Below are 111,809 nucleotides of genomic sequence, written 5' to 3'. Positions count from 1 at the left end.
CCCGCTCCTCAAACGCCGGAGGGGCTGACGTACTCAGCCCGTCCGGCGTTTGAGGACGAGGCCCGTTCAGGGCCGAAGCGGGGTCTGGGGGCGGAAGCCCCCAGGGGACGGGAATGGGTAGGGGCGGCGGGGGCGAAACCCTCCCCGACGTCACCCGTCCCCGAACCGCTCCCCCTTCCCCGCCTTCTCCACCAGCAACCCCGGCGGAGTGAACCGGTCCCCGTACCGCTCCGCCAGTTCACGCGCGCGTGCCACGAACCCGGGCAGGCCGCCCTCGTAGCCGTTGATGTACTGCAGCACGCCACCCGTCCAACCGGGAAAGCCGATGCCGAAGATGGAGCCGATGTTGGCGTCGGCGACCGACGTCAGGACGCCCTCCTCCAGGAGCCTGACCGTGTCGAGCGCCTCGGAGAAAAGCATGCGTTCCTGCATGTCCCGGAAGGGGATCTCGGCACCCTCGCGCGTGAAGTGCTCGCGCAGGCCCGGCCACAGAGCCGTCCGCTTGCCGTCCGCGTCGTAGTCGTAGAAACCGGCACCCCCACTGCGCCCCGTGCGCTCGAACTCGTCGACCATGCGGTCGATGACGGCCTCGGCGGGGTGGGACACCCAGGTGCCGCCCGCCTCCTCCACGGCCCGCTTGGACTCGCTGCGGATCTTGCGCGGCAGCGTGAGCGTCAGTTCGTCCATCAGGGAGAGGACCTTGGCGGGGTAACCCGCCTGGGCCGCCGCCTGTTCGACCGACGCGGGCTCGATGCCCTCGCCGACCATCGCCACGCCCTCGTTGATGAAGTGGCCGATGACGCGGGAGGTGAAGAAGCCGCGGGAGTCGTTGACGACGATGGGCGTCTTGTTGATCTGGCGGACCAGGTCGAAGGCGCGGGCCAGCGCCTCCTCCCCCGTGCGCTCGCCCTTGATGATCTCGACCAGCGGCATCTTGTCGACGGGCGAGAAGAAGTGCAGGCCGATGAAGTCGGCCTGGCGGTCGACGCCCTCGGCCAGCGCGGTGATCGGCAGTGTGGAGGTGTTGGAGCACAGCAGCGCGTCCGGCTCGACGATGTTCTGGATCTCCTGGAACACCTTGTGCTTGAGCTCGGGGTTCTCGAAGACCGCCTCGATGACCGCGTCACAGCCGGCCACGCCCTGAGGGTCGGCCGTCGGCGTGATGCGCGCCAGCAGCGCGTCGGCCTTCTCCTGCGTCGTACGGCCCCTGGAGACCGCCTTCGCGCACAGCTTCTCCGAGTAGCCCTTGCCCTTGACCGCGGCTTCGAGCGACACGTCCTTGAGGACGACCTCGATGCCCGCGCGGGCGCACGAGTAGGCGATGCCCGCGCCCATCATCCCGGCCCCCAGGACGGCGACCTTGCGGACCCCCCGCGCCTCGACGCCCTTGGGGCGGTTGGCGCCGGAGTTGACGGCCTGGAGGTCGAAGAAGAACGCCTGGATCATGTTCTTGGAGGTCTGGCCCGCCGCCAGCTCCACAAAGTAACGCGCCTCGATGACCTGTGCGGTCTCGAAGTCGACCTGCGAGCCCTCGACGGCGGCCGCCAGGATGTTGCGCGGGGCCGGGTAGGGGGCACCGTTCGTCTGCTTGCGCAGGTTGGCCGGGAAGGCGGGCAGGTTCGCCGCGAACTTGGGGTTGGCGGGTGTGCCGCCGGGGATCCGGTAGCCCGGCTTGTCCCAGGGCTGCTGCGATTCGGGGTTGGCCTCGATGAAGGCGCGGGCCTTGGCGAGCAGTTCCTCCTGGGTGGCGGCCACGTCGTCGATCAGGCCGTGCTGCAGGGCGCGCTGCGGGTTGTACTGGGTGCCCTGGAGGAGGACCTTCAGCAGTGCGTCGGCGATGCCGAGGAGGCGGACGGTGCGCACGACGCCGCCTCCACCCGGGAGCAGGCCGAGGGTGACCTCGGGGCAGCCGATCTTGGAGCCGGGCGCGTCGAGGGCGATGCGGTGGTGGCAGGCGAGGGCGATCTCGTAGCCGCCGCCCAGCGCCGCGCCGTTCATCGCGGCGACGACCGGCTTGCCCAGGGTCTCGATGCGGCGCAGGTGACGCTTGATCTCCATGCCGCCGTCGAACAGTTCCTGCGCGGTCTCGGGGGTGACCCGGATCAGGTCGCGCAGGTCGCCGCCGGCGAAGAAGGTCTTCTTGGCGGAGGTGATGATGACACCGCGGATGGTGTCCTTCTCCGCCTCCAGCCGGTCGGTGATCACGGCGAGGGAGTCGCGGAACGCCTGGTTCATGGTGTTCGCGGACTGGTTGGGGTCGTCGAGGACAAGGGTGACGACGCCGGCGCGGTCCTGTTCCCAGCGGATGGTGGTGCTCTGTGTCATGACAGGGTCTCCGTTGAAGTCTGTTGGTGTACCGCTGAATGCGCCGGGGATCAGATGCGCTCGACGATCGTGGCGATGCCCATGCCGCCGCCGACACAGAGGGTCGCGAGGCCGTACCGCTTGTCCTGGCGCTCCAGTTCGTCGACGAGCGAGCCGAGGATCATCGCGCCGGTCGCGCCGAGCGGGTGGCCTAGGGCGATCGCGCCGCCGTTGACGTTGACCTTGTCCAGCGAGAGGCCCATGTCCTTCACGAAGCGCAGGACGACGGCGGCGAAGGCCTCGTTGATCTCGACGAGGTCGATGTCGTCGATGGTCAGTCCGGCCTTGGCGAGGGCCTTGCGGGTGGCGGGCGCGGGGCCGGTGAGCATGATGGTGGGCTCGGAGCCGGAGACGGCGGCGGAGACGATCCGCGCGCGCGGCGTGAGGCCGTGGCGCTCGCCGACCTCCTTGGTGCCGATGGCGACCAGCGAGGCGCCGTCGACGATGCCGGAGGAGTTGCCCGCGTGGTGGACGTGGTCGATCTTCTCGACCCAGTGGTACTTCTGCAGCGCCACGGCGTCGAAGCCGCCGAGGTCACCGATGTCGGCGAAGGACGGCTTCAGCTTGGCGAGGGAGTCGGCGGTGGTGCCCGGGCGCAGGTGCTCGTCGTGGTCGAGGACGACGAGGCCGCTGCGGTCCTTGACCGGGACGACCGAGCGGTCGAAGCGGCCCTCCTTCCAGGCCGTCGCCGCCCGCTCCTGGGACAGGGCCGCGTACTCGTCGACGTCGCGGCGCGAGAAGCCCTCGATGGTGGCGATCAGGTCGGCGCCGATGCCCTGCGGCACGAAGTTGACGGCGAGGTTGGTCCTCGGGTCGTTGAACCAGGCGCCGCCGTCCGAGGCCATCGGCACCCGGGACATGGACTCCACGCCGCCCGCGAGGACGAGGTCCTCGAAGCCCGAACGGACCTTGGCGGCGGCCATGTTCACCGCCTCCAGACCCGACGCGCAGAAGCGGTTCTCCTGAACGCCCGCGACGGTGTCCGGCAGTCCGGCGGCGATCGCGGCGATGCGGGCGATGTCGGAGCCCTGGTCGCCGACCGGGCCGACGACGCCCAGCACGATGTCGTCGATCGCGGCCGGGTCCAGGCCGGGGAAGCGGCCCTGGAGCTCGTGGATGAGGCCGACGACCAGGTCGATGGGCTTGGTGCCGTGCAGGGCGCCGTTCGCCTTGCCGCGGCCGCGCGGGGTGCGGATCGCGTCGTACACGTACGCTTCGGTGCTCACTGGTAAGCCTTTCGGGGTGAGGGTCAGCCGGGCAACAGGGCTTCAGCCGAGCAGGGAACGGCCGATGATCTCCTTCATGATCTCGGTCGTCCCGCCGTAGATGGTCTGGATGCGGCCGTCGGTGAAGGCCCGGGCGACCGGGAATTCGCTCATATAGCCGTAGCCGCCGTGCAGTTGGAGGCAGCGGTCCGCGACGCGCTTCTGCAGCTCGGTCGCCCACCACTTGGCCATGGAGGCGTGCACGGCGTCGAGCGTGCCGCTGTCGTGGTCCGCTATGCAGCGGTCGAGGAAGGCGCGCGTGACGGCGCACTCGGTGGCCATCTCGGCTATCTCGAACCGGACGTGCTGCTTGGTGGCGAGCGGCCGGCCGAAGGCCTCGCGCTCCTTGACGTACTCCGTGGTGATCTCCAGCAGGTGCTCGGCGGCGGCGATCGCGGAGACGGCGATGCTCAGGCGCTCCTGGGCGAGGTTCGTCATCAGGTGGACGAAGGCGCCGTTGAGTTCGCCGAGGAGGTTCTCCTTGGGCACGCGTACGTCGTGGAAGAACAGCTCGGCCGTGTCCTGGGCCTTCTGACCGATCTTGTCGAGGTTGCGGCCGCGCTCGAAGCCGGCCGTGCCGCGCTCGACGACGAGCAGCGACAGTCCGTGCGCGCCGCCCTCGGGGGTCGTCTTCGCTACGACGATGACGAGGTCGGCGAGGATGCCGTTGGAGATGAACGTCTTGGAGCCGTTCAGCACCCAGTGGTCGCCGCGGTCCTCGGCGTGGGTGCGGATGCCCTGGAGGTCGGAGCCGGCGCCTGGCTCGGTCATGGCGATGGCCGTGATCAGCGAGCCGTCGCAGAAGCCGGGCAGCCAGCGCCGCTTCTGCTCCTCGGTGGCGAGGGAGGTGAGGTACGGGCCGATGATGTCGTTGTGCAGGCCGAGGGCGAGGCCGGGCGCGCCCGCGCGGGTGAACTCCTCCGCGAGAACGGCGCTGTAGCGGAAGTCGGGTGTGCCGCCGCCCCCGAACTCCTCGGGCACGGCGAGTCCGAGCAGGCCCTGCTTGCCTGCGGCCCGCCAGGCGTCGCGGGAGACGATGCCGTCCTTCTCCCACTGTTCGTAGTGCGGCAGCACCTCTTTGGCCAGGAAGGCACGCACGGTCTCGCGGAACGCGTCGTGGTCGGGGGCGAAGATCTGCCGCTTCATTCGAGGCCCTTCATGTCGGTGTCCTCCACTTCGAGGCCCTCCATCAGCTCGGGTACGCCCCAGTCGCGTGCGACCTCCGCCGTGTCGGCACCCGGTTGCGCGGGCCCGGTCCGTACGGCGGTCGGGGTCGCCGAGAAGCGGGGCGCGGGCCCGGGCTGGGTGATACCGCCGTGGTCGGTGAAGGTGCCACGGGCGGCGAGGTGCGGGTGGTGCGGGGCCTCGCGCAGGGACAGGACGGGCGCCACGCAGGCGTCGGAGCCCTCGAAGACGGCCGTCCACTCGTCTCTCGTACGGGACTTGAAGCGGGCCGCGACCGTCTCGCGCAGCTCGTCCCAGCGGGCCCAGTCCTTGCGGGCGGAGGCGAAGTCGGTGACGCCGAGCAGCTCCAGGAACTCGTCGTAGAACTGGGGTTCCAGGGCGCCGACCGCCATGTACCTGCCGTCGGCCGTCTCATAGGTGCCGTAGTACGGGCAGCCGCCGTCCAGGAGGTTGGCGCCGCGCCGGTCCTGCCAGCCGCCGGCGGCGAGCATGCCGTGGATCATCGCGGCGAGGTGGGAGGTGCCGTCGACGATGGCGGCGTCGACGACCTGGCCGGTGCCGCTCGCGCGCGCGTGATGGAGGGCGGCGAGGACGCCGACGACGAGGTAGAGGGAGCCGCCCGCGTAGTCGCCGACCAGGTTGGCGGGGACGGCCGGCGGCTCGTCGGGGCTGCCGATCATGCCGAGGGTGCCGGTGAGCGCGATGTACGCGATGTCGTGGCCGGCGCGGTGGGCGAGCGGCCCTTCCTGGCCCCAGCCGGTCATACGGCCGTAGACGAGCGCCGGGTTGCGGGCGTGGCAGGCCTCGGGCCCGACGCCGAGGCGCTCGGCGACGCCGGGGCGGTAGCCCTCGATGAGGATGTCGGCGCGGGCGGCGAGGTCGAGGACGCGGGCGGGGCCGTCGGGGGACTTCAGGTCGACGATCACCGAGCGCTTGTTGCGGTTGGTGATGTCGTACGCGGTGTCGATGGCGAGTCCCGTGCCGCCGGGCCGGTCCACGCGGACCACGTCGGCGCCCAGGTCGGCGAGGAGCATGGCGGCGAACGGGCCGGGCCCGATGCCGGCCAGCTCGACCACGCGCACGCCGGTGAGCGGGCCCTGTCCTGGCGTCGTTGCCATCCAGCCCCCAGGTATGTGACACAACTGCTGTAACACCAGTGATGCTAAGAAGATGCACCGACGGACACAAGAGCAAGCGCTTAGGAAGTTACCCGCCGGAAGCCCGGCCGCGAACCGCCGCGGCGGAATCAGCGCCCGTCCAGCTCGGCTATCAGCCGCTTCGGCGCGATCGTGCGGTAGCTCTCCTCCACCCAGTCACACAGCAGCTCCGCCGCCGGAGCGCCCTTCTGCTCCAGCGGGATGCTCACCCAGCCCGACTTGCCCAGGCCGTATCCGGCGGGCTCGGCGCCCGGGCACGTCAGGGCGTGGGCGTGGGCCGACTCGTCCTTGAGCTTCACCGTGATGCCCAGCGGATAGCTGCCGTCGTCGACACCCAGGAAGACGAACACCTTCTTGTTGACCTTCGCGACCGTCTCGCCCCAGGGGAACTCCTCGGCGGCGCCCGGCATCCCGAGGGCGAACTCACGCACTTTCTCCCACTTCTTCAGGGCATTCCTGGGCACGGCCACCGCATACCTCCCGGCCTCGTCGTCGGGCTCCGCACTCCTCACGCTAGCCTCGGCCACCGACAACGGCGCGTGCTGCGAGACCGAGGGGTGTCATGACGAGGCTGGACAGGGCGGACCGTCCGTACGACATCGTGCTCTTCGGGGCCACGGGCTTCGTCGGGGCGCTCACCGCGGAGTACCTCGCCGCCCACGCGCCCGAGGGGCTGCGCTGGGCGATCGCCGGCCGCAGCACGGAGAAGCTGGAGCGGCTGCGCGAGCGGCTGCCGCTGCCCGGCGGCGCGGGGATCGGGGTGCTGGAGGCGGACGTCGCCGATCCGGCCTCGATGCGCCGTCTCGCCGAGCACGCGCGCGTGGTGGCCACGACGGTGGGTCCCTATGTGACGTACGGCGAGGATCTCGTCGCCGCCTGCGCGGACGTCGGCACCGACTACCTCGACCTGTCGGGTGAGCCGGAGTTCGTGGACCGGACCTACGTCCGGCACGACGCACGCGCGCGTGAGACGGGCGCGCGGCTGGTGCACGCCTGTGGTTTCGACTCGGTCCCGCACGACCTGGGCGCGTACTTCACCGTCCAGCAGCTGCCGGAGGGCGTACCCCTGGCGGTGGACGGGTTCGTGACGGCCGACGCCACCTTCTCGGGCGGCACGTTCGCGTCGGCGCTCAACCAGTTCTCGCGCGGACGCCAAATGCTGACCGCCGCCCGCGACCGCGCCCGCCACGAGCCGCGGCTGATGGGACGCCGGGCACTCGCGCCGACGGGTGCGCCCCGGTTCGCCAAGGAGGTGGGCGCCTGGGCGGTGCCGCTGCCGACGATCGACCCGCAGATCGTCAAGCGATCCGCGCGGGCCCTGGAGCGCTACGGCCCCGACTTCCGCTACCGCCACTACGCCGCCGTACGGCATCTGCCCATCGCCGTCGGCGGGGTCGCCGCGATGGGCGCCCTCGTCACGGCCGCCCAACTGCCGCCCGCCCGGCGCTGGTTGTCCGACCGGCTGAAGCCCGGCGAGGGGCCGAGCCCCGAGAAGCGCGCGAAGAGCTGGTTCTCGGTCCGCTTCGTCGGCGAGGGCGGCGGCCGACGGGTCTTCACCGAGGTGGCGGGCGGTGACCCCGGGTACGGCGAGACGGCGAAGATGTTCGCCGAGTCGGCCCTGTCCCTCACCTTCGACGACCTGCCGCCCACGGCCGGCCAGGTCACGACGGCGGTCGCGATGGGGGACGCGCTGATCGAGCGGCTGCGGGCGGCGGGGATCACGTTCCGGGTGGCCGCGACCCGCTGACCGGTCCTACAGCGTCCACCCCGCCACGGTGAAGATCATCCCGCCGATCCAGGCGAACCCCGCCACCAGGGCGAGAACCAGCGCGGCCGTCACGGCACGCTCGACGGGGCGGTCGGGGTCGGCAAGGGGCTTCGGGGCGCGGTGCGTCGTCATGCGGCCCAGCCTGCCGATCCAGGCAGGCCGGCCACATCCGTACGGGTACTCAGTCGACGTACTCAGTCCGCCAGGGCAGGGCAGCGAGCTAAAGGACGGGACCGGTCGCCTCCTTCAGCGCCCGTCGGCACAGGGAGTCCGCGCGGCGTGTCGTCTCCGGGAGCCGGTACCCGGGGGTCAGGGCGAGCGTATGGGCGCAGGCGTTGTCGAGGCTCACGCGGTGGCCGACCGAGACGAAGACCGGTTTGACGGCGTTCCGGGTGCGCAGGGCGCGGCCGACCTCCTCGTCGCCCGCCATGAGCGACGCGGACGCTCCGCGTTCGGGGGCGGGGTCGTCGTAGGTGAAGGTGAAGGGGTTCTTGGCCACGCCGATCGTCGGCAGGCCGGTGAGGACGCCGAGGTGGCTCGCGAGGCCGAAGCGGCGGGGGTGGGCGAGGCCATAGCCGTCGCAGACGACCGGGCCGGGCGCGCAGGGCAGGGCGTCGAGGGCGGCCAGCACCGTGGGGAGCTCGCGGAACGCGAGCAGGCCGGGGACGTACGGGAAGGAGATCCGGCCGACGGCCGTGGCCTCGGCGACGACCTCGAGGGTCGCCGCGTCCAGGACGACCGCCGCCGCGGCGACCACGTCCCGCTCGTCGTCGTAGGCCACGTCGACCCCGGTCACGTGCCCGGCTCCGGGCGGCGGCCCCGGCTGGTCGAGCACCACCCGCTCCCGCAGTTCGTCCTGGACGGCGCGGGCCTCTTCCTCGGTCGCGGGCCAGCCCGCCGGAATGCGTACGGTCGTCATGGTGGGGACGAGGGTACGGGGCCCTGGGGCCGCGACGGGCTCGGGGGTACGCTCGTGATCATGTTCGTACTCGAGCTGACCTACACCGCCCCGCTCGATGCCGTCGACGCCGTGCTGGAGGCCCATGTGGCGTGGCTCGACGAGCAGTACGAGAAGGGGACGTTCCTCGCGTCGGGACGCAAGAATCCCCGCGACGGCGGGGTGATCCTCGCCGTCGCGGAGGATCGGGCGCGGATCGAGGCGATCGCCGCGACGGACCCGTTCGTCGGCGCAGGCGTCTGCGCGTATCGCATCACCGAGTTCGCCGCCACGAAGACGGCTCCGGAGCTCGAGCGCCACCGCGAGACGCCCGGCTGAGCCTCACTTGCCCAGCGCCTGCTTGAGCTGGCCCTTGTTCATGTCCGAACGCCCGTGGATGTTGCGCTTCTTGGCCTCCTCGTACAGCTGGTCGTAGGTGGGCCCCTGGGAACCCTTGCCCGACCGCTGGCCGCCCCGCTTGCCCGAGGACATGTCCTGGGTGGACGTACGGCTGGCGGTCTTGGACTCGCCGGACCGTGCGCGCTCCTTGTTCACCGTTCGCGCCGCGATCTCCTTGGCGCGCGAGGTGCTCTCGCCCCGGTCCTGGGCGCTCTTCTTGATGTGCTCGTACTGGCGTTCCCGCTTCGAGCTCGAACCGGCTGGCATATGAGTCACTCCTCTCGCAGTCGGCGACCGAGTACCCACATTCCGGCGTCAGCCCTCCCACCGTGCGACCCGGCCCTTCTCCCCCGCGGCCCAGCAGCCCCGGTCCGGTGTGCAGTCCACGGTGTCGTACGAGCCCGTGTCGACGGTCCGCCAGGTCCGCCCGCCGTCGGTCGTGAGGTCGGTGCCGGTGGGGCCGACCGCGAGGGCGGCGGTACGGCTGTGCGGGAGCCAGGCGACGCCGGAGCGGTAGGCGTTCACCGGCATCCCGGCGGACTGCCAGGTGGCGCCCCCGTCGCCGGTACGGGCGGCAGCTTGCGGGGAGGCCTGGTCGGGGCGGTAGTCGCCGCCGACCGCGAGGCCGTGCGTACGGTCGCGGAAGGCGAGCGCGAAGACACCGCGGGCCGGGTCGCCCGCCGGGACCGGTGTGTCGGCGGCCGTCCAGGTGAGCCCCCGGTCGGTGGAGTGCAGCACGCGCGCGCGTGCGGCCCCGCCGGTGGCCAGCCAGACGTCCTTGCGCCCGGAGGCGACCAGACATTGCCCGCTCGCCGCGAAGCCGGCCTCGCCCTCCAGCGCGGCGGGCATCCCGTCGCCGGGCAGCACCTGCCAGGAGCGGCCGCCGTCGCTGGTCGACAGGATGCGGAACCTGCCGTCGACCGGGTCGCTCATCGCCAGGCCGTGGCGGTGGTCGAAGAAGGTCATGCAGTCGTAGAAGGCCCGCGCGTCGGTGTTGCGGAAGGACTCGGTCCAGGTCGCGCCGCCGTCCTGCGTGCGGTACACGCGGGACGCCTCGCCCTCTCCGATGGCCAGCACCACGGCACGTCGTGCGTCGAACGCCTCGACGTCCCGGAACTGGAGATCGCCGGCCCCGGGCGGCGAGACGTTCCGCCAGGTCGCGCCGCCGTCGGTGGTGCGCAGGACGGTGCCCTGGGTTCCGGCCAGCCAGGCGGTGTTCCGGCTGACCGCGGACAGCCCGCGGAAACGCACCTCGGGCGTGCCGCTGTCCTTGAGTTCCCAGTGCGGAGCCCGGCGCTCCGGCTGGTCCGCCTGCGCGGGTACGGCGGTCAGCGCGGCCAGCGCCGCCCCGCACGCCACCCCCGCGGCCACTGTCCGAAACGTACGCCCCGACCGTCGCGTGCTCCCCGAACGCCTCATGGCGGGCGAAGCTAGCCGACCACCCCGGCATCGTCCAGATGACCCCGAGGACCACATATGACTTTCCGGGGCACCTGGGACGAACGAGCCACTCCCATGCATGACGGCGGTGACAGAGGTCACTCGAATCCACGGTGCACGGATTGGCTGATTCCGTCGTCTCTACCAGTGCCCGGTCTCGTCCGCCCGGAAGTTCGTCCAGCTGTCACAAGGGAGCATGGCGTTGTCCACCGTAATCGAGCAGCCCGTTGAGGCCCGTCTCGTCGCCGCCGCGCCGCGGATGCCGAGCATTCCCGCGACCCTGCACTACGACCGGCGCGACCCGTTCGCCGTCCGCATGACCTTCCCGGCCCCGGCCACCCTGGAGGGCGTGGAGGTCTGCTGGACCTTCAGCCGCGAGTTGCTCGTGGCCGGACTGGAGGGGCCCGAGGGCCGCGGTGACGTGCGGGTGCGGCCGTACGGGTTCGACCGTACGGTCCTGGAGTTCCACGCGCCCGAGGGCACGGCCGTCGTGCACATCCGTACGGGCGAGGTGCAGCGTTTTCTGCAGTCGACGAGTGAGCTGGTGCCGCTCGGGCTGGAGCACCTTCAGCTCGACCTGGACCGTGATCTGGCGGAACTCATGCGGGACGCCTGCTGAGGCGGGTTTCTCGCCCCCGCCACCCCTACCCGTCCCATCCCTGAAGGGGCTCCGCCCCTTCGACGCCGCCAGGGGGCTTCGCCCCCTGGACCCCCGCTTCGCCTGAACGGCCTCGTCCTCGAACTCCCCCAGAGGGGGCACCCCCAGACGGGCTGAGAGCCACGCCTGGGCTCGCTTTAATTCCGTTGACAGGCCATCGCCCCCCTCCTACCGTCTACAACGGTCCTGTTGCCGTCGATTGGAGAAGGACGTTGCTCGTCTGAGGTCCTGAGACACCGCGCCACACCTGAGGTGTGTTTGCGCTGCGTGCGACCTCGGCGTTCGAGCCGTCCTCCGGAGCAGGGCCCTTCTCATGGCCCCGAACCCTCTGAGGCCTCCCCCCGTCGGTCGCCGGTGTCTCGATACGCGTTTGCCCTTGATCGCTTCGAGCATCCGCGGAGGCCCGTATGTCCACTTCCATCACCTGTACCTCCCTCTCCTTCACCTGGCCCGACGGCACCCCCGTCTTCGAGGGCCTCGACGTCGCGTTCGGCCCCGGCCGGACCGGACTCGTCGGCGTCAACGGGTCAGGGAAATCAACCCTGTTGAAGCTCATCGCCGGTGAGCTCACCCCGGTCGACGGCGCCGTGCGCGTCGCGGGCGAGGTCGGCTGTCTCCCGCAGAACGTCACCCTCGACACCGGTCTGAAGGTCGACGAGGCCCTCGGCATCGCGGCACAGCGAGCCGCGCTGCACGCCATCGAGGCGGGTGACGTCACCGAGGAGCACTTCGAGACCGTCGGCGACGACTGGGACGTGGAGGAGCGCGCCCTGGCCACGCTCGGCGAACTGGGGCTCGGGCACATCGAGTTGGACCGTACGATCGGCGAGGTGTCCGGCGGTGAGTCGGTGCTGCTGCGGCTGGCCGCACTGCTGCTGCGCCGCCCGGACGTCCTGCTGCTCGACGAGCCCACCAACAATCTCGACCTGTACGCACGCAGGCGGCTGTACGCGGCCGTCGCCGCCTGGCCGGGGGTGATGGTGGTGGTCAGCCACGACCGCGAACTCCTGGACCTCGTCGACCAGATCGCCGATCTGCGCTCCGGGGAGGTCACCTGGTACGGCGGCAACTACTCGGCGTACGAGGAGGCGCTCGCCACCGAGCAGGAGGCGGCCGAGCGCATGGTGCGGGTCGCCGAGGCCGACCTGAAGAAGCAGAAGCGTGAACTCGTGGATGCTCACACGAAGTTGGCCAAGCGCACGCGTTACGCCAACAAGATGTACGAGAACAAGCGCGAACCCAGGGCAGTGATGAAGCTGAGGAAACGCTCTGCCCAGGTCTCCGCCGGCAAGCACCGCATCATGCACGAGGAGAAGCTCGCCGAGGCCAAGGAGCGGCTCGACGAGGCGGTGGAGGCCGTACGGGACGACGACGAGATCCGCGTCGACCTGCCGTATACGGCCGTACCGCCCGGGCGGACCGTCCTCACCCTCCTGGACCTGGAGTTGGCGTACGGCGCGCGCGTGACGGGCGGCTTCGATCTGCGCGGACCGGAGCGGATCGCGCTGATCGGGCGCAACGGCGCGGGCAAGACGACGCTGCTGCGGACGATCGCCGGGGAGCTGGAGCCGGTGTCGGGTGAGGCGACGGCGCATGTCCCGCTCCGCTTCCTGCCGCAGCGGCTCGACGTGCTCGACGGGGAGCTGTCGGTCGTCGAGAACGTGGCCCGGTTCGCACCGGCCGCCACCAACAACCGGGTCCGGGCGCGGCTGGCCCGCTTCCTGTTCCGGGGCGCCCGCGCCGACCAGCAGGCGGCGACGCTGTCCGGCGGCGAACGCTTCCGGGCGGCCCTGGCCGCGCTGATGCTGGCCGAGCCCGCGCCACAGCTGCTGATGCTGGACGAGCCGACGAACAACCTGGACATGGCGAGCGTACGGCAGCTCACCACGGCCCTGGAGTCGTACGAGGGGGCGCTGATCGTGGCCAGTCACGACCTGCCGTTCCTGGAGTCGATCGGCATCACGCGCTGGCTGATGATGGAGGACGGAGAGCTCAAAGAAATCACGCCAGAGGCTGTCGGGTATCCCGCCTAGCTTCGGCTTCATGGCCGATTTCACGCCCGTATTCACGCACGATTTCATCACCATCACGGGAGCCCGGGAGAACAACCTCAAGGATGTCTCCCTCCGCATCCCGAAAGGCCGGCTGACCGTGTTCACCGGCCTTTCGGGCTCGGGGAAGTCGTCGATCGTCTTCGACACGATCGCGGTCGAGTCGCAGCGCCAGCTGAACGAGACCTTCACGTGGTTCGTGCGCAACCGGCTGCCCAAGTACGAGCGCCCGCACGCGGAGGCGCTGGAGGACCTCTCCCCCGCGATCGTCGTCGACCAGCGGCCGATCGGGGGCCACTCCCGGTCCACGGTCGGCACGATGACCGACATCTACTCGGTGATCCGCGTGCTGTTCTCCAGGCACGGCATCCCGAGCGCCGGCCCGGCGACCGCCTACTCCTTCAACGACCCCTCCGGCATGTGCCCCGAGTGCGACGGCCTGGGGCGGACGGTGGGGCCGGACTGGGACCGCATCCTCGACCCGGACCGGACGCTCGCCGACGGGGCGGTCCGCTTCCCGCCGTTCGCGGCGGGCACCTGGCAGGGGCAGGCGTACACCAACAGCGCCGACCTCGACCCGCACAAGCCCGTCGGGCGGTTCACCGCCGCCGAGCGGGAGTTCCTGATGCGCGGCCGGCCCGGCAGCAAGGTCACCGTCAACGGCACGGGCGGCACCTGGACCACCGACTACGAGGGCCTCGCCACCCGCTTCGAGCGGCTGTACCTGAAGCGGGACCTGTCGGCGATGAGCCAGAAGACCCGCGACCTGGTGCGGGAGTTCCTGGTGGAGGGCACCTGTCCGGCGTGTGACGGGGCCCGCCTGAACGCGGCGGCGCTCGCCACCCGCGTCAACGGCCGGAACATCGCCGACTGCACGCGCATGCAGGTCACGGACCTGATCGCGGTACTGAAGGACATCGCCGACCCTGTCGCCGGACCGATCGCGCGGGCCGCCGTCAACGCCCTCGAACGCATCGACGCCATCGGTCTCGGCTACCTCAGCCTCGACCGTGAGACCTCCACGCTCTCCGGCGGCGAGGGACAGCGTCTGAAGACGGTCCGCCACCTGGGCTCCAGCCTGACCGGCATGACGTACATCTTCGACGAGCCCAGCGTCGGACTCCACCCGCGCGATGTCGGCCGCCTCGGCGACCTGCTGCTGCGGCTGCGCGACAAGGGAAACACCGTGCTCGTGGTCGAGCACGACCCGGATGTCATCGCCCTCGCCGATCACGTCGTCGACATGGGGCCGGGCGCCGGCGCGGGCGGCGGACGGGTCGTGTTCGAGGGGCCGCCGGGCGAGCTGGCGCAGTCCGGCACGGTGACCGGGCGGTGTCTGGGGCGCCGTACGGAGCTGAAGGAGAACGTCCGCGCGGCGACCGGTGGGCTCTGGGTGAAGGGAGCCGACCGGCACAATCTGCGGGACGTGACGGTGGAGTTCCCGACCGGGGTGCTCACCGTCGTCACCGGAGTCGCCGGGTCCGGGAAGAGCACGCTGGTCGCGGAGTTCACGGCCGCGCACCCGGACGCCGTGGTCGTGGACCAGTCGGCGATCGGGATCTCGGCGCGGTCGACTCCGGCGACGTATCTGGGAATCATGGACACGGTACGGAAGATCTTCGCGCGCGAGACGGGCGCCGAGCCGGGGTTCTTCAGCTTCAACTCGTCCGGCGCGTGCGGCACTTGCGAGGGCCGCGGAATTATCTACACCGACCTGGCCTTCATGGATCCGGTCACGACGACGTGCCACGACTGCGAGGGGCGGCGTTTCAGGGACGAGGTGCTGCGGCTGACCGTCGACGGCAACTCCATCGCCGATGTACTGCAGATGACGGCCGATCAGGCCCTGGAGTTCTTCGAGGACGCGGGCGTACGGCGACGCCTGCGCGCCCTGCGGGACGTGGGGCTGACGTATCTGACGCTCGGCCAGCCCCTCTCCACCCTCTCCGGCGGCGAACGGCAGCGCATCAAGCTGGCGACGCGGCTGCACCGCACGGGCGCGGTGTACGTACTCGACGAGCCGACGACCGGACTGCACATGTCGGACGTCGAGGGGCTGCTCAGGCTGCTGGACCGGCTGGTCGACGCGGGCAACACGGTGGTGGTCGTCGAGCACAACCTGGACGTGGTGGCGCACGCCGACCGGATCATCGACCTGGGGCCGGACGGCGGCCGGGACGGAGGCCGGGTGATCTTCGAAGGAACCCCACGACAGCTCCTCGACGCCCACGGCTCCTTCACCGCGGAGCATCTCAGGAGGGCCACAGCCTGACCCGGAGGGTTTTGTACGGGCGGGTAACACCTGCATGATGGCGGGTCGGTGCCCCTGCATCATGGCGCCGACACCTGCCACCGACCCGGAGATCCCTCGTGCCCAGCAAGAAGGCCCTCGTCCGCCGCCCCAGCCCACGCCTCGCCGAAGGGCTGGTGACGCACATCGAGCGCGAGAAGGTCGACGTCGACCTCGCGGTCGAGCAGTGGGAGGCGTATACGGAGGCCCTGCGTACGCACGGCTGGGAGACGATCGAGGTCGACCCGGCCGACGACTGCCCCGACGCGGTGTTCGTCGAGGACACGGTCGTCATGTACAAGAACGTCGCGCTGATCACCCGGCCCGGCGCCGAGTCCCGGCGTGCCGAGACCATCGGCGTCGAGGAGGCGGTGGCCTCGCTCGGCTGCTCCGTGAACTGGATCTGGGAGCCGGGCACGCTGGACGGCGGCGACGTGCTGAAGGTCGGCGACACGATCTACGTCGGCCGGGGAGGCCGTACCAACGCGGCGGGCGTCCAGCAGCTGCGGGCCGCCTTCGAGCCGCTGGGGGCGCGGGTCGTCGCCGTACCGGTGAGCAAGGTGCTGCACCTGAAGTCGGCGATCACGGCGCTGCCCGACGGAACCATTCTCGGGCGCATCCCGCAGCTGGACGTCCCGTCGCTGTTCCCGCGCTTCCTTCCGGTCCCCGAGGAGTCCGGGGCGCATGTGGTGCTGCTCGGCGGCGGCAAGCTGCTCATGGCCGCGAGCGCGCCGAAGACGGCGGAGCTGCTCGCCGACCTCGGTCACGAGCCCGTTCTGGTGGACATCAGCGAGTTCGAGAAGCTCGAGGGCTGTGTGACATGCCTCTCGGTCCGGATGCGGGAGCTGTACACGTGACCGAGTGAGCGGATCGTCCCGGCGACGCCGGGACCTGCGGTTCCAGGGCTGTTCGGTTTGCCCGGGAAATCCCGGTGAAACAGGGGCTGATCAGCGGTCTTTACGCCGTTCTTAACCTACGGCTTCGTAACCTACGGAGACGTAGCCTACGATGCCGTAGGTTACGTCGGCCGCTCGTCGGCTCCTACCGCTCGTGTTACGTCCCCTGGAGTTCCCGTGACGATTACTTCCCCTCACCTCGGCAGCCCCGCCGTCTGGACCGACGCCAAACTGCTGTACGCGCTGGAGGAAGTGGTCGAGAAGGAACTCAACCGGCATCTGAAGGTCACCAAGGACTGGATGCCGCACGAGTACGTGCCGTGGAGCGACGGCCGCAACTTCCCCGGCTTCTTCGAGGACGGCGAGGCCTGGGACAAGGAGCAGTCCAAGGTCACCGAGATCGGCCGCATCGCACTCGTGGTGAACCTCCTGACCGAGGACAACCTCCCCAGCTACCACCACGAGATCGCCTCGCTCTTCGGCCGTGACGGCGCCTGGGGCACGTGGGTGCACCGCTGGACCGCCGAGGAGGGCCGGCACGGCATCGTGATGCGCGACTATCTGCTCGCCTCGCGCGCGGTGGACCCGGACAAGCTGGAGCAGTTCCGCATGGCGCACATGAGTGAGGGCTTCGAGTCGGACAACCGGCACTCGATGCTGCACTCGGTCGCCTACGTCGCCTTCCAGGAGCTCGCGACCCGTATCTCGCACCGCAACACCGGCCACCAGTCCGGCGACCCGGTCTGCGACCGCATGCTGACGCGCATCGCGACCGACGAGAACCTGCACATGGTCTTCTACCGGAACCTCCTGAAGGCCGCCTTCGAACTCGCCCCCGACCTGACCATGCAGGCCGTTCGGGACGTCGTCGTGAACTTCCGCATGCCCGGCCACGGCATGCCCGGCTTCGAGCGTTTCGCCGCGCAGATGGCCATCGGCGAGGTCTACAACATGCGCATCCACCACGACGACGTCCTCCAGCCCGTCCTCCGCTTCCTCAAGATCATGGAGATCGACGGCCTCGGCCCCGAGGGCCAGAAGGCCCAGGAGGAACTCGGCCTGTTCATGGGCGGCCTGGACGCGGAGGCCCTGAAGTTCGACGAGAAGCTGGCAGCCCGAAAGGCCCGGATGGCGGCTCGGGCTGCGGGCTGAGGGACTGACGGGCAGAGCTGGGGCAGAGGCTGAGCGGCGGGAGCTCGGGGCGGGGCTGAGGTCAGGAGCTCCGGACGGGGGATCCGGGCCTGCGGCCTCCAGGGCTCCAGCGCCAGGCAGGGCCGGCCACCCGCAGGCCGCAGGCCCGGGGCTACTCGCCGAGGGCCAGGCAGGGTCGGCCGCGCCGCCGACCGCGAGCCGGGGCTACACGCCAAGGGCCAGAGGGCCGGCCACCCCCCAGGCCGAGGGACGGGGGCACAGGCCGCGGGCCGCAGGCCTAAAGGCTCCCGGCCCAGGTCAGGGCCGGCCAGGCTCCAGGCCGAAGGGCGGGGATACGGGTGGCCGCAGGCCCCAAGGCTCCGGCCCAGGTCCACGCAGGCCGGCCACCCGCAGGCCGCGCAGGCCGGGGCTACACGCCGAGACCCAGGCAGGACCAGCCGCGCTGTAGACCGCCAGCCGGGGCTACACGCCGAAGGCCAGAAGGGCCACCCACACTCCAGGCCAAGGGGCGGGAAGAGGGGCCGCGGTCCCGAAGGCTCCAGGCCAAGGCCCATACCCAGGCCGGGCCAGGGCCGGCCACCTGCACGTCGCAGGCCGGGGGCTACACGCCAAGGCACAACATGACCAGCCACATTCCAAGCCGAGAGCCGAGAGCCGAGGTCTGAGGTCTGTGGTCTGAGGACCGCAAGGGTCCAGAGCCCCCGGACTTGCGGCGCGAAGATCGGGGTCGTCGGCCGGAGGCATACGGCGCGGAGTGCGAGCGGACGGTGGCGGTGGGCATCACGCAGGCGCCTCAGGGCGTGGGGTTCGTGTACCCGTGCCGGTTCGGCCAGGTGCGGTCGCGGGCCGGGACGTGGCGGTTCAGCGTGACGTGCGCCTGAGCTCCAGGCGTTCCTTCTCCGACAGGCCGCCCCAGACGCCGAAGCGTTCGTCGTTGTCGAGCGCGTACTCGAGGCACGCGGAGCGGATCGGGCACAGGCCGCAGATCCGCTTCGCCTCCCGTACGGAGCTGCCCGGCTCGGGGAAGAAGAAGTCCGCCCCGGTCTGCGCGCACAACGCTTCCTGCTGCCAGTCCAGGTCGGGCGAGGTGATCGTTGCGATCGTTTCGATGTGCATACGCAGGATCGTGCCGGTCGCCGAAAAACGTTCGATCAACGCGGGATCAACGCCGCGCCGCAGGGCCTCCGGCCGACTCGATGGTCTCCCTGTCCGCGCCACGGCGCACGGCGGCGCGCGGAAACACGTGAAAGACATCGAGTCCTCGCCGGTCCCCCACAGTGAGCGCGACGATCACCGCAGCCCGCGGCCGCGCTCCGGCAGCGATTGTCAGTGGGCGGTGCAAGACTCGGCAGAGCAGACAGCACAGCAGACAGCACAAGGGACAGACAACGGACGACGGGACCCTTCCGAGGAGGGCGATGATGCTCACCACCCGTTATGTCACCGGCGCGCCGAACTGGATCGACCTCGGCACCCCCGACATCGAGGGCGCCGCTTCCTTCTACGGCGGCCTGTTCGGCTGGCGGTTCCAGCCGGGCGGGCCCGAGACCGGCGGTTACGGCCTCTTCCAGCTCGACGGCAGGACGACGGCCGGCGGTATGCAGACCACCGAGGAGCAGGGGCCGCCCTCCTGGACGGTGTACTTCCAGACACCGGACGTGGACGCCACGGCGAAGGCGGCCGAGCAGGCGCACGGCTCGGTGCTGATGCAGCCGATGGACGTGATGGACCTGGGCCGCATGGCCATCCTCGCCGACAAGGCGGGCGTGTCCTTCGGCCTCTGGCAGCCCGGCACCAACAAGGGCCTCGACGTCGTCCAGGAGCCCGGCTCACTGTGCTGGCTGGAGCTGTACACCACGGACGTACCGGCCGCGGCGGGGTTCTACAACGCGACGCTCGGCCTGGAGACCTTCGCTCTCGACTTCTACGGCGGCACCTACACGACGTTCAGCCCTGCCGGGGAGGGCGAGGACGCCATGTTCGGCGGGGTCGTCGACAAGGCCGACGACCCGGCGGAGGCGCACGGCGCGGCGTACTGGCTGCCGTACTTCGAGGTGACGGACGCGGACGCCACGGTCGCCAAGGCGCAGGAGCTGGGCGGCACGGCCCGTATGCCGGCCACGGACCTGCCGGACGTCGGCCGTATCGCCAAGCTCACCGACCCGTACGGGGCACGCTTCGCGGTGATCAAGAGCGCGCCGCCGCAGAGCTGAGGCAACGGGACGTAAAGCTCCCGTTGGACGACCTATGCGGACGCGCGCCGCACCAGTGTGGTCGGCAGCACCACGCTGGACGGTGCGGCGCCGACGCCCTGTTCGGTGGCGCGCCGGTCGAGCCCGCGGAGCAACAGCCGGGCCATCAACCGGCCCATCTCCTCTATGTCCTGACGGACCGTCGTGAGCGCGGGCTCGGTCTGTTCCGCGACCGGCAGCATGTCGTCGAACCCGACCACCGCGACGTCCTCCGGCACCCGCCGCCCCGACTCGCGCAACACCCGCAGGGCCCCCGCCGCGGTGAGATCGTTGGCGGCGAACACGGCGTCCAGGTCCGGGCAGCGTGCGAGAAGCTCACGCATCGCCCGCTCACCGCCGGCCGGAGTGAAGTCGCCCTCGACGATGAGCCGCGGATCGGCGTCGACCATGACGTCCCGGTAGCCGTCGAGCCGGTCCACCGCCGACGTCTGATCGAGGGCGCCGGTGATGTGCGCGATGCGCGTGCGGCCGAGGCCGGCGAGGTGGCGTACGGCGTCGCGGGCGCCGCCACGGTTGTCGCTGTCGACGTAGACCACGCCACGCCGGTCGCCGCTCCAGTCGGGCCGTCCGCCGAACACGGTGGGGACTCCGGCGTGCTGGATCAGACCGGGCAGCGGGTCGTCGAGGTGCAGGGAGAAGACGAGCGCTCCGTCGACATGCCCGCCGGCGAGGTAGCGGCCGACGCGGGCGTGGTCGTCGCGGCCCTCGGTGAGGAGCAGTACGAGCTGGTTGTCGTGGGCCGTCAACTCCTTGCTGATACCGCGGAGTTGCAGTGCGAAGAAGGGGTCGGCGAAGACGCGGGTCTCCGGCTCGGCGACGACGACGGCGACGGCGTCGTGCCGCCGGGTCACCAGACTGCGGGCGGCCTGGTTGGGCACGTACCCGAGCTCCTCCACCGCCTTGCGGACCCGCTCCACGAGGGGCTCGCGCACCCCGTCCCCGCCGTTGACCACCCGGGACACGGTGGCCCGCGAGACACCGGCCCGTGCGGCCACGGCCTCCAGGGTGGGGCGTGGGGCGGTTTCGGTCACTGCGCGGCTCCTCGGCTGGGGTTGCGGATCAGGATAGTCCTGGCGGGGCACGGGGGTGAGAGCGCTCTCCGCTCGGTGGGAACCGCGCGCCGGGAATGCGGAGAGCGGTGCGGACCGCCGTACGACCGGGTGATCCATTTGGCCGATCTTGCCTGGCAGGACCCTCGACCGCGGCCGAGGCTGCTGCTGATGGCCGCCCGGGGCACGGGGCGGCACGGCCCCGGAACAGGAGATGTGATGCGGACCACTCCCAGGAGAGAGGCAGTCGTACGAGGGCTGCGCCGGGCCGGCATGTCCCGCAGGTGGTGGCTGCTGTTCTCCGTCGGCGCGGCCATGGGCCTCATCGGTTCCAGCAGCGCGGGAGCCGCCGAGGGTGGCGCGCCCGCATCCCCTCGCTGACACCGGCACCGACCGGTGTCGCCGCCCAGGACTACTTCCCCATCGGCGCCGTGAACGGACGCTTCGTCGTGGACGAGAGCCGCGTGGCACACCCAGCCACCGCTGCCCGCGGCCAAGCAGGTCAAGCAGGCCAAGCAGGCCAAGCAGGCCGAGCAGGTCAAGCGCACTGAGCGCGAGTCAGCTCAGCAGATCGACCCGCTGCCCGAGCCCCTGCCGCTCCGCCGCCCGATACGCCATCCACGTCAGCGCCAGGTCCTGCCAGGGCAGGCCGACGGGGGCGTAGACGGTACGGACCGCGGTACTCGTACGGCCCGGGTGTTCGCCGCGCAGTACGGCGCCGAGGGTGGTGTCGGCGGCCTCCGCGGGCAGGTCGGCCGCCCCCAACGCACCCATGAGGGCGGCGAGTTCCCGGTCGTCGACGACGAGCAGCGCTGCCTGCAGCAGGTCGGCCGCCAGTTCCTGCTTGCCGGGCTCGTCGGCGCCCAGGCTCGTGAAGTGCTGCCCTTCCCTGGTGTCGGCCAGGGACAGCAGCGGTGACCGTGACCAGGTGGCCATCAGTACGGTGTCGGCGACCGCGGCGACCTCCCGCGCCGAGCCCACCGGCCGACCGCCGTGGCGTGCGGCGAAGTCGGCGCAACGGTCGCCGTCCGTGTCGTGGACGGCCAGGTCGCCGTAACTCCGCAGCGTGCGGAGCCCCCTCACCATGAGCTCCGCCTGCGCCCCCGCGCCGATGACGCCCAGCCCATCGCCGGGACCGGCGAGCAGGTGGGTTCCCAGGGCCGCCGCCAGGCCCGTACGCCACGCGGTGATCGTCGCCGAGTCCAGCAGGGCGAGCAACTCGCCGTCTTCGCCGCTGTGCAGGCAGATCACCCCGCGCAGGGCGGGCCGGGCGGCCGGGAACTTGGCGTTCACCTTCACCGTGTACGCGTCGATGCCCGGCAGCACTCCGGGGAGCAGCGCCGTCGCCGTACCGGGAAACGGCAGGTCGGCCCGGATCCGCCGCCCCGCGACGAGAGCGGCGTCCGCATCCCGGAATCCCTCCCCCAGCGCGGCCAGACAGGGCTCCGGCTCCAGTACGGCTTCCAGGTCACTGCGCGTCAGAAGAAGGGTCACCGGCCCATGATCGGTCAGTGCTCATGCTCGGCCGACTGATTTTGGTGCTCGTGCGGCTCGTATCCGGGAATCGTCCCGTCCGCCTTCTTCACCAGGAACAGCCCCACCATCCCCATGTCGGAGTGGCTCTGCACATGGCAGTGGTACATCCACGCGCCCGCCCCGACCCCCTCCCCCGCGATCACCTGGAACCCGAACGAGTCCGCGGGGCCCACGATCTTGTTGTCGATGACCTGGCTGGGGTCGTCCGGACCGGTGAGCATGCCCGTGCGGTTGTCGGCCCAGCGATGACCGTGCATGTGGAAGGTGTGGTAGTACTCGCCGTGCGTGATCACCGCGAACTCGACGCGATCGCCCACCGTCGCCTCGAAGTTCGGGCCGCTGTGCGCGGGCTTGTTGTTGATGAGCATGTCGTTGAAGACGATCGTGTGGGTCGCGTCGGGGAGGATGTCGCCTTTCCTGCGGACGATCACCGGACCGTACAGGCCCTTGCGGATGCCACCCGTGCCGTGTTCCGTGCCGACGACGTGGTCGTGGTAGTGCCAGTACCCGGCGCTGCCCGCCCGCCAGGTACCGTCCTTGCGACGGCCGGGGGCGTGGGTGCGCCAGGTGTAGGTGCGGGTGCCGCCGGGTTCGACGTCGCTCTTGTTCAACTTCGTGCCGTCGCTGGTGATTTCGTAGTCGAGGCCGTGGACATGCAGGCTCACCGGTAGGTCCATCGTGTTCTCGAACTCGATGTGCAGGGTGTCGCCCTCGTTGAGCTCGATCAGCGGACCGGGGATCGTCGCCTTGCCCTTCTCCAGGCCGTAGCCCATCTGCCCGTCGGCCAGCTTCTCGGCGTACAGCTTGAGGTGCCTGACCTCGCCGCCGGCCGGCGCGGTCCGCGGCGGCGTGTCGGCGCTCACGGCCTGCGGCACCGACGCCAGGGACAACGATGTCGCGACGGTCGCGCCGCCCAGCAGCACGCGTCTGTTGAAGGCGCGCCTGTCGAAGCTGTCTCTGTTCATGCCGAACTCCCCACGGCGGTACGGAAATTACCGGGATGAACCGGTGAGACGGTACCGGCCACTCCCCCGTTTATCCACACTCAGGACAAAGTTGGTCCCAGTACGGCCATAGGTATTGGCGAGTCGTTCAAAGGGGTCTAGCTTCCTTGTCGCTGTTGCTGTGACCGTGGAGGTGCCCATGCACTTACGAGGGTTGAGCACGAGAAGACAGACCTGGGTGGCCACCGTGACCACCGGGATCGTCGCCGCCGGGCTGATGTCGGCTCCGGCGGCCGACGCGCGCCCGGTCCCGGAACCACCCCTGACAACGATGTCCGTCAAGTCGCCCCCGGGCGGCGCGAATGTACGGGTGCTCATCTTCCACGGCTCCGCGGCCGCGGGCGACGAGTCGCCGCTGGTGAACGCCGGTATCGAGGCGATCGAGAAGATCGGCCTGTCGGGCCCGGCCGACCAGCGTTTCAAGGTCGAGGCCACGAAGGACGCCTCGGTCTTCACCGATGAGGCCAGGCTGGGCCGTTTCAACGCGATCGTCTTCCTCACCGGCGGCGGCGATGTCCTCGACCCCGAGCAGGAGGCGGGCCTGGAGGCCTACATGGAGGCGGGCGGCGGTTTCGTCGGCGTCCATGACGCGGCCCGTGCCGAACCGTACTCGGACTGGTTCACCGGGCTCGTCGGCGCCCGCCCGGCGCCCGGCGGCCCGACGAACGTTCAGCGGGCCGTCGTGGAGGTCGGTGACCGGCGGCATCCGGCCACCAAGGAGCTTCCGGTGCAGTGGAAACGGCCGGACAAGTGGCTGAACTGGGCGAAGAACCCGTCGGGTGCGGTGCACACCGTCGCCCGGATACGGGAGTCGAGCTACCAGCCCGGGACGAGCGCCAACGGCTGGGACCATCCGGTGAGTTGGTGCCGTGACTACGACGGCGGCCGCTCCTTCTACACGGGTATGGGCGGCACGGTGTCGTCGTACGACGAGACCGACTTCCGTACGCATCTGCGTGGCGCCCTGCTCTGGACCACCCGGCTGGTGCGGGCCGACTGCAAGGCGACGATCACCGGCAACTACAAGGCCGAGCGACTCACCCAACCCAACCAGCCCGGCCAGAACGACCAGATCGGCGAGCCGCACGGCCTGGTCACCGCGCCCGACGGCCGGGTGCTCTACATCGGACGGGGCGGTGCCGACTCCTCCCAGCCGGTGATCACCGACTGGAACAACCCGGACATCGGCAAGGGCAAGGGCGAGATCCACGTCTATGACCCGAAGAGCAAGAAGGTCACACAGGCAGGCGCATTGACCGTCTTCGGCAACAAGGGCGGCGGTGACGAGCTGATCAAGGTCGAGGAGGGGCTCCTCGGCATCGAACTCGACCCGCGCTTCGAGGAGAACGGCTGGGTCTATCTGCACTACACCCCGCATTCCCGGATCAACCGCGACACGCGGATGGCCGAGCGGCGCGTCTCCCGCTTCACTCTGGACCTCGCCACCAACAAGCTGGACCTGAGCAGTGAGAAGGTGCTGCTCAAGTGGCCCGTGCAGATCCACAGTTGCTGTCACGCGGGCGGCGGGATGGCCTGGGACTCCAAGGGCAACCTGTACATCGCGACCGGCGACAACAACTCCAGCCGCTTCAGCGACGGTTACTCGGGAAACAACCCCGAGCCGAACTACAAGGGCGTGTCCTTCGCCGACGCGCGCCGCACCTCCGGCAACACCAACAACCTCAACGGCAAGATCCTGCGCATCCACCCGGAGCCTGACGGCACCTACACACTGCCGGAAGGCAACCTCTTCACCGGCCGGGAGACCGACGAGGGCGGCGGCAAAACGCGTGGCGAGATCTATGTGATGGGGGTCAGGAACCCCGCACGCATCTTCGTCGACAAGCAGACCGACATCCTGTACGCGGGCTGGGTCGGCCCGGACGCCTCGGCGCCCTCCACCACGTGGGGACCGGCGAAGTACGACACGTTCGCCGTCATCACCAAGGCGGGCAACCGGGGTTGGCCGTACTGCATGGGCAACAAGCAGCCCTACCGGGACCGCAATCTGCCCGACCCGACCAAGCCGCTGGGCTGGTACGACTGCGACCACCCGAAGAACGAGTCACCGAACAACGACGGCCTCGTCAACCTCCCGCCGGTCACCGGCAACAACATCTGGTACTCACCCCAGGGCGGCGCCCCGGACTTCCCGCGCGACGCGAACGGCGTGCCGTCGTACAAGCAGGAGGAGGCCGGCTATCTGCTGCCGTGGCTCAAGGGCGGCGGGCAGGCCGCGATGAACGGGCCGGTCTACCGGTACGACACCGTCTCGGCGACCAGTGACGTCAAGTGGCCGGCGTACTGGGACGGCAAGTGGTTCGTCGGCGACTTCTACGACGCCGACCAGCCGCGCAACGCGGTGATCACCGACCCGAAGACCCACGGTGACGGCGGTCTACCGGTCCACTCGGAGTCGCTGAAGAAGATCGTGCCGATCGGCAACGACGGCATCAAGAACCTCATGGACTGGAAGTTCGGGCCGGACGGCGCGCTGTACGTACTCGACTACGGCCGTGGCTTCTTCACCTCGGACGCCAAGTCGGCGCTGTGGCGGGTCACTTACACGGGCGGCGCGCCGACTCCGGCCGCCGACCAGCTGGCGAGGGGGACGCGGTGACACGACAACGAAGAATGTGGGCGGCCCTGTTGGCGGCGCTGCTCGTGGTGCTCGGACTGCAGGCGTTGCCCGCGACCGGACAGCCACAGCCCCAGCCTGAAGCAGCCGCCGAACAGGTGCTCACCTGGACCGCCGGTGACGACATCACCAAGTACACGACGGCACCGGCGACGGCCGTCGCCGGTGGGACGACGATCGTCTTCGAGAACAGCACGGCGACCGGCAACACCACCGGGATGCCGCACACGTTGACGTTCGACACCTCCGACCCGGAGTTCAACAACGACGTCCAGCTGAACATCCTCGCCAACCCGAACGACGACCAGGGCGGCCGCCACACCGCCGAGGTCACACTCACCCCGGGTCGCTACCGCTACTACTGCACGATCCCCGGCCACGGGCAGATGCAGGGCATCCTCGTGGTGACCGAGGGCAGCGGCGAGGACACGACGGCGCCCGAGGCGACGGCCCACGTCAGCGGGGTGCAGAACGGGCAGGGGCAGTACGTCGGTTCGGCGAGCGTGGCGATCCACGCCACCGACGAGGCGGGCGGCTCCGGCGTCGACCGCGTCGAGTACGCGGTCGGTGACGCGGGCGCCTGGCAGCCGTACACCTCCCCGATCGTCGTCGATCAGGTCGGTGACCACAGGATCCGCTACCGCGCCTTGGACAAGGCGGGGAACGTCTCTGCGGAGAAGAGCGTCGCGTTCACGGTGGTGCCACCGCCGACCGACGACACCACCGCACCGGAGACCTCGGCGACGGTCAGCGGCGAGCAGAACCCCGACGGCACGTACGTCGACATGGCGACCGTCACCGTCTCCGCCTCCGACACCGGTTCCGGCGTCAACACCATCGAGTACGCGATCGGCTCCGGCGCCTGGCAGCCGTACACCGCGCCCGTGATGGTGCACGAGGTCGGCAGCCACACGGTGCGCTACCGGGCCACCGACAAGGCGGGGAACGTCGCGGCCGAGAAGAACGTGCAGTTCACGGTCGTGGCGGCGCCCCAGCCGGACACGACCCCGCCGGTGACCGGCGTGAGTGTCGAGGGCACGAAGAACTCCGACGGGGCGTACATCGGCAACGCCAAGGTGACCGTCACGGCGACCGACGAGCACCACGGCTCGGGTGTCGACCGGATCGAGTACTCGATCGACGGCGGGCCGTACCTCGCGTACGGCGCCCCGGTGGTCGTCGACCGCGCGGGCACGCACACCCTCGCCTACCGGGCGACGGACAAGGCCGGCAACACGTCCGCGGCCCGCACGGTGACCTTCACGGTGGTGTCGAGCCAGGTCCCCGCACCCAACTGCCCTGAGTTCGACGAGCGGTTGACGGTGATCGTCGGCACCGTCGACTCGGGTGTCCCGAACCGGATCACCAACAACCGGTGCCGGATCAACGAGTTGATCGAGGACGAGAAGGAGTGGACGTCCCACGCGCTGTTCCTCAAGCACGTGACGACCGTCCTCGACCAGCTCCTGAAGGACGGGGTCGTCGACCAGCGCGAGTACGACGCCATCCGCAAGGCCGCCCGTCAGTCCGGGATCGGCACGCCAGGGCAGACCGAGGGCTACCGCACGATCCTCGACGGCAGCGCGGAATCGTTCGCCAAGTGGCAGCAGGTGGGCGGCGGTTCGTTCGCGCCGAACGGCGACGGGACGATCACCAGTGGGACCACCAAGCCCGGCCTTGGCATGCTGTGGTTCCCGGAGCGCAAGTACGGCGACTTCTCGCTCCGGCTCCAGTGGCGTGACGACGCCCCGGGCACCGGCAACGCCAACTCCGGCGTCTTCGTCCGCTTCCCGTGGGTCCACGACCACCCCGAGGAGTCACGTCCCGAGTGGGTCGCCATCAAGTACGGGCACGAGGTGCAGGTGCTCGACCGGCCGGACGGCGACATGTACAAGACGGGGTCGATCTACGGCTTCGACCGGGTGGGCCTCGCCGGTGCCGGCGTCACCCAGAAGGGCACTTGGAACGACTACGAGATCCGCGTGGTCGACCAGCACTACTCGGTCTACCGCAACGGCGTGCTGATCAACGAGTTCGACAACATCGGCGGCCAGGACTTCGTCCCGCCCCGCTCGGACGACCCGGGCACGGACGGGCGACGGTTCGCCTCCGGGTACATCGGGCTCCAGGTGCACGGCACGACGGATGTGGTCTCGTACCGGGACATCCGGATCAAGGAACTGTAGGTTCCGGCGGCGTCTCCTCGGCAGGCGCCGCCTTCTTGGCCCGGCTCGGCTGTACCCGCTTGGGCTCCCCCGGCATCTTCGGATACTCGGGCGGGTACGGCAGATCGCCGAGTCCATGGTCGTGTTCGTCCTTGTTGGCCAGCTCCAGCAGCGCGTCCAGCGAGAAGCGGTGGTCGTCCATGTCCGCGTGCACGTCGCCGAGTTCGGCGAAGCGCGCGGGCATGGTGGCGATGTCGAAGTCCTGGGGGCGGGCCTCGCCGACCTCCTCCCAGCGCAGGGGGGCCGAGACCGGGGCGTGCGGGCGTGGCCGTACGGAATAGGCCGAGGCGATCGTGCGGTCGCGTGCCGTCTGGTTGTAGTCGATGAAGATGCGCTCGCCCCGTTCCTCCTTCCACCACTTGATCGTCACCTGCTCCGGCATCCGGCGTTCCAGCTCCCGCCCCACCGCGATGGCGGCGCGCCGGACCTGGGTGAAGGTCCAGCGCGGCTCGATGGGCACGAAGACGTGCAGGCCGCGGCCGCCGGAGGTCTTGGGCCAGCCGCGCAGGCCGCCGAACTCGTCGAGGATGGCGCGCAGTTCGTGGGCGGCGCGGACGGCGTCGTCGTAGTCGGTGCCGGGCTGGGGGTCCAGGTCGATGCGGAGTTCGTCGGGGCTGTCCACGTCGTCGCGGCGGACCGGCCAGGGGTGGAAGGTGAGCGTGCCGTACTGGGCGGCCCACAGGACGGCGGCCTCCTCGGTGGGGCACATCTCGTCGGCGCTGCGGCCGCTGGGGAAGGTGATGTGGGCGGTGGGGATCCAGTCGGGCATGTTCTTCGGTGCCCGCTTCTGGAAGAACCACTCGCCGGTGACGCCGTCCGGGTAGCGCTCCAGGGTGGTGGGACGGTCGCGCAGGGCGCGCAGGATGCCGGGGCCGACGGCGATGTAGTAGCGGGCGAGGTCCAGCTTGGTGAAGCCGCGCTCGGGGAAGAAGACCTTGCCCGGGTTGGACAGGCGAACGGTCCGGCCGCCCGCTTCCAGTTCCACCGCTTCGCCCATGCGAGCCACGGTAGGCGGACCGGGCACACCTCGCACACCGGGCGGCAGCAGTCGTATGCGAGCAGAATCGACAGCATGGACCTGCCGGTGATGCCGCCCGTGAAGCCGATGCTCGCCAAGTCGGTGGCGAAGATCCCGCCGGGCATGCAGTACGAGGCGAAGTGGGACGGGTTCCGGGCGATCGTGTTCCGCGACCGGGACGAGGTCGAGCTGGGCAGCCGTACCGGAAAGCCGTTGACCAGGTACTTTCCCGAGCTGGCGGCGGGGCTGAAGGAGCGGTTGCCCGAGCGGTGTGTGCTGGACGGGGAGATCGTGATCGCGCGGGAGGGGCGGCTGGACTTCGACGCGCTCACCGAGCGCATCCACCCGGCCGACTCCCGGGTGCGGATGCTGGCCGAGAAGACCCCGGCGTCGTTCGTGGCCTTCGACCTGCTGGCGCTGGCGGACGAGTCGCTGCTGCAGGTTCCGCTCGCGGACCGGCGGGCGATGCTCACCACGGCGCTGTCCGGGGTGACGGCACCGGTGCATGTGGCGCCGGCGACGACCGACATCGAGACGGCTCAGGGCTGGTTCGAGCAGTACGAGGGTGCCGGGCTGGACGGTGTCATCGCCAAGCCGCTCACCCTGCGCTACCTCCAGGACGAGCGGGCCATGTTCAAGATCAAGCACGAGCGGACCGCGGACGTCGTCGTCGCGGGGTACCGCCTCCACAAGAGCGGCCCGGTCGTGGGCTCCCTGCTGCTCGGGCTCTACGACGACCGGGGCGCCCTCCAGCACGTGGGCGTGTCGGCGGCGTTCCCCATGAAGCGGCGCGCCGAACTGGTCGAGGAGCTGGAGCCGCTGCGCATGGCGGACGTCGCGGGGCATCCCTGGGCGGCCTGGGCCGACGAGGCGGCTCACGAGTCGGCCCGGCTGCCGGGCGCGCCGAGCCGCTGGTCGGGCAAGAAGGACCTGTCCTGGGTACCGCTCCGACCGGAGTGGGTGGCCGAGGTGGCGTACGACCACATGGAGAACGGCGCGCGTTTCCGGCACACGGCCCGCTTCCGCCGCTGGCGGCCGGACCGCACCCCCGAGAGCTGCACCTACGCCCAGTTGGAGGAGCCGGTCCGCTACGACCTGGCGGAGATCTTCGCGCCACCGGCCTGACGTGAAGCCGACCTGAAGACTTCTGCAGCGGGGAGTCAGGGCTTCATCAGCACCTTGACCGCGCCTTCCTGCTTGCGCTGGAACATGTCGTACGCGTGCGGGGCGTCGCTCAGCGGCACGCGGTGGGTGGCGAAGTCGTCGACGCCGAGGGGATCCTCGTCCGTCAGATACGGCAGGATGTCGTCGCTCCAGCGGCGCACATTGGCCTGCCCCATCCGGATCTGGATCTGCTTGTCGAACAGGGTGAGCAGCGGTATCGGGTCCGCCATGCCGCCGTACACGCCGGACAGGGAGATCGTGCCGCCGCGCCGCACCAGGTCGATGGCGGTGTAGAGGGCGGCGAGCCGGTCGACGCTGAAGCGTTCGGCGAGCGGACCGCTCAGCTTGCGTGGCAGCATCGCCGAGGCCTGCTGGACCAACCGCGCGGCGGCGCTGCCATGTGCCTCGGTGCCGACCGCGTCGATGACGGCGTCGGGGCCGCGGCCGTCGGTCTGGTCGCGGATGGCGGTGACGAGTTCCTTCTCGTCGTCGAAGCTCCTCAGGTCGTACGTCTCGACACCCCGCTCACGTGCCCGCCGCAGCCGCTCGGGGACCAGGTCCACGCCGAACACCCGTCCGGCGCCCTGCACCTGGGCGACCCGGCAGGCCATGTCGCCAATGGGGCCGAGGCCGAGCACGGCGAGGCTGCCGCCCTCGGGGATCTCGGCGTAGCGAACCGCCTGCCAGGCGGTGGGCAGGACGTCGGAGAGATAGACGAACCGGTCGTCGGGCGGCCCTTCCGGGATCTTGATCGGGCCGAACTGCGCCTGCGGGACGCGCAGGTACTCGGCCTGGGCGCCCGGCACCGCGCCGTACAGCCGGGTGTAGCCGAACAGGGCGGCACCCATGCCCTCGCCGCTGACCTGGGTGGTCTCGCACTGGGTCGGCAGGCCGGTCAGGCACATCCAGCAGTTGCCGCAGGCGATCTGGAAGGGCACCACGACCCGGTCGCCGGCCTGCAGGTCCGGCACCCCGGCGCCGACTTCCTCGACGATGCCCATCGGCTCGTGACCGAGGATGTCCCCCGGGGTCATGAATGGCGTCAGTACCTCGTACAAGTGCAGGTCGGAGCCGCACAGCCCGGTGGACGTGATGCGGATGACCGCGTCCGTCGGCTCCTGGATCGTCGGATCGGGCACGTTCTCCACGCGCACGTCCCGCTTGCCCTGCCAGGTCACTGCCCTCATCGCCCCGCGCTCCCTCCGTCACGTGTGCGCGTCCGCTCGTGCGGTGGCCGCCCGGGTACCCCTGCGCTCCCGCACCGAACCGCTCGGACGGACCGGCGACATGCCCAACTGGCCGACCGGGCTGCCGGAACCGGTCAGATATGGCCTCGCACGGACGGACAGGAATGGCATCCCATGAACGGATAAGTACACAATCTGACTACACGGACTGGCCGGACAGGGCGGGTGGCTGCGGGTGACGAAGGTGAGCAGGCGACGAGGGGCGCACAAGAGACGCGCCACGACCATGGCGGGGCTGCTGGCCGCCGCACTGACCGCTTCCCTGGCGGTCGGCTGCACGACGTCCGACGGTCCACGCGACGACGGCCGCGGCCGGGAGCGCCCGCCGTCGCCAGGGGCGAGCGAGAGCCGCGTGAACGGCGCGTCGGTGCTCGCCGTGAAGATCGACAACGTCCGCGCCGCCCGGCCCCACACGGGCCTGAACGCCGCTGACATCGTGTACGTCGAACAGGTCGAGGCCGGGCTGAGCCGCCTGCTGGCGGTCTACGCGCAGAAACTGCCGGAGGTCATCGGACCGGTGCGCAGCGCACGCGAGAGCGATCTGGAGCTACTGGGCCAGTTCAACCGGCCGACGCTCGCCTTCTCCGGTGCGCAGGGCAAGCTGCTGCCGCTGATCGACAAGGCTCCGCTGCAGGCGAAGCCGCCCGAGAAGGCGGCCGGTGCGTACTTCCGCGGCACGGACAGGCCCTCGCCGCACAACCTCTATCTGCGACCCGGCCGGCTGATGTCCTCCGCCCCGGGCACCTCCGTCCTGACGACCGGCTTCCGCTTCGGTGCAGCCCCCGCGGGCGGCATTCCGGAGACCTCGCGGACGGTGCGCTTCCCGGCGGCCCGGTTCACCTTCACCTGGTCCGGCAGCCAGGACCGCTGGCTGGTCGCCATGGACGGCAAGGCCGCCAGGACGACGGACGGGCAGCGGGTGACGGCCGGCACGGTCGTCGTGCAGTACGTGAAGGTACGCAGGTCCGCCTTCCACGACTCGGCCGGCAACTACACGCCGTACACCGAGACCGTGGGCGCCGGGAGGGCGGCGGTGCTGCGCGACGGGCACGTGTACCACGTCAACTGGAAGCGCCCGCAGGCCACGGACGGCACCACGTTCACGACCGACGACGGCAAGCCGATGAACTTCCAGCACGGCCAGGTGTGGGTGGTGTTCGCGAAGGCGTCCTGAGCATTCCGTCAGCGTTGTGCGGCGAGGGGCTCCGCCGGGTTGCGGAGGCCCTCGGCCGCGTCCGCGACCCGGCGGATCAGGTCGAAGAACAGCGTCTGCTCCCCGGCGGAGAGGGGGGCCAGGAAGACCTGGTTCATCCGGGCGGTGCGGACGGTCAGCTTCTTGTGCGTGCGCAGCCCGTCGTCCGTCAGGCGCAGCAGGGAGCGGCGGCCGTCCTGGGGGTCGCGGACCTTGTCGAGCAGCCCGCGGCGGCCGAGCCGGCTGATCACCTCGGCGATCGTGGACCGGTCGAGCCCCACCCGTTCCCCCACCGTGCGCTGGTCCAGGCCCGGCTCGGCGACGAGCACGTTGAGGACGGCGAACTGCGGTGAGGTGATCTCCTCGGAGACCATCGTGTTCCACAGCAGGTAGTGCGCCTGCTGGAGCCGCCGGGCGAGGTGCCCGGGGTGGGTGGTGAGGTCCACCGCGGCCATGTGCGCTCCCGAGGTCGAATTCGTTGGTGTACTGAACGATAACCGCACCCACCCACCCCTGTCTCCATCACTAACCTTCACGTGACCTGCATCAACTCCGAGGCCTTGACGCCCGGCCGCTCCAGTGGCAGCGTGAGGGAAACCTCGCTGAAATACTCAGTGCCCTGAGTAATTGGAGAGATGGGGCTTACGGATGGACAAGGTGGTCGCCACCGCCGCTGAGGCAGTGGCCGATGTGCCCGAGGGCGCTTCGCTCGCGGTGGGCGGTTTCGGGCTGAGTGGTGTGCCGAACGTGCTCATCCAGGCCCTGTACGACAAGGGCACCGGCTCACTGTCGGTGGTCTCCAACAACTGCGGGGCGATGGACTCCGGCCTCGCGGTCCTGCTCGCGGCCGGGCGGATCGCCCGCGTGACCGGCTCCTACATCGGCGCCAACAAGGAGTTCGCCCGCCAGTACCTGGCCGGTGAGCTGGAGGTGGAGATGATCCCGCAGGGCACGCTCGCCGAGCGGCTGCGGGCGGGCGGCGCCGGGATCCCCGCGTTCTTCACGCCGGCCGGGGTGGGTACCCAGGTCGCGGACGGCGGGCTTCCCTGGCGCTACGACGGCCAGGGCGGCGTCGCGCTCGCCTCGCCGCCGAAGGAGGTGCGGGAGTTCGACGGCGTGGAGTACGTGCTGGAGCGGGGCATCCGTACCGACTTCGCGCTCGTGCGGGCGGCGAAGGGCGACCGGCACGGGAACCTGGTGTTCAACAAGTCCACCCGGAACTTCAACCCCCTCGCCGCCATGGCGGGGCGGGTGACGATCGCCGAGGTGGAGGAACTGGTGGAGCCCGGCGACCTCGACCCGGACGCGGTGCATCTGCCGGGCATCTTCGTGCAGCGGGTCATCGCGCTCACCCCGGAGCAGGCGGCGGACAAGCGGATCGAACGGCGCACGATTTCCGCGCCCGCAGCACAAGGGACGGTGGGCCAGTAATGGCGTGGACGCGGGAAGAGATGGCCGCGCGGGCCGCACACGAGCTCGAGGACGGGCAGTACGTCAACCTCGGCATCGGGCTGCCCACGCTGATCCCGAACTATCTGCCCGAGGGCGTGGAGGTGATCCTGGAGTCCGAGAACGGCATCCTCGGCACCGGCCCCTACCCCACCGACGACCAGGTCGACCCCGATCTGATCAACGCGGGCAAGGAGACCGTCACGGTGCTGCCGGGGGCGTCCTTCTTCGACTCGGCCCTGTCGTTCTCGATGATCCGGGGCGGGCACATCGATGTCGCCGTGCTGGGCGCGATGCAGGTGTCCGAGGCCGGTGATCTGGCGAACTGGGCCATCCCCGGCAAGATGATCACCGGGATCGGCGGGGCGATGGACCTGGTCCACGGGGCCCGCACGGTCATCGTGGTGATGACCCACACCGCCAAGGACGGCAGCCCGAAGATCCTCACCGAGTGCGCGCTGCCGCTCACCGGCAAGGCCTGCGTGAACCGGATCATCACCGACCTGGGCGTGATCGACGTGACACCGGACGGGCTGCTGCTCGTCGAGACCGCGCCCGGCGTGGCCGTCGACGAGATCGTCGCCAAGACCGACGCCAAGCTGACGATCGCGGAGGGCCTGCTGTGAACCGGAACCCGGTGTACATCGTCGACGCGGTCCGCACCCCGGTCGGCCGCTACAACGGCGCCCTCGCCTCCGTCCGCCCGGACGACCTCGGCGCCCACGCCATCCGTGAACTCCTCGCCCGCACCCCGGAGTTGGATCCGTCCCGGATCGAGGACGTCTACTTCGGCAACGCCAACGGCGCCGGCGAGGAGAACCGCAACGTCGGCCGCATGGCAGCCCTCCTCGCCGGGCTCCCCACGTCCGTGCCCGGCGTGACCGTCAACCGCCTGTGCGCCTCCGGCCTCGAAGCGGTCATCCAGGCGGCCCGCGCCATCGCGGTCGGGGACGCCTCCATCGCCGTGGCCGGCGGGGTCGAGTCGATGACGAGGGCGCCGTATGTGCTGCCCAAGTCGGACCGGCCGTTCCCGGCCGGGCACGCCGAGCTGTACTCCACCACCCTGGGCTGGCGCATGGTCAACCCGAGGATGGAACCGCAGTGGACCGTCCCGCTCGGCGAGAGCGCGGAGCTCATCGCGGAGAAGCACAAGATCAGCCGGGAGCAGCAGGACGAGTTCGCGCTCGCCTCGCACCAGAAGGCCGCGCGGGCCCAGCAGGCGGGCCTGTTCGACGCCGAACTCGCCCCCGTCCCGATCCCGCAGCGCAAGGGCGACCCGGTCCTCTTCGCCGCCGACGAGTCCGTCCGCGCCGACGCCTCCCTCGCGGCGATGGCCAAGCTCAAGCCCTCTTTCCGCACCTTGGAGGGGACCGTCACGGCGGGCAACGCCTCCCCCCTCAACGACGGCGCCGCCGCCCTGCTGCTGGTCGACGAGGAGGGCCTGAGGGCCACCGGCCGCGAACCCCTCGCCCGGGTCAGTGCCACCGGCGTGCACGCCCTCGACCCGCACTACTTCGGCCTCGCCCCCGTCGAGGCCGTCAACCGCGCCCTCACCAAGGCCGGCCGGACCTTCGCCGACCTGGACGTCCTCGAACTCAACGAAGCCTTCGCCGCCCAGGTCCTGGGCTGCGTCGCCGAATGGCCCGAGTTCGACCCGCAGCTCCTCAACCCGCAGGGCGGCGCCATCGCCCTCGGCCACCCACTCGGCGCCTCCGGCGCCCGCCTCGCCGGCACCGTCGCCCACCAACTCGCCCGCAAGGGCAGCGGAACCGGCGTCGCCACCCTCTGCATCGGCGTCGGCCAGGGCCTCGCCCTCGTCCTGGAGCGCTAAGAACCCCCGAGGAACCCTCATGACTCTCACGCAACACGACATCGACCAGGAGATCGCGGCCGAGCACGCCGCGTACGAGAAGCGGGTCGCCGACGGGGCCCCCGTCGAGCACCAGCCGCGGCGCGACTACGCGCCCTACCGCTCCTCGGTCCTGCGCCACCCCAAGCAGCCGCCGATCGCGATCGACGTCACCAAGGACCCGGAGCTGGTGGAGCTGTCCTCCCCCGCCTTCGGTGAGCGGGACATCACCGAGATCGACAACGACCTCACCCGGCAGCACAACGGCGAGCCGATCGGTGAGCGCATCACCGTCTCCGGCCGCCTCCTGGACCGCGACGGCCGCCCGATCCGCGGCCAGCTCATCGAGATCTGGCAGGCGAACTCGGCCGGCCGCTACGCCCACCAGCGCGAGCAGCACGACGCCCCGCTCGACCCGAACTTCACCGGTGTCGGCCGCACGCTGACCGACGACAGCGGCTTCTACGAGTTCACCACCATCCAGCCGGGCCCGTACCCGTGGAGCCAGCACGTCAACGCCTGGCGGCCGGCGCACATCCACTTCTCGCTCTTCGGCACGGCGTTCACCCAGCGGCTCGTGACGCAGATGTACTTCCCGAACGACCCGCTGTTCCCGTACGACCCGATCATCCAGTCGGTGACGGACGACGCGGCCCGGCAGCGGCTGGTCGCGACCTACGACCACAGCCTGTCGGTGCCGGAGTTCTCGATGGGCTACCACTGGGACATCGTGCTCGACGGCCCGAACGCCACCTGGATCGAAGAAGGACGCTGACCTGCCATGACGAAGATCGACACGAGCCGTCCGGAGACCGTGCTCCCCACCCCGTCGCACACGGTCGGCCCCTTCTACGGCCATGCCCTGCCCTTCCCCGGCGGCGGCGACATCGCCCCGATCGGCCACCCCGACACGATCGCGCTCCAGGGGTACGTCCACGACGGCGAGGGCAACCCGCTGCCGGACGCGTTCGTGGAGCTGTGGGGTCCCGACCCGGACGGCAACCTGTCGCGGGTCGACGGCTCGATGCGGCGCGACCCGGCGAGCGGTGGCTTCCTGGGCCGCAACGGCGTGGAGTTCACCGGCTGGGGCCGGATCCAGACGGACGCGGGCGGCCACTGGAGCGCGCGGACGCTGCGTCCCGGGGCGCGCGGGCAGAGCGCGCCGTACATCAGCGTGTGCGTCTTCGCGCGCGGGCTGCTGGTGCATCTGTTCACCCGGATCTACCTGCCGGGCGACGAGGCGGCGCTCGCCGCGGATCCCCTGCTCTCCCGGGTGGATCCGGCGCGACGCGGCACGCTGATCGCCGAGGAGCAGGGCAACGGCACCTACCGTTTCGACATCCGCCTTCAGGGCGAGGGCGAGACGGTCTTCCTGGAGTTCCAGTGACTTCTGCCGATTCCGACGCCGGCCTGCTCGCCCCCGGGTGGGCCTGCTCCCCCGCCGCCTCCGCGACCACCGACGGCGCCTACCTCCAGGCGCTGCTCGACGCGGAGGCCGCACTGACCCGGGTTCAGGCCCGTCTGGGTCTCGCCCCGGACGGGGCAGCCGACGCGGTGACCGAGGCGGCCCACGTGGACCGCTTCGACGTACGGTCCCTCGCCGAGCGTGCGCGTGGCGGCGGCAACCCCGTCATCCCCCTGGTCGCCGACCTCACCGAGGCGGTCGGCGAGGAGTACGGCCCGTACGTGCACCGGGGCGCGACCAGCCAGGACATCCTGGACACGGCGACGATGCTGGTGGCGACCCGCACGCTCGACCTCATGCTGGCGGACCTCCACCGCGTCCAGCGGGCACTGGCCCGGCTGGCCTCCGAGCACCGGGACACCGCGCTGCCGGGACGGACGCTGACCCAACATGCCGTGCCGACGACGTTCGGGCTGAAGGCGGCCGGGTGGCGCTCGCTGGTGCTGGACGCGCGGGACCGGCTCATCGAGGTACGAGACGACCTCCCTGCCCAACTCGGCGGTGCGGCCGGGACATTGGCGGCTTTCACTGCGTACGGCGCCCAGAACACCGTCGCCCTCTCGACGGCCTTCGCCCGGGAGCTGGGCCTCGATGCGCCGCTCCTCCCCTGGCACACCCTGCGCACACCGATCGCCGATCTCGCCGGCTGCCTGGCCTTCACGGCCGGGGCACTCGGCAAGATCGCCACCGATGTCCTCACCCTCGCCCGTACCGAGATCGCCGAGCTGGCGGAGGGCAGCGGGGGCGGTTCGTCGGCCATGCCGCACAAGGCCAACCCGGTACGGTCCACGCTGGTCGCGGCCGCCGCCCGGCGGGCGCCGCAGCTCGCGGCCACGCTGTACGGCTCGATGGTCGCAGAGGACGAGCGGCCGGCCGGGGCCTGGCACGCCGAGTGGGAGCCGCTCAGGGACCTGCTCCGGCTGGTCGGCGGCGCGGCCCACGACGCCGCCGAACTGGTCGAAGGGCTGCGGGTGAACGCGGAGGCCATGCGGGAACACCTTGACCTCACCCACGGGTTGGTGGTCTCCGAGCGGTTGTCCGCCGAGCTGGCGCCGGTGCTGGGTCGGGCCCGCGCCAAGGCGCTGCTCACGAAGCTCGCGAAACGCGCGTACTCCGAGGGGCTGTCCTTGGCCGAACTGCTCGCCGAGGAGCCGGAGTTGAAGGACGTGGACCTCGACCGGCTCACCGACCCCGCCCGTTACACCGGCTCCGCCGGAGCCCTCACCGACCGTGCTCTGGAGCGACGTTGACGAACCAAGTCCTCAACCACCGCGCCGAAGGGCCCACTTCCGCACCCCCGTTGCTGCTCGGACCCTCGCTCGGCACCTCGTACGCCCTGTGGGACAAGGTCGCGCCCGAGCTGTCGATCACCCATCGGGTGGTCCGCTGGGACCTGCCGGGGCACGGCGGCTCGGCGGCCGGTCTGATCGGGGCGGGCGCGACGGTGGGTGACCTCGCCGACCTGGTTCTCGCGCTCGCCGACTCGCTCGGCGTCGAACGGTTCGCGTACGCGGGGGTGTCGCTGGGCGGTGCGGTGGGGCTGCACCTCGCCGTGCACCATCCGCAGCGGGTCTCCTCGCTGGCCGTGATCTGTTCGTCGGCGCACTTCAACGGCTCGAAGCCGTGGGAGGAGCGAGCCGCGCTGGTACGGCGGGAAGGCCTGGCCGGGTTGGCGGAGAGCGCGAACGCGCGATGGTTCACACCCGGGTTCACCGTGCCGGAGCTGGTCGCCGACCATCAAAACGCCGATCCGGACGCGTACGCCGCCTGCTGTGACGCGCTGGCCGCGTTCGATCTGCGGGACGAGCTGCCGTCCATCACCGCACCCTCGCTGCTGATCGCCGGGCGCGACGATCCGGCGACCCCGCCCGCGCACCTGCGGGAGATCGCCGACGCCGTGCCCGGTGCCGCGCTCGTCGAGATCCCGGGGGCCTCGCACCTGGCGCCCGCCCAGTGTCCGGAGGCTGTGCTGACGGCGCTGCGGGCGCACTTCGACGGAGCGGCCGGGGGCGCCAAGCGGGGCATGGAGGTGCGGCGCGAGGTGCTCGGCGACGCCCATGTCGACCGGGCACAGGCCCGGCAGACCGCGTTCACCGCGCGCTTCCAGGACTTCATCTCGCGCTACGCCTGGGGCGAGATCTGGACCGACCCGACGCTCACCCGACGCGAGCGCAGCATGATCACCCTGACGGCGCTGGTCGCGCACGGCCACTACGACGAGCTGGCCATGCATGTGCGGGCGGCCCGGCGCAATGGGCTGACGCCGGAGGAGATCGGGGCCGTACTGCTGCAGACGGCCGTGTACTGCGGGGTTCCGGCGGCGAACTCGGCGTTCGCGGCGGCCCAGCGGGTGCTGGCGGAGGAGGAGCCCGGCGGCTGAGGGTGACCCTGGTGGTTGTAGCTTCAGCAGCACCTCGCACATGCCTCCACCGCGGGCCTACGGTGGAGGCATGTCGACCGTTCTGATCACCGGCGCCACCTCCGGGCTCGGCCGCCACCTCGCCTTCGAGCTGGTCCGTGCCGGGCATGTCGTGCTGGCACACGGGCGCGACGCCGGCCGTACGGAGAAGCTCGTCGAGGAGCTGCGGGCCGAAGGCGACGCCGAGGGGTTCGTCGCGGACCTGGCCTCGCTGGACCAGGTGCGGGAGCTGGGCGCGCATGTCGCCGACGCGCGTCCCGAGCTCGACGTGCTGGTCAACAACGCGGGCGTGGGCAGCGGACCACGCGGCGCCGGGCGGGAACTGAGCGCCGACGGACACGAACTCCGCCTGGCCGTCAACTACTTGGCGCCGGTCGCGCTGACCCGCGCCCTGCTGCCCGTGCTGCGCGCGAACGCGCCCGCGCGGGTCGTGAACGTCGGCTCGGCCGGCCAGGAGCCGCTCGACTTCGACGACCCCGAGCTGACCCGCGGCTACAGCGGTGTCTCGGCGTACTGCCGCAGCAAGTTCGCCCTCGCCGCCCATACCTTCACCCTCGCCGAGGAGCTGGCCGGCACCGGCATCTCGGTGAACGTCCTGCACCCGGCGACCTACATGGACACCACCATGGTCCGCGAGGCGGGCGTCACCCCCTGGAACACGGTCGCCGACGGCGCGACCGGTGTGCTGGCGCTGGCCACACAGGACGTCGGCACGGGCGGCTACTACGACGGAACCTCGCGGGCGCGGGCGCACGAGGAAACGTACGACCCGCAGGTACGAGCACGGCTGGCAACGGTCACCGAGCAGCTGCTCAAGATCTGACCGATCTTTCGTCGTTCGTCTGCGGGTGCATCGTGGCTGGTCGCGCCCACGCGGCGGAGCCGCAGATCGACACAGCCCCGCGCCCCTAGGGCACTGCGGCCAACGCCACCTCCGCCTGTGCCACCAACCCGTCCGCGCCGCACGACCTCGCCAGCGTCAATCCCCGCTGCAGCTCAGCCGACGAGCGGGCAGCAATGCCGTACTCGACGCGCGCGGCGGCGTGTTCGTACTGGCAGGGCGAAGCCTCGAGATACGCGACGGCCTGTTCCGCGAGGCGTACCGCACGCTGCCCGGTCTCCAACGCGGCGGCGCACCGCAGGGCCTCGCCGATCGCGGTGTCGGTGCCGAAGCGCTCGGCATGCCGGCGGGCGTCGGTGGCGAGCCGGACGGCGCGCGCCGGGTCCACGCTCGCGAGGGCACGGGCCAGGTCAACGGCCCAGGGGGCCAGCACCGGGTTGTGGTGGCCGCGGACGGCTGCCGCCTTCCCCGCCTCCTCCAGTGCGTTGATGCCCTCCTGGGTGCGGCCGACCGCGAGGAGCAGGCGGCCGCGGACCGAGGGCGGGTCCGGCAGCAGGATGGTGGACGGGTAGGGCGGGGCGAAGCCGTACTGCTCGGCGATCTCCCAGGCCTCGTCCACATGACCGCGGGCGAGCAGCGTGTCGACGAGGTTGCATGTGGTGGACCAGTGCAGGGGCAGCCGTCGGCCGACCCGCTCGGCGAACTCCAGCGACTGACGCAGCGACGCCTCGGCCTCGCGCAGCCGGCCGCGCCTGCGGTGGCCGAGTCCGACATAGGCATGGCCGAGGGCGAGGTGACCGCCGCGCCAGCCGGCCGACTGCCACGTGCGCAGGGCGTCCATGTACAGGGCCTCGGCCCGGTCGAGCCGGTCCGTGTAGGCGTACGCGTTGGCCAGCATCATGATGATCTCGGGACCCCACTCGGTGTCGGTCCAGCCGAGTCCCGGTGCGAGGCGGCCGTTGACGAGCGCGCGGTCGCACACCTCGACGACCTCCTCGGCGTTCTCGCCGCGGGCCATGGCATCGAAGCCGCGCAGCATGAGCAGGGCACGCTCGGAGTTGTCCCGGCCGGTGCAGGCACGGGCGAGTTCGGCGAGTCGTTCCCGGAGGTTCGGCGATGTCGTCTCGCCCGCGTGGACGCTCTCCCACATGTACTGCACGGCCTGGAGCCGCATTTTGGCGGGGCCCGGCTGGTGCCGGGCGGCCTCCGCCTCGACCGTGCGGACCGCCTCCGCCAACTGGTCGTTGTGCAGCAGTGCTTGGGAGAGGCGGCAGACGGCGTCGACGCGCTCGCCGCCGTCCAGGCCGGGCATGGCGAGCGCGGTCTGGAGGTGGTCGACGGTGGTGGCCGGCGCGGTGAGCAGGGTGGCGCAGCCGAGTTCGTACAGCACGCGCGCGTGGACGTCGGGTACGGGCGGTTCCAGCAGGGCGCGCTCCAGGCAGCGGCGGGCCGCGTCGGGGGCGCCGACGGCGAGGTGTTCACGGGCCGCCTCGCGCAGCTGCTCGACGAGTTCCTCGTCGTTGTCCGGGTGGACCTCCAGGAGGTGGCGGGCGGCGACCGCGGCTCCGCGTCCGTTGTCGGTGACGACGCGGGCGGCGATGCCGTGCATGGCGGTGCGCAGGGCGTCGGGGATGGAGTCGTAGACGGCGGAGGCGATCAGTGGGTGGACGAACTGCAGGTCGCCGTCGTCCGCCTGCGGGTTGGCGGCGTCGGGCACGGTGAGGATGCGGGCGGTGCGCAGCAGTTCGGCGCACCGCCCGGCTTCCTCGGTGCTCATCTGGGCCAGCTCCGCCACCAGGTCCACGGTGATCTCGGTGCCGAGGATGACGGCCGCCCAGGCGAACCGGGTGGCCTCGACGCCGAGGCCCTTGAGCCTGGTGACGAGGCCGCCGCCGCGCGCCGCGCGGTTCAGGGCGCGCAGTTCACCGGCCGCGGACTCGGTCGGCTCGAACTCGCTGTCCTGCACCTTGGCGAGGAGTTCGACGGTCTCGTACGGGTTGCCGCCGGTGACGGCCCAGACCTCGCGGCAGAACGGGTCGTCGGCATGCGCACCCAGGGTGGCACGGGTGAGACCGGCGGTCGCGTCCGGGGTGAGGGCGCTCAGGTTGGCGACGGAGCAGCCCGCTGCGGCGATCGCGTCGAGGGGGCGAGCGCTGTCGCCGCTGACCTCGCCGGGGCGGCGGGCGACCACGACCAGGACGTTCTGTTCGCCGAGGCGTTCGGCGAACGCGGCGAGCCAGCGCAGGGTCTCCTGGTCGGCCCAGTGGGCGTCGTCGATCAGCAGCACGAGCGGCCAGTCGCGTCGGGCCAGCCTGCGCACGGCGGCCACCAGACCGTCGCACACGCCCTGCGGGTCGGCCTGGCGTTCGCCTGGATCCGCTATGCCGAGGGCGGGCCCGGCGATGTCGTACCAGTCGCCGAGGTACTCGCGCGCCTCTTCCGGCATCAGCGACATCAGGGCGGGCTGCAGCAACTGCCGTACCACGTTGAAGGGAACGGAACTCAGGGTCTCGCTGCCGCGGGCGGACCACACCGTGCAGCCGCGTGCCTCGGCGATACGGCGCGTCCACGCCAGCAGTGCGGTCTTGCCGAGTCCGGCCTCGCCCCGCAGTACCAGGAGGCTGCCCGAGGAGGACTGGTCGGCGCACAGGGTGTCGAGCGCCCGCTCGACGGCGGCGAGTTCCTGGTCGCGCTCCCACAGGGAAGCCGAGGCGGCCTGGGTGGGCCGGACCTGCGTCATCCCGCTACCTCCCCGAGTCGCCCGAACGACGTACCGACGTCGAGCGTAGCTTTCCTGCTGCCCAAGTGGAGGCCGCTCGGGGCACCTGTTGCCGTGACGGGTGACGGCGGATGCGGGCAGGCGACGCGCGGGGCCCGCGACCTGCGCTTGCGGACGTCGAAACCGTCAACAGGCCACGGATCTCGCCAACTCCATCGATTGGGCCCCCGGGCACGCCGTACGACGACGTGCTGCGGGAGGTGCTCGCGGCGGCCGTCCGGGCGGACCGTGAACTGTGCGACGGGTGGGCCGAGTTGGTCGCCGACTTCCGACCGCGCGACATCGCCGCCGGCGAGCAGGGCGTGCCCGACGCGGCGGCGACGGGTTCAGCGGTGGGCGGCTTGCGTACGACGTGGACGGGGGCGCCGGGCGGTCGCGGCAGTGTCCACGAGCCGCTGGTGCTACGGCTGCTGGAGGAGCCGTACTAGGCGCTGCCGCGCCACGAAGGAGGCGTACGCCTTCGCCGTGCTGGGGTTTCTGTCCGCGCACGGACTGCCCGGCACGGATCCGGCGGCCACCGGCGCCCGGCACGCGCGCGTGCTCGGTTCGATCACCCCGGGCCGGGACGGGCCGCGGCTGCCGCCGCCCGCTCGGGAGCGGCCCGTTCGGCTCGTCCTCGAGTGACTCGGAGTGGATCCTCTCATCCGACTTTCACCGAGGCCTCATACGGTGGACCCATGACGCAGGTGACTCCTCCCGGCTGGTATCCCGACCCGGGCCAGAAAAGTGACGGTCCGCCCACCGAGCGCTGGTGGGACGGCAAGGCATGGACGGACCAGGTCCGGCCCGCGGGAGCGGCCGACATATGGGGTCCTCCGGATCAATTGTCGACCGAGGGAGGCCATCCGATCTATCCGGTGCATCCGGGTTATCCCGGCCAACCGCAGTCGGGCGGGCGGCGCGGCCTGCGCACCGGCATAGCCGTGGGAGTGGCCGCGGTGGTCCTCGCGAGCATAGGCGTCGGCGTGTACGCGCTGACCGCGGACGACGGCTCGGGCAGCGGCACCGCCAACTCCCAGCAGCAGGGCGGTCAGGGGGGCCAGGGCGGGCCCGGCGGCGGTCAGGGCGGGCCCTTCGGGGACTCCGGCGGCGGCAACGGCGGTTCCGGCGGGCAGTCTCCGTCCCCCGACCAGTCCGAGGCGCCCCGGGTGGAGAGCGGTTCGGTGACCGACCCGGTCAGCGGGATCAGCATCGGCATCCCGGACGGCTGGTACGGCCAGCAGATCAACTGGGGCGCGCAGGTGGCGTCGAACGAGACATACAAGTGCCCCTCCGACACCTCCCAGACCTGCATGAAGGGCGGCGCCTACTCGGCGCCCGCGCTCGCGCTCCGCACCAAGGGCGACACGGCCGAGGAGGTCGCCAAGGCGGACATCGCGGCGAATGCCGAGGAGTCGTACGGCAAGGGATACGGGGAGATCACCTCGCACGAGGTGCTGGCCTCCAAGGCAGTGACCGTGGCCGGGCAGAAGGGCTATCTGGTCCGCTGGAAGGCGGTCACGAGCAAGGGCGCCGACGGCTATGTGCAGTCGCTCGCCTTCCCCTCGCCCGTCAGTGAGCAGCAGATCGTCGTGGTCCGCATCGGTGTCGACGCCGGAGAACAGGCGGTCATCGACAAGATCACCAAGGGCATCAAGGTGTCCACCGGGGGTGGCAACGGCCAGGACATCTGAGCCGCTCTTGTTCTCGGATCCTGTTCTCGGATCTTGTTTTCAGATCCTGTTCTCGGATCGGATCTTGTTCTCGGACAAGAAGCGGCCGGGTGGGGCGCCCCTCCGCTCAAGGGGAACCCCACCCGGCCGGGGGGTGCGCGCCGCCCCCGTCCCCACGGTGCGGCGCGGAACAGGTCACCGTCCAGTCATCCCGTGGACGGCGGCCTGAGTCTCAGGTCAGGCCGAGCGCCGGCAGTACGGCGGCCCGCACGAACCGGACGATGTAGTCGGGGTCTGCGTCCTGGCCCTCCAGGACGGGACGTGCCCGCAGCACGCCGAAGATCTGCGCCGGGATGTACTCCAGCGCTGGATGGTCGGCGGCGACCTCCCCCCGCTCGACTCCGCGCCGCAGGATGTCCCGCAGCGCGTCGAGTTCGGGGTCGATGAGCGCCTCGCGCAGGGCCTGCTGGAGTTCCGGGTCCTGCATGACGGCGTGGCCGAGCGCCTGGAAGAGCCGGGTGTCCTTGCCCGACCACGCGCCGGCGGCCCGGGCGGCCTCGCACAGGTCGCCCGCGAGCGTGCCGGTGTCGATGCCGTCGAAGCGGGTCCGTCGGCTGGCGCGCAGGGCGGCCGCCACGAACTGCGGCTTCGTCTTCCACTGCCGGTAGAGCGTGGACTTGCTGCAGCGCGTGCTGGCGGCGACGCCCTCCATGGTGACGGAGTCGTAGCCGCACGCGCGGATCTGTTCGAGCACGGCGTCGAAGAACTCCTGCTCACGCTCGGGCGTGATCTTGGAGCGGCGCGAGGCGGCGACCGTCTCCGGTCCGTCCGCGGCCTGCGACGTCATCGGACTCTTCTCCTCACTCTGTGCGGCGGCCTCGCGGTGTGCGGGAGGCCGCGCTTCCAGTGTGTCGTACGTCTATCGAAACGCCACTGTACCGGAACGCTCCCGTATCGGTACAGTGGCGTATCGGTACAGGGGCGTTTCGGTACGTCGACGTATCGATGAGTGGCACTACAGCACCGCCCCGCACCACCCAGCACCGCCCAGCACCACCCAGCACCGCCCAGCACCACCCAGCACCACCCAGCACCACCCACCGTCAGCGAAAGGGCCGGGGGAATGAATGGCCACACCGAGCCTCCTCGGGCGAAGACCGACGCGACAGCCCGGCCCCCGCTCGTCCGGGAGCTCCTGCTCGTCGTAGGGCTCTTCCTCGTCTACAAGTTCGGCCGGCAGCTCGCCACGGGCCACACCGCCGAGGCCTTCCGCAACGCGGACCGGGTGTGGGACCTGGAACGAGCCGTCCATCTGCCCGGCGAGGGTTCGGTGCAGAACCTGCTGCTGCACGGCGACACGCTCATCCACCTCGCGAACACCTACTACGCGACCGTCCACTTCCCGGCCACCGCGGCCTTCCTGATCTGGCTCTACCTGCGGCGCCCCGCGCACTACGTCTGGACCCGCCGTGTCCTCGCCGCGGTCACCGCCGCCGCCCTGGTGGTGCATCTGACGCTCCCGCTCGCCCCGCCACGCATGCTCGCCGTGACCGGCCTGATCGACACCGGACAGGTCTACGGCCCCTCCGTGTACGGCTCGCCCGAGACCGACCACCTCTCCAACCAGTTCGCGGCGATGCCGTCGCTGCACTTCGGCTGGGCCCTGATGGTGGCGATCGGCCTGATCGTGGCGACCCGGTCGCGATGGCGGTGGCTGTGGCTGCTGCACCCGCTGGTGACGCTGCTGGTCATCGTGGGCACGGCCAACCACTACTGGCTCGACGCGATCGTGGCGACGGCCATGCTCGGCATCGCGCTCGCGGTGATCCCCGTGCCGCAGCGCACAACGACTACGGCCGGACGCGGCGCCGACAAGCTCGTCCCGGCGGCCCGGGACGAGGAAGCCGCACTCGTGGGAGCGGGCCGATGAACGCCACCCTTCTCGCCGTCGTCCTGTCCCTGTTCTCCGCCGCCGCCTACGCCGCCGCGGCCGTCGCCCAGGAGCGACTGGCCTCCCAAGCGCCGGGATCGGGCACGCTGCGGCTGCTGGGCTCCGGCGCCTGGTGGGGATCGGTCCTGCTCAACGGCTCCGGCGCGCTGCTGCACGTGGTGGCCCTCAAGTACGGCCCCTTGACCGTCGTACAGCCGCTCGGCGCGCTCACCCTGGTGGCCGCGGTGCCGCTGGGCGCGCGCATAGCGGGGCGGCGGGTCGGCGCGGTCGAGTGGCGGGGTACCGCGCTGACGCTCGTCGGCCTGGCCGCGATCCTCGTCACGGCGTCGGGGCACGCGCCCGACGAGGTACTGAGCACGTCCGAGGCGCTGGCGGTGGCCGCGGTGACGGTGACGCTGATCGGCATGCTGTCGCGGCCGGGCGCCCGGCCGGGGCTGCGGCACGCGGCCGCGTCCGGCTTCGCCTCCGGGGTGGCCTCGGCGCTGACGCAGACCGTGACGGTGGCCATGACCGACCACTCCGCCCCGCTGCTCAGCCTCCAGGTGGCCGGGGTGGCGCTGCTGGTCGCGGCCCTCGCGGCGAGCGGGCTGCTGCTGTCCCAGACCGCCTACCGGGGCGGCCTCGGCGCCCCGCTCGCGGTGGTGACGCTGGCGAACCCGCTGGCTGCCGCGGTGATCGGGCTCGTCCTCCTCGGCGAGCGGTTGCAGGGCGGCGCGGTCGGTGTCCTGCTGGCGCTGGCCGGGGCGGGGCTGGCGTCCTGGGGCGTGGTGCTGCTCACCCGAGCGACACCCGAACCCGCCCTCCCCACCCCCGACCCGGATGTCGCGTCCTCCCACGAGAGCGACGACGAGCACCCCGTGGCAGCCGTACTGGCCCTGAAGCCCGAGTCGGCGGCGCAGGAACCGGCGTTGATGCCCCGGCAACCGCAGCCGGGGCACCTCACACCGCTCTGATCCGAGCGATCCGTCCGTCGCGGCCGGTCACTCGGTGATGATCGCCGGGTCGCTCACACCCGGCCGCCCGTTCTCCACGTGCCCGGCGAACCGCCGCAGGAATGCCGGGTCGGCGTCGGAGGTGACGGTCAGGTCGTACCAGCGCCGGCTCACCGCCAGGTCGACGGTGCGCCGCACCGTGGCGCCGGGCCGCACCGTCACCGTCGTGGGGCGAGGGCCGTACCCGTTGGCGAGCTTCAGCCGCACCGTGGCGGTGCCCTTGTTGGTGAAGGTCAGCTCGATGTCGTCGCCGGCGTGCCGGGCGGTGACCTCGGGACCGGCCGCCTTGTTCGAGCCCTTGAACCAGCGCACGAAGCCGGCCGGGCCGTGCACGGTCAGGTCGTACGAGCCGTTCGAGTACGTCGAGTTCCAGGTGTCGGCGATGGTCCTGCCGGCCTCGGTGGTGTACGTCCAGGGGCCGTCGGTGCGGTTGCCGGACGTCACGTGGAAAGCGGCCCCGGCCCTGGCGCCCGAGGCGAAGGCCAGTGTGAACTTGCCGGCCGCCGCGTCGACGGAACCGTCCACGTACGGGGCGTACTTGAGCGGCCGGGAGGGGCGCAGGCCGCGCTCCTGTCCGGGCATGTCCGGGTCGGCCGGCGGCGTCGGCTTGTAGTCGGGGTGACGCTCGCGGTCCTGCGGCTCGTACTCGTCGGTCCCCGGCAGCGCGGCCGGGCGGCTGTCCTTGCGGGCGAAGTCGAAGGCCGAGGTCAGGTCGCCGCAGATGGCCCGGCGCCACGGGGAGATGTTCGTCTCCTTGACGCCGAACCGGCGCTCCATGAACTGGAGGATCGAGGTGTGGTCGAGAGTCTCGGAGCAGACGTAACCACCCTTGCTCCACGGCGAGACGACCAGCATCGGCACGCGCGGACCGAGGCCGTAGGGGCCGGCCGGGCGCTTGCTGTCGCCCGGGTAGAGGTCGAGGGAGACGTCGACGGTGGACTTGCCCCGGGAGGCGTCCTTCGGCGGGAGCGGCGGCACCACGTGGTCGAAGAAGCCGTCGTTCTCGTCGTACGTGATGAACAGGGCGGTCTTGGACCAGACCTCCGGGTTGGAGGTCAGCGCGTCCAGGACCTGGGCGATGTACCAGGCGCCGTAGTTCGAAGGCCAGTTGGAGTGCTCGGAGAAGGCCTCGGGGGCGGCGATCCAGGAGATCTGCGGCAGCTTGCCGGCCTTGACGTCGGCCTTCAGCCGGTCGAAGTAGCCGTCGCCGCTCTTGGCGTCCGTGCCGGTGCGGGCCTTGTCGTACCAGGGGTCGCCGGGCTTGGCGTTGCGGTACTTGTTGAAGTACAGCAGCGAGTTGTCGCCGTAGTTGCCCCGGTAGGCGTCCTCGATCCAGCCCCAGGAGCCGGCCGCGTCCAGGCCGTCGCCGATGTCCTGGTAGATCTTCCAGGAGATGCCGGCCTGCTCCAGTCGCTCGGGGTAGGTGGTCCAGCCGTAGCCGAGCTCGTCGTTGCCGAGGACCGGGCCGCCGCCCGTGCCGTCGTTGCCGGTGTAGCCCGTCCACATGTAGTAGCGGTTCGGGTCGGTGGAGCCGATGAACGAGCAGTGGTAGGCGTCGCAGACGGTGAACGCGTCGGCGAGGGCGTAGTGGAAGGGGATGTCCTCACGGGTCAGATACGCCATGGTCGTGGTGCCCTTGGCGGGGATCCACTGGTCGTACTTGCCGCCGTTGTAGGCCTGCTGGCCGTCGGTCCAGCCGTGCGGCAGGCCCTCCAGGAACTGCATGCCGAGGTCGTCGGCGTCCGGGTGGAACGGCAGGATGTCCTTGCTTCCGTTCGACTGATGCCAGATCGACTTGCCGTCGTCGTGCTTCACCGGGCGCGGGTCACCGAAGCCGCGGACGCCCCGCAGCTTGCCGAAGTAGTGGTCGAAGGAACGGTTCTCCTGCATCAGGACGACGATGTGCTCGACGTCCTCGATCGATCCCGTGCGGTGGTTCGCCGGGATCGCGGCCGCCCGCTGGATGCTGCTCGACAGAGCGGTGAAGGCCGTGGTCGCGCCCGCGAGTTGAAGAAATTTGCGGCGATTGACTTCGGGCATGAGTGAGGGACCTCTTCCCATCTAGGGTGGTTTGACCGCCGGCTGGTGACGGAAGCCGCGCGGAAGGAGTGTTCCAGGAGCACCAAACGTCAGGGAAGGGTCCGGTGGCGCTCGTGTGAAAGTCGTCGGTACGGGAGGTGTGCCGGGACCAGGGTGCGGGGATGGTCGCGATCATGACAGAGACGACGCGCACGGATTCCCCGCCGGCTGCACGGCCCGTACGCCAGCTCCTCGCCGCCTCCGTCGGCAACGCCGTGGAGTGGTACGACTGGTACGCCTACACGTTCCTCGCCACCTACATCGCGGCCGAGGTCTTCCCGAAGAGCGCGGACAACTCCCTGGTTCCGCTGCTGTCGACGTTCGCGGTCTTCGCGGTGGGCTTCTTCATGCGTCCGGTGGGCGGACTGCTCATGGGCGCGATCGCGGACCGGCGAGGGCGGCGCTCCGCGCTCACGGTCACCATCCTCCTCATGGGCGGCAGCAGCCTGCTGGTCGGCCTGACCCCGACGTACGAGACGGCCGGTGTCCTCGCTCCGGTGATCCTGGTCCTCGCCCGCCTCCTCCAAGGCCTGTCGGTGGGCGGTGAGTTCGCGGCGTCGACGACGTTCCTGGTCGAGTCGGCGGGGCCGGGCCGGCGCGGGCTGTTCTCCAGCTTCCAGTACGTGTCGACGACCGCCGGGCAGCTCGTGGCGTCCGGTATCGCGACGCTGCTGGTGGACACGTTGAGCGACGCGCAGATGAACGGCTGGGGCTGGCGGCTGCCCTTCGTCCTCGGTGCCGTACTCAGCCTGGTCGGCTTCTGGATCCGGCAGGGCGCGCAGGAGACGAGGAGCGCCGAGCAGCAACAGGGCCCGCGTCCCGGCCTGTTGGAGGCGCTGCGACGCCATCCCCGCCAGTCCCTGCTGATCTGCGGCATCACCGCGGGCGGCACGATCGCGTACTACACGTGGACGTCGTACCTGCCGACGTACGCGGAACTCAACGCGGGCATCGAGAAGTCGGACGCGCTGCTCGCGGGCACGATCTCGCTGGCCTTCTTCGGCCTGCTCCAGCCCCTCGGCGGCCTCCTCTCCGACCGCTTCGGCCGCCGCCCCCTCCTCCTCTTCTTCGGCCTGGGCTTCACCCTCCTCACCGTCCCCCTGCTGCACGCCCTGCACGACTCCTTCGCGGTGTTGCTGCTCGTCCAGTGCGCGGGCATGGTGCTGCTGACCGGGTTCACGTCGATCAGCGCGGCCGTGAACGCCGAGGTGTTTCCGCCGCGGGTGCGGGCGGCGGGCATCGGGTTCCCCTACTCGCTGACGGTCGCGATGTTCGGGGGTACGGCGCCGTACATCGGCACGCTGTTCAAGGAGCTCGGCCACGCGGACCTCTTCCCCTGGTACGTCGCCGCCCTCTGCCTCGGCTCGTCCCTCGTGTATCTACGGCTTCCCGAGACCGCCCACAAACCGCTGGAACGCTGATCCACCGGCGCAACGGCAGCACCGGACCGCCCGTCGACTCCGCAGACATCTGCCGACCTCTCCAGAGTTGGCAGGCCGGCGGTTCAACGAGGCCCGGCGATGGTGCCGCGTGCCACGAGCCGCGGGGTGAGGATCACCTCGCGGGGCTCGGTGCGCTCCTGCGAGCATGCCGGCGGTGCCGTCCACTTGGTAGCCGAGGTCGGCGGCGGCCTCCGACCCGCGCGGCCACGTCCTCCAGCCGGGGGCGCCTGTTTACGCCGTTGCGTCGGCGCCCGACCTCGCCCACCGATCGGGTGCGGGCCGATCGTGTTCCCCCATGGACGCGCCGGAGTCGAGGTACTCCCGCAACCACTGCTCCGTACTGCCCGGCGAGGATGCGGGGGGCGATCGGGGCACCCTGCGGCGGCCACGAACACAGCTGGTTCGGCCGCTTCATGAGCCCGACCACCCCGAGGACTGGGCGAGGTGAAGATGGTTGTCGTCGACGCCGGCCGACAGTCGTCCCGGGCAACCCGCAAGCGACGGGACCCAGTAGTTGAGCTTTCACCCACCCGGGTGAAATGATGGTAAGGCTTGCCTTATATGCTGACGCGGCCTTGCCGCCGAGTCCGGCGTGCGGGGCATGAACGCCTCCCCGTACGACAGGAATCGCCCATGCGCACCGCCCCCCGTCGCCTCCTCTCGGCACTCGCTCTCTCTCCCCTCCTGGTCGGCTGTTTCGCGTCGGGAGAGGCCGACTCGGGCACGAACGCGGGAGCAGGGGCGGCCGAGCGACTGCGGGTCGCGCTCGCGGTGCCGCCCGTGCAGGCTCTGTCGCCGTACAGCAACGACGCCACCGTGCTGAGCAAGCTGTCGGTGGCCGAGGGCCTCACCGCGCTGGACAAGAACGGGGCCGCCGCACCCGCCCTCGCCAAGTCCTGGAAACAGGTCGACGCCACGACCTGGACCTTCGAGCTGCGCAAGGCGACTTTCCAGGACGGCACCGAGGTCACCGCCGAGTCCGTCGTGAACGCGCTCGACCACGCGGACTCCGCCGAGGTCAAGCCGCGTGTCCTCAGCGACGTCACCCTGACCGCGAAGGCCGACGACGCCGACACCGTCACCCTCACCACCAAGGCCGCCGACCCGGTGCTCCCGCTGCGGCTGGCCAGCCCCGCACTCGGCATCCTCTCCGCCAAGGCGTACGCGAAGGACGGCACGGTCAGCCCGGTCGGCACCGGCACCGGCCCCTTCGAGATCACCAAGCTCACCGGCAAGACCAAGGCCGCCCTGGACCGCTACGACGGCTACTGGGGCGGCAAGGCCAAGGCGTCCGGCATCGACGTGACCTGGATCGCCGACGGCACCGCCCGCGCCAACGCCCTGCGTAGCGGAGACGTCGACATCGCCGAGTGGATCCCCACCGCCCAGGCCGAGTTGCTCGCCGCCGACACCCGCCACGAGGTGCCGTCGGTACGCACCGACAGTCTGGTACTCAACACCCGCAGCGGCATCTTCACCGACGCGTCGCTGCGCGCTGCCGCCCGCGAGGCCGTGGACGGGGCCGCCCTCGTCGACTCCGTCTTCGGCGGCTACGCCGATCCCGCGCAGGGGCTGTTCGGGCCCGCCGTCTCCTGGGCGGCCGACGACCGCGTCGAAGTGACCGGCCGCGCGAAGGCCGCGACCGCGGCCCAGCTGAAGGCGAAGACCCAGGGCAAGACCCTGCGCCTGGCCACCTACACCAACCGCGCCGAACTCCCCGAGGCCGCCACCGTCCTCCAGCAGCAACTGGAGAAGGCCGGGTTCACCGTGAAGCAGGACGTGCGCGAGTACACGCAGATGGAGGCCGACCTGCTCGCGGGCAAGTACGACGCGCTCGTCTTCTCCCGGGTGACGCTCCTCGACACCGGCGACGCGGTCGCCTACCTCGCCAGCGACTACACCAGCGACGGCGTCTACAACATCGCCGGGCTGAAGGACAGCAAGGTCGACGCAGCCATCAAGTCCGCCGCCGGGGAAGGCGACACCGACAAGCGCCGGCAGAAGATCATGGCGGCCGAGGCGGAGATCCTGCGCACCGACGCCGTGCTGCCGCTCGTCCACGAGAAGGTCGTCCAGGGCATCGCCACCGATGTCGAGGGCGTACTCCTCGACCCGCGCGAGCGCTCCCTCGTCGACGTCGACACCCACCTGAAGTAGCGGCGGATGAGCGCCACTTCGGCCGAAGTCGGCCCCGAGCCGTCCTGGTGGCGGGCGGGGGCCGGCCGCATCGCCGCCGGGGCCGCGCTGCCGGCGGCCGTCGCCCTGCTGCCGTGGCTGTCCGGCACCGACCCCGCCCTGACCGTCCTGCGCGCCCGCTCCGCGGACCAGGATCCGACCCCGGCGCAGCTGGCCGCCGTACGCGAGGAACTCGGCCTGGACCAGGGGCCGTTGAGCCACCTGCTGCACTGGCTGGGCGGGCTGCCGCACGGTGACGCGGGCACCTCCTGGGTGTCGGGCGAACCGGTCCTGCCCCAGGTGACCTCCGCCTTCGCGGTCTCCTTCACGCTGATGCTCGGCGCGCTCGTGGTGACGGTCGCGGTCGCCGCGCTCATCAGCGCCCGCACCCTGTACCTCGGCTCCCGGCGCCGGTTGCGGCGGCGGTCCGGCACGGCAGCCGCCGTCCTCGCCGCGCTGCCCAAGTTCCTGCTCGCCTCGCTGCTGGCCACGGTGTGCGGGGTGTGGCTGGGCTGGTTCCCCTCCAGCGGCTGGGAGGGACCGGCGTCGATGGTGCTGCCCTCGCTCGCCCTGGGGGTGCCGTCCGGGGCGATGATCGGCGGGCTCGTCGAGCGGTCGCTGCCCGCTGCCTTCCAGGAACCGTGGGCGCGTACCTGGTACGCCTTCGCCTTTCCGCGTGGCCTCGTCGCCCGCACCGCGCTGCGCCGGGCACTGGCCGGGGTGCTGCCGCAGCTCCTGCCCACCGTCGTGGCGCTGGTGGGGGGCGCGGTCGTGGTGGAGAAGATCTTCAACATTCCCGGGCTCGGCCGCCTCGCCCTCGACGCCGCCATCGCGCAGGACCTCCCGCCCCTGCAGACCGCGACGCTCGTCCTGATCCTCCTCGGCGTCGCCGCCGGCCTGCTTCTCCAGGCATCTCGCCGTGCCCTCCTGGGCCCCGCCCTCCGGGCCGGCGGCCTGTCCGCCCCGCCTCCGCGGGCCCTCCCGCGACAGCGCTCCACCCACTGGATCGCCGCATCCTGCGCCGCCGCCCTCCTCGCTCTGGTCGTGGCCGGACTGCTGCGCGACCCCTTGGACGTGGACACGGCGGCTCGCCTGCTACCCCCGTCGCTCACGCATCCGCTGGGCACCGATTCGCTGGGCCGTGATCTGCTGGCCCGGCTGGGCCACGGAGCCCTGCGCACGGCCGGCGTGGCCCTCGCGGTCACGGCGGTCAGTGCGGTCCTCGGGCTACTGCTCGGCATGGCCGGACGGGTGAGCGCGGGCCTGACCGAAGTGGTGTCGACGCTCCCGGCCGTCCTGGCGGGCCTGTTGACCACGGCCGTGACAGGACCCTCGGTGTGGGGTGCGGCATGCGCGGTGTGCCTGGTGGGCTGGACCCCGTACGCCGCCCAGACGGCGGCACTGCTCGAAGAGGAACGAGCCAGCGGCCACATGCTGGCCTCGCTCTCCTTCGGCGCCGGCCCGCGCTATCTGCTGCGCCACCACTACGTGCCCGCCGTCCTGCCCGCCCTCGTGCGCAACGCGCTGCTACGACTGCCCACCGCGGTCCTCGTCCTGGCCTCCCTCGGCTTCCTCGGCCTCGGAGAACAGCCGCCCACCCCGGAGTGGGGCCGCCTGCTCTCGGAGAACCAGCCGTACGTGGAACTGGCCCCCTGGACCGTGCTGGCGCCGGCCGGCGCACTCATCCTGCTGTCCGTCCTCGCCGTGACGGGGACGGCTTCGCGATCCCGCAAGGGGTGACGCGTCAGGTCCAGTACGTCCTACGGGACGACATCCGGCACTTCAGGTGCCGCGCGGAGGTCTGCTGATCCTGTTGCGGGCCACCAGCTCCAGTACGACCGCGACCGCCACGGCCTCCACGGCCAACAGTGCGACCAGGACGAACAGTTGGACCGCTCCGGCCATCAGGGGTGAGGCGCCGCCGAGGAGCATGCCGATGAACGCGCCGGGCAGCGTGACAAGCCCGACCGTTCTGGTCTGGTCGAGTGCCGGGATCAGCGCCCCGGCGGCCGACTGCCGGGCTATCTCCAGCCGTGCCTCCCGGTCCGGGAACCCGAGGGACAACGCGGCCTCGACCTCACCATGTCGTGTCTCCAGCTCCTCCAGCGCACGCCGTCCGGCAAGCACCGTCGCGGTCAGCGCGCCCCCGATGAAGATGCCGGTGACGGGGATCAGGGCGATGCCCTTGACCGGGAGCAGCCCGATGGCCACGAGCAGCAGGACGACCGGGAACACGGCGACACCGATGGGTACGGCGGCCCACCACCAGGCGCGGTTGCCGTTGCCGATGATGCGGCGGCCGGCCGTCCACGTCGCCACCGCGAACATCACGGCGACGAAGGCGAAGAGCAGCGGACGCGAGCCGAACGCCCAGCGGACGACGACCGCGACCGCAGCCAGCTGCACGGTCGCGCGAAGACCGGCGGCGGCAATCGCACGGGCGTGTCCGAGCCGGGCCAGCGCCGCCACCGCGGCCCCCGCGACGAGCAGCACGGCGAGCGCGACGCCCAGGGTCGGGTTCACCGGGAGCAGGGTGGAGGCCGACGTGGTCACGGGCCCTGCCTGGTCCGGTCCGCTCAATGGGCGTCCTTGTCCGTCTCGCAGCCGGCGACGTACGTGGCCGCCACCTCGATGCCACCGATCCGGGAGGGATCGACGCGCCGAGGGTCGTCGCCGAGCACGACCAGGTCGGCGCGCTTGCCCGGGGTGAGACTGCCCGCGTCGTCCTCCCAGTGGCAGGCGAAGGCGCCGTTGACGGTGTAGGCGCGCAGGGCCTCCTCGACGGTGATGCCCTCGTCCGGGCCGATCACCTGGCCGGACTCGGAGGCGCGCTCGACCATGAACTGGACGGCCCGCAGCGGGGATCCGTCCGTGACCGGCCTGTCGGAGCTGCCGACCAGGGTGATGCCGTGGTCCAGGAAGCCCCTTCCCCGGTACAGCCACGGTGCCCGCTCCTCGCCCATGATCGCCGCATAGTCGTCGCCGAAGTAGCGCAGGAAGTTGGGCTGGACGACCGCGCTCACCCCGAGCCGCGCGAAACGCGGGAGCTGGTCCGGGCGGATCAGCCCGGCGTGCTCGATGCGGTGCCGGGCACCGGGGCGCGGCCGAAGGCGCTGGGCCTTCTCCAGTGCGTCCAGCGCCACGTCCGCCGCGCGGTCGCCGATGGCGTGGACAGCGAGCTGCCATCCCGCGAGGTGGCCGTCCACGATCGTGTCGGCGAGCACCTCCGGGTCGTCCTGCAACTGGCCCGTGTGGTCCAGCCCTTCGTACGGGCTGCTGAGCGCGGCGGTGCGGGCCATCATGCCGCCGTCGGTGTAGATCTTCAGGGCGCCCACGGAGAGCCAGTCGTCGCCGAACCCGGTGCGCAGACCGAGGTCGAGGGCCCTGGGGATGCCGTCGGACTCGTGCGCGGCGACCGGGCTCAGTCGGTCGGCGGCCACCATGAGCTGCACGCGCAGCGGCAACAGGCCTTTCTCCCGGGCGAGTTGGTAGGCGCCCAGCTCCACGGGACTGTGGCCGAAGAGGGTGCCGCCGATGCCCGCCTCGGCGCAGGCGGTCACCCCCTCCGACAGGCAGGTCCGGGCGGCGCGCCCGATCGCCTCGGCCAGTTCCTCCTGGGAGTACGGCAGGCGCAGCGCACGGGCAGCGCCCATCGCGCCCTCGGCGAGGAAGCCGTGCTCCTGGGGGATGTCGGCGGGAAGCAGGTCCAGGACGGCGGTGTTGACGACACAGCCGTGCCCGGAGTCGTGCAGCATGAACACCTTGCGTCCGTGGCTGACCTTGTCCAGTTCGGCGGCCGTCACATGGCGGCCCAGAGCCCGCTGGTCGTAGCCGGCGATGCTCACCCACGCGCCGGGCGGGCCCTTCCGGATGACGGCTTCCTCGACGATGGCCAGTACGTCGTCGATCCGCGTGCACCCCGCGATGCTCGGGGTGTTCTGCTTGAAGCCGGTCCAGGCCAGGTGCACGTGGGCGTCGATGAACCCGGGCAGCACGGTGGCGCCCTGAAGGTCGATCACCTCGCGCGCGGGCAGGAAGGTCACGGCCTCGTCGAGGCCCACGATCCGGCCCTCCCAGATCCCCAGGTCGTGGGCGACCGGGTGGTCCGGGTCCATGGTGAGGAAGCGGGCATTGGTAAGCCGGGTGCTGAGCATCAGCGGTGTCCCCCGTGGGTGTCGGCCATCGCGGCGGCGGCCGCGTCTTCACGGACGGGCCGTTTGGGCGCAGCCGGCACCATCAGCGGCGTACCGGTCTCCGGGTCGTCGATGATCCGGCAGGGCAGACCGAAGACGTCCTCGACCAGGTCGGCGGTCATGACGGTCGCCGGATCGCCCTCTGCCGCGACCTCGCCGCCGGCCCGCATCACGATCAGATGAGTGGCGTAGCGGCACGCCTGGTTCAGGTCGTGCAGGACCGCGACGACGGTGTGCCCCTTGCCGGCGTGCAGGGCGGCGCACAGGTCCAGCACCTCGACCTGGTGTGCGATGTCGAGGAATGTGGTGGGTTCGTCGAGCAGCAGCAGGGGGGTCTGCTGGGCGAGCACCATGGCGAGCCAGACGCGCTGGCGCTGACCGCCGGAGAGGTCGTCGACGGGCCGGTCGGCGAGGTCGACCACGCCGGTCCGGCGCATCGCCTCGATGACGGCGGCCTCGTCCTCGGCGGACCACTGCTTCAGCAGCCGCTGGTGCGGGTAGCGCCCGCGGGCCACGAGGTCGCCCACGGTGATGCCGCCCGGCGCGTTGGACGACTGAGGGAGCAGCCCGAGGCGGCGGGCGACCTCGCGGGTGCGGTACGACGCGATGGCGGCGCCGTCGAGGTACACCTGTCCCGCCCGGGGTTTGAGCATCCGTGCCAGCGCCTTGAGCAGGGTGGACTTGCCGCACGCGTTCGGTCCGACGATCACGGTGAAGGAGTGGTCGGGGATGTCGACGCCGAGACCGGTGGCTACGGTCCGCTGGTCGTACGACAGCGTCAGGTTCTCGGCCCTCAAGCGCGGTGCCGGGGTGTTCGTTCCTGTCATGCGCGGCTCTTTCGGGACTCGGTGACCAGCAACCAGATCAGGTACAGCCCGCCGAGCGTGCCGGTGGCCGTACCGACGGGAAGGAGGGTGGGCGCGAACAGACGCTGTACGGCGAGATCGCTCGTGGTCAGCAGTACGGCCCCCATGAGAGCGCTGGGCATCAGGGCGGGGCCGGATGCACCCGTCACCCTGCGGGCGAGTTGGGGCGCGGCCAGGGCGACGAACAGGATGGGACCGGCCACGGCGGTGGCGAACGCGGCCAGGGCGACGCTGATGACGAGCAGGGCGGTGCGGGTGCGGGCCACGTCGACGCCGAGCGCGGTCGCCGTGACGTCGCCCATCTCCACCATGGACAGGCGGCGGGCCAGCAGGAGCGCGGGTGGGAGGAGTACGGCGACGGCGAGGCCGATGGCGCCCGCGTGGGTCCAGCCGCGGCTGTTCAGGCCGCCGATGAGCCACGCCTGGGCCTCGATGGCCTCCTGGAAGGTCGCCCGGGTGACGAGGTACGAGTTGACGGCCAGCAGCAGGGCGCTGACGCCGATGCCGATGACGACCAGCCGGAAGCCCTGCAACCCGCGCCCGAGCATGAGCAGGTACACCGCGGCGGCGGTGGCGAGGCCGCCGATCAGCGCGCCCCACGCGATCTGGGTCATGCTGCCGTGGAGCACGATGATGACGACCAGCGCACCGACGGCCGACCCGTTGGTGAAGCCGATGATGTCGGGGCTGCCGAGCGAGTTGCCGGTCAGGCTCTGCAGGATCGCCCCGCTGACCGCGAGCGCCGCGCCGACGCACACCGCGGTCACCAGGCGCGGCATGCGCAGGGTGTTGACGATGAAGTCGGCGCCGGGATCTCCGTTGCCGGTGAGCGCGCGCACGACCTCGCCGACGGACAACTCGAAGTCCCCGGTGGTCAGGCTGACGCCCATGACGGTGACGAGCACGGCGAGCAGCGCCACCGTCACGACCACGGCGCGCCCCTGGACGCGCAGCGACATGCCGCCTCGCCGGGTGCGGATGACGACCCCGCTGACGACCCGGGCGGGCACGGTGCCGTTGCCGGCCCGGTCCGGGTGCTCGGCGGGGGCGAAGGTCCCTGTCTTGCGGACGGCACTCACAGCATGACCAGCTTTCGACGACGGCACAGCGCGAGGAACAGCGGTGCGCCGAGGAACGCGGTGACGATCCCGACCTGGAGCTCACCGGGGGCACCGAGCAACCGGCCCAGGACGTCCGCGCCGATCAGCAGCACGGGCGCGAGCAGCATGGAATACGCCATCACCCACCTCTGGTCGGGGCCGACGACGAATCTGGCGATGTGCGGAACCACGAGGCCCACGAAACTGATCGGACCCACCGCGGCGGTCGCCGCGCCGCACAGCAGCATCACCGCGATCGCGCCCAGCACCCGTGTCCGGCCGACGTTCACGCCCAGGGCGCGTCCCGTCTGGTCACCCAGGGCGAGGGCGTTGAGCGAAGGGGCGAGCCCCAGGGCAATGAGGAGGCCCACCGCCACGAAGGGCAGGATGACGTACAGGACGTCGAAGTAACGGCCTGTCAACGCCCCCACCGTCCAGAAGCGGAACTCGTCGAAGGCGCGCGGTTTCAGCAGCAACACCGCCGAGTCGAGGGCGTACAGCACGGCCGTCACCGCCGCTCCCGCGACGACCAGCCGGTCGGGCGTGGCCAGCTTCCGTCCGGAGGAGCCCAGCAGATAGACCACCACCGATGTGACGGCCGCTCCGGCGAACGCGAACCACACATGACCCAGGACCGAGCCCACTCCGAGGAACGCGATGGCCGCCACCACCCCGGTGGCGGCCCCCTGGCTCACACCGAGCAGACCGGGGTCGGCCAGCGGGTTGCGGGTCAGTGCCTGCATCAGGGCGCCGGACAGCCCGAGGGCCATACCGACAAGGAGACCGAGAAGGGTGCGGGGGATGCGGTAGTCGTGGATGATGACCGAGGTTTCCGACCCGTCAGGCTGCCACAGCAGACTCCAGGTTGAGGTGAACGGGATGCCCCTGGTACCCACCCACACGCTGACCAGGCCGACCAGGACAAGGGCGCCGCACGCGATGAGGAGTCCCACGCCGCGTAGAGCGGCTACTGTCCGCCGCGTTTCGGGCACGACCGGACCGGCGGCCTGGCTCCCGGACGCCGCCTGGGTTTCGACCGACAACGACAACTCCCCCTGGCGGCGTTCGCGAAGTTCGTACAGGTCACTTGAGAGGGCGACGCACGAACAACAGAGCGTTACTTAGGTGAGCCTAACTGTGAGCGGGTCAACCGGTCAACGGGCCGCCGCAGAACGGGACATGAGGACTGAGCGCCCGGCTCGCCGACCAGCCGGGCTCACAGGCGACACCGAGGAGACTCCTTATTTAGAGTAGCCTTACCTAACCATCTGACCTTCCGCGGAGGTACCGCATGCCGGCTGGAGGACCAACGGGGGGCCACGTCCTCCGGGGAGCGATCAGACGACAGCGCCGCCGTCTCGTCACGGCGTCCCTGCTCGGGATGACCCATCAGACGTGCGAGGCCCTGGTGCCCGTCGTCATCGGCGTGATCATCGACTCGGCGGTGGCCACCGGCTCCACCGGCGCCCTGCTGCGCCGGCTGCTGCTCCTCGCCGCACTCTTCCTCGTCCTGTCCACGTGTTACCGGACCGGAGCCCGGATCACGGAGAGCGCGGGCGAGAAGGCCGCGCACGAGCTCCGGCTCGAACTCGGCACCAGGGTGCTCGACCCGCGCGGCGGCGCCGACGCGGACCGGCTGCCGGGCGAGTTGACCAGCATCGCCACCAACGATGCCAAGCGCGTGGGCGGGGCGGTGACCGTGCTGCCGTACGGCGCCGCGGCCCTCGCCGCCCTCGGGGTCAGCGCGGTGCTGCTGCTGCGCATCTCGGTGCCGCTCGGGCTGCTCGTCCTGCTCGGGATTCCGCCGCTGCTGTGGCTGGGGCATCGCATCAGCCGCCCGCTGGAGCAGCGCAGCGAGACCGAGCAGGAACGCGCCGCGCACGCCTCCGGCGTCGCCGCCGACCTCGTCGCCGGACTACGCGTGCTCAAGGGCATGGGGGCCGAAGCGGCCGCCGTGTCCCGGTACCGGCAGACCAGCCAGAACTCACTGGCCGCCGCACTGCGCGCGGCCCGCAGCCGGGCCGGGCACGAGGGCGCCGTACTCGCCCTGACCGGTGTCTTCATCGCGGCTATCGGCCTGGTGGGCGCTTACCTGGCGATGCGTGGCTCCATCAGCGTCGGCGACCTGGTGGCGGCTGTCGGGCTCGCCCAGTTCCTCCTCGGCCCCTTCCAACTCCTCACCTTCGTCAACGCCGAGTTCGCCCAGGGCCGCGCCTCGGCCCGCCGGATCGCCGAGGTGCTGGCGGCGCCCGCCGCCGTGGAGCCGGGGGGCGCCACGCCTGCCGACCCGGTCGCCGGGGGCATCCGGCTGCGCGGTGTCGTGCTCGGTGCGCTGCGCGGGATCGACCTCGACCTGCCGGCCGGCAGCCTCACCGGCATCGTCACCCGGGACCCGGCAGGGGCGAACGACCTGCTGCACTGCCTGGCCAGGGAAACGGACCCGGCCGCGGGCACGATCGAACTCGACGGCGTGCCCCTGACCGACCTGGACCCCGACGCCCTGCGCCGCTTGATCCTGGTCGCCCCGCACGACGCGGACCTGTTCGAGTCCAGCCTGCTGGACAACGTACGGGCCGGAGCCGACACGGCTGAGGCGGACCTCGAACCGGCCCTTGCCGCGTCGGCGGCCGACGACGTGGCCCGCCTGCTGCCCGAGGGCGTGAACACGGTGCTCGCCGAACGCGGACGGTCCCTGTCCGGCGGCCAGCGGCAACGCGTCGCGCTCGCCCGGGCGCTGGCCGCCGAACGCCCCGTGCTGGTCCTGCACGACCCGACCACCGCGGTGGACACGGTGACCGAGTCGAGGATCGCCGCCCGGCTGCGGGACGTCCGCCGCGGCCGCACCACGGTCCTGGTCACCACCAGCCCCGCGCTGCTCGCGATGACCGACCGGGTGGTGGTACTGGACGAGGGCATGGTCACCGCCGAGGGCAGCCACGCCGAACTCGTCACCGCCGACGACAACTACCGTGCGCTGGTACTGGCATGACGTCTCCGTACGGCGCCGAAGTGACCGCAACCGAACGGACCGACCGAGGACGGACCCAGAAGACGATGAGCGACGCCAGTCCCGTGGACCGCACGCTCCTGCCGACCGCCGGCGGCACCGAAACCCTGGCCGCGCTCCGCACCCTGCTGCACGGCCACCGTCTCCCGGCGGTGACAGCCCTCGGCGTGCTGGTGGCCGGCACCGGCATCGGCCTGCTCACCGCTCCCCTGCTCGGGCACGTCGTCGACCTGGTGGTGGAACAGGAGGGCACGCACGCCCTGGTGCTGCCCACGGTTCTGCTCATCGCGGTCGCCCTGGGGCGGGGGGCGGCCACCGCGGTGGGCAGCGCGCTGGTGGCCCGGCTCGGCGAGACGGTTCTCGCGGCCCTGCGCGAGCGATTCGTCGAGCGGGCCCTCGGACTGCCGTTGGAGCGCGTCGAGGAGGCCGGCTCGGGTGACCTCGTCTCCCGGGTGACGGGCGACGTCTCCGTGATCACGAAGTCGGTGCGCCAGGCGCTGCCGGAGTTCGCCCGCTCCGCGCTCACGATCGTCCTGACGTTCGTCGGACTCGCCGTACTGGACTGGCGGTTCCTGCTCGCCGCCCTGCTCGCGCTGCCCGTCCAGTTCTTCTCGGTGCGCTGGTATCTGCGCCGGGCCGCACCTGTCTACGCGGAGCACCGGGTGGCCACGGGCGCGCTCCACCACCAGCTCCTCGACAGCGTCGGCGGGGTCCGCACGGTACGCGCGTTCCGGCTGAACCGCGTACACGGGGGCCTGCTGGAGCAGCGGTCCCGGACGGCCGTGGACCTTGCCCTGCGCGGCATCCACACGGTGACCGGGTTCTTCTCCCGGCTCAATCTCGCCGAGTTCATCGGTCTGAGCGGGGTGCTGGTCACCGGCTTCCTGCTGGTCGACAGCGGTTCGGTGAGCATCGGTACGGCGACCGCGGCGGCGCTGTACTTCCACAGTCTGTTCAACCCGGTCAACGCCGCGCTGTTCCTCCTCGACGACGCGCAGTCCGCGGGCGCCAGCCTCGCCCGCCTGGTCGGTGTGTCCAACCTGGCCGGGGAACCGGAGTCCGACGGACAGGCGGCGCCGGTGGACGGCTCGGTGAAGGTCTCCTCGCTCGACTACGCCTACGTGTCCGGCCATCCGGTGCTGCGCGAGGTCGACCTGGAGGTGGGCAGCGGAGAACGGATCGCCCTGGTCGGCGCGAGCGGGGCCGGGAAGACCACGCTGGCCAAGCTGATCGCGGGCGTCCACCAGCCGTCCGGCGGCACCATCAGGCTGGGCGGGGTCGACGCCGTGGAGCTGGGCCCGGCGGGCGTGCGCCGCGCGGTGACGCTGATCAGCCAGGAGGTGCACGTCTTCGCCGGACCACTGGCCGAGGACCTGCGGCTGGCCCGCCCGCAGGCCACCGACGAGGACCTGCGAACGGCCCTGGCGAAGGTGGGGGCGTTGGAGTGGGCGGAGGCGTTGCCGGAAGGGCTGGCCACGGTCGTCGGCGAGGGCGGTCATCGCCTGACGGTGACTCAGGCCCAGCACCTGGCCCTGGCCCGCCTCGTCCTCGCCGACCCGCCGATAGCCATCCTGGACGAGGCCACCGCCGACGCGGGCAGCGCCGGCGCCCGAGTCCTGGAGACCGCCGCCCTCCGGGCGCTGGAGGGCCGTACGGGCCTGATGGTGGCGCACCGCCTGCCCCAGGCCGCGACTGCGGACCGGATCGTCGTCCTCGATGAGGGCCGGGTCGTCGAGACCGGCACCCACGAGGACCTCGTCGCGGCGGGCGGCCGGTACGCGGCGCTGTGGGCGGCGTGGTCGGCCGGCCGGGAGGACGGGCAGACCGTGGCGGAACAGACGGCCCCGGGGAGCTGAGCGGCTCGGTCTCCCTCCGCGGGCGGCCGCCGCCTGTCAGCCGATTCAGCCCTGCTGCGCGATCAGGCTCGCCGGGCGCAGGTCGGTCCAGTGAGACTCCACGTAGGCGAGGCAGGCTTCGCGCGTGTCCTCGCCGAAGGCGGTCCGCCACCCGGCCGGAACCTCGGCGAAGGACGGCCACAGTGAGTGCTGGTTCTCGTCGTTGACCAGTACCAGGAAGCGGCCCTGCGGGTCCTCGAAGGGGTTGGTCGTCATGCGTTGTCACTCCTGATCGGACGATACGGACGTGGTGGACGTCACGGGGAACAGCTCCGAGAGGGGCTGCTCCGGATCGGCTGCCGCGCTGCGCAGCAGGGCCTGAAGTTCGTCGGCGAGCCGCCGTGCCTTGGCGGTGCCGAGCAGGTCGGTGGCGTGGATCAGCCCGCAGTGCACCGGACCGTCGCCCCGCGGCTCGTAGAAGCTGAGGGTCAGCTCCGCGCGCGCCGAGCCGGTGGGTACGGCCTGGAGCGAGCCCATGCCGCCCTCCAGCCGCTCCAGGTCCGCCTGTTCGTGGTGGATCACCATGACCTGCGGTCCCTGCGCTGGCAGGCCGGTCGCGCGGACGACCGCGTCGAACGGGACGTCCTGCCGGTCCAGGGCGCTGAGCGTCGTCTCCCGTACGCGGGCCAGCAGTTCGGCGAAGGTGGGGTCGCCCGCCGTGTCGGTGCGCAGCACGACCGTGTTGAAGAAGCAGCCGACCAGGTCGGCGAGCCGGTCGTCGGTCCGGCCGGCGACCATGGTGCCGATGGGCAGATCCGTGCCCGAGCCGTGGGCGGTGAGCAGGGCTGCCAGGGCCGAGTGCAGCACCATGAACATGCTGGTGCCGGTCGCCTGGGCGAGCCGGTCCACGGCCGCGTGCAGTTCCTCGTCGAGGACGAAGCCGACGTGGGCGGCGGCCGAGCCCGAGACGTCACGTGCGGCGGGGCGCGGCCGGTCCGCGGGCAGTGCCAGCTCGCGCGGGACGTCCCTGAGGGCCTGCCGCCAGTAGGCGAGTTGCTGTCCGCCCCGGCTGTCGGGGTCGGTGAGGTCGCCGAGCACCTCGCGGGCCCAGTGGACGTAGTCGGTGTACGTCACCGGCAACGGCTCCCACCGGGGTGCGCGGCCCTGCGTACGGGCCGCGTAGGCGGTGGTCAGGTCGCGGAACAGGGGCACCACCGACCATTCGTCCACCGCGAGATAGTGCATGGTCAGCAGGACCGCCTGGGTTCCGTCCTCGGCGGTGAGCAGCCGGGCCCGCACGGGCGCCTCCTGCCCCAGGTCCGGTGCCTGGCAGGCGAGTTCGGCCGGCCGGGCGTCGAGGTCGGCACACCGCTCCACGGCCAGGGCCGGCGGCTGGGCGGCCTGCCGGTACACCGTGCCGTCCCGCTCGATGAACGCCGTCCGCAGCGGCTCATGTCGCGCCACCACATCGGCCAGCGCTGCCGCGAGCGCGTCCGCCTCCAGCCCGCCCGGCGAGCGCAGCACCAGTGCGTGGTCGAAGCCGGGACGGCGCCGGTGCGCCTCCCACTGCCACTGCTGGACCGGTGCGACGGGCGTGACGGTGCCCTCCGTGCGGTCGCCCCCGGCGGGGCGCAGGGCGGGCCGGGCGGCCGCCGCCCCGTCGAGCTTGGCCGCGATGCCGGCGACGGTGAGCGCGTCGAAGACGTCCCGGATGCTCAACTCGGCCCCGAACTCCGCGCGGATACGGCCCAGGAGCCGCATCGCGGCCATGGAGTGGCCGCCGAGCGCGAAGAAGTTGTCGTGTACGCCGACGCCGTCCAACTTCAGGATCTCGCCGAAGAGTTCGGCCAGGCGGGCCTGCGTCCGCGTGGTCGGGTGGGCGTCCCCGGTCATCGCCGACCAGTCCGGTACGGGCAGCGCCTTGCGGTCCAGCTTGCCGTTCGGGGTCAGCGGCAGCGGGCCGTCCAGCGGTACGAGCAGGGCCGGGACCATGTACTCGGGCAGCAGCCCGGCGACATGGGCACGCAGCGTCTGCGGGTCGAGGTCCTCTCCGGCCTCGGGCACGGCATAGCCGACGAGGCGGACGATGTCTCCGTCGCGGTCGGGCACCACGGTGGCCTGGGCGACCGACGGATGTCCGGCCAGCGCCGCCTCGATCTCCCCGAGCTCGATGCGGAAGCCGCGCACCTTCACCTGGGTGTCGACCCGGCCGAGGAAGTCGAGGTTGCCGTCCGTGCGCCAGCAGGCGCGGTCGCCAGTGCGGTACATCCGGCTGCCGGGCGGGCCGTACGGGTCGGCGACGAACCGCTCCGATGTCAGGGCGGCCTTGCCGAGGTAGCCGCGGGCGAGGCCCCGTCCGCAGACGTACAGTTCGCCCGCCACACCGGGCGGCACCGGGCGCAGGTGCTCGTCGAGGACGTAGGCGCGGGTGTTGGGGTCGGGGCGTCCGATGGGTACCCGGCCGGCGGGGCGCCCGCCGTGCTCCCAGGAGGGCCACAGCGTGGAGTTGACCGTCGCCTCGGTGAGCCCGTACGCGCAGATCAGGTGGGCCGTGGCGCCGAAGCGTTCGAACAGGTCCGGCGGCACCGTCTCGGTGCCGACCAGGACGGTCGAGCCCTCGGGCAGTTCACAGCCGGGCGGCAGCGCCGAGACGAGGGAGGGCGGCAGGATCATGTGGGTGATGCGCTGGTCCGCGAGGAAGTCGGTGAGCGCCGGTCCGGCGACCCGTGCCTCGTCGGTGATGAGGACGAGCCGGCCACCGTGGCACAGCGCCATCGACAGTTCGAAGACGAACACGTCGAAGCCGATGGAGGCGAACTGCAGGACCCGGCTGTCGCGTTGCAGGCCCATGCGGTCGACGGCGGTGGCGACCAGGCTGGCGATGCCCTCGTGCGGGACGACGACGCCCTTGGGGCGGCCGGTCGAGCCGGAGGTGTAGATCACGTACGCGGCCTGGTCCAGGGCGACCGGACCGCCGCCCACGGGCACGTCCGGCAGCGCGTCCAGCTCGGTGACCGTCTCCGGGGCGTCGAGCAGCACCACCGGCACGCCCGCCACCTCGGGGATCTTCCCCGCCACCTGCTCGGTGCCGACCACGAGGGCCGCCCCCGAGTCCTCGATCATGTACGCGAGGCGGTCGGCGGGGTGGGCCAGGTCGAGCGGCAAGAAGGCGGCGCCCAGCCTCAGCGCGGCGAGCACGGTGGCCACCATGTCGACCGAGCGCGGGACGGCCACCCCGACCACGCTCTCGGCGCCGACGCCCTGCTCGGCGAGGAGCCGGGCGACACGGTGGGAGCGGGCGTCCAACTGGGCGTACGTGACCGACCTGGAACGCTCGACGACGGCGACCGCGTCGGGGCGTTCGGCCAGCCGCTGGGCGAACAGGTCGGGCAGGGATGCCTCGTCCACGTCCCGTGCGGTGGCGTTGAAACCCTCCAGGACCAGGTGCCGCTCGTCGGCGGCGAGGATCTCCGCCTGTGAGACGGGCCGTTCGGGTGCGGCAACCAGGGCGGCGACGAGCCGGCGGAGCCGATCGCCGATCCGCTCGGCGGTCTCCTGGTCGAACAGCTCGGTGGCGAACTCCAGACGGCAGGCGAGCGAGCCGCTGTCCCCGTCGGCGGCCAGGCGCTCGGTGAAGCTGAACACCAGGTCGAACTTGGCGGAGCCGGTCCGGAACGGCACGTACTCCGCTTGCAGACCGGGCAGTTCCAGTAGGTCGTCAGTGCGGGCGTGGTAGCCGACCATCGCCTGGAACAGCGGGTTGCGGGAGAGTGACCGGGTCGGGTTGAGCTTCTCCACGACCGACTCGAACGGCACGTCGGCGTGGGAGAACGCGGCCAGGTCGGTCTCCCGGACGCGGGCGAGCAGCTCGCTGAAGCTCGGGTCGCCACCGAGGTCGGCGCGCAGCACCAGCGTGTTGACGAAGAAGCCGACCAGGTCGTCCAGCGCCTCGTCACCGCGTCCCGCGATGGGGGCGCCGAGAGGGATGTCCGTACCGGCGCCCATGCGGTGCAGCAGGGCGGCGACGACCGCGTGCACCACCATGAACATGCTGGCGCCGGTCTCCCGGGCGAGCCGCTTGAGTCCGTCGTGCACGTCGGCGTCGAAGGCGATGTCCAGCTCGGCACCGGAGAACGCCGGGCGTGCGGGGCGGGGCCGGTCCGTGGGCAGGTCCAGTTCCTCGGGGGCGCCGTCCAGCGTCGTACGCCAGTACTCCAGCTGCCGGGCGGCCAGGCTGTCCGGGTCGGCGGGGTCGCCGAGCAGCCGCTGCTGCCACAGCGCGTAGTCGGCGTACTGGACGGGCAGCGGCTCCCGGTCGGGGGCCTCGCCGGTGTCGAGGCGCGCGGCGTAGGCGGTGGCCAGGTCGCGCAGGAACGGCCGGTCCGACCACTCGTCGGTCGTGATGTGGTGCAGCAGCAGGACGACGACGTGGTCCTCGGGCGCCAGCTCCACGATCGTGGCGCGCAGCGGCAGTTCGGTGGCCAGGTCGAACGGCCGGTTGACGGCGGCGTCGACGATGCCGGGCACCTCGTCCTCGGTGGCACGGACGCGCTCCACCACCGGGCGGGCCTCCTCGGCCGGCAGGACACGCTGGAACACCTGGCCGTCGCGCTCGACGAAGACCGTGCGCAGCGCCTCGTGACGGGCCGTCACATCGGCCAGCGCCGCGCCCCACGCGTCCACGTGGAGGGCACCGCGCAGCCGCATGACCAACGGGAAGTTGTACGCGGCCGAGGTGCACTCGATCTGCTGGATGACCCACAGCCGCTGCTGGGCGTGGGACAGCGGCAGCTCGTCGGGCCGCTCCCCGGCCGTCAGCGCCGGGCGGGCCGCGCCACCGGAGCGGGCGGCGCGCGCCACCAGCTCCGCGACCGTGGGCGCCTCGAACAGGTCCCGGATCGCCAGCTCGGCGTCCAGCGCAGTGCGGGCCCGGCTGATCAGCCGGGTCGCCAGCAGCGAGTGACCGCCCAGCTCGAAGAAGTCGCTGTCGATGCCGACGCTGCCCTCGGGCAGCCCGAGCGCCTCGGCGAAGAGCGCGCAGAGCGTCTCCTCCTGCGGCGTGCGCGGCGGACGACTGGTGCCCGTGCCGCCGCCCCTTGAATGGGTGAAGAGGGCCGGGTCCGGCAGCGCCTTGACGTCCAGCTTGCCGTTGACGGTGAGCGGCAGCGTCGCCACGGGGACCAGCGCGGACGGCACCATGTAGTCCGGCAGGCCGGCCTTCAGGTGGTCGCGCAGCCGCTGGAGCAGGTCCTCCCCCGCCCCGGGACCGTCCTCCGGCACGACGTACCCCACCAGGCGCTTCGTCCCGGCGGTCTCCGCCACGACGACCGCGGCGTGTGCCACCTCCGGGTGCGTGGACAGGGCGGTGGAGATCTCGCCCAGTTCGATCCGGTAGCCGCGGATCTTGACCTGGTCGTCCGTGCGGCCGAGGAAGTCCAGCAGGCCGTCCGGCCGCTGCCGTACGAGGTCGCCCGTGCGGTACATGCGCTCGCCCGGCTCGCCGAACGGGTCGGCGACGAACCGCTCGGCGGTCAGGCCGGGTCGGTCGTGGTAGCCGCGGGCCAGGCCGGTGCCGGCGATGTACAGCTCGCCGGGGCAGCCCGGCGGGACCGGGCGGAGCATCGTGTCGAGCACGTACGCCCGGGTGTTGCGGATGGGCAGGCCGACGGTCGAGGTCGCGCTGTCGGTGGTGGAACCGCCGAGGGTGTTGATCGTGTACTCGGTCGGTCCGTACAGGTTGTAGCCGTAGACGCCCTCGGTGCGGCGCAGCGTGCTCCACACCGCATCGGACACGGCCTCGCCGCCGAGCAGGACCAGGGCGGGCCGGTGCCTGCCCGCGGTCTCGTCGCGGTCGAGCAGGCCTTCCTCGATGAGCAACTGGGCATACGTGGGCGTCACGTTGACCACGTCGACGCGGTGCCGGTCGCAGTAGGCGACCAGGGCCTCGGCGTCGCGGCGCAGTTCCTCGTCGCAGACGTGCACCTCGTGGCCCTCGACGAGCCAGAGCAGCTCTTCCCAGGACATGTCAAAGGCGAAGGAGACGGTGTGGGCGATGCGCAGCCGCCGTCCGCCCGCCGAGGCGATGGCCGGGTCGAAGATCTCCTTCTGGTGGTTGAGCTGCATGTTCGTCAGACCCCGGTATGGGGTGACGACGCCCTTGGGGCGGCCGGTGGAGCCGGAGGTGTAGATGACGTATGCCGGGTACTCCAGGCGGTCGGGTATGTCGTGCGCGAAGGCCGGGCGCTCGGTGTCGGTGATCTCCCCGCCGGGGAGGGCGGCCAGCTCGGCGGCCACCGACGCGTCGTCCAGGAGGAGTTCGGGCGCGACGGGGCCCGCCTCGCCGCGCAGCGTGGGGGCGACGGCGGTGGTGGACACCAGGCACAGCGGACCGGTGTCCTCGGCCATCAGCCGCAGCCGGTCGGCCGGGTGGTCGAGGTCCAGCGGCAGGTAGGCGGCTCCCGTGCGCAGCACGGCGAACAGCGCGGCCACCATGTCGATGGACCGGGGCAGCGCGAGGGCGACGACCTTCTCCGGGCCGGCGCCTCGGGCGAGCAGCAGCCGGGCCAGCCGGTTGATGTGCGCGTCCAACTCCGCGTAGGTGAGGGCGCGTTCGCCGAAGACCAGGGCCACCGCGTCCGGGGTACGGGCGACCTGGGCGGTGAGCAGGTCGGCGATGGTCTCGTTCGGCACCGGGTCACGGGTGGTCTCCCAGCCCGCGACCAGGGCTGCGCGCTCGCCGGGCAGGAGCAGGTCGACGCCGACCGTGCGGGCGGAGGCGGCGGCCGGGTCGGCCAGGGTCTCGGCCAGGCGCTCCAGGATGGTCGTGAACCGGGTGAGGATCGTGGTCGCGTCCTCGGCGTCGAACAGGTCGGGCCTGGCCGCCAGGGTCACCCGTAGCCGGGTCTCCGGCGTGACGATGAGGGTGAGCGGGAAGTGGGTGCCGTCCACGTTCGACACGTCGGTGATGCCGTGCCGCTGCCGCAGCTCGGCCGCCCGTTCCTCGCCGTCGGCCGAGCGGAGCACGAAGAGGGTGTCGAAGAGGCGACGGTGGCCGGTCTCCTGCTGGAGGGTGCCGAGGCCGACGTACTCGTACGGCATCACGGCGGCGCGCTCGGACTGCATCCGCCGCAGCAGGTCGAGCAGGGGCTCGTCCGGGGCGAAGGCCACGCGGGCCGGGATGGTGTTGAGGAACATGCCGATGATGCCGGCGACGTCCGGCACGTCCGCGGGGCGTCCGGCCACCGCCGTGCCGAAGGCGACGTCACCGCGGCCCGTCATGGCCGAGAGCACCAGGCCCCAGGCGGCGTTCAGCACGGTGTTCAGGGTGATCCCGTGCCGTCGTACGGCGATGCGCAGCCGATCGCTGGTCTCCTGCGTGAGCAGCGCGTCGAAGTCGGCCGGGATCACCGGTCCGGTGTCGCGGCCGGTGGGGGCCACCAGGGTCGGCTCGTCGAAGCCGGAGAGCGTCCGGCGCCACGCGTCGATCGCCGCTTCGGTGTCCTGCTGGTCCAGCCAGGCCAGGTAGTCACGGTAGGAGCCGGGCTGCGGGAGACCGGTGGCGTCGCCGGCCCGCTCGTACAGCGTGAACAGCTCCTCCAGGAACAGCCATGCGGACCAGCCGTCCCACAGGATGAGGTGGTGGGTGACGACCAGCCGGTCGCGGCCGTCGCCGAGCCGGATGAGCAGCAGACGGGCGAGCGGCGGTGCGGTCAGGTCGAAGCGCTGCCGGCGGTCGGCCGCGAGAAGTTCCTCGGTCCGGGTTCGCTGCTCGTCGGCGGGCAGCCCGGACAGGTCCTCCTCCACGAGCGGGATCTCGGCGCCGTCCACGATGAACTGCACCGGACGGGACAGGCCGTCGCTGAGGAATCCGGCGCGCAGGCTGGTGTTGCGGTCCAGCAGCGTTCGGCAGGCGGCCCGCAGCCGGTCGGCGTCGACGCGGTGGTCGAAGTCCAAGGTCTCCTGGGAGAGGTAGACGTCGAGGGCGTCGCCCGTGTCGTAGGTGGCGTGGAAGTACATGCCTTCCTGGAGCGGGGACAGCGGCCAGACGTCCGCGAGCGGCAGCCCGGCGGTGGCCTCGATGCTCCCGGTCTCCTCCGGCGTGAGCTGCAGGCCGCCGAGCGGGGCGGGGGCCGACGGCTCCTCCTGCGGTGTGCCGGCCGCGGCGGTCAGCTGGTCGAGGAGCGCCCGCAGGGCGGGGTCGACCGCCGCGCCGGACTGCTCCTGCTGGGCCAGCATCGCCTGGAGGGCCACCGCGGCCTGCCCTGCGTCGGCGGCCCGGACGGTCACGGCGGAGGCCTGCGGCGCGTCGCTCCGGGTTTCCTCGGAGTCCGCCTGTCCGGCGATGGCCGCGAGTGCGGCGGGCGTCCGGCCTTCGAAAACGTCGCGCGGGCTGATCGTCAGTCCCCTCTCCCGGGCTTGGGTGGCGACGGCGATCGAGGTGAGGCTGTCGCCGCCGAGCACGAAGAAGTCGTCGTCGGCGCCGATCCCCGGCAGGCCGAGGACGGCGGTGAAGATCTCGCACAGGGCGCGCTCCCGCTCGTCGCGCGGCGGGCGTCCGCCGGCCCCAGGGGCTAGGGAGGGCGAGGGCAGGGCGTTCTGGTCGAGCTTGCCGCTGGGCGTGAGCGGCAGCTCGTCGAGGGCCACCACGGCGAACGGCACCATCGTCGCGGGCAGCACGTCGGCGAGCGCCGCGTGCAGGGCGTCGGTGTCCAACGCGTCGGTGCCGGGCTCGGGAACGGCGTAGCCGACGAGGACGCCGTCGCGGACGATCACGGCCGCGCGGGCGACCCCGGGCAGGCCCGACAGGGCCGCCTCGATCTCGCCCAGCTCGATCCGGTTGCCGCGGATCTTGACCTGGCGGTCGGTGCGCCCGAGGTACTCGACGGCCCCGTCGGCGCGGCGCCGGACCAGATCCCCGGTGCGGTACATGCGCTCCCCCGGCGCCCCGAACGGGTCGGCGACGAACCGCTCGGCGGTCAGCCCCGGCCGGTCGTGGTAGGCGCGGGCCAGCTGGACGCCGGCAAGGTAGAGCTCGCCGGGGACGCCGTCGGGGACGGGGCGCAGGAAGGCATCGAGCACGTACAGCCGGGTGTTCCACACGGGCCGGCCGATCGGTACGGCGAGTTCGTCACCGCCCTCGTAGGGGAAGTACGTCACGTCCACGGCCGCCTCGGTGGGGCCGTAGAGGTTGTGCAGGGGCACGGGGGCGCCGCGCCCGGAGCCGGCGGTCAGCTCTCGCCAGCGCCGGGCGTCCGGGCCGGTGAGCGCCTCTCCGCTGCAGAAGACCCGGCGCAGGCTCGCCGCCCAGTCCTGCCTGCCCGTATCGGCCTCCATGACGTGGAGGAACGCGGCCAGCATCGACGGCACGAAGTGCATCGTCGTGATCCGCTCGGCGCGGATCAGCTCGGCCAGGTAGGCCGGGTCCCGGTGGCCGTCGGGGCGGGCGAGGACGACGGTGGCGCCCTCGGCCAAGGCCCAGAAGAACTCCCACACCGACACGTCGAAGCTCGCCGGCGTCTTCTGCAGCACCCGGTCGTCCGAGGCAAGCCCGTATTCGCCCTGCATCCAGGCGAGCCGGTTGACGATGGCCCCGTGCGTGACCACGACGCCCTTGGGGCGGCCCGTGGAGCCGGAGGTGTAGATCAGGTACGCGGGGTGGTCAGGACGGGCCGACTCCCCCGGCGTGTCGGGGACGTTCTCGTCGTGCCCGACCACCAGGCGCTCGAGGCCCGGCACCTCGGGCAGGCGCCCGGCCGCCTCGGCAGTGGTCACGACGGTCCGCGCCCCGCAGTCGCCGAGCATGAACGCGACCCGCTCGGCGGGGTAGTCGAGGTCGACCGGCAGATAGGCGGCGCCCGCCTTCAGGACGCCCAGCAGCGCGACCATCAGCTCCGCCGAGCGCGGCACAGCGACCGCGACGAACTCCTCCGGGCCCGCGCCGCGCGCGCGGAGCCTGCGGGCGAGCACCTCGGCACGCCGGTCGAGCTCGGCGTAGGTCAGCGAGGTGCCCTCGAAGACCACCGCGGTGGCGTGCGGGGACCGCGCCACCCGGTCGGCGATGAGCGAGGCGAGGGTCGCGTCGGGGACCGGTCGCGCGGTGGCGTTCAGCTCGGCGAGACGCTCCCGCTCCCGCTCGGACAGCAGGCCGGTCCGGGCCACCGGGCGGCCGGGCTCGGACACCAGGGTCTCCAGCAGCGCCACGACCCGGTGGGCGAGCACGGCCACGGTCAGCTGGTCGTGGCGTGCCGCGTCGTGCTTGAACCGCAGTCGGATACGGCCGCCTTCGGGCTCGACGACGAGCGCGAGCGGGTAGTGGACGGCGTCGAGCACCTCGGTGCCGGTGATGCGCAGCGCGCCGGAGTCCTGGTCGGCCGACCGGTAGGCGGTCGGGTGGTTCTCGAACACGACCAGGGTGTCGAAGAGTTCGCCGCCGCCCGCGGTCCGCTGGATGTCGGCGAGGCCGAGGTGCTGGTGGTCCAGGAGCGCGGTGTGCTCGTCCTGGACGCGCCGCAGCAGCTCGGTGAGCGACTCGCCGGCCCGCAGCCGTACGCGGGCGGGGATCGTGTTGATGAACAGGCCCACGGCGGAATCGAGCCCGCCGACCTCAGTGGTCCGCCCGGACACCGTGGTGCCGAACACCACGTCCTGACTGCCCGTCAGGCCTCCGATCAGCAGACCCCACAGGCCGTGGACGACGGTGCTGAGGGTGAGGCCGTGGGTCCGGGCCCAAGAGGTCAGGTCGGCGGTGAGCCGCTCCGGCAGCAGCGTGTCCACGTGCTCCGGCCGGGCGGCCTGCTGGTCACCCGCGGCGGTGGAGAGCTCGGGCAGGCGGGTCGGCTCCTCCAGGCCGGACAGGGCCTGCCGCCACGCCTCGCGCGCGCTGTCGCGGTCCCGGCCGGCCAGCCAGGCCAGGTACGGGTGCGGGGTGACCGGCGCCGGCAACTCCTCACCTCGGTACGCGGCGAGGAGTTCGCGCAGCAGGACGGAGACCGACCAGCCGTCGGCGATGATGTGGTGCAGGGTGAGCAGGAGCCGGTGGCGTCGGCCGTCACGGATCAGGGTGGCCCGTAGCAGCGGCGGCCTGGCGAGGTCGAACCGCTCGGCGCGATCTGCCGCCAGCAGCCCGTCCAGCCCGGTCTCGGAGGTGTCGGCCTCCCGCCAGGGCAGGGTCACCTGCTCCGCGAGCCGCTGGACGACCTCGCCGCCGGGCAACTGGCGGAACGAGGCGCGCAGCAACGCGTGCCGGTCGAGCAGCAGTTGCAGGGCCTGGCGCAGCCGGTCCGGGTCCACGGGGCCCGCGAGGTCGAGGAGTTCCCGCACCACGTACAGGTCGGCGGCCTCCTCGTCGAACTGCGCGTGGAAGAAGAAGCCCTCCTGGAGCGGGGAGACCGGCAGGGCGTCCGCGTCGAGGTCCACGGGGGCCACCGGGGCCGTGACGGGCGCGGCTTGGCCGGCGGTTCGGGCGAGCGCCGCCACGGTCCGTTGCCGGAAGACGTCGCGCGGGGTGATCGCCAGTCCGGCCTCGCGGGCCCGGTTCACCAGCTGGATCGCGACGATGCTGTCACCGCCCAGCTCGAAGAAGCTGTCGTGGACGCCCACCGATGGCAGCCCCAGAACCTCCGCGAAGAGCGCGGCGAGCGCGGTCTCGGCCGGGGTGGCCGGCGCGTCGGATCCGCTCATGGCGGCCCACTGGGGTGCGGGCAGGGCCCGGCTGTCGAGCTTTCCGTTGGGCGTCAGCGGGAGCGGCCCGTCGAGGACGACGACGGCGGACGGCACCATGAAGTCCGGCAGGGCGTCCGCGACTTGGGCGCGCGCGGCCGTCACGGCGGCGTCGGCATCCGCGCCGTACGCCTCCGCGACGAGGTAGGCGACGAGGCGCTTGACACCCCGGTGGTCGTCACGCACGAGTACGGCCGCCTGGGCGATGCCCGAGCAGCCCATGAACGCGCTCTCGACCTCGCCCGGTTCGATGCGGTGGCCGCGGATCTTGATCTGGCCGTCCGCCCGGCCCAGGAACTCCAGGTTGCCGTCGGCGTCCCAGCGGACGCGGTCGCCGGTGCGGTACATCCGGTCCCCCGGCGTGCCGAACGGGTCGGCCACGAACCGCTCCGAGGTCAACCCGGCCTTCCCCAGGTAGCCGCGGGCAAGCCCACGCCCGCCCACGTACAACTCGCCCTCGGCACCCACGGGCACGGGGCGCAGGGCCGAGTCGAGCACATAGGCGCGGGTGTTGGGGTCGGGCCGGCCGATGGGCGCCGGCCCTGGCCGGTCCGGATCCGCGCGCCACAGCGTGGAGTTGACCGTCGCCTCGGTGAGGCCGTAGGCAACGACGACCTGCAGCCGCCCGGACCAGCGGGCGATCAGCTCGCTCGGCACCGCCTCGGTACCGACGACGAGGACGGCGCCCTCGGGCAGCTCGCAGTCCTGCGGCAGCGCCGAGACGAGCGACGGCGGCAGGATCATGTGGGTGGCCCGGTGCCGTGCGATGTACTCGGTCAGGGCCGGCCCGGCGACCCGGCGCTCGGCAGGAACGACGATGATCCGGCCGCCCACGCACAGGGACATGATCAGGTCCCAGACGGTCACATCGAAGCCGACGGACGCGAACTGCACAACCCGGCTGGTGGCGTCGATGCCGATCCGGTCGGTGGCCGTGGCGATCAGGCTGCCGACCCCGTCATGGGTGACGACGACGCCCTTGGGGCGGCCGGTGGAACCAGAGGTGTAGATGACGTACGCGGCCCGGTCCAGGGCGATCGGCAGGCCGAGGTCCGTGCCGTCGAGCGCGGCGTACTCGTCCGCCGTGGCCGGGTCGTCGAGCAGTACGTGCGCGACTGCCGGAGTCTCGGGAAGTTCACCGGCGAGGTCGCGCACGGTGATGACGGTCCGGGTACCGGCGTCGGACAGCATGTAGGCGATGCGGTCCTGGGGGTGGTCGGCGTCCAGCGGCAGATAGGCGGCCCCGGCCTTCATCACCGCGAGCAGGGCGACGACGAGTTCGGGCGAGCGGGGCAGGGCCACGGCGACGACGTCCTCGGCGGACACTCCGCGGGCGGCCAGGAGGCGGGCCAGCCGGTTGGCGGCGGCGTTCAGTTCGGCGTAGGTCAGCTCCCGGTCCTCGCACACGAGCGCGATGGCGTCGGGCGAGCGGCGCACCTGCCGCTCGAACGCGGCGGGCCAGGACAGCTCCGGCACCTCGCGTGGTGAGACGCCGAACTCCGCGAGCAGTCGGGCGCGTTCGGTGTCGGAGGTGACTTCCATGTGGCCGACGGGGCCGTCGAGATCCTCGGCCAGCGAATGCAGCAGCCGCAGGAAGCGGCGCTCGTGGTCGCGCAGCGTCCGTTCGTCGCAGACATCCGCATCCGCGTCGAGATGAATCCGGATGCCGCGGCGCCCCCGGGACTCCGCGAAGCTGAAGGCCAGGTCACTGACCGGGCCGAGCCAGGCCGGGTGGAGTTCGGTGCTGTGATCCCCGAAGCAGAGGTCCTCGGAACGCGGAAGGATGTTGACCGTCGGCCCGACCAGCTCCGGTACACCGTCGGCCAGGCTCAGCTCCCGGGCCAGGTCCTCCGCGCGGTACCGCCCGTGTGCGACCGCCTCGGCGATCGCGCGGGCCACGTCGTCCACGAGCTCGGCACCGGTCGTGGCGGGTCGGACGGACACGCGCAGCGGGACGATGTTGGACACCATGCCGGGGACGGCCATCGACACGTCGTCCTGGCGGGCGGCGACCGGCAGGCCGAGTACGAGGTCCCGCTCGCCGCTGACCCGGTGCAGGTAGGCGGCCACGGCTGCCACGAGGAGGCGGGATGTCCGTACGCCGGCCTCCTGGGCGGCTGCGCCCAGCGCGGCGGTGTCCTGGTGGGAAAGCTCCGCGGTACGCCTCAGGCGCCGTGTCATCAGTGCGGGCGCGCGCTCGACGAGGCGTACGGGCTCCTGGCGGCCGGCCATCCGGTGCAGCCAGTAGGCACGGTCCGCCTCGTGCTGCTCGGACGCGCGGTACGCCTGATCGGCGGCGACCAGGCTGGACAGCGACCGGTCGGAGGTGGCGGGAGCGTCCTCGCCGGCGGTGTAGAACTCGCCGGCCCGGCGGGTGATGAGCGCAACGCCCATGCCGTCGACGACGATGTGGTGGTAACGCTGGTACCACAGCACGTGGTCGTCGTCGACGCGAAGCACCGCCTGAGCGAACAGTGGACCGGCCGCAAGGTCGACGGGCCGGTCCCGGTCGGCCGCCATCCACTCAGCAGCGGCATGATCCGGATCGGCCTCTCCCCGCAGATCGAGGACCGGCACGTCGAAGGGGAGCCGCGCGACGGTCTGCCGCGGGGCGTCGCCCTCGGCTGCGACGCGGATGTGCAGGGCCTCGGTCTCCTCGACGGCCTGCCGCACGGCGGACGCCAGACGGGCCTGGTCGACGTCGCCGCGCAACTCCAGGACGAAGGAGATGTTGTAGGCCGTGCTGTCCGGCTCGATCTGCTGGGCAAGCCAGATGCCGGATTGCCCACCGGTGACGGGTATCCCGGCAGCGGACGTCCGGTCGGACTCGGCGTCAGACATCTTCGGAGCAGCCCTTCCCTGGTGGTACGTCGGTGGGATCAGTAGGCAGTCGTACGGCGGTGGGGGGCGGGACACACCGCCTCGCGGATCGCCGGCAGCACGATGCGCAGGCGACGGGATCGGTCGCTGCGCGGGCGCCGAGGGGCTGCCTCGGCGCCCGGGTTCGTCACAGGACGGTCGTTACTTGATCTTCTCCAGCAGGGGCACGATCTCGTCGATGGCGTACGGAATCGACAGAACCGTGTTGAAGGAGAACGCAGCCCCGATGTCCGGGTCCTGGTAGGGCACGAACAGGTCGCGCTTGTCCTGGTGGACCTTCAGCTTCTTGTACAGCGGCTCGGCCTTGATGCGGTCGTTCGCGTCGGTGCTGGAGGTGACCCAGACGAGGCGGTCGACGTCGAGCACGTTCAGCTTCTCGGCGCTGAGTTCGGCGACGTTCCAGCCCGGCTTGGCCAGTTTGTCGATCTCGGGCTTCAGCTTGAAGCCGAGTTCGTTGAAGAAGATCGACTTGGGGTCGGTCTTCGTGAACGCCGAATACTTGCCGGCCTCGAAGCTGTCGGCCACGGAGAGCGTCGTCCTGGCCCATTCCGGGTGCTCGTCCCGGACAGCCTTGAACTTCGCGTCGATGTCCGAGATCAGCTTCTCGGTCTCGGTCTCCTTGCCCAGCGACTTGCCGATCTGCTTGGTCATCACCTCCCAGGGCGCCCCGTAGTCGGCGTACTCCTTGGGCTGGGCGACGACCTTGGCGATCTTGGAGAGGGTGTCGTACTGCTCCTTCTTCATACCCGAGTACTGGGCGATGATCAGATCCGGCTTCAGGGCCGCGATCTTCTCCATGTTGTACTCGTCGCGCTCACCGACGATCTCCGGCAGGTCGGATCCCCATTTGTCCTTGGTCCAGGGCCACTTGCCGTACGGGTCCTCCTTGAACCAGTCCACCGCCCCGACCGGCTTGACGCCGAGCGCCAGGACCGCGTCCTGGTCCGACAAGCCGAGCGTGACGACCTTCTTGGGTTCCTCGTCGATGGTCGTGCTGCCGTACTTGTGCTCGATCGTGACCGGGAACGCCGACGAGTTCTTGCCCGCCTCGGCCGAAGACGTCGACTCCGACGAGGCGTTGTCGGTCCCGCCCCCACAGGCGGTAAGGGCGAGCGCGGCGACGGCGGCCACGGCCGCCCTGGGGACGTATCTGGCGAACCGCGCCAGCACGGGGCGTGTACCAGTGGGCACGTGCTTTCCTTTCACGGGGGATTTCACAGTGCTGCCACGCCTGCCCGGTGCGCGGGGCCACCGGACGGGGCACGGCGGTGTGGGGGGCTGAACCGGTGGGGTGAACTAGCGGGCGGTCCCGATCCCGTCGGCGACCGGACGCGCCTCGTCGGCGGCCGACTTCAGGCTCCGGTCGAGGATCGAGTCCAGGATCTCGCCGACCCTGATCGCCGTATTGGACAGCAGGGACGATGTGATGCCGTGGGTGTGCTCCGTGCCACCCTGCAGGTAGATGCCGCAGCGCAGCTCGGGGTCGGTGGTGACGCGGTAGTCGCGCTCGACACGTACGCGGCCCTCGTCGTCGCGCGGGCAGCGGTCCGCGACCTCGCCGAGGAGGCCGACGGGGTCGGCGGGGCTGTAGCCGGTGGCGAAGACCACGACGTCGGCGTCCAGGGGCGATTCCTCGCCGGTGACGAGGGACGTGACGGTGGCACGCACCTTGTCCTGCGTCTGCTCGACGCCGGTCAGCCGGGAGACATTGAGGAAGCGCAGCCGCTCGGTGCCGAGGACCTTCTCCTGGTACATCTGCCGGTACAGGTCGTCGATCAGATCGATGTCCACCACGGAGTAGTTGGTGTTGCCGTGGTAGTCCATCAGCCGGCGCTTGACGTTCTCCGGCGCGGAGTAGAACTCGTCGACCGCCACGGGGTCGAAGATCCGGTTGGCGAAGCTGCTGTCGTCGGCGGGGCTGTAGCCGTAGCGGGAGAAGACGGCGCAGACCTCGGCCTCGGGGAAGCGCCGGTGCAGGTAGGCGACGTTCTCGGCGGCGCTCTGCCCGGCGCCCACGACGATGAAGCGGGAGGGAGCGGCGCCGTCCAAGGCGTCCACCTTCGCCAGCAGTTCGGAGTTGTGCCAGACGCGGTCGCCGCGCTCCACACCCTCGGGCATGACGGGACGCAGGCCGGTGCCGATGACGAGATTGCGCGCCCGGCGGACCGCGAGTCCCTCCGCCGAACGGACCGTCACGTCCAGGTACTCCACCTCTCCGTCGCGGACGACGGGCGTGACGCCGACGACCTCGTGGCCGTAGGAGACCAGGTCGTCGACCTTGGCCGCCGCCCACTCGAAGTAGTCGTGGAACTCCACCCGCAGCGGGAAGAGGTTCTTGTGGTTGATGAAGTCGATCAGCCGTCCCTTGCTCTGCAAGTAGCACAGGAAGCTGTACTCGCTGGCCGGGTTGCGGAGCGTCACCAGGTCCTTGAGGAAGGACACTTGCATGGTCGCGTCGTCGATGAGCATGCCGCGGTGCCAGCCGAAGCGCGGTTGCTGCTCGAAGAAGTGAGCGGTGACCGCCTTGTGCCCGTCGACACGTGCGTTGTGCTCGCTGAGCGCGATCGCCATGGCGACATTGGACGGGCCGAAGCCGATGCCTATGAGGTCGTGGACCGGTGGTGCGTCATCAGGAAGAACCTGTGACATGTCACTCCCATCGTGCGGCGCAGCCGCCTGTCAGGCGTGGGGATGTAACGAAAGTGGGCACACCGACGGAGCGGCCCGTGAAACTTAGGTGAGCCTAAGCTAATCCTGTGAAGCTGTCGACAGGACAAACCGGACGACCGGAAGCGCAGAACCCGCCAACTGGCTTACCGCGCACACCCATTGAAAACTTAGGTAAGCCTTGCTTTACTGGCCGCGGCCAGTCCCTGCTGCGAGGAGGAACCCCATGCGGGTCGTCATGTTCGGTTACCAGACCTGGGGGCATCGCACCCTGCAAGCCCTCCTGGACTCCGAGCACGACGTGGTCCTGGTCGTGACGCACCCCAAGAGCGAGCACGCGTACGAGAAGATCTGGAGCGACTCGGTCGCCGACCTCGCCGAGGAGCACGGCGTACCCGTGGTCATCCGCAACCGCCCTGACGACGACGAGCTGTTCGAGCGCCTCAAGGAGGCCGACCCGGACATCATCGTGGCCAACAACTGGCGCACCTGGATCCCCCCGCGCATCTTCGGCCTCCCACGCCACGGCACGCTGAACGTGCACGACTCGCTGCTGCCGAAGTACGCCGGCTTCTCCCCGCTGATCTGGGCCCTGATCAACGGCGAGCCCGAAGTGGGCGTCACCGCGCACATGATGAACGACGAGCTCGACGCCGGCGACATCGTGCGGCAGGAGGCAGTGCCGGTCGGCCCGACGGACACCGCAACCGACCTCTTCCACAAGACCGTCGACCTCATCGCCCCGGTCACCATCGGCGCCCTCGACCTCATCGCCTCCGGGCAGACGGAGTTCACCAAGCAGGACCGGTCGCGGGCGAGCTTCTTCCACAAGCGATCCATCGAAGACAGCCGCATCGACTGGACCTGGCCGGCGGAGGACCTGGAGCGCCTGGTCCGCGCCCAGTCCGAGCCGTACCCCAGCGCCTTCACCTTCCACAAGGGCAAGCGACTTGACGTCCTGGCCGCCTTCGTCTCCGAGGGGCGTTACGGCGGGACGCCCGGCCGCATCTTCTACCGCGAGGGTGACGGCGTCGTGATCGTCGCCGGAGCCGACGCCCGCAACGGCCGTAAGCACGGCCTTGCCATCACGCGCGTACGAACAGAGGACGGCCAGGAGTTGACCGCGGCCGAGTACTTCACCTCCATGGGCGGCTACCTCACGACCCACCCCTGACGGGCCGGGCGGTGAACCCATGAAGCCCTTGGCGTGTCGGCCCCGGTACGGTCCCGGGACCGACAGGACATCGCTGTCGTTCGGATCACCGATCCGCACGACAGCGATTGTCTTTTGACGGCGCGTCACCACCATCCACCCCGCGGCCAACGCCATGGCCGCGCCTCGCGGTCGCCTGCAGCGCCAACCGGGTCTTGCCCCGTCAGTCGTCGGGGGTTCCGGCGCCGCTGAGGGCACGGACGGTCTTCTCCGGGTGGACGAGGGAGCGGGCACCCAGGCGGAACTGTTCGAGTTTGTCGACGATGGTCTGACCGACGGGCTTGTGGCCCCAGATGCTGATGCCCTGGTGGGTGGAGGGCTCCCAGGTGGACTCGTCGACGACGATGGGGTTCCAACCCATCTCCCATTCGAAGCCGGACGGGGTGACGGCGTAGTAGGACAGCTCCTTGTCGTTGGTGTGCTGGCCTACGGACAGGGCCATCTCGAAGCCGAGTTCGTGGACGCGCTCGTAGCTGCGGGCGACGTCGTCGAGGCTCTCGGCCTGGACGTTGAGGTGCTGGACACGGGTGCGGACCGGGTCGACCGGCAGGCCCCGGACGGCCGCGATGGCGATGGTGTGGTGGCGTTCGTTGACCCGCAGGAAGCGGACCTTGAGCTTGACGCCGCTGATGGTCTCCTCGATGCAGTCGGTCAGGCGGGCATCGAGGACGGTGTTGAAGTAGCCGCGCAGCTGGGTCGGCTTGGTGGAGGTGATGGCGACGTGGCCCATGCCGGAGTCACCGGTGACGAAGCCGGAGGTCAGCATGGTCAGCGGCTCGGCCGACTGGACCGGGGTGGTGCAGATCTCCTGGGTGATGCCCTTGGGGCCGGGGAAGCGCAGGAACCGTTCGACGCCGCGCAGGGCGGCCTCCTCGGCACTGCCGGCGACGCAGGGCACTCCGTGGGCGCGGATGCGGGCCTCGATCTGCTCGAAGCTCGCGTGGTCGTCGATGTGCCAGCCGGTCGTCACGACGTCCTCGGCCGGACCGCGCTGGAGCAGGAAGCGGCACTCGTGGTCGTCGATCCGGAACCGCATCAGGTCCCGGGAGAGGGCGTCGTGGTGCATCCCGATGGCGTCCGTGCCGAAGCGGCGCCAGTCGGCGAAACGGTTCGTCTCGATGACCAGGTAGCCGAGGTGCACGGCGCCGAAGACGGACGGGGTGACGGGCGTGTTCATCGGCGGCCTCCCAGGAAGCCGGCGCACAGCCTGTTGAAGAGGTCGGCCCGTTCGAACTGGACCCAGTGTCCGGTGTTGGCGACCATGTACAGATCGCAGTTGGGCAGGCGGTCGGCCAGCATGCGCCCACCGGAGGGCCGGTTGACCTTGTCCGCGGCCCCCCAGAGCACCAGGGTCGGCACCGGCAGGCGGGCCAGGCGCTCGTCGCGGGTGAAGTCCATCTTCCACAGGGTGCGCAGCGCCTTCGGGCCGGACGGACGACGCAGCGGCGGGGCCGCGACGACCTCGGGATCGATGCTGTCGCGGTAGCGCGCGTCGATGACGCTGTCCGGCACGTCGGCGGCGTTGAAGACGAGGTAGTCGCGGATGAACCTCTCCAGCTTCAGCCGTGAAGGACCCTCCCCCGTGTAGTAGTTGAGCAGGCTGTTGAGGCCGGGCGTGGGCAGGGCGCGGGTGGCGCCGATGCCGCCGGGGCCCATCAGGACCATGCGGTCGACCCGGTCGGGGGTGTCCAGGGCCAGGCGGAGCGCGCAGGCACCGCCATAGGAGTTGCCGACCAAGTGCGCCTTGTCCAGGCCGAGTTCGTCGAGCACGCCCCGGATGCCGTCGGCGAGGTATCCGAACGGGTCGGAGCCGTCGACACCCTTGCTGCTGCGGCCGAACCCGGGCAGGTCGGGGACGATCACCCGGTGCTCCTTGGCCAGCGCCGCGATGTTGCGCACGTAGTTGCCCACGCCGGAAGCGCCGGGGCCGCCGCCGTGCAGGAGCAGGACGGGCGAACCGTCGCCGGTCTCCGCGACGAAGACCTTCTTACCCGCGACGTCGTAGAGGGTCTCCTGCATCGACGGCACTTCAGCGGGAGTGGTCATAGCGGTCCTCACGAGGTGACCGAGGCGGTCCGGGCCGGTGTGGGTGCGAATCCGGTCGGTGGTGGCGGGAGTTGGGCACCGGCCGGGGCGGCCGCGTAGACGTAGACGTCGGGGCGCAGGGCGACGGTGGCCGCGCGGTGCTGATCGAGCCAGGGCAGCAGGACGTCGTCGCTGTCGACGAGGGTGCCCTTGGCCGGGCGGGATCCGGCGGGCAGGACCGTCAAGGAGGGCACGTCCCACGCGGGCTGCGCGGTGGCCGTGCGCGCGTGCAGAAGCAGCCAGCGACCGCCGAGCGCGTCGTCCAGCCGTACCCGCTCCCCGTCGGAGGTGGTGACCCAGGGCTGGGGGAGCTGGTGCCCGGACGCCTTGGTGCGCGGGCGGGCCTGCAGACCGGCGGCGTAGTGGGCCACGGGTATCCAGTTGGAGTCCTGCATCCAGTCGGCGAAGCCCGGCACCCGGTTGAGGACGGGAAGCACGGTGTCGCGGACCCGGGTGACGGCCCGGTGCCGTTCGGTGACGACCCGCCCGACGAACACCGCGCGCTTGGTGACCTCCTTGACGTGCGGTTTCCGCTCCGCCTCGTAGGAGTCCAGCACCGATTCGGGCAACTGGCCGCGCAGGACGGCCTCCAGCTTCCAGCACAGGTTGGCCGCGTCGCGTACGCCGGCGGCCATACCCTGCCCGATCCACGGCGGCATGGCGTGCGCGGCGTCACCGGCGAGGAAGACCCGGCCCGCCCGGAAGCGGGCGGCGAAGCGGACGTGGTGGCTGTAGACGGTGGCCCGCAGGATCTTGATCTGGTCCCGGCCGATCCCGTACCGGGCCACCATCGCGTAGATCGCGTCGTCCGTGGTCAGGTACTTCTCGTCGTCGCCCGGCAGGATCGGGAACTCCCAGCGGTGGTGCCCGAGCGGCGTCGGGCAGTCCACGGCGGGCCGGGTCGGGTCGCAGCGGAAGCGCAGCCGGTCGTGGTCCGGCCACGGCTTGAGCATCTCGGTGTCGATGACCACCCAGCGGTCCTCGTACGTCCTGCCCTCGTAGCCGATGTTCAGCTGTGCGCGGGTGAGGCTGGAGCCGCCGTCGGCCGCGATGGCGTACTTCGCGCGCACCCGTCGTACGGAGTCGTCGACCGTGGAGACCACCGTCAACTCCACCCCGTCGGCGTCCTGTCGCAGCCGCAGGCACTCGTGCCTCAGCAGAATCTCGACGTTCGGATAGCGGTCCACCCCGTCGCGCAGGACCTGCTCCAGCGCCGGCTGGTAGATGAACATCTGCGGCGGGTGGCCATGGCCGCGCGGGGTGGGGCAGGCGCTGATGAAGGCACGGCCACGCGCGTCCACGAAGTCGAGCGGCCGTTCGGCCAGCATGTCCTGCTTCAGCCGCTCGGCCAGGCCGACGCGCTGCCAGATCCGGACGACCTCCTCGTCGGTGGAGATGGCCCGCGCGCGGGAGAAGACATCGGCGTCCCGTTCCAGCACGACGACCCTGAGGCCCATCGCACCCAGCAGGTTCGCCGCGGTCACGCCGGTCGGCCCGTAACCGATCACAGCCACGTCATACGCGCTGTCGTCGGCCCTGTCCCTGGCATCGGTTCGGCTCACCAGGCTCCCTCACTGTCGTCCGCACACTCTTAATGGAGCGTTCACTCCAATTGGAATAATCGCTACGGTAGAGAGGGCGCACCAAGGGGTCAAGAGCCGGGGGACGACCGAACGGACACATCTGTTGACCGGGCCACAGACGACGCGGAGGAAGCGTCCGAAGGGGATGGCGTCGAGGCTGCGCATCCTCGACGCCGCGGTGGAGATCACGGGGCCCTGGACGAGGAGGCCGTACGCATCCTGACCGCCTACTGTTCGTCTCCTATGCGGAGAGACGGGCGGCCGGGGTGTGAGGCGGTCTGCGGATCGCTCGACGCCGGACGCGGCGCCCAATGCGGGATCCGGCATGACAAGCTGTGCTCACATTGCCCGAACCCAGGAAGGTCACCATGACTACAGAGTCTCCATGGCAAGAAGGTTCGGAGCCGGTTGAGTCCGAGAGCCCTGCCCTGGCACCCGACGAGGACGGCCAGTATGACCTGAAGGGCAAGTTCCGGGAGGCCCTGGCGCGCAAGCGCGCCAAGCAGGAGGAGGCCGCGGCGGACCTGTCCGCGAACACCGACGCGTCGAAGATTCGAGGCGCGCACGGACCGGCTGCCAGTCAGCGGTCGTTCCGGCGAAAGAGCGGCGGCTGAGTTTGCTCCTTCGGTTCCTCCCGCGCCGGCGGGAGGAACCCCTTCCGGGCTGACGCGGTGGTGCCCGCGGCAGCCCATGGCAGGCGAGTCCTCCGACCGCCCCGGCCCGGTCCGGCTGGTCGGCGATCAACGGCCCATGTCGCCCACCGGGCACGTCAGAACGCACCTCCAAGCGGCGCGAGGCCTCCATCAGAACCGCCGCCGGTTCCGCCCCGCGGCTTCGCGGCAGCCTCAGGCTCGGCACGGACACAGTGAGGGCACGGCACGACGTAGTCCCGCACGCCTTCGCCCATACCCCACATGCACGGGACAGCCCTCAGCCAAGCAGCACGTGCTCCCCGGTCACGGAGTACGACGATCGCGGGAGATCGATGAAGTTCGCCTCGTCCCGTGCGAGCCGGAGGTTCGCCTCCATGCCCGTCGGCGAGGCCAATGCCGCAAGCGTGCGGTGCGGCCGTCCGCTTCTCACCACGTCGATCGCGCCCGCCCACAACATCCCTGACATGCGACAACCCGGTCGGGAACGCCAAGACGGGCCTGTTCGACCCGGATTCGGCCCACCCGGCCGGGCTGCTGCACGGCAGCACCGCGATCGCACGCGCCCCCCGCCCCGCCAGTGCCGAGCCAGACGCATGGCAAGGCCATGACCAGCTCTTTCGTAGAGACGCTTCCGCCTGATGGAAGCCGCCTTGCGCAGCGGCCGCAGCCATCAGGACGCTGATCCCAACCACGGCACGCGGGGCGAGGACGCCCCGCCGACAGGGACGGGAACGCCATGCCTCACATGACCGCCTTCGCCAGGAACCAGTGGTACGTCGCCGCCTACAGCCATGAGGTCGGGCGCGAGCTGCTCGGTCGGACGATCCTCGGTGAGACCCTCGTCCTCTACCGCACGGAGGAGGACGGGACGCCGGTCGTCCTGCACGACCGCTGTGTGCACCGCCGCTACCCGCTGTCCGAGGCGCCGACCCGCCTCGACGGCGACCGGATCGTGTGCGGGTACCACGGGTTCACGTACGACACGACCGGCGCGTGCGTGTACGTGCCGGGGCAGAAACGCGTCCCGCGGACGGCGCGCGTGGCCTCGTACCCCGTCGTCGAGCAGGACTCCCTGATCTGGGTGTGGATCGGTGACCCGGCGCTCGCCGACCCGCAGAGCATCCCGCGGGCCAGGCACCTCGACTCCCCCGGCTGGGTCACCGTGCGCGGCATGGAGCCCATCGACTGCGACTACGGCCTCCTCGTCGACAACCTCCTCGACCTCTCCCACGAGACCTACCTCCACGGCGGCTACATCGGCACCCCCGAGGTCGCCGAGACGCCGATCACCACGGAGGTCGACGAGGGCGCCGGCATCGTCCGGGTCAGCCGGCACATGGACGACGCCGAGTGCCCGCCGTTCTACGCCAAGTCGACCGGCATCGAAGGCCGTATCACCCGCTGGCAGGACATCGAGTACCACGCCCCCTGTCTGTACCTGCTGCACAGCCGTATCGCCCCGGTCGGGGTGCTGCCCGAGGCGGACGGCAGCGACCCGAACGGCTTCCACACCGAGATCACGTACGCCATCACGCCGTCCGGCGACGGCAAGGTGTACGACTTCTGGGCGGTCTCGCGGGACTGGGCGACGGACGATGACGAGGTCACCGAGTTCCTGCGCGGCAACAACCACACCGTCGTCATGCAGGACGTCACCGCCCTGAACCTGCTGCAACAGACCCTGGGCACCGAGCGCACCGGCTACCAGGAGCTGAGCATCAACATCGACACCGGCGGCCTGGCCGCCCGCCGTATCCTCGCCCGGCTGGTCGAGGAGGGCGACAAGCCCGTGGAGAAGGTCCTGTGAGCGCCGGCCCCACCGGGGAGATCTACCGCATCGACTGGCTGCCGGGCACCGACATCCTGCACGGCACCTGTCACTGCGGGCGCGAGCACACCGCGCAGGACCCGATCGAGATGTGGGAGTGGATGCTCGCCCACCCCCAGGGACACCCTCCCCAGGGACACCAGCCCCAAGGCCGGCAGCAAGGCCGACAGGCGCAAGGAAACAGCTCATGACCGTGTACGAAGCCGAACTGGTCGTCGACGGCAAGGAGTTCGTGGCCGACGGCGTGCTCGCCCTCACCCTGCGCCACCCGCTGGGCGAGCGGCTCCCCGCCTGGGAGCCCGGCGCCCACATCGACGTCGTGCTCGGGCCGGAGCTGGAGCGGCAGTACTCACTGTGCGGCGATCCGGCGGACCGGGACGCCTGGCGGATCGCCGTGCTCCGGGAGCCGGACGGGCGGGGCGGATCGGCCCATGTGCACGCGCAGTTGGGGCAGGGCGACAAGGTCCGGGTGCGGGGACCGCGCAATCACTTCCGGCTGGAGTCCGCGCCCCGCTACCGCTTCATCGCGGGCGGCATCGGCATCACGCCGATCCTGCCGATGCTGGCGGCGGCCGAGGCGGCGGGCGCCGAGTGGACGCTGCTGTACGGCGGACGGACCCGCCGGTCCATGGCGTTCACCGCGGAGTTGAGCCGCTACGGCGACCGCGTCACCGTCGCCCCCCAGGACGAGACCGGCCTTCTGGACCTCGCCTCGGTCCTCGACGACGTCCCCGCGGACACCCTCGTCTACTGCTGCGGCCCCGGTCCCCTGCTCGACGCGGTGGAGGCGCGGTGCCCGGCCGGGCTGCTGCACGTGGAGCGGTTCGCGCCGAAGGAGCAGGAGGGTGGCGAGAACACGGAGTTCGAGGTCGAGCTGGCGCAGAGCGGCAGGACGGTCACCGTGTCGCCGGACGTCTCGGTGCTCGACGCCGTGCGCGCCGCCGGTGTCGAGGTGCTGTTCTCCTGCACCGAGGGCACCTGTGGCACCTGCGAGACCGACGTCCTCGACGGCACCCCGGAGCACCGGGACTCCGTGCTCACGCGGGAGGAGCAGGAGAGCGGCGAGACGATGATGATCTGTGTGTCCCGGTGCCGTGGGAAGCGGCTCGTGCTGGACCTGTGATCCTCAGGTCGGCCTCGATCCGGGCCACCGCCGCGAGCAGATGCGGCAGCAGGTCCTGACGGATCGAGTCCACCGAGGTGCGGCCGGCGTGCACCGCGATGTTCACGCCGGCCACCACCGCGCCGTCCCGCTCCCGTACCGGGGCGGCGACCGACCTCAGCCCCTCCTCCAACTCCTGGTCGACGATGGCGTACCCCTGACGCCCCACGCGCCGCAGCTCGGCCCGCAGGGCGTCCGGCGAGGTGATGGTGCGCGCGGTCAGCTGCCTCAACTCCGCACGTGCGAGCCGGAGTTCGGCCTCCTCATCCGGCAGATGGGCGAGGATCACCCGGCCCACCGACGTCACATACGCCGGGAAGCGGGTACCGACCGTGATGGAGGCCGTCATGATGCGCCGGGTCGGGACCCGCGCCACATACACGATGTCGTCGCCGTCGAGGACGCACAGCGACGACGACTCCCGTACCTGCGCGACGAGTTGCTCCAGATGCGGCTCGGCGATCTGGGGCAGCGTATAGCCGGCGAGGTAGGAGTAGCCGAGTTCCAGCACGCGCGGGGTGAGGCGGAAGAGCCGTCCGTCCTGGTGGACGTAGCCGAGGTCGGCGAGGGTCAGCAGCAGTCGGCGGGCGGCGGCGCGGGTCAGGTCGCAGGTGTGGGCGACCTCGCTGAGCGTGCGGGCGGGATGCTCGGCGTCGAAGGAGCGGATCACGGCGAGGCCCCGCTCGAAGGACCTCACGAAGTGTGGTGCGCGGTCTCCCGGAAGCATCGCCACCTCCCATAGCGTCAACGATGTTGTCGGCCGGCCCATTTGAACCCGTTGACCTGGATCAGTTGAGACTTCTACCTTCCCGCTGAGCATTCGCGCGCACTATTGTGCGCCTTGCGCACAACCTGTCGGAACACCGCTGCACCGTTGTTGTCTGTACAGGAGGAGCCATGCGTCGTCTGTCGGCCGGTCTCACCGCCGGCGTCCTGCTGCTCGTCGCGACGGCCTGTGGCTCGTCCGACGCCGGTTCGTCGGACGCGGGCGCGTCGTCCGGCGGTGTCACCACCGTCAAGCTCGGACTCATCCCGATCGTGGATGTCGCGCCGCTGTATCTCGGGCAGAAGAAGGGGTTCTTCGAAAAGCAGGGCCTCAAACTGGAGTTCACCGCCGCTCAGGGCGGTGCGGCGATCGTGCCCGGCGTGGTCAGCGGGCAGTTCCAGTTCGGCTTCAGCAATGTGACGTCCCTGATGGTCGCCCAGACCAACGGCGTTCCCGTGAAGGCCGTCGCCAACGGCATCGCCTCGACCGGCGTGGAGGGCAAGGACTTCAACGGCCTGATGGTCAAGAAGGACAGCACCATCAAGTCGCCGAAGCAGTTGGAGGGCAAGAAGGTCGCCATCAACACCCTGAAGAACATCAACGAGACCGCGGTCCGCCAGGCGGTGCGCAAGGCGGGCGGCGACCCGGACAAGGTGAACCTCGTCGAGATGCCCTTCGACCAGATGCCGGCCGCCCTCGACAGCGGCCAGATCGACGCGGCGTGCGTGGTCGAGCCGGCGACCGCCACCATCCGCAGCCAGGGCGGCCGGGAGATCGCCTCGCCCTTGGTCGACGTAGCGCCGGAAGTCACCGTGGCGATGTACTTCACCTCGACGCAGTACGCGCAGCAACACCCGGACGTGGTCAAGAAGTTCCAGGAGGCCACCGCCGAGTCCCTCGCGTACGCCGAGGCCCACCCGGACGAGGCCCGGCAGATCGTCACGACGTACACCAAGATCCCGGCGTCGGTGCTGGACCAGGTGATCCTGCCGAAGTGGCCGAGCGAGCCGAACCGCGACTCCATCGAGGACCTCATGAAGCTCGGCTATGAGGACGGCCTCTTCAAGAAGTCGCCCGACCTGGACGCGCTGCTGCCGTGACGGACGGGGACGGATGAGGGGCATGAACGCATGAGGGGCGGGAACCTCGCTCTCGGTGCCGCCGGGCTCGCGGCCTTCCTCGCCCTGGGCGAGGCGGTGCCGCGGCTCGGCCTGGTCGACGAGGCGTACTTCCCGCCGACGAGCCGTATCGCCGAAGCGCTCGCGGACGAGGCCGGCGACTCCGCCTTCTGGAGCGCGCTCGGCGACACGCTCACCGGCTGGGCGCTGGGCCTTGCCATCGCGGTCTGCGCCGGAGTCGTCGCGGGCGTAGTCGTGTCGGTCGTGCCGTACCTGCGCGAGGCGACGGCCTCCACCATCGAGTTCCTGCGCCCGATCCCGTCGGTGGCGCTGATTCCGCTGGCGGTGCTGCTCTACGGCACCGAACTGAAGTCGGTGCTCGTGCTCGTGGTGTACGCCTCCTTCTGGCAGGTACTGATCCAGACCCTGTACGGCGTCCAGGACGTCGACCCGGTCGCCGAGGAGACGGCGCGCAGTTACGGCCTCGGCACCTGGGCGCGCGTCCGCCATGTGCTGTGGCCGACGGCCCTGCCGTACGTCATGACCGGGGTACGGCTCGCCGCCGCGGTGGCGCTGATCCTCGCGATCACCGCCGAACTCGTCATCGGCGCACCGGGGTTGGGTCAGCAGATCGCGGTGGCGCAGACCTCGCAGGCGGTGCCGGAGATGTACGCGCTCATCGTGGTCGCGGGGCTCCTGGGACTGCTCATCAACGTCGGCGCGCGTACGGTGGAGCGGCGGGCGCTGGCCTGGCACCAGTCGGTGCGCGGGGAGGTGGCGGTGTGATCGGGCGCTTGCTGACGCGCGTGCTCTTCGTCGTCGCGCTGCCCGTGGTGCTGGTCGCCGTGTGGTGGGCGGCGTCGGCGGGCAGCACGGATCCCTTCTGGCCGCCGCTGCGGACGATCCTCGACACCTTCCCGGACGTCTGGACGGCCGACCGGCTGCGCACGGACGTCGTGCCGAGCCTCCTGCGACTCCTCGGCGGCTACACGACGGCCGCCGTGGTCGGCGTCGCGCTCGGCACGGTCATCGGCTCCCACCGCGGGGTGCGCGCGGTGTGCGAGCCGGTCCTGGAGTTCCTGCGGGCCGTGCCGCCGCCCGTGCTGGTCCCGGTCATCATGCTGTTCGCGGGCATCGGCGACACGATGAAGATCGTCGTGATCGCGAGCGGCTGCGTCTGGCCGATCCTGCTCAACACGGTGGAGGGCGTGCGCGCGGTCGACTCGGTGATGCTGGAGACGGCCCGCTCCTACGGCGTCACGGGGACCGCCCGCCTGCGCCATCTGGTGCTGCGCTCGGCGAGCCCGCAGATCTTCGCCGGACTGCGCCAGGCACTCTCGATCGGCATCATCCTCATGGTCATCAGCGAGATGTTCGCCGCCAACAACGGCATCGGCTTCACCGTCGTCCAGTTCCAGCGCAGCTTCGCGATCCCCGACATGTGGACCGGGATCCTCGTCCTCGGTCTGCTCGGCTTCCTGCTCTCCGTCGTCTTCCGACTGGTCGAGCGCCGGGTGCTCGGCTGGTACCACGGTCTGCGTGCGACCACCCGGCGGTCCTGAATGAGCATCGTGAAGGGGCGGTCCATGCTCGACGTACGCGGTCTGAAGAAGGTCTACGAGGGTTCCGGGCGGCGCGTGGAGGCGGTGCGGGACCTGACCTTCACCGTCGACGCCGGGGAACTGGTCTGTCTCGTCGGCCCGTCGGGCTGCGGCAAGACGACGCTGCTGAAGTGCATGGGCGGTCTGCTCGCGCCGACGAGCGGTGAAGTCCTGCTGGAGGGGAGGAAGGTGAACGGCCCGCCGCCCGGGATGGCGTTCGTCTTCCAGGAGTACGGACGCAGTCTGTTCCCCTGGATGCGGGTCGGCGAGAACGTCGAACTGCCTTTGAAGCAGAAGGACTTGAGCAAGGCGCGGCGCCGTGAGCTGGTGCGGGACGCGCTTGAGTCGGTGGGGCTGGCGGATGCCTCGGGGGCGTATCCGTGGCAGCTGTCCGGCGGTATGCAGCAGCGGGTCGCCATCGCGCGGGCGCTGGCGTACGAGCCCCGTGTGCTGCTGATGGACGAGCCGTTCGCAGCCGTGGACGCGCAGACCCGGGCCGATCTGGAGGACCTGGTCCGGGGGCTGTGGCGGGAGCGGGGCATCACGATCCTGTTCGTCACGCATGACATCGACGAGGCCGTCTATCTCGGCGAGCGGGTCATCGTGCTGTCCGCCTCCCCCACCGTCGTCCGGGAGCAGCTGAAGGTCGATCTGCCCGCCGAGCGCGACCAGTTGCACACGCGGGTGGATCCGCGCTTCGCCGAGCTGCGGACCCATGTGTACGAGCAGATCCAGGCGGCGAAGAGAGGGTCCTGAGAGCTCGGCCCCCATGCCGTTCGGAGGCTGCGGGTCGTGGGGCTTTGTCGCGTAGTTCCCCGCGCCCCTAGGGCGCTGCCCACAGGCCCCTTACATGGCCGAGGTGGCGGGTCATGACCTCGCGTACGGCCTTCTCGTCGCGGGCGATCAGCGCGTCGAGGAGTTCGAGGTGCTCCTCGGCGGAGGCCAGCAGGCGGCCCGCCTCGACGAGTGCGGTGAGGCCGTAGAGGCGGGAGCGCTTGCGGAGGTCGCCGACGACCTCGACGAGGTGGGCGTTGCCGGCGAGGGCGAGCAGGCCGAGGTGGAAGCGGGTGTCGGCCTCGACGTATGCGATGAGGTCACCGGAGACGGCCGCCTGGACGATCTCCCGGGCGGCGGGGCGCAGCGCCTCCAGGGAGACCTTGTCGGCGGTCCTGGCCAGCTCCACCACCGTGGGGATCTCGATGAGCGCGCGGATGTGCTTGTACTCGTCGAGCTGTTTCTCGGAGACCGCGGTGACCCGGAAGCCCTTGTTGGGGACGGTGTCGACCAGGCCCTCCTTGACCAGGTCCAGCATGGCCTCGCGCACCGGGGTCGCCGAGACGCCGAAGCGGGCGGCGAGCGCCGGCGCGGAGTGCACCTCGCCGGGGAGCAGTTCGCCGGCGATCAGCGCGGCCCGCAGGGCGTCGGCGACCCGTTCCCGGTAGCTGCTCTTCTTGCCGCCCAGGGTGGGCAGCGCCGGGGCGGCTGCGGTGGACGAGGCGCCGGTGCGCTGGGCGGCCATGTGGTCTCCTAGCTGTGCAATGTCACGCGTTACGCGCCTCATTATCCTCGACGGTCAGAGCACCGATCCTCGGCGTCAGAGCACGAACCCCGCCGGGAACGGGTCCGACGGATCGAGCAGGTACTGCGCGGTGCCGGTGATCCACGCGCGGCCGGTGAAGCTGGGCAGGACGGCCGGTCGGCCCGCGACGGCCGTCGTGCCCAGGAGGCGGCCGGTGAACCGCGTGCCGATGAAGGACTCGTTCACGAACTCGGTGTGCAGGGGCAGTTCACCGCGAGCGTGCAACTGCGCCATCCGCGCGCTGGTGCCGGTTCCGCAGGGCGAGCGGTCGAACCAGCCCGGGTGGATCGCCATGGCGTGCCGTGAGTGGCGGGCGGTGGCGCCGGGGGCGATCAGGTGGACGTGGTGGCAGCCGCGGATGGACGGGTCCTCGGGGTGCACGGGCTCCTCCTCGGCGTTGATCGCCGCCATGAGGGAGAGCCCCGCCTCGAGGATGTCGTCCTTGCGGGAGCGGTCGAAGGGCAGCCCGAACTGGTCCAGCGGCAGGATGGCGTAGAAGTTGCCGCCGTATGCCATGTCGTATGTCACCGTGCGCCCGTCGGCCAGTGAGATCTTGCGGTCGAGGGCGATGGAGAAGGACGGCACGTTCTGCAGGGTGACCGCCTGCGCGGCACCGTCCTGAACCGCCACCTCGGCGACGACCGGGCCCGCCGGGGTGTCCAGCCGGATCGTGGTGACCGGCTCGACGACCTCGACCATTCCGGTTTCGACCAGCACCGTCGCCACGCCGATCGTGCCGTGCCCGCACATCGGCAGATAGCCGGAGACCTCGATGTAGATCACGCCCCAGTCGCAGTCGGGGCGGGTGGGCGGCTGGAGGATCGCGCCGCTCATCGCCGAGTGGCCGCGCGGCTCGTTCATCAGGAGCTGCTTGATGTGGTCGCGGTGCTCACGGAAGTACAGGCGCCGCTCGTTCATGGTCGCGCCCGGGATCGTGCCGATGCCGCCGGTGATGACGCGGGTGGGCATGCCCTCGGTGTGCGAGTCGACGGCATGCAGGACGAGTTTGCTGCGCACGGTCCAGCCTCCTTTGCGATCAGCGCGAGTGCGGTTGTGCGAGCCCTGCGGCGACGGCCTTCTCGGTGGCGGCGCGGATCGTGGCCTCCTGCTCGGGCAGCAGGGGCACCCGTGGTGGACGACAGCGTCCCCCGTGGCGGCCGACGATGTCCATGGACAGCTTGATCGCCTGCACGAACTCGACCTTGGAGTCCCAGCGCAGCAGCGGGTGCAGCTGCTCGTAGAGCTTCTTGGCGGTGCCCAGGTCGCCACCGACAGCCGCGTGGTACAGCTCGACGCAGGCCTTCGGCAACGCGTTCGGGTAGCCGGCGACCCAGCCCTTGGCCCCGGCGATCGCGAGCTCCAGCAGGACGTCGTCGGCGCCGATCAACAAGTCGAGTTCCGGGGCGAGTTCGGCGAGCTGGTAGGCGCGGCGGACGTCGCCGGAGAACTCCTTCACCGCGTGGATGTACCCCTCGCCATGCAGCTTGGCGAGCAGTTCGGGGACGAGGTCGACCTTGGTGTCGATGGGGTTGTTGTACGCCACGACCGGGATGCCCGCCTCGGCGACCTCCGCGTAGTGCAACAGCACCGAGCGCTCGTCCGCGCGGTAGGCGTTGGGTGGCAACAGCATCACGGACTCGCAACCCGCGTCGCGCGCCTGCTCGGCCCAGCGGCGGGACTCGACCGAGCCGTAGGCGGCCACCCCGGGCATCACCCGCGAGCCGCCGATCGCGGCCACGGCGGTCTCCACGACCTTCGCCCGCTCCTCGGGGGTGAGGACCTGGTACTCCCCGAGGGAGCCGTTCGGTACGACGCCGTCACAGCCGTTCTCGACGAGCCAGGCGCAGTGCTCGGCGTACTTGCCGTGGTCGACGCGGAGGTCGTCGTCGAGCGGGAGCGCGGTGGCGACGAGGACGCCGCGCCAGGGGTGGTGGTCGGTCATGAGGTTCCTTTCCGAGTGGTGTTGTCGTGTTGCCGAGCGAGCACACCGAGCGGTACGGGTCGCGCGAACGGCCTCCGGGACGCGGTGAGTTCACATCCGACGAGTCCGGCGACCGCGGGCCCGCACATACGTCCCTGGCACCAGCCCATTCCGGCCCGGGTCAGCAACTTCACGGTGCGCGCGTCGCCCGCGCCGAGCTCGTCCACGGCCTCGCGGACGGCCCCGGCGGTGACCTCCTCGCAACGGCAGACGAGGGTGTCGTCGGTGACCTGGTCGCTCCAGTGCGCGGGCGGCGGGTAGGCGGCGTCGAGGGCGACGGCCGACTTCCGCAGTTTCGTACGGGACTTGGCGGCCGCCGCCCACTGCGCGGGGTCGGGTTCGGTGCCCTTCAGGCGTGCGGCGGCCGAACGTCCGGCGATGTGCCCTTCGGCCAGGGCGAGGGCCGCGCCGCCGATGCCGGTGGACTCACCGGCCGCCCATACGCCGGGCACGTCCGTGCGCTGCTCGTCGTCGACGGCGACCGTGAGGCCGTCCAGGCGGCAGCCGAGGGTCTCGGCGAGGTCGGTGTGCGGGAGCATCCCGTGTCCGACGGCGAGGGTGTCGCACGGCAAGTGCCGCTGGGTGCCGGGGCGGACGCGCCCGTCGGTGCCGAGCGCGGCGACGGTGACGCCGGTGAGCCGCTCGTCGCCGTGGGCGCGTACGACCGTGTGGCGGGAGAGGATACGGACGCGGTGGCGCAGGAGGCGGGCCGCGTATCCGGCGCCTTCGGGAAGCTTGCCGGCCAGGGCCCTGCCGTGCCGGACGAGGTCCTTGGGGCCTGCCGCTTCGACGAGCGCCGCGATCTCGACCCCGGCCGCCGCGAGCCCGCTCGCCACGGGCAGCAGCAACGGCCCGGTCCCGGCGACGACCGCCCTGCGCCCCGGCACCACGAGCCCGCCCTTGAGCATCGCCTGCGCACCACCGGCGGTGACGACACCGGGAAGGGTCCAGCCGGGGAAGGGCAGCACGCGCTCGTAGCCGCCGGTGGCGAGGAGTACGGCGTCGGCGTGCACGGCGACCGACTCCCGCTGCTCGGGGCCGAGCAGGGCGTGCACGGCGAAACCGCCGGACTCCCGTTCCACGGACCAGACATGATGGTCCGTCAGCAACGGGACGTCGCTCCCGGCCAGACCGTCCCTCAGCCGTTCCCAGGTCCGCCACTGGTGGTGCAGGGCCCCCGGCCGCTGTGCGCGGAGACCGGACGCGGGCCGGCGGTAGAACTGCCCGCCCGCTTCCGTCGCCGAGTCGACGATCGCGACCGTCACGCCCTGTGCGGCGGCCGCCAGTGCCGCGGCGAGACCCGCGGGACCCGCGCCGATCACCACGAGGTCAGCCATCGTGCCCCGTCCCCTGCTGCGTCCGGATGGCATCGCCCGGGTGCAATGGCACCAGGCAAGCCCGCTGGTTCGGGCGGTCGTTGACGGTCACGAGACAGTCGAAGCAGACGCCGATGCCGCAGAAGACACCGCGCGGTCGGCCCTCGCCCCGAGTGCTGCGCCACGAGGTGACACCGGCCGCCCAGAGCGCGGCGGCGACCGTCTGGCCGGGCAGTGCCTCGATCTCGCGGCCGTCCAGGGTGACCGTGAAGGCCGGGCCCGGGTGGGCGTCGGCAAGCTCCAGAGGGGTTCTCATACGGCCTCCTCGGCGGCGAAGCGGTCGGGGCGGAACGGCGTCAGGTCCAGATCGGGGGCCTTCGCGGTCAGTGCCTGTGCGATCAAGTGACCCGTGCCGGTGGCGAGTCCGATGCCGGCGCCCTCGTGGCCGCAGGCGTGGTGGAGCCCGGGGACGCGGGAGTCGGGGCCGATGGCGGGGAGGTGGTCCGGCAGATACGGGCGGAAGCCCAGGTAGGCGCGCATCGCGTGCACGTCCGACAGGCACGGGAACAGCCGGGTCGCGCCCGCCGCGAGCGCCCGTACGACGGGCAGGGAGAAGGTCCGGTCGAAGCCGACCCGCTCGCGGCTCGCCCCGATCAGGATCGGCCCCGCCGCAGTGCCCTCGACGACCGGTGAGGTCTGCAACGCCGCCGAGTCGCTGGCCACGTCGGCCACATAGTCGGCGGCGTACACCTTGTGGCGGACCAGGCGCGGCAGCGGCTCGGTGACGAGGACGAAGCCGCGCCGCGGGAGGACGGGGAGGCGGACACCGGCCAGCGCGGCGAGCTCTCCTCCCCAGGTGCCGGCCGCGTTGACGATCGCCGGGGCGTGGATGTCGCCCTGGTCCGTGCGGACCCCGCGCACCGCACCGTCCGGCGTGCGCAGGACGTCCGTCACCGTCCGGCCGGTGCACAGGCGGGCGCCCGAGGCGCGGGTGAGGTGGGCGGCGGCCAGGGCGGGCATGACCTGGCGGTCCTGGGGGTAGTGGACGGCGCCGGGCAGGCCGGGGGCGAGATGGGGTTCGAGGTCGTACAGCGCGTCACCCGCGACCGGTTCCGCGATGACGCCCGCGGCGCGCTGCCCGTCGGCGAACCGCTCCAGCGCCGCGAGCCCGGCCGGGGACGAGGCCACGACGACACCGCCCTTCGCCTCGTACTCGACGGCCGTCCCGAACTCCTGCGCCAGTTCGCCCCACAGGCGGCCGGACAGCAGCGCGAGGTCGAGTTCGGGGCCCGGTTCCTTGTCGGAGACGAGGATGTTGCCCTCGCCGGCCCCGGTCGTGCCGCCGGCCACGGGGCCGCGGTCGACGAGGATGACGTCGAGGCCCGCCCGAGCCGCGTACAGGGCGCAGGCCGCGCCCACCATCCCGGCTCCGACGACCACGACGTCGCACGTCAGTCGCTCGATCACGTCAGTACTATGTCACACACCACTGCGGGGGAGAACAGTCCCGCGCGGCCCTTCTCACAGCAATCGGAGATCCCTGACGGGGCGCCGTCGGCGACCTGAACGCCGACGGTGCCCCGTTCAGTCCTCGGGGGCCGGCACCACTCGCAGGTGAGCCGCGGTGCGGCGTGCCCCACGCGCCCGGGGCCGGTCGCGGCGCACCTCGCGCAACACGAACGTCAGCCGGGTGTAGCCCACCTCCTGAAGACTCCTGGGCGTCTCGTCGACGACCCGGCATTCGGTGGCACCCCAGCGCGGGTCGGGGTGCAGCAACGGCCGTACGGCACCGTCCTGGGCGACGGCCCGCTCACCGACAGCGCGGATCCAGTGCGGCAGGCCCTGCCGGTAGGCGGCCTCCATGATCGGGTCCTGGGCGATGTCCCGGCGGATGGCCTGCAGGCCGTGGTCGTGACCGTGGCGCTCCATGGCGGCGGCGAAGTGGGCCAGCATCGGCAGGCACCAGCTGGACTCGTGCTCGCCGAGGACCGTGCTCGCGTCCGGGTGGAAGAGCACGAACCGGAGGAAGTTGTCGTGGGGCATGGCCGTGGGATGGGGGCCCACGCCGTGGAAAAGTGACGCGAAAGCAGCGTTCGCCAGAACGACGTCCCAGCGGTGGTCGAGGATGACGGACGGGAAGGGCACGGCCTCCAGGAGGGTGGCGTAATCACGTAGATACGCCTGGGCCTCGGGACTCTCGGGGGCGGGCCGCGGTACGGACCGCTGCCCACCTGCCTGATATGCCATCGGGAGGTCACCCCTCTTGCCTATGCGGCCTTCACGCGGCGCCTTGATCCTGCTGCCCCGCTCGGAGGCGTGTCAACTATCGTGGCATTTCATGCCTGTTGACGGCTGAAATAGGCCACAGTTGTGGCGAGACCTGGATGTGAGTTCGAACCACCCGGTAATCTCCGTCAGGTTCACGGCAACCGTTTGTGAGAAGCCTGTGAGAGACGTAGGAGTTCTGTCGGTGACGGATGGCTTCGAGGGTTCGGGCGCCACGCCGACGGCCGTACTGCCGGCCGTCGTCGCTCGTGTCACCGCGCTCGCCGACCGACTCGGCGTGCCGCACGCGGAGGTCTTCGCCACCGGCCGCCTGTCCGTCGCCTCCGGCGTCCCGGAGCCCGTGGTCAAGGCCCTGCTGAGCGGCCGCCCGGCGGGCGAGCCGGACGTACAGGCCCGGTTCCTGCAGCGCCTGGACCTCCTGCGCCGCACCCGCCTCAAACCGAACGGCCGCAAGTACACCCAGCAGGAGATCGCCGACGGCGCGGGCATGTCGCGCCAGCAGGCGGGCGCTCTCATCAACGGCGACCGGCGCCCCACCATGGAGCACTGCGACGCCATCCAGCGCTTCTTCCGCGTGCATGCCGGATTCCTCACGGCCGAGGACCCCGAGGCGCTCGCGAGCGCCCTCCAGCGCACCGAGCAGGACCTGCTGCAGAAGCTCGCGGAGCGCGAGGCGGCGCAGGCCGCCGAAGATCCGCTGGAGAAGCTCCTCCAGGACCACGGCGTGCGCGGAATCGCCTGGCGGGCCGCCCAACTGCCCACCGACCAGCACCGCGACAAGGTCGCGGAGTGGCTGGACATGCTCTTGGAAAGCGTCAAGCGGCCCGAGTCGTGATCCGGAGGGGAAAACCGGGGAAGAACGGGAGAACTGTGGGCATCGGTAGGGAAATGCGCCGCCTGTGCGGCGAATTGGTCGCGGAACTGACGCTTCCCGCACCCGCGGCGCCCGAGAAGCTGTACGGCGCCCTGTGCGACGCGATGAGCAGACGCCGCGGCCGCCCCGTCCACTTTCGTACGGCCGCCTTCCCGCCCGGCACGGCCAGCGGGCTGTGGCTCGACATGACCGACCAGGACCTCGTCGTGATCGAGGAACGCACCGCTCCCGAGCATCAGTTGGTGATCCTCGGCCACGAGCTGTGGCACATGAAGGCCGGCCACTGCAGCCACAGCATCGAGGGCGCCACCGTGGCGGCCCGGCTCCTCAGCGACGACGCCGACCTGCGATCGACGGTCCTGAAGGTCGCCGCCCGCAACCACTTCGACCAGGCCGAGGAGAAGGAGGCCGAGACCTTCGGCCTGCTGCTGGCCAGCAAGTGCCGTCCGTGGCTGGCGGTTTCGTCGGCACGAGGGCAGCGGGACCACCTGGCGGGGCGGATCGAGGCGTCACTGGGATACCTCGGGCCACAGGGCTGATCCACGGCACGTCGGGCCCAGGGACGAGGCCCTGGGCCAGGTCGCGCTGCGCCCGCACGCGCCGCGCCGCTCCCCCGCTGACCCTCGCCGCGATCCGGAGGGCGCGCCGGTAGCCGTGCACGACGCGGTACCGCAGCTCGAGTTCCGCGGCGCCCACCGGACGCAGCCGTACGGCGCGCGCCGAGCGCCGTCTCGCCTCCGCTAAGCGGGCGAACCGACGCGTGGGCGGACCCGATTGTCAGTGGTGGACGGCAAGCTGGTGATGCGCCCTCATCTGCGGGGCGTGACGCGACGACGCCGACTTGGGGAGAGCCGACCGATGCCCACCGCCGTACTGACCGACCGCGAGCGCACCGCCGTCCAGGCCTATCTGCGGCTGTTGCACACCGTACGAGCCGCCTTCGACTCTCCCCCCGGCTCCCGCCGACCACCCGTCGTCCCGCCCGCCGTCCTCGCCGAGGCGGAACAGGCGCTGGCGGACGCGGGGCTGAGCGGCAACGAGGAGGAGTTCTTCCGGCTGCTGCAGAGCTGGTGCCCCGCGAAGCCCTAGCGGGTCGGGGCTCAGGTGTGCGGCACGCTCACCGCGGTCGCCACCAGCCCCCGTCGGACCGTCCACCGGCCCTCGAAGAGGTCGATCCGGCGGTCGCCCACCACCGGGCCCGGCACCAGGAGCCGGGCCCGGAAGCCGCCGCTGTGCCGGTCGCCGGGGTCGGCGAAGACGTCGATGTCGGCCTCGGTGAAGTCCAGCCACTTCCCGGTGAGGGGGAACCACGCCTTGTAGACGGACTCCTTGGCGCTGAACAGGAGCCGGTCCCAGTGGATGCCGGGGTGGTCACCGGCCAGGCGGCGCAGCCGGTCCCCCTCGGCGGGCAGCGCGACGGCCGGGAGGACGCCCTCCGGGAGCGTCTGGTGGGGTTCGGCGTCGATGCCGAGGGAAGCCAGGTCGGGGGCGCGGACCAGCGCGGCGGCGCCGTAGCCGTCGCAGTGGGTCATGCTGCCGGCCAGCCCGGCCGGCCAGCCCGGGGCGCCGCGGTCACCGGGCAGGATCGGCTGCGGCGGCACGCCGAGCTTCTCCATGGCGCGGCGCGCACAGGAGCGTACGACGGCGAACTCCCGGCGGCGCTTGCCGACCGCCTTGGCGACGACCGCCTCCTCCTCGGGGTACAGGGCCGCGTTCAGGGGCTCCTCGTCGCCGTACGCCTCGACGGTGACGACCGTGTCCGGCAGCAGTTCCTCGATCAACGGTCCCTGTCCTCCCTGGGCAGAATCCGGCGCAGCCGTCCCGGCGGATCCGATCGCTTGCGCCACTCGCGGGGGTATCCGACCGACACCTCCTCGAAGCGGACGCCCTCGTGCCAGGTGGTCCGCGGGATGTGCAAGTGGCCGTAGACCATGGTCTCGACGCGGAACCTGCGGTGCCAGTGAGCGGTCAGCCGGGTGCCGCACCACATGGCGAACTCGGGGTACCACAGGACGTCCGTCGGGTGGCGGTCCAGCGGGTAGTGGTTGACGAGGACGGTGGGCAGGTCGTCGGGCAGCGCGGCGAGCCGGCGCTCGGTCTCGGCGACCCGGGCCTCGCACCAGGCCTCGCGGGACGGGTACGGGTCGGGATGCAGCAGGTACTCGTCGTTGCACACGATCCCGGTCCCGTGCGCGTACTTCAGCCCCTCCTCCTTGGTGGTGCAGCCGGAGGGCAGGAAGGAGTAGTCGTACAGCAGGAACAGCGGGGCCACGGCCACCGGGCCGCCGGGGCCGTCCCAGACGGGGTACGGGTCCTCGGGGGTGGTCACGCCGAGTTCGCGGCACACCTCGACCAGGTGCTGGTAGCGGGCGACGCCGCGCAGGGTGACGGGGTCCTTCGGGTGGGTCCACAGTTCGTGGTTGCCCGGCGCCCAGACGACCTTGCGGAAGCGGTCGGCGAGCGTCTTCAGGGCCCAGCGGATGTCGGCCACGGTCTCCGCCACGTCACCGGCGACGAGCAGCCAGTCGTCGTCCGAGTCGGGGCGCATCTTCTCGACGAGGGCGCGGTTCTCCTCGTAGCCGATGTGCAGGTCACTGATGGCCAGCAGCTGTCCGGCACCGCCGGCCGTCGACGTCACCCTCGCTCCTTTCGATCACACGAATGACACCACGAGAACACAGAGTGCCGCGCCGGTACAAGGCGGGATCTCGTCGACGGTCCTACAGGGGGTGTCGGGGTGGTGGCCGGGGCGGTCAGGAATGATCCGCAATTCCGTAACACGTACGTTGCACGCGGCGCCCTTTGAAAGCCGTATGATCGCCCCAACACCACCGCCTGAACGTCCCTTGCACGGGGCGGTTTGGTGTCCCTCCAACCACCCTGCCCGGGCACGGGCCTGCTTTGCCCTGCCCGCGAACCCGAAAGGACGGCCCTGCATGGTCTCTCGCGTACGCGTCTGGCTCAACCGCACGTACGCGGAGAACGTGTTCTTCATGGATCAGCTGCGGAGAAATCCCAGCGATCGGGCCGTCGAGATCCATGCGACGCATGGGGACGCCGACTCGCCCGTGCTGGCCGCCGCCGACACCGCCGATCTGGAGCCGGAGGGCCTGTCCCCGGCCGCGTATGTCGAGTACGCGCTCGACCAGTGCCGGCGCCGTGGCATCGACGTCTTCGTGCCCCGGCTGCACCAGTCGGCGATCGTGGCGCACCGCGCGGACTTCGAGGCGGCCGGTACGGCGCTGCTGGCGCCGCCGCCGGAGGCGGTGGCGGTCTTCCAGGACAAGGTGATCGCGTACGAGGCCGTACAGGCGGTCGGCGTGCCGGTACCGCCGTGGTGGCGGGTGCGCACCGCCGACGAACTCGTCGCCGCCGTCGAGGAGTTGGAGGCGGGGGGCTACAAGGCCTGCTTCAAGCCTGCGTCCGGTGCGGGCGGGGTGGGCTTCCGTGTCATCACGCGCGCCCCCTTCTCGCTCACGCACCTCAGCGGGTTCCCGACTCCGTATGTGCAGCTGGATCTTGTGGTGGACGCGCTGCGGCGGGCCGACGAGCCGGTGGACTGGCTGGTCATGCCCCGGCTGGAGCAGCCCGAGGTGTCGGTGGACTGCCTCACCGGTCCCGACAACCGGGTCCGGCTGGCGATCGGCCGGGTCAAGAACGGTCGTCGTCGCGGGTTCACGCTGCAGGAGCAGTGGCTGGAGCCGGCGCGGCTGATCGCGGAGGGGTTCGGGCTGCACTACCTGTCCAACATCCAGTTCCGGATGTTCGGGGAGACGCCGGTGCTGATGGATGTGAACACGCGGCCTGCCGGTGGGTTGCATCAGCTGTCGTTGTGCGGGGTCAATGTGCCGTGGCTGGCTGTTCAGTTGGCGCTCGGGGAGGATCCGGGGGTGGTGGCGCCGCCGTTCCTGGGGCAGGACTACACGGTGGTTTCCGGGCCGCGCCCGCTGCGGCCGGTTTCCATTCCGCAGCAGCGGGCCGAGGTTGAGGAGCCGTTGCTGCCGGCGGTTCCCGCGCCGGCGTCGGTTGATTCGGTCGGTGCGACCGGAGCGGCTCAGGTACTGCCGCTTTAGGTTGTCTTCCGGGTGCGGGTTGCGTCGTGGCTTGTCGCGCCCACGCGGCGGAGCCGCATATCGGCACGCCCCCGCGCCTTTTGGGGCCTTGACCAATCCCGGCGTCTTCTCTTGACACCGGGATTGGTCCATACCAACTTGGGTTGCGCATCCTTCTGCATGTTTCTGCACTCCCGAACACCCCACAGCCTTCAGGGAGATCGCATGCACAACTCACTGTTCGGACGTTCCAGACGTCGTCTCCTCGCCCTGCTCGGCTCCGTTGTCCTCGCGGTCACCGGAGCCGTCGCCCTTCCCGGTACGGCCCACGCGGCCAACATCCTCTCCAACGCCGGCTTCGAATCCGGCGCCCTCTCCCCGTGGTCCTGCACCGGCAACCTCGGCTCGGTCGTCTCCTCCCCCGTGCACGGTGGCTCCAAGTCCCTTGCCGGGGCCGCGAGTTCGAGTGACAACGCCAAGTGCAGCCAGACAGTCTCCGTCCAGCCGAACACTACGTACGCGCTCAGCGGCTGGGTGCGCGGGGCCTACGTCTACCTCGGCGTGAACGGCGGGGCCTCCACCTGGACGTCGTCGCCGTCGGCGTACAGCCGGCTGTCGCTGACCTTCACGACCGGGGCCTCCCAGACCAGCGCCACCGTCTACGTCCACGGCTGGTACGCGCAGGGCACCTACCACGCCGACGACATCAGCCTCGACGGGCCCGGAGGCGGCGGTTCGGACAGTCAGGCGCCGTCCGTGCCGGGCAGCCTGCGGTCGACCGGCAAGACGTCGTCGAGCGTGTCGCTGGCGTGGAACGCCTCGACGGACAACGTCGGAGTGACGGCGTACGACATCTACCGGGGGTCGAGCCAGGTGCTCAGTGTCTCCGGTACGAGTGCCACGGTCAGCGGTCTGTCGCCGAGCACCGGTTACACCTTCACGGTGAGGGCGCGGGACGCGGCCGGGAACGTGTCGTCGGCCTCCAATGCCGTGACCGTCACCACGGACGCGGGTGGCGGTGGCGGTACCGGCTTCAAGCAGGCCGCGCCCTATCTCTACCTCGGTTGGGGCGACCCGCCCAGCGCGACCTCGGTGATGAGCGCGACCGGCATCAAGTGGTACACGATGGCGTTCATCCTGTCCTCCGGCGGCTGCAACCCGGCCTGGGACGGACAGCGCCCGCTCACCGGCGGCAACGACCAGAGCGTCATCAACTCCATCCGCGCGGCGGGCGGTGACATCGTGCCGTCGATCGGCGGCTGGAGCGGCAACAAGCTTGGGCCGAACTGCTCGACCGCCGAGGCGCTGGCGGGGGCGTACCAGAAGGTCATCGACGCGTACGGGCTGAAGGCGATCGACGTCGACATCGAGAACACCGACGAGTTCGAGAACGCGACGGTGCAGGACCGGATCCTGAACGCCCTGAAGATCGTCAAGGCGAGCAACCCGGGGCTGCGCACCGTCATCACCTTCGGTACGTCGACGACCGGCCCGAACTACTGGGGCAACCGGCTCATCGAGCAGGCCAAGGCGCTGGGCGCCGACATCGACGTGTTCACGATCATGCCGTTCGACTTCGGCGGCGGTGCCGACATGTACGGCAACACCGTGAACGCGACGGAGGGGCTGAAGAACAAGCTGAAGTCCACTTTCGGCTGGGACGACGCCACCGCCTACGCGCACATCGGCATCTCCGGCATGAACGGCCTGTCCGACCAGCAGGAGCTCACCTCCCCCGCGACCTGGACCCGGATCCGCGACTGGGCGAACTCGCATCACATCGCCCGCCTCGCCTTCTGGTCGGTCAACCGCGACCGGCCGTGCCCGGGCGGCGGCGTGACGAGCAACTGCTCCGGGATCAGCCAGAGCGACTGGCAGTTCACGTCCATCACGGCCGGATTCACCGGCTGAGGCCGCGTTCACCTGCGCCGGGAAGTTTTTTTCCGGGAGGGTGTATCAGGGCGCTGTCAGCGGGCTCATAAGAGTGAAAGGCAACGGGGGAACCACGGGGGACTACGGGGGACCACGGGGGAACGCACCACAACGGGGAAGCACGGGGGCTTCGGGTCGGCCGGCGCTGTCACGGGGGCGGCGGCCGGCCGGCCCGAAGGTGCTTCTCGGGGCCCGGGGTCAGAAGCGGCCCGAACCCCGGTACAGCTCCAGCTCCCCCTCCAGTTCTACCGCGAGCACCGTGGCGTGCGGGTCGAGGTCCGCCCCGGTGGGCGGTTCGATCCAGAGCACGCCCGGCGTTTCGTGCAGGCCGCCGGTGACCCGGTGGGCCAGTTCCGTGCCGCTGCCGAGGACCGAGACCCGGCGTACCGCACCGAGCAGCCCACGTACGTTGATCTCGGCGCGCGGGGCGTCGAAGAGGATCAGGTACAGGGTGCGGCGGTCCTGGGAGAGGGTGCTCGGGCCGTAGTGGTGACCGGGCGGGAGGCCTCGTTCGGTGCCGTACACCGCCTCCGCGTGCTTGGCGATCCAGTCGCCGAGTCCCTCCAGGCGCTCGACCTGCTCCGCCGGGATCGTGCCGTCCTCGCGCGGTCCGACGCTGAGCAGCAGGTTGCCCCCGCCGCCGATCGTCTCCGCGAAGTAGCGGATCAGCTGGTCGACGGACTTGTGGTTGTGGTCGTGGTGCTGGTGGCCCCAGGAGTCGTTGATCGTCAGGCACAGCTCCCAGGGGCCCTCGGGCGGGATGACCGGGGCGCCCTGTTCGGGCGTCGCGTAGTCGCCCTCGCTGAGCATGCGGGCGTTGAAGACGACATGCGGTACGTACGACCGGATGAGCGCGGCGAGTTCGGGAATGCGCCACTGCTCCTCGCTGCGGTCCCACTCGCCGTCGAACCACATCAGGTCCGGCCGGTAGCGGGAGGCGAGCTCGCGGATCTGGCCGTCCCGGTAGGCGATGAACCGTTCCCAGGCGTCCAAGTCCTCGAATTCCGCGGCGACTTCGGAGTACCGGTTGTCCTCCAGCTCCGGCGGACGGCCCGGCTTGCGCGTGGAGGCGTAGTCGGGGTGACTCCAGTCCGAGTGCGAGTAGTAGAGGCCGACCTTGAGGCCCTGCTCGCGCAGGGCCCGCGCGTAACCGCCGATCAGGTCACGGCCCACGTTCAGATCGCCGTGGGCGGTGTCCCACAGGGCCACGCCGTCGTGGTGACGGCTGGTCAGGACGGCGTACCTGGCGCCGGCCCGCGCGAAGAGCTTCGCCCAGTCACGCGGGTCGTAACGGGACGCCGTGAAGCGGTCGAACTGGGACATGTACTCGTCGTACGGGACGATGTCGTCGTAGAACGACCAGGACTCCTGGACGCCGTCGACGGCGTAGATGCCCCAGTGGATGAAGATTCCCAACTTGGCGTCGGTGAACCAGGGTTGCATGGGCACCCGCGCTCAGCTCCCTTCCGCGCGGCGCAGGCGGAGCGTGAGGACCTGGAAGGGGCGCAGGGCGACCGCGACGCCGCCGTCGCCGGTGACGTCCGCGTCCTGAAGCGGGCGCTCCAGCAGGTCGGTCACCTGGGCGCCCGCCAGCGGGAAGCCCGTACGTACGACGCCGGTCGCGCGGCCGCCGCCGGACTCGTAGAGGCGTACGACGACGTCGCCGGAGCGATCGTCGGCCAGCTTGACCGCCTCGACGGTCACGCCGTCGCCGTCCACGGTGACGACCGGCTCGGGCGCGCCCGCCGCATCCGCCACCCGCAGGGGGAGGTTGAGGGCATAGCCCTCGGCGACGGCGTCCTCGATGCTCGCGCCGGGGAGCAGGGCGTAGGTGAAGCGGTGCCTGCCCTGGTCGGCCTCGGGGTCCGGGATGCGCGGGGCGCGGACCAGGCTGAGGCTGACCCGGGTCGTCGTACCGCCGTCCTCGCGGACCGTGCGGGAGACATCGTGGCCGTACGTCGAGTCGTTGATGACCGCGACGCCGTAGCCGGGCTCGGCGATGTGCACCCAGCGGTGGCCGGAGACCTCGAAGCGGGCCGCCTCCCAGCTGGTGTTGGTGTGGGTGGGCCGCTGGATGTGGCCGAACTGGATCTCGGCGGAGGAGTGCGGGGCGCGGATGTCCACCGGGAAGCCCGCCTTGAGGATCTTCTCGGCCTCGTGCCAGTCGATCTCGGTCTCGAAGTCGATCCGGGGGCTGCCGGCGCGCACGGTGATCGTCTGGGTGATGCGCGACCCCTTGCCGAAGGCCCGCTCGACCCTGATCGCCCCGACCAGCGGGTCCTGCTCCACGACGGTCACCGCGTCCGTGTCCAGCAGATCCGTGTACCGGTTCTTGTAGTGCTTGTCGATGTCCCAGGCGTCCCAGTAGTTGGGCAGATCCGTGTGGAGGCGGAGCAGGTTGCCCTGGTCGGAGAGGACCTCGCGGTTCGCCCGGAGGTCGCGGACGGATGCCAGCGTGCCGTCCTCGGCGACCTCGACCCGGACCAGTCCGTTGTCGAGGACGCGGCCGGAGACCGACACCGGCTGCGGGGGCTCGGCGTCGGCGGCGAGGGGCGCGCTGCCGCTCGCGGGCACCCGTACGTACGCCGGTGCGCCGTCAGCCCCACGGACCACCTCGGCGCGCTCGAACGGGCTCGTGTTGAAGACCCGGGGGTCGCCGCCGCCCAGCGCCGCGACCGCCTCGGCCGTCAGCGCCTCCAACTCCTCGGCCACCCGGGCGTATTCGGCCTCCGCCTCCCGGTGCACCCAGGCGATCGACGACCCCGGCAGGATGTCGTGGAACTGGTGCAGCAGGACGGTCTTCCAGAGCCGGTCCAGCTTCTCGTACGGGTACGCGTACCCCGGCGCGTGCAGCGCCGCCGTCGTCGCCCACAACTCGGCCTCGCGGAGCCGGTGTTCACTGCGCCGGTTGCCCTGCTTGGTGCGGGCCTGCGAGGTGTAGGTGGCGCGGTGCAGCTCCAGGTAGAGCTCGCCGACCCACACGGGGGCGTCCGGGTACTCCTCGCGGGCCTTGGCGAAGAAGTCGTCGGGGTGCTCGACGACGACCTTGGGTGAGCCCTCCAGGTCGGCGAGCCGGCGTGCCCGCTCCATGATCTCCCGGGTGGGGCCGCCACCGCCGTCGCCCCAGCCGAAGGGGGCCAGCGAGCGCGTGCCGCCGCCCTTCTCGGAGTAGTTGCGGACCGCGCGGTCCATCTCCTCGCCGCTGAAGCGGGCGTTGTAGGTGTCGACCGGCGGGAAGTGGGTGAAGATGCGGGTGCCGTCGATGCCCTCCCACCAGAAGGTGTGGTGGGGGAACTTGTTCGTCTGGTTCCAGGAGATCTTCTGGGTCAGGAACCACTCGTTGCCGGCGAGCTTGGCGAGCTGCGGGTAGGCGGCGGTGTAGCCGAAGGAGTCCGGCAGCCAGACGCCCTTGGTCTCGACGCCGAAGTGCTCGATGAAGAACCGCTTGCCGTGGATGAGCTGGCGGGCGATCGCCTCGCCGCCGGGCAGGTTGCCGTCGGCCTCGACCCACATGCCGCCGACCGGCGCCCACTG

88 protein-coding genes (1 of these 88 only partly in view) are annotated in these 111,809 nt (G+C 71.2%); 45 read left to right on the top strand and 43 right to left on the bottom strand.

Annotation, left to right across the window (positions count from 1 at the left end):
- Positions 1-150: 150 nt before the first annotated feature.
- From ACTMVF_RS12050 to ACTMVF_RS12030, 5 genes are all read right to left on the bottom strand, one after another.
- Positions 151-2,325, bottom strand: coding sequence for a 3-hydroxyacyl-CoA dehydrogenase NAD-binding domain-containing protein (locus ACTMVF_RS12050; RefSeq protein WP_441270940.1), 2,175 nt, complete (start codon positions 2,323-2,325; stop codon positions 151-153).
- Between the two features lie 50 nt (positions 2,326-2,375).
- On the bottom strand, positions 2,376-3,590 hold the full coding sequence (locus ACTMVF_RS12045; protein ID WP_441270939.1) for an acetyl-CoA C-acetyltransferase: 1,215 nt from the start codon (positions 3,588-3,590) through the stop codon (positions 2,376-2,378).
- 42 nt (positions 3,591-3,632) lie between these two features.
- On the bottom strand, positions 3,633-4,775 hold the full coding sequence (locus ACTMVF_RS12040) for an acyl-CoA dehydrogenase family protein (RefSeq protein ID WP_441270938.1): 1,143 nt from the start codon (positions 4,773-4,775) through the stop codon (positions 3,633-3,635).
- Entirely contained in the window at positions 4,772-5,932 is a 1,161-nt protein-coding gene (locus ACTMVF_RS12035; RefSeq protein WP_441270937.1) for a CaiB/BaiF CoA transferase family protein, read from the bottom strand. Before ACTMVF_RS12035 ends, ACTMVF_RS12040 begins: the two co-directional genes overlap by 4 nt.
- Positions 5,933-6,060: 128 nt before the next feature.
- Complete coding sequence (locus ACTMVF_RS12030) at positions 6,061-6,441, bottom strand: MmcQ/YjbR family DNA-binding protein (RefSeq protein ID WP_441270936.1); 381 nt, start codon at positions 6,439-6,441, stop codon at positions 6,061-6,063.
- 92 nt (positions 6,442-6,533) lie between these two features.
- Here ACTMVF_RS12030 and ACTMVF_RS12025 point away from each other — a divergent pair, with 92 nt between their 5' ends.
- Positions 6,534-7,718 carry a saccharopine dehydrogenase family protein gene (locus ACTMVF_RS12025; protein ID WP_441270935.1) on the top strand — a complete coding sequence of 395 codons (1,185 nt, stop codon included), beginning with the start codon at positions 6,534-6,536 and terminating at the stop codon, positions 7,716-7,718.
- A 6-nt stretch (positions 7,719-7,724) separates the two neighbouring features.
- Here the strand turns inward: ACTMVF_RS12025 and mmpA are convergent, their stop codons facing one another.
- Both mmpA and ACTMVF_RS12015 read right to left on the bottom strand, forming a co-directional pair.
- Positions 7,725-7,871: a morphogenic membrane protein MmpA gene (mmpA, locus tag ACTMVF_RS12020; protein ID WP_441270934.1), complete on the bottom strand. Its 147-nt coding sequence runs from the start codon at positions 7,869-7,871 to the stop codon at positions 7,725-7,727.
- A gap of 88 nt (positions 7,872-7,959) precedes the next feature.
- Positions 7,960-8,658 (bottom strand): endonuclease V, encoded by a 699-nt coding sequence (locus tag ACTMVF_RS12015; RefSeq protein ID WP_441270933.1) that lies wholly within the window; start codon positions 8,656-8,658, stop codon positions 7,960-7,962.
- A 60-nt stretch (positions 8,659-8,718) separates the two neighbouring features.
- On the opposite strand from ACTMVF_RS12015, the gene ACTMVF_RS12010 reads away from it, so the two are divergent.
- Entirely contained in the window at positions 8,719-9,015 is a 297-nt protein-coding gene (locus tag ACTMVF_RS12010; RefSeq protein ID WP_403345624.1) for a YciI family protein, read from the top strand.
- A gap of 3 nt (positions 9,016-9,018) precedes the next feature.
- On the opposite strand, the gene ACTMVF_RS12005 is transcribed toward ACTMVF_RS12010, so the two are convergent.
- Positions 9,019-9,342: a plasmid stabilization protein gene (locus ACTMVF_RS12005; protein WP_403345622.1), complete on the bottom strand. Its 324-nt coding sequence runs from the start codon at positions 9,340-9,342 to the stop codon at positions 9,019-9,021.
- Between the two features lie 48 nt (positions 9,343-9,390).
- Positions 9,391-10,494, bottom strand: a complete 1,104-nt coding sequence (locus ACTMVF_RS12000; protein ID WP_441270932.1) for a WD40/YVTN/BNR-like repeat-containing protein — start codon at positions 10,492-10,494, stop codon at positions 9,391-9,393.
- Between the two features lie 223 nt (positions 10,495-10,717).
- Between ACTMVF_RS12000 and ACTMVF_RS11995 the strand changes: the two genes are divergently transcribed.
- From ACTMVF_RS11995 to ACTMVF_RS11975, 5 genes are all read left to right on the top strand, one after another.
- Positions 10,718-11,134, top strand: a complete 417-nt coding sequence (locus ACTMVF_RS11995) for an SsgA family sporulation/cell division regulator (RefSeq protein ID WP_441270931.1) — start codon at positions 10,718-10,720, stop codon at positions 11,132-11,134.
- 446 nt (positions 11,135-11,580) lie between these two features.
- The gene (locus ACTMVF_RS11990) at positions 11,581-13,206 is read left to right on the top strand and encodes an ABC-F family ATP-binding cassette domain-containing protein (protein WP_441270930.1); all 1,626 of its coding nucleotides are present in this window, start codon (positions 11,581-11,583) and stop codon (positions 13,204-13,206) included.
- A 10-nt stretch (positions 13,207-13,216) separates the two neighbouring features.
- Positions 13,217-15,496, top strand: a complete 2,280-nt coding sequence (locus ACTMVF_RS11985; RefSeq protein WP_441270929.1) for an ATP-binding cassette domain-containing protein — start codon at positions 13,217-13,219, stop codon at positions 15,494-15,496.
- Positions 15,497-15,594: 98 nt separating this feature from the next.
- Complete coding sequence (gene ddaH / locus ACTMVF_RS11980) at positions 15,595-16,371, top strand: dimethylargininase (protein ID WP_441270928.1); 777 nt, start codon at positions 15,595-15,597, stop codon at positions 16,369-16,371.
- A 216-nt stretch (positions 16,372-16,587) separates the two neighbouring features.
- Positions 16,588-17,562, top strand: a complete 975-nt coding sequence (locus ACTMVF_RS11975) for an acyl-ACP desaturase (RefSeq protein ID WP_441270927.1) — start codon at positions 16,588-16,590, stop codon at positions 17,560-17,562.
- 861 nt (positions 17,563-18,423) lie between these two features.
- Here the strand turns inward: ACTMVF_RS11975 and ACTMVF_RS11970 are convergent.
- Complete coding sequence (locus tag ACTMVF_RS11970; RefSeq protein WP_441270926.1) at positions 18,424-18,678, bottom strand: WhiB family transcriptional regulator; 255 nt, start codon at positions 18,676-18,678, stop codon at positions 18,424-18,426.
- Positions 18,679-18,983: 305 nt separating this feature from the next.
- Here ACTMVF_RS11970 and ACTMVF_RS11965 point away from each other — a divergent pair, with 305 nt between their 5' ends.
- On the top strand, positions 18,984-19,775 hold the full coding sequence (locus ACTMVF_RS11965; RefSeq protein WP_441270964.1) for a VOC family protein: 792 nt from the start codon (positions 18,984-18,986) through the stop codon (positions 19,773-19,775).
- A gap of 32 nt (positions 19,776-19,807) precedes the next feature.
- On the opposite strand, the gene ACTMVF_RS11960 is transcribed toward ACTMVF_RS11965, so the two are convergent.
- Positions 19,808-20,845 carry a LacI family DNA-binding transcriptional regulator gene (locus ACTMVF_RS11960; RefSeq protein ID WP_441270925.1) on the bottom strand — a complete coding sequence of 346 codons (1,038 nt, stop codon included), beginning with the start codon at positions 20,843-20,845 and terminating at the stop codon, positions 19,808-19,810.
- 237 nt (positions 20,846-21,082) lie between these two features.
- On the opposite strand from ACTMVF_RS11960, the gene ACTMVF_RS11955 reads away from it, so the two are divergent.
- Entirely contained in the window at positions 21,083-21,244 is a 162-nt protein-coding gene (locus ACTMVF_RS11955; protein WP_441270924.1) for a hypothetical protein, read from the top strand.
- A gap of 177 nt (positions 21,245-21,421) precedes the next feature.
- Here ACTMVF_RS11955 and ACTMVF_RS11950 read toward each other — a convergent pair whose 3' ends face one another.
- Together ACTMVF_RS11950 and ACTMVF_RS11945 are read right to left on the bottom strand one after the other, a co-directional pair.
- Positions 21,422-22,357 (bottom strand): ornithine cyclodeaminase family protein, encoded by a 936-nt coding sequence (locus ACTMVF_RS11950; RefSeq protein WP_441270923.1) that lies wholly within the window; start codon positions 22,355-22,357, stop codon positions 21,422-21,424.
- Between the two features lie 14 nt (positions 22,358-22,371).
- Positions 22,372-23,364: a multicopper oxidase domain-containing protein gene (locus ACTMVF_RS11945; protein WP_441270922.1), complete on the bottom strand. Its 993-nt coding sequence runs from the start codon at positions 23,362-23,364 to the stop codon at positions 22,372-22,374.
- 178 nt (positions 23,365-23,542) lie between these two features.
- Between ACTMVF_RS11945 and ACTMVF_RS11940 the strand changes: the two genes are divergently transcribed.
- Positions 23,543-26,023 carry a ThuA domain-containing protein gene (locus tag ACTMVF_RS11940; protein WP_441270921.1) on the top strand — a complete coding sequence of 827 codons (2,481 nt, stop codon included), beginning with the start codon at positions 23,543-23,545 and terminating at the stop codon, positions 26,021-26,023.
- A 14-nt stretch (positions 26,024-26,037) separates the two neighbouring features.
- Positions 26,038-28,227, top strand: a complete 2,190-nt coding sequence (locus tag ACTMVF_RS11935; protein ID WP_441270963.1) for an OmpL47-type beta-barrel domain-containing protein — start codon at positions 26,038-26,040, stop codon at positions 28,225-28,227.
- On the opposite strand, the gene ligD is transcribed toward ACTMVF_RS11935, so the two are convergent.
- The gene (gene ligD, locus ACTMVF_RS11930; protein ID WP_441270920.1) at positions 28,214-29,263 is read right to left on the bottom strand and encodes a non-homologous end-joining DNA ligase; all 1,050 of its coding nucleotides are present in this window, start codon (positions 29,261-29,263) and stop codon (positions 28,214-28,216) included. The two genes, ACTMVF_RS11935 and ligD, sit on opposite strands and share 14 nt — an antisense overlap.
- Positions 29,264-29,338: 75 nt before the next feature.
- On the opposite strand from ligD, the gene ACTMVF_RS11925 reads away from it, so the two are divergent.
- Positions 29,339-30,409 carry an ATP-dependent DNA ligase gene (locus tag ACTMVF_RS11925; RefSeq protein ID WP_441270919.1) on the top strand — a complete coding sequence of 357 codons (1,071 nt, stop codon included), beginning with the start codon at positions 29,339-29,341 and terminating at the stop codon, positions 30,407-30,409.
- Positions 30,410-30,444: 35 nt separating this feature from the next.
- Here the strand turns inward: ACTMVF_RS11925 and ACTMVF_RS11920 are convergent, their stop codons facing one another.
- Complete coding sequence (locus tag ACTMVF_RS11920) at positions 30,445-31,635, bottom strand: zinc-dependent alcohol dehydrogenase (RefSeq protein ID WP_441270918.1); 1,191 nt, start codon at positions 31,633-31,635, stop codon at positions 30,445-30,447.
- A gap of 286 nt (positions 31,636-31,921) precedes the next feature.
- Between ACTMVF_RS11920 and ACTMVF_RS11915 the strand changes: the two genes are divergently transcribed.
- On the top strand, positions 31,922-32,869 hold the full coding sequence (locus ACTMVF_RS11915) for a DUF3048 domain-containing protein (RefSeq protein WP_441270962.1): 948 nt from the start codon (positions 31,922-31,924) through the stop codon (positions 32,867-32,869).
- A gap of 8 nt (positions 32,870-32,877) precedes the next feature.
- Here ACTMVF_RS11915 and ACTMVF_RS11910 read toward each other — a convergent pair whose 3' ends face one another.
- A complete protein-coding gene (locus ACTMVF_RS11910) occupies positions 32,878-33,342 on the bottom strand; it encodes a MarR family winged helix-turn-helix transcriptional regulator (protein ID WP_441270917.1) in 465 nt (154 codons plus the stop codon).
- A 193-nt stretch (positions 33,343-33,535) separates the two neighbouring features.
- Between ACTMVF_RS11910 and ACTMVF_RS11905 the strand changes: the two genes are divergently transcribed.
- The 8 genes from ACTMVF_RS11905 (at position 33,536) to ACTMVF_RS11870 (ending at position 40,892) form a co-directional block, all read left to right on the top strand.
- Complete coding sequence (locus tag ACTMVF_RS11905; RefSeq protein WP_441270916.1) at positions 33,536-34,318, top strand: CoA transferase subunit A; 783 nt, start codon at positions 33,536-33,538, stop codon at positions 34,316-34,318.
- Positions 34,318-34,962: a CoA transferase subunit B gene (locus ACTMVF_RS11900; protein WP_441270915.1), complete on the top strand. Its 645-nt coding sequence runs from the start codon at positions 34,318-34,320 to the stop codon at positions 34,960-34,962. The genes ACTMVF_RS11905 and ACTMVF_RS11900 overlap by 1 nt, the downstream gene beginning before the upstream one ends.
- A complete protein-coding gene (locus tag ACTMVF_RS11895; protein ID WP_441270914.1) occupies positions 34,959-36,167 on the top strand; it encodes a thiolase family protein in 1,209 nt (402 codons plus the stop codon). The genes ACTMVF_RS11900 and ACTMVF_RS11895 overlap by 4 nt, the downstream gene beginning before the upstream one ends.
- A 19-nt stretch (positions 36,168-36,186) precedes the next feature.
- Entirely contained in the window at positions 36,187-36,960 is a 774-nt protein-coding gene (gene pcaH / locus ACTMVF_RS11890; RefSeq protein ID WP_441270913.1) for a protocatechuate 3,4-dioxygenase subunit beta, read from the top strand.
- A gap of 6 nt (positions 36,961-36,966) precedes the next feature.
- Complete coding sequence (gene pcaG, locus ACTMVF_RS11885; protein ID WP_441270912.1) at positions 36,967-37,572, top strand: protocatechuate 3,4-dioxygenase subunit alpha; 606 nt, start codon at positions 36,967-36,969, stop codon at positions 37,570-37,572.
- Entirely contained in the window at positions 37,569-38,900 is a 1,332-nt protein-coding gene (gene pcaB / locus ACTMVF_RS11880; RefSeq protein WP_441270911.1) for a 3-carboxy-cis,cis-muconate cycloisomerase, read from the top strand. The genes pcaG and pcaB overlap by 4 nt, the downstream gene beginning before the upstream one ends.
- Positions 38,897-40,030 (top strand): bifunctional 3-oxoadipate enol-lactonase/4-carboxymuconolactone decarboxylase PcaDC, encoded by a 1,134-nt coding sequence (gene pcaDC, locus ACTMVF_RS11875; protein WP_441270910.1) that lies wholly within the window; start codon positions 38,897-38,899, stop codon positions 40,028-40,030. The genes pcaB and pcaDC overlap by 4 nt, the downstream gene beginning before the upstream one ends.
- A gap of 70 nt (positions 40,031-40,100) precedes the next feature.
- Positions 40,101-40,892 (top strand): SDR family NAD(P)-dependent oxidoreductase, encoded by a 792-nt coding sequence (locus tag ACTMVF_RS11870; protein ID WP_441270909.1) that lies wholly within the window; start codon positions 40,101-40,103, stop codon positions 40,890-40,892.
- An 85-nt stretch (positions 40,893-40,977) separates the two neighbouring features.
- Here the strand turns inward: ACTMVF_RS11870 and ACTMVF_RS11865 are convergent, their stop codons facing one another.
- Entirely contained in the window at positions 40,978-43,650 is a 2,673-nt protein-coding gene (locus ACTMVF_RS11865; RefSeq protein WP_441270908.1) for an ATP-binding protein, read from the bottom strand.
- A 227-nt stretch (positions 43,651-43,877) separates the two neighbouring features.
- Here ACTMVF_RS11865 and ACTMVF_RS11860 point away from each other — a divergent pair, with 227 nt between their 5' ends.
- The 3 genes from ACTMVF_RS11860 to ACTMVF_RS11850 are packed head-to-tail and all read left to right on the top strand — an operon-like array spanning position 43,878 to position 45,362.
- The gene (locus ACTMVF_RS11860; RefSeq protein WP_441270907.1) at positions 43,878-44,117 is read left to right on the top strand and encodes a hypothetical protein; all 240 of its coding nucleotides are present in this window, start codon (positions 43,878-43,880) and stop codon (positions 44,115-44,117) included.
- A 37-nt stretch (positions 44,118-44,154) separates the two neighbouring features.
- A complete protein-coding gene (locus tag ACTMVF_RS11855) occupies positions 44,155-44,313 on the top strand; it encodes a hypothetical protein (RefSeq protein ID WP_441270906.1) in 159 nt (52 codons plus the stop codon).
- Positions 44,314-44,366: 53 nt separating this feature from the next.
- Positions 44,367-45,362 (top strand): DUF2510 domain-containing protein, encoded by a 996-nt coding sequence (locus ACTMVF_RS11850; RefSeq protein WP_441270905.1) that lies wholly within the window; start codon positions 44,367-44,369, stop codon positions 45,360-45,362.
- A 211-nt stretch (positions 45,363-45,573) separates the two neighbouring features.
- Here the strand turns inward: ACTMVF_RS11850 and ACTMVF_RS11845 are convergent, their stop codons facing one another.
- On the bottom strand, positions 45,574-46,188 hold the full coding sequence (locus tag ACTMVF_RS11845; protein ID WP_441270904.1) for a TetR/AcrR family transcriptional regulator C-terminal ligand-binding domain-containing protein: 615 nt from the start codon (positions 46,186-46,188) through the stop codon (positions 45,574-45,576).
- Positions 46,189-46,464: 276 nt separating this feature from the next.
- Between ACTMVF_RS11845 and ACTMVF_RS11840 the strand changes: the two genes are divergently transcribed.
- Together ACTMVF_RS11840 and ACTMVF_RS11835 are read left to right on the top strand one after the other, a co-directional pair.
- Positions 46,465-47,271 carry a phosphatase PAP2 family protein gene (locus tag ACTMVF_RS11840; protein ID WP_441270903.1) on the top strand — a complete coding sequence of 269 codons (807 nt, stop codon included), beginning with the start codon at positions 46,465-46,467 and terminating at the stop codon, positions 47,269-47,271.
- On the top strand, positions 47,268-48,245 hold the full coding sequence (locus ACTMVF_RS11835; protein ID WP_441270902.1) for a DMT family transporter: 978 nt from the start codon (positions 47,268-47,270) through the stop codon (positions 48,243-48,245). Before ACTMVF_RS11840 ends, ACTMVF_RS11835 begins: the two co-directional genes overlap by 4 nt.
- 27 nt (positions 48,246-48,272) lie before the next feature.
- Here the strand turns inward: ACTMVF_RS11835 and ACTMVF_RS11830 are convergent, their stop codons facing one another.
- Positions 48,273-50,324 carry a phosphocholine-specific phospholipase C gene (locus ACTMVF_RS11830; RefSeq protein WP_441270901.1) on the bottom strand — a complete coding sequence of 684 codons (2,052 nt, stop codon included), beginning with the start codon at positions 50,322-50,324 and terminating at the stop codon, positions 48,273-48,275.
- Positions 50,325-50,485: 161 nt separating this feature from the next.
- Between ACTMVF_RS11830 and ACTMVF_RS11825 the strand changes: the two genes are divergently transcribed.
- The 3 genes from ACTMVF_RS11825 (at position 50,486) to ACTMVF_RS11815 (ending at position 55,720) form a co-directional block, all read left to right on the top strand.
- On the top strand, positions 50,486-51,784 hold the full coding sequence (locus ACTMVF_RS11825; RefSeq protein ID WP_441270900.1) for an MFS transporter: 1,299 nt from the start codon (positions 50,486-50,488) through the stop codon (positions 51,782-51,784).
- A 654-nt stretch (positions 51,785-52,438) separates the two neighbouring features.
- A complete protein-coding gene (locus ACTMVF_RS11820) occupies positions 52,439-53,962 on the top strand; it encodes an ABC transporter substrate-binding protein (protein ID WP_441270899.1) in 1,524 nt (507 codons plus the stop codon).
- Between the two features lie 6 nt (positions 53,963-53,968).
- Entirely contained in the window at positions 53,969-55,720 is a 1,752-nt protein-coding gene (locus tag ACTMVF_RS11815; protein WP_441270898.1) for an ABC transporter permease subunit, read from the top strand.
- Between the two features lie 42 nt (positions 55,721-55,762).
- On the opposite strand, the gene ACTMVF_RS11810 is transcribed toward ACTMVF_RS11815, so the two are convergent.
- Genes ACTMVF_RS11810 through ACTMVF_RS11790 form a run of 5 tightly spaced genes read right to left on the bottom strand, consistent with a single transcriptional unit; the run spans position 55,763 to position 61,182 of the window.
- A complete protein-coding gene (locus ACTMVF_RS11810) occupies positions 55,763-56,533 on the bottom strand; it encodes an ABC transporter permease (protein ID WP_441270897.1) in 771 nt (256 codons plus the stop codon).
- Between the two features lie 23 nt (positions 56,534-56,556).
- Positions 56,557-58,134, bottom strand: a complete 1,578-nt coding sequence (locus tag ACTMVF_RS11805; RefSeq protein WP_441270896.1) for an amidohydrolase — start codon at positions 58,132-58,134, stop codon at positions 56,557-56,559.
- The gene (locus ACTMVF_RS11800; RefSeq protein ID WP_441270895.1) at positions 58,134-59,000 is read right to left on the bottom strand and encodes an ABC transporter ATP-binding protein; all 867 of its coding nucleotides are present in this window, start codon (positions 58,998-59,000) and stop codon (positions 58,134-58,136) included. Before ACTMVF_RS11800 ends, ACTMVF_RS11805 begins: the two co-directional genes overlap by 1 nt.
- Positions 58,997-60,118 carry a FecCD family ABC transporter permease gene (locus tag ACTMVF_RS11795; protein ID WP_441270894.1) on the bottom strand — a complete coding sequence of 374 codons (1,122 nt, stop codon included), beginning with the start codon at positions 60,116-60,118 and terminating at the stop codon, positions 58,997-58,999. Before ACTMVF_RS11795 ends, ACTMVF_RS11800 begins: the two co-directional genes overlap by 4 nt.
- On the bottom strand, positions 60,115-61,182 hold the full coding sequence (locus tag ACTMVF_RS11790) for a FecCD family ABC transporter permease (RefSeq protein WP_441270893.1): 1,068 nt from the start codon (positions 61,180-61,182) through the stop codon (positions 60,115-60,117). Before ACTMVF_RS11790 ends, ACTMVF_RS11795 begins: the two co-directional genes overlap by 4 nt.
- 248 nt (positions 61,183-61,430) lie before the next feature.
- On the opposite strand from ACTMVF_RS11790, the gene ACTMVF_RS11785 reads away from it, so the two are divergent.
- On the top strand, positions 61,431-63,128 hold the full coding sequence (locus ACTMVF_RS11785) for an ABC transporter ATP-binding protein (protein ID WP_441270892.1): 1,698 nt from the start codon (positions 61,431-61,433) through the stop codon (positions 63,126-63,128).
- 65 nt (positions 63,129-63,193) lie between these two features.
- Positions 63,194-65,002 carry an ABC transporter ATP-binding protein gene (locus ACTMVF_RS11780; RefSeq protein ID WP_441270891.1) on the top strand — a complete coding sequence of 603 codons (1,809 nt, stop codon included), beginning with the start codon at positions 63,194-63,196 and terminating at the stop codon, positions 65,000-65,002.
- Between the two features lie 45 nt (positions 65,003-65,047).
- Here the strand turns inward: ACTMVF_RS11780 and ACTMVF_RS11775 are convergent, their stop codons facing one another.
- The 4 genes from ACTMVF_RS11775 to ACTMVF_RS11760 all read right to left on the bottom strand — a co-directional run bounded on the left by ACTMVF_RS11775 (position 65,048) and on the right by ACTMVF_RS11760 (position 82,228).
- Positions 65,048-65,257, bottom strand: coding sequence for an MbtH family protein (locus tag ACTMVF_RS11775; RefSeq protein WP_217212979.1), 210 nt, complete (start codon positions 65,255-65,257; stop codon positions 65,048-65,050).
- A gap of 6 nt (positions 65,258-65,263) precedes the next feature.
- Positions 65,264-79,540, bottom strand: a complete 14,277-nt coding sequence (locus tag ACTMVF_RS11770) for an amino acid adenylation domain-containing protein (RefSeq protein ID WP_441270890.1) — start codon at positions 79,538-79,540, stop codon at positions 65,264-65,266.
- A 180-nt stretch (positions 79,541-79,720) separates the two neighbouring features.
- Positions 79,721-80,770, bottom strand: a complete 1,050-nt coding sequence (locus tag ACTMVF_RS11765) for an iron-siderophore ABC transporter substrate-binding protein (RefSeq protein WP_441270889.1) — start codon at positions 80,768-80,770, stop codon at positions 79,721-79,723.
- Between the two features lie 105 nt (positions 80,771-80,875).
- Positions 80,876-82,228 (bottom strand): lysine N(6)-hydroxylase/L-ornithine N(5)-oxygenase family protein, encoded by a 1,353-nt coding sequence (locus ACTMVF_RS11760; RefSeq protein ID WP_441270888.1) that lies wholly within the window; start codon positions 82,226-82,228, stop codon positions 80,876-80,878.
- Between the two features lie 244 nt (positions 82,229-82,472).
- Here ACTMVF_RS11760 and ACTMVF_RS11755 point away from each other — a divergent pair, with 244 nt between their 5' ends.
- Positions 82,473-83,420, top strand: a complete 948-nt coding sequence (locus ACTMVF_RS11755) for a methionyl-tRNA formyltransferase (protein ID WP_441270887.1) — start codon at positions 82,473-82,475, stop codon at positions 83,418-83,420.
- A 202-nt stretch (positions 83,421-83,622) separates the two neighbouring features.
- Here the strand turns inward: ACTMVF_RS11755 and ACTMVF_RS11750 are convergent, their stop codons facing one another.
- From ACTMVF_RS11750 to ACTMVF_RS11740, 3 genes are read right to left on the bottom strand one after another with little or no spacing between them, the layout of a single operon-like run.
- A complete protein-coding gene (locus tag ACTMVF_RS11750) occupies positions 83,623-84,636 on the bottom strand; it encodes a VOC family protein (protein WP_441270886.1) in 1,014 nt (337 codons plus the stop codon).
- Positions 84,633-85,505, bottom strand: coding sequence for an alpha/beta fold hydrolase (locus tag ACTMVF_RS11745; protein WP_441270885.1), 873 nt, complete (start codon positions 85,503-85,505; stop codon positions 84,633-84,635). The genes ACTMVF_RS11750 and ACTMVF_RS11745 overlap by 4 nt, the downstream gene beginning before the upstream one ends.
- 8 nt (positions 85,506-85,513) lie before the next feature.
- On the bottom strand, positions 85,514-87,106 hold the full coding sequence (locus tag ACTMVF_RS11740; protein WP_441270884.1) for a bifunctional 3-(3-hydroxy-phenyl)propionate/3-hydroxycinnamic acid hydroxylase: 1,593 nt from the start codon (positions 87,104-87,106) through the stop codon (positions 85,514-85,516).
- Positions 87,107-87,495: 389 nt separating this feature from the next.
- Here ACTMVF_RS11740 and ACTMVF_RS11735 point away from each other — a divergent pair, with 389 nt between their 5' ends.
- The 4 genes from ACTMVF_RS11735 (at position 87,496) to ACTMVF_RS11720 (ending at position 90,731) form a co-directional block, all read left to right on the top strand.
- On the top strand, positions 87,496-87,741 hold the full coding sequence (locus ACTMVF_RS11735) for a DUF5302 domain-containing protein (protein ID WP_441270883.1): 246 nt from the start codon (positions 87,496-87,498) through the stop codon (positions 87,739-87,741).
- Between the two features lie 775 nt (positions 87,742-88,516).
- The gene (locus ACTMVF_RS11730) at positions 88,517-89,587 is read left to right on the top strand and encodes an aromatic ring-hydroxylating dioxygenase subunit alpha (protein WP_441270882.1); all 1,071 of its coding nucleotides are present in this window, start codon (positions 88,517-88,519) and stop codon (positions 89,585-89,587) included.
- Complete coding sequence (locus tag ACTMVF_RS11725) at positions 89,584-89,799, top strand: hypothetical protein (protein ID WP_441270881.1); 216 nt, start codon at positions 89,584-89,586, stop codon at positions 89,797-89,799. Before ACTMVF_RS11730 ends, ACTMVF_RS11725 begins: the two co-directional genes overlap by 4 nt.
- A complete protein-coding gene (locus ACTMVF_RS11720) occupies positions 89,796-90,731 on the top strand; it encodes a PDR/VanB family oxidoreductase (RefSeq protein ID WP_441270880.1) in 936 nt (311 codons plus the stop codon). The genes ACTMVF_RS11725 and ACTMVF_RS11720 overlap by 4 nt, the downstream gene beginning before the upstream one ends.
- Here ACTMVF_RS11720 and ACTMVF_RS11715 read toward each other — a convergent pair.
- The gene (locus ACTMVF_RS11715; RefSeq protein WP_441270961.1) at positions 90,646-91,497 is read right to left on the bottom strand and encodes an IclR family transcriptional regulator domain-containing protein; all 852 of its coding nucleotides are present in this window, start codon (positions 91,495-91,497) and stop codon (positions 90,646-90,648) included. The two genes, ACTMVF_RS11720 and ACTMVF_RS11715, sit on opposite strands and share 86 nt — an antisense overlap.
- A 170-nt stretch (positions 91,498-91,667) precedes the next feature.
- Between ACTMVF_RS11715 and ACTMVF_RS11710 the strand changes: the two genes are divergently transcribed.
- Genes ACTMVF_RS11710 through ACTMVF_RS11695 form a run of 4 tightly spaced genes read left to right on the top strand, consistent with a single transcriptional unit; the run spans position 91,668 to position 95,011 of the window.
- Positions 91,668-92,636, top strand: coding sequence for an ABC transporter substrate-binding protein (locus ACTMVF_RS11710; protein WP_441270879.1), 969 nt, complete (start codon positions 91,668-91,670; stop codon positions 92,634-92,636).
- A 30-nt stretch (positions 92,637-92,666) separates the two neighbouring features.
- The gene (locus ACTMVF_RS11705; protein ID WP_441270878.1) at positions 92,667-93,440 is read left to right on the top strand and encodes an ABC transporter permease; all 774 of its coding nucleotides are present in this window, start codon (positions 92,667-92,669) and stop codon (positions 93,438-93,440) included.
- Positions 93,440-94,216 (top strand): ABC transporter permease, encoded by a 777-nt coding sequence (locus ACTMVF_RS11700; protein ID WP_441270960.1) that lies wholly within the window; start codon positions 93,440-93,442, stop codon positions 94,214-94,216. Before ACTMVF_RS11705 ends, ACTMVF_RS11700 begins: the two co-directional genes overlap by 1 nt.
- A gap of 24 nt (positions 94,217-94,240) precedes the next feature.
- Positions 94,241-95,011, top strand: coding sequence for an ABC transporter ATP-binding protein (locus ACTMVF_RS11695; protein ID WP_441270877.1), 771 nt, complete (start codon positions 94,241-94,243; stop codon positions 95,009-95,011).
- Positions 95,012-95,078: 67 nt separating this feature from the next.
- Here ACTMVF_RS11695 and ACTMVF_RS11690 read toward each other — a convergent pair whose 3' ends face one another.
- From ACTMVF_RS11690 to ACTMVF_RS11660, 7 genes are all read right to left on the bottom strand, one after another.
- Positions 95,079-95,774, bottom strand: coding sequence for a GntR family transcriptional regulator (locus ACTMVF_RS11690; RefSeq protein WP_441270876.1), 696 nt, complete (start codon positions 95,772-95,774; stop codon positions 95,079-95,081).
- Between the two features lie 75 nt (positions 95,775-95,849).
- Positions 95,850-96,851 (bottom strand): proline racemase family protein, encoded by a 1,002-nt coding sequence (locus ACTMVF_RS11685; RefSeq protein ID WP_441270875.1) that lies wholly within the window; start codon positions 96,849-96,851, stop codon positions 95,850-95,852.
- A 19-nt stretch (positions 96,852-96,870) separates the two neighbouring features.
- On the bottom strand, positions 96,871-97,776 hold the full coding sequence (locus tag ACTMVF_RS11680) for a dihydrodipicolinate synthase family protein (RefSeq protein ID WP_441270874.1): 906 nt from the start codon (positions 97,774-97,776) through the stop codon (positions 96,871-96,873).
- Positions 97,773-99,152: an FAD-dependent oxidoreductase gene (locus ACTMVF_RS11675; protein ID WP_441270873.1), complete on the bottom strand. Its 1,380-nt coding sequence runs from the start codon at positions 99,150-99,152 to the stop codon at positions 97,773-97,775. The genes ACTMVF_RS11680 and ACTMVF_RS11675 overlap by 4 nt, the downstream gene beginning before the upstream one ends.
- Positions 99,145-99,447: a (2Fe-2S)-binding protein gene (locus tag ACTMVF_RS11670; protein ID WP_301995387.1), complete on the bottom strand. Its 303-nt coding sequence runs from the start codon at positions 99,445-99,447 to the stop codon at positions 99,145-99,147. The genes ACTMVF_RS11675 and ACTMVF_RS11670 overlap by 8 nt, the downstream gene beginning before the upstream one ends.
- On the bottom strand, positions 99,444-100,598 hold the full coding sequence (locus ACTMVF_RS11665; RefSeq protein ID WP_441270872.1) for an NAD(P)/FAD-dependent oxidoreductase: 1,155 nt from the start codon (positions 100,596-100,598) through the stop codon (positions 99,444-99,446). Before ACTMVF_RS11665 ends, ACTMVF_RS11670 begins: the two co-directional genes overlap by 4 nt.
- A 117-nt stretch (positions 100,599-100,715) precedes the next feature.
- Complete coding sequence (locus ACTMVF_RS11660) at positions 100,716-101,378, bottom strand: MmyB family transcriptional regulator (protein ID WP_441270871.1); 663 nt, start codon at positions 101,376-101,378, stop codon at positions 100,716-100,718.
- Between the two features lie 223 nt (positions 101,379-101,601).
- Between ACTMVF_RS11660 and ACTMVF_RS11655 the strand changes: the two genes are divergently transcribed.
- The 3 genes from ACTMVF_RS11655 to ACTMVF_RS11645 all read left to right on the top strand — a co-directional run bounded on the left by ACTMVF_RS11655 (position 101,602) and on the right by ACTMVF_RS11645 (position 103,380).
- Positions 101,602-102,252: a helix-turn-helix domain-containing protein gene (locus ACTMVF_RS11655; protein ID WP_441270870.1), complete on the top strand. Its 651-nt coding sequence runs from the start codon at positions 101,602-101,604 to the stop codon at positions 102,250-102,252.
- Positions 102,253-102,305: 53 nt separating this feature from the next.
- A complete protein-coding gene (locus tag ACTMVF_RS11650) occupies positions 102,306-102,830 on the top strand; it encodes a toxin-antitoxin system, toxin component (protein WP_441270959.1) in 525 nt (174 codons plus the stop codon).
- A 319-nt stretch (positions 102,831-103,149) separates the two neighbouring features.
- Positions 103,150-103,380, top strand: coding sequence for a hypothetical protein (locus ACTMVF_RS11645; protein WP_441270869.1), 231 nt, complete (start codon positions 103,150-103,152; stop codon positions 103,378-103,380).
- A gap of 11 nt (positions 103,381-103,391) precedes the next feature.
- Here the strand turns inward: ACTMVF_RS11645 and ACTMVF_RS11640 are convergent, their stop codons facing one another.
- Complete coding sequence (locus ACTMVF_RS11640) at positions 103,392-104,072, bottom strand: 4'-phosphopantetheinyl transferase family protein (RefSeq protein WP_441270868.1); 681 nt, start codon at positions 104,070-104,072, stop codon at positions 103,392-103,394.
- Complete coding sequence (locus tag ACTMVF_RS11635; protein ID WP_441270867.1) at positions 104,069-104,929, bottom strand: metallophosphoesterase family protein; 861 nt, start codon at positions 104,927-104,929, stop codon at positions 104,069-104,071. Before ACTMVF_RS11635 ends, ACTMVF_RS11640 begins: the two co-directional genes overlap by 4 nt.
- Before the next feature lie 298 nt (positions 104,930-105,227).
- Between ACTMVF_RS11635 and ACTMVF_RS11630 the strand changes: the two genes are divergently transcribed.
- Entirely contained in the window at positions 105,228-106,364 is a 1,137-nt protein-coding gene (locus tag ACTMVF_RS11630) for an ATP-grasp domain-containing protein (RefSeq protein ID WP_441270866.1), read from the top strand.
- Between the two features lie 204 nt (positions 106,365-106,568).
- Complete coding sequence (locus tag ACTMVF_RS11625; RefSeq protein WP_441270865.1) at positions 106,569-108,254, top strand: carbohydrate binding domain-containing protein; 1,686 nt, start codon at positions 106,569-106,571, stop codon at positions 108,252-108,254.
- A gap of 219 nt (positions 108,255-108,473) precedes the next feature.
- Here ACTMVF_RS11625 and ACTMVF_RS11620 read toward each other — a convergent pair whose 3' ends face one another.
- Together ACTMVF_RS11620 and ACTMVF_RS11615 are read right to left on the bottom strand one after the other, a co-directional pair.
- Complete coding sequence (locus tag ACTMVF_RS11620) at positions 108,474-109,724, bottom strand: alpha-L-fucosidase (protein WP_441270864.1); 1,251 nt, start codon at positions 109,722-109,724, stop codon at positions 108,474-108,476.
- 6 nt (positions 109,725-109,730) lie between these two features.
- Positions 109,731-111,809 carry the 3' portion of an alpha-mannosidase gene (locus ACTMVF_RS11615; protein WP_441270863.1) on the bottom strand. 978 nt of this gene lie beyond the right edge of the window, so 2,079 of the gene's 3,057 nt are visible here — the last part of the coding sequence; its start codon lies off the right edge, out of view — the gene reads right to left on this strand; the stop codon is at positions 109,731-109,733.

The sequence above is a fragment of the Streptomyces sp. SD31 genome (assembly GCF_052068475.1).
Lineage (GTDB): Bacteria > Actinomycetota > Actinomycetes > Streptomycetales > Streptomycetaceae > Streptomyces.
This window is presented reverse-complemented; position numbering and strand designations above follow the sequence as displayed.

Bases quoted from the DNA above. Each gene is read 5' to 3' on its own strand.
- ACTMVF_RS11775 (WP_217212979.1), bottom strand. From the start codon at position 65,257: ATGACGACCAACCCCTTCGAGGACCCGCAGGGCCGCTTCCTGGTACTG.
- ACTMVF_RS11920 (WP_441270918.1), bottom strand. From the start codon at position 31,635: ATGAGGGCAGTGACCTGGCAGGGCAAGCGGGACGTGCGCGTGGAGAAC.
- ACTMVF_RS11670 (WP_301995387.1), bottom strand. From the start codon at position 99,447: ATGAGAACCCCTCTGGAGCTTGCCGACGCCCACCCGGGCCCGGCCTTC.
- ACTMVF_RS11630 (WP_441270866.1), top strand. From the start codon at position 105,228: ATGGTCTCTCGCGTACGCGTCTGGCTCAACCGCACGTACGCGGAGAAC.
- ACTMVF_RS11680 (WP_441270874.1), bottom strand. From the start codon at position 97,776: ATGACCGACCACCACCCCTGGCGCGGCGTCCTCGTCGCCACCGCGCTC.
- ACTMVF_RS11695 (WP_441270877.1), top strand. From the start codon at position 94,241: ATGCTCGACGTACGCGGTCTGAAGAAGGTCTACGAGGGTTCCGGGCGG.
- ACTMVF_RS11770 (WP_441270890.1), bottom strand. From the start codon at position 79,540: ATGTCTGACGCCGAGTCCGACCGGACGTCCGCTGCCGGGATACCCGTC.
- ACTMVF_RS11840 (WP_441270903.1), top strand. From the start codon at position 46,465: ATGAATGGCCACACCGAGCCTCCTCGGGCGAAGACCGACGCGACAGCC.
- ACTMVF_RS12000 (WP_441270932.1), bottom strand. From the start codon at position 10,494: ATGAGGCGTTCGGGGAGCACGCGACGGTCGGGGCGTACGTTTCGGACA.
- ACTMVF_RS11990 (WP_441270930.1), top strand. From the start codon at position 11,581: ATGTCCACTTCCATCACCTGTACCTCCCTCTCCTTCACCTGGCCCGAC.
- ACTMVF_RS11910 (WP_441270917.1), bottom strand. From the start codon at position 33,342: ATGGCCGCGGTGGACCTCACCACCCACCCCGGGCACCTCGCCCGGCGG.
- ACTMVF_RS12015 (WP_441270933.1), bottom strand. From the start codon at position 8,658: ATGACGACCGTACGCATTCCGGCGGGCTGGCCCGCGACCGAGGAAGAG.
- ACTMVF_RS11760 (WP_441270888.1), bottom strand. From the start codon at position 82,228: ATGTCACAGGTTCTTCCTGATGACGCACCACCGGTCCACGACCTCATA.
- ACTMVF_RS11705 (WP_441270878.1), top strand. From the start codon at position 92,667: ATGAGGGGCGGGAACCTCGCTCTCGGTGCCGCCGGGCTCGCGGCCTTC.
- ACTMVF_RS11865 (WP_441270908.1), bottom strand. From the start codon at position 43,650: ATGACGCAGGTCCGGCCCACCCAGGCCGCCTCGGCTTCCCTGTGGGAG.
- ACTMVF_RS11650 (WP_441270959.1), top strand. From the start codon at position 102,306: ATGCGCCGCCTGTGCGGCGAATTGGTCGCGGAACTGACGCTTCCCGCA.
- ligD (WP_441270920.1), bottom strand. From the start codon at position 29,263: ATGGGCGAAGCGGTGGAACTGGAAGCGGGCGGCCGGACCGTTCGCCTG.
- ACTMVF_RS11710 (WP_441270879.1), top strand. From the start codon at position 91,668: ATGCGTCGTCTGTCGGCCGGTCTCACCGCCGGCGTCCTGCTGCTCGTC.
- ACTMVF_RS12025 (WP_441270935.1), top strand. From the start codon at position 6,534: ATGACGAGGCTGGACAGGGCGGACCGTCCGTACGACATCGTGCTCTTC.
- ACTMVF_RS11755 (WP_441270887.1), top strand. From the start codon at position 82,473: ATGCGGGTCGTCATGTTCGGTTACCAGACCTGGGGGCATCGCACCCTG.
- ACTMVF_RS11780 (WP_441270891.1), top strand. From the start codon at position 63,194: ATGAGCGACGCCAGTCCCGTGGACCGCACGCTCCTGCCGACCGCCGGC.
- ACTMVF_RS11935 (WP_441270963.1), top strand. From the start codon at position 26,038: ATGTGGGCGGCCCTGTTGGCGGCGCTGCTCGTGGTGCTCGGACTGCAG.
- mmpA (WP_441270934.1), bottom strand. From the start codon at position 7,871: ATGACGACGCACCGCGCCCCGAAGCCCCTTGCCGACCCCGACCGCCCC.
- ACTMVF_RS11660 (WP_441270871.1), bottom strand. From the start codon at position 101,378: ATGGCATATCAGGCAGGTGGGCAGCGGTCCGTACCGCGGCCCGCCCCC.
- ACTMVF_RS12010 (WP_403345624.1), top strand. From the start codon at position 8,719: ATGTTCGTACTCGAGCTGACCTACACCGCCCCGCTCGATGCCGTCGAC.
- ACTMVF_RS11690 (WP_441270876.1), bottom strand. From the start codon at position 95,774: ATGGCCGCCCAGCGCACCGGCGCCTCGTCCACCGCAGCCGCCCCGGCG.
- ACTMVF_RS11945 (WP_441270922.1), bottom strand. From the start codon at position 23,364: ATGAACAGAGACAGCTTCGACAGGCGCGCCTTCAACAGACGCGTGCTG.
- ACTMVF_RS11625 (WP_441270865.1), top strand. From the start codon at position 106,569: ATGCACAACTCACTGTTCGGACGTTCCAGACGTCGTCTCCTCGCCCTG.
- ACTMVF_RS12050 (WP_441270940.1), bottom strand. From the start codon at position 2,325: ATGACACAGAGCACCACCATCCGCTGGGAACAGGACCGCGCCGGCGTC.
- ACTMVF_RS11785 (WP_441270892.1), top strand. From the start codon at position 61,431: ATGCCGGCTGGAGGACCAACGGGGGGCCACGTCCTCCGGGGAGCGATC.
- ACTMVF_RS11940 (WP_441270921.1), top strand. From the start codon at position 23,543: ATGCACTTACGAGGGTTGAGCACGAGAAGACAGACCTGGGTGGCCACC.
- ACTMVF_RS11745 (WP_441270885.1), bottom strand. From the start codon at position 85,505: ATGACCACTCCCGCTGAAGTGCCGTCGATGCAGGAGACCCTCTACGAC.
- ACTMVF_RS11805 (WP_441270896.1), bottom strand. From the start codon at position 58,134: ATGCTCAGCACCCGGCTTACCAATGCCCGCTTCCTCACCATGGACCCG.
- ACTMVF_RS11955 (WP_441270924.1), top strand. From the start codon at position 21,083: ATGCGGACCACTCCCAGGAGAGAGGCAGTCGTACGAGGGCTGCGCCGG.
- pcaG (WP_441270912.1), top strand. From the start codon at position 36,967: ATGACGAAGATCGACACGAGCCGTCCGGAGACCGTGCTCCCCACCCCG.
- ACTMVF_RS11735 (WP_441270883.1), top strand. From the start codon at position 87,496: ATGACTACAGAGTCTCCATGGCAAGAAGGTTCGGAGCCGGTTGAGTCC.
- ACTMVF_RS12005 (WP_403345622.1), bottom strand. From the start codon at position 9,342: ATGCCAGCCGGTTCGAGCTCGAAGCGGGAACGCCAGTACGAGCACATC.
- pcaH (WP_441270913.1), top strand. From the start codon at position 36,187: ATGACTCTCACGCAACACGACATCGACCAGGAGATCGCGGCCGAGCAC.
- ACTMVF_RS11715 (WP_441270961.1), bottom strand. From the start codon at position 91,497: ATGCTTCCGGGAGACCGCGCACCACACTTCGTGAGGTCCTTCGAGCGG.
- ACTMVF_RS11970 (WP_441270926.1), bottom strand. From the start codon at position 18,678: ATGCACATCGAAACGATCGCAACGATCACCTCGCCCGACCTGGACTGG.
- ACTMVF_RS11720 (WP_441270880.1), top strand. From the start codon at position 89,796: ATGACCGTGTACGAAGCCGAACTGGTCGTCGACGGCAAGGAGTTCGTG.
- ACTMVF_RS11730 (WP_441270882.1), top strand. From the start codon at position 88,517: ATGCCTCACATGACCGCCTTCGCCAGGAACCAGTGGTACGTCGCCGCC.
- ACTMVF_RS11800 (WP_441270895.1), bottom strand. From the start codon at position 59,000: ATGACAGGAACGAACACCCCGGCACCGCGCTTGAGGGCCGAGAACCTG.
- ACTMVF_RS11870 (WP_441270909.1), top strand. From the start codon at position 40,101: ATGTCGACCGTTCTGATCACCGGCGCCACCTCCGGGCTCGGCCGCCAC.
- ACTMVF_RS11915 (WP_441270962.1), top strand. From the start codon at position 31,922: ATGGCGGGGCTGCTGGCCGCCGCACTGACCGCTTCCCTGGCGGTCGGC.
- ACTMVF_RS12035 (WP_441270937.1), bottom strand. From the start codon at position 5,932: ATGGCAACGACGCCAGGACAGGGCCCGCTCACCGGCGTGCGCGTGGTC.
- ACTMVF_RS11905 (WP_441270916.1), top strand. From the start codon at position 33,536: ATGGACAAGGTGGTCGCCACCGCCGCTGAGGCAGTGGCCGATGTGCCC.
- ACTMVF_RS11835 (WP_441270902.1), top strand. From the start codon at position 47,268: ATGAACGCCACCCTTCTCGCCGTCGTCCTGTCCCTGTTCTCCGCCGCC.
- ACTMVF_RS11850 (WP_441270905.1), top strand. From the start codon at position 44,367: ATGACGCAGGTGACTCCTCCCGGCTGGTATCCCGACCCGGGCCAGAAA.
- ACTMVF_RS11845 (WP_441270904.1), bottom strand. From the start codon at position 46,188: ATGACGTCGCAGGCCGCGGACGGACCGGAGACGGTCGCCGCCTCGCGC.
- ACTMVF_RS11965 (WP_441270964.1), top strand. From the start codon at position 18,984: ATGCTCACCACCCGTTATGTCACCGGCGCGCCGAACTGGATCGACCTC.
- ACTMVF_RS11985 (WP_441270929.1), top strand. From the start codon at position 13,217: ATGGCCGATTTCACGCCCGTATTCACGCACGATTTCATCACCATCACG.
- ACTMVF_RS11675 (WP_441270873.1), bottom strand. From the start codon at position 99,152: ATGGCTGACCTCGTGGTGATCGGCGCGGGTCCCGCGGGTCTCGCCGCG.
- ACTMVF_RS11900 (WP_441270915.1), top strand. From the start codon at position 34,318: ATGGCGTGGACGCGGGAAGAGATGGCCGCGCGGGCCGCACACGAGCTC.
- ACTMVF_RS12040 (WP_441270938.1), bottom strand. From the start codon at position 4,775: ATGAAGCGGCAGATCTTCGCCCCCGACCACGACGCGTTCCGCGAGACC.
- ACTMVF_RS11830 (WP_441270901.1), bottom strand. From the start codon at position 50,324: ATGCCCGAAGTCAATCGCCGCAAATTTCTTCAACTCGCGGGCGCGACC.
- ACTMVF_RS11645 (WP_441270869.1), top strand. From the start codon at position 103,150: ATGCCCACCGCCGTACTGACCGACCGCGAGCGCACCGCCGTCCAGGCC.
- ACTMVF_RS11815 (WP_441270898.1), top strand. From the start codon at position 53,969: ATGAGCGCCACTTCGGCCGAAGTCGGCCCCGAGCCGTCCTGGTGGCGG.
- ACTMVF_RS11925 (WP_441270919.1), top strand. From the start codon at position 29,339: ATGGACCTGCCGGTGATGCCGCCCGTGAAGCCGATGCTCGCCAAGTCG.
- ACTMVF_RS11750 (WP_441270886.1), bottom strand. From the start codon at position 84,636: ATGAACACGCCCGTCACCCCGTCCGTCTTCGGCGCCGTGCACCTCGGC.
- ACTMVF_RS11820 (WP_441270899.1), top strand. From the start codon at position 52,439: ATGCGCACCGCCCCCCGTCGCCTCCTCTCGGCACTCGCTCTCTCTCCC.
- ACTMVF_RS11825 (WP_441270900.1), top strand. From the start codon at position 50,486: ATGGTCGCGATCATGACAGAGACGACGCGCACGGATTCCCCGCCGGCT.